Origin of the sequence: Methylobacterium sp. J-088 (genome assembly GCF_022829295.1) — a bacterium.
GTDB lineage: Bacteria > Pseudomonadota > Alphaproteobacteria > Rhizobiales > Beijerinckiaceae > Methylobacterium.
On sequence record NZ_JAKSYH010000171.1, the window covers coordinates 1 to 90,845 of the forward strand.

Genomic DNA, 90,845 nt, shown 5'->3' on the forward strand with positions numbered 1-90,845 from the left:
TCCACCTGATCATGGCGACGCAGCGCCCGTCGGTGGACATGATCACCGCGACTATCAAAGCGGAATACCGGACCCTGACCAGCATCCAGGTGACCAGCAAGATCGACTCGCGCACGAGCCTGGGCGAGATGGGCGCCGAGCAGTTGCTAGGTCAGGGCGACATGCTGTTCAGGGCCGGCGGCGGGCGCACGACCCGGGTGCACGGGCCGTTCTGCTCGGGCAGCGGGGTCGCGACCGTCGTGGCGCATCTCAAGCGCCAGGGCCGCCCGAGCTATCTCGACGCCGTCACGGCGGACGATGGGCCCGAGGAGCCCGCCAAGGAGGGCGGCCGGTCCGGCCGGGGCTCTAAGAGCGCCGCCGCCGACCGGGCGGACCGCTCGGAGGAGCCGGCCGAGGAGGCCCCGGTGTTCGACATCGGCGCCTTCGCGGCAGCCACGGGCGGCGACTCGGACGACCTCTACAAGCAGGCCATCGAGGTGGTGCTGCGCGACGAGAAGGCCTCGACCAGCTACATCCAGCGCCGCCTGCAGATCGGCTACAACCGCGCCGCCTCGATTATGGAGCGGATGGAGATCGAGGGCATCGTCGGCCCGGCCAACCATGCCGGCAAGCGCGAGATCCTGGTCACGGGGGCGTCGCACAGCTCGGCCGGGATGTACGACGACGAGTGAGACCCTGTCCGGGCCGCCTGCTCGTGAGGCGGCCCGGACGTCGCATCTTCGCCACAGGGCAGGGCTCTAAGCCTCGGGTTCCGCCCTCGTTTGCCGCTGAGGCCCGCCCGCGGGCCCGCCAGGAGACTCTGCCGATGATCGGCCGCCGCATCCGCACAGCCGGCTCCGTGTTCGCCGCCGGGCTGTGGCTCGCGACCGCCAACCCGGCCGAGGCGCAGGTTGGCGCCTTCATCGACAGCCTGTTCGGCCACAAGGAGGAGCCGACCCAGCAGCCGGAGGCCGCCCCGGCTCCCGCGCCCGCCAAGAAGGCCGTGCCCAAGAAGGACGCCGCCAAGGACGCGAAGGCGGGCGCCAAATCCGCGAAGGCCGCCGAGAAGGCCGACCACAAGGCGCCCGAGTCCAAGGTCGCGGCGGTCGGCGCGCCTGCGGCGGTGGCCCCTGGCGAGCCGGCGGATGCCGCCACCCTGCTCGCCCAGGCCAACGCCTACTTCAACGGGATCAACACGCTGACGGGTAACTTCATGCAGATCGGCGCCGACGGGCGCCGGATCGGCGGCAAGCTGACCCTGGCCAAGCCCGGCCGCCTGCGCTTCGACTACGACCAGCCCTCGCCGCTGGAGGTGGTGGCCGACGGAACCTCGGTGGCGGTGCGCGACCGCAAGCTCAACACCCAGGATCTCTACTTCATCGCTCAGACGCCGCTGAAATTCCTGCTGCGCGAGAAGATCGACCTCGCCCGCGACCTCACGGTGACCGACGTGGCCAACGATCCCTCCGGCGTACGCATCAGCCTGGAGGACCGTGCGACGCTGGGCGGGACCTCGAAGATTCAGCTGTTCTTCGATGCCGATCTCAAGACGCTGAGCCAATGGCGGATCACCGATCCGCAGGGCTACATCACCACGGTGACGCTCTCGAACCTCCAGAGGGGTAAGAGCGTCGACGGCAGCCTGTTCTTCATCAATTACGGGCGCGCCGAGGACAAGGCGATGCAGCAGCAGATCCAGCAGTCGCAGCAGTAGGCGGCGCCCTCACGCCGCCGTCGCGTCGAGGCCGGCGCTGCGCCAGCGGTCGAGCTCCCGGTCGATCGCCGCCTCGGTACAGCGCAGGAACTCGGCGGCCGGCAGGCCCGGGGCGACGGCGGCGAGGTAGCTGACCACGACGGTCCCGGCCCGGGTGGCCATCCCCCCCGGCCAGAACAGCCCGGAATTCACCGCCACCGGCACCACCGGTAGGCCGAGCCGCCCGTAGAGCAGTTCGACCCCGCGCTTGAAGCGCAGTGGCGCGGCAATGCCGCCGCGGGTGCCCTCCGGGAAGATCAGAACCGACCGGCCGGCCGCCACGGCGGCACGCCCCTCGTCGATCATGGTGCGCAGGGCCTGGGTGCCATTGCCGCGGTCGATGATGATCATCGGCGAGCGCCGCAGGAACCAGCCGACCACCGGGATCGACAGCAGCTCCCGCTTGGCGACGATCGCCACATCCGGCACCAGAACCAGGAAGGCCAGCGTCTCCCAGGTCGATTGGTGGTTGGCTACGATCAGGCAGGGCTCGGCCGGCAGGTGCTGGCGGCCCTCCTCGACGTAGCGCAGGCCGACGATACCCCGCAGTCCAGCCAGGATCCCGCGCGCCCAAAGCCGCGTCGCCCGGCGGATCGGCCGCTGTGGCGAGCCGGACAGGAGGAAGATCACCAGGGGGACGAGGAACAGAGTCGTCCAGGCCGCCCAGTAGACGGCGAACAGGAACGAGCGGGCATGGGCCATGGCTGGGCTTCGACGCGGGGACAGGGCAGCGCCCGGGCATAGCGCGTGCCTGCCGGACACGCACGGCCTTTTGCCTCATCGACTGCGAGCGGACTGTCGCGGACCGCGAAATCCGCTATCGGAGCATAGCCCCGTCCGAACCCAGACCCTGCCCGTGCAACTCACCGTCACCACCTGGAACATCAATTCGGTGCGCTTGCGCATCGATCTCGTGCTGCGCTTCCTGGCCGAGCATAGGCCGGACGTGCTCTGCCTTCAGGAGACGAAGTGTCCGGACGATGCCTTCCCGCTGAAGGCCCTGCGCGGCTCCGGCTACGAGCACGTGATGTTCGCCGGCCAGAAGGGCTATAACGGCGTCGCGATCCTCTCGCGCTTTCCCCTGCACACCCGCGCCGTGATGGGCTTCTGCGAGCGTCAGGATGCCCGCCACATCTCGGCGGTGCTGGGACCGGAGGCAGGCGCCGCCGCGGGCATCGTGCTGCACGATTTCTACGTTCCAGCCGGCGGCGACACGCCGGACCGCGACCTCAATCCGAAATTCGCCCACAAGCTCGACTTCCTCGCCGAGTTGCGCGCCTGGGGCGGTAAGCGCGTCTCAGGGCCGGTGATCCTGATGGGCGACCTCAACGTCGCGCCGCTGGAGCACGATGTCTGGTCGCATAAGCAACTTCTCGACGTGGTGAGCCACACGCCCGTGGAGACCGAGGCGTTGGAGATCCTGCGTGGCGAGGCCGGCTGGATCGACACGGCGCGCCACCTCACTCCGGAGCCCGAGAAGATCTACACGTGGTGGAGCTACCGCTCCCCCGATTGGGCGGCCGCCAACAAGGGTCGGCGCCTTGATCACCTCTGGGTCTCCCCCGATCTCGCCGGTACGGTCCGCAAGGTCGAGGTGCTGCGCGACGCAAGGGGCTGGGAGCGACCCTCCGACCACGCGCCGGTCACATTGACGCTGGACCTCTGATCCCCGGCACCGGGCGGAACCGCGCTTCTTCCGGGGCATTGCCCGCTCACGAGCCCGTGACGTGAGGTGACCCGATGCGCAAGATCCTGATCGCCTTCCTCCTTCCCCGAGTCGTTTCGTTTCTCCGCAATCGCTACGGCAAGCCGCACGCGAACCGCAGCCGGGCGTTCTAAGCCGGCAAATGACCTGCGCGCGGCTGTGACGGCCGGGCGCAGGCGGTTCGATCGGCCGCGGCCCTAAATCCGGCGGGACCTATCCGCCCAGGAACCGTACCGATGACCCAAGATCCCCGCGAGGCTGGCCCACGTCCGCCCTATCCCGGCGACCAGCAACAGACCCGTCCGGGGCTGACCACGAAGATGACGCCGCGCCCCGACCATGGCGAGGAGAGCTACGTCGGCAAAGGCCTGCTCGTCGGTCAGGCCGCGCTGATCACCGGCGGCGATTCCGGCATCGGCCGGGCCGTCGCCATCGCGTATGCCCGCGAGGGCGCGGACGTCGCGATCTCCTATCTTGATGTCGAGCAGGACGACGCCGAGGACACGAAGGCCTGGGTCGAGAGGGCCGGCCGCCGCTGCCTGCTGCTACCCGGCGACATCCGTGACGAGGCTCATTGCCGAAGCCTCGTGGCGCGCACCGTGGAGGCGTTCGGCCGCCTCGACATCCTGGTGAACAATGCCGCCGCCCAGGTGGTGAATGCGGACCTCGACGATCTGAAAGCCCCCGACATCGAAGGCTCATTCCGGGCCAACGTGTTCGCGATGTACTACCTGACCCAGGCGGCGGTGCCCCACATGAAGCCCGGCGCCGCCATCGTGAACAGCACGAGCGTGCAGGCCAAGGTCGCCGATCCCAGCATGCTGATCTACGCGGCCACCAAGGGCGCGATCGCGAGCCTGACGATCGGCCTGTCGAACCTGCTCGCGCCGCAGGGCATTCGGGTCAACTGCGTCGCGCCCGGGCCGGTCTGGACGCCGATCCAGCCGATCGTGAAGGATCCCGAGCAGATCGCGCAGCTCGGCGCGCAGACGCCGCTCGGCCGCGCAGGCCAACCCGCCGAGCTGGCCCCGGCCTACGTGCTGCTTGCCTCCCGAGAGGGCAGCTACATGTCAGGCGCCTTGGTGCCGGTGACCGGCGGCATGCCGATGCTCTGAGCACTGGGTGGTGCGCAGGCCGGACAGCCCGGAGCCGCGCCGGACTCTCGGTGGGCTGAAGCCTGGCCGATGCGCCCGCGATCGGGCGGACTACGCCAGGCAAACCTGTGCTTGCGTGAAGTAAGATCCGAGCCGATGGCGCCAAGCGGCGTCATCCGCGCGGATCGCGCGCTGTCGACTGGGCGTATACCGGTTCGGTCATGTGCGCACGCGGCCAACCCAGCAAATCGGTATTCAATACAGCTATAAGTAATTTCCAATACACGAAATTAACCACTTTTGGAAGGTAAAAGCAACCGAAGATTGCATATCCGGTTATTGGCGAAAATCGGAGGTGCTCATGTCGTCATCCCCACTCGCAATCCTCAGCCCGACCACGCGCTCGCTCGAATGGCTCGTCGGCCCAGGCGCGTTGCTCTCGTCCACCGCGCTCTCGACCGGCCAGCTTGCGAGCCTCGGCCCGATCGCCTCGCAGATCGAGGGGGCGCTCAGCGCCGGCACGGGAAGCGAGGGCGGCTCGCTTCTTCCCGACACGCTGGCCGAGGCCGCCAATACCATCGTCCTCGATACGCATGCTCAGCTCGAGACGGTCGGCCACAACGTCGCGCCGCTGAACGGACCGCTGCACGGCCTCACCAATCTCGGCGAGACGATCGGCCTGGGTCATATCGGCGAGGCCGGCAACCTGATCACCGATCTGTCGGGCGCCGTTGCGAATCCGGCCGGTCTCGATACGGCCGCGCCGCTCCTGGCCGATGCCAGCCATGTCACCGATGCAGCCAATGCGCTGGTGGACTTGGTGGCGGCGGTGCCGAGCGCCGGCAACGGTCTCGTCGGCTCCGGCAGCGTCCTCACGCCGGCGACCGACATCCTCAACCAGACGGTGCTCGATCTCCACACGACGCTCGAAGATGTCGGCCACGCGATCCCACAGCTGAATGGGCCGATCCACGGAGTCACAGGCCTCGGTGAGACGGTCGGCCTCGGCCATCTTGGCGAGCCAGGCAATCTCCTGACCGACACCCTCCCGGTCGCCGGGTCGATCCTGAACGGCGGCGGCCTCGCCTCGGCGAGCCCTGTCCTGTCCGACCTCGGCCATGTGCTGGGCGCAACCGACACGGTGCTCGGCTCCGTCACCGGCGCCGTCAGTGGCGGCAATCTGCTGGCGTCGGATGGGCTCCTCGCCCCGGTCACGAACCTCGCGAACACGGGCGTCCTCGACCTTCACATGACCCTTGAGAATCTCGGCCATGAGATTCCCCTGCTCAACGATGCCATCCACGGCCTGACCAACCTCGGCGAGACGGTCGGCCTCGGCTATCTCGGCACGAGCGGAAACCTCGTCACCGACGTGGTTGGTCTGCCTGGCGACGTGCTGGGTGGCCACGGGCTCGGCGCGGTGTCCCCGATCCTCGGCGATCTCGGCGCGGTGACGCAGTCCGCGGGCGGCCTTCTCGACGGGGTGACCGGCATCGTCGGCGGCCTCGGCAGCGGTGGGACCGGCATCCCGGCCGTCGGCAGCCTCCTCACCCCGGTGACCGCCACGGTGGATGGCCTGTTCGCCGATCACGCCGCGGATCCGCTCGCCGGCCTCCTCGGCGGCGTGACCGGCGGGGCGCAGAACGGAACCGGTGCGCTGCTGGGAGTCGGCGCCCCCCTTCAGCCGGTGGGCGCTGTCACCAACACGCTGATCGATACGGTCCATGCCGGCTTGGAGCAGGTCGGCCACGACGTGCCGGTGCTGAACGACCCGCTCCATGCCGTCATCAACCTCGGCAACACGGCGGGCCTTGGCGAGCTCGGCGAGACGAGCAACCTCGTCACCGACGTGGTCAACCTGCCCGGGTCCGTGCTGGCCGGAAGCAGCGTGCCGGCAGCGGGGCAGATCGTGAGCGACGTCGGTCATATCGCGGATGCGGCCGGCGGGGTCCTGGGCTCGGTGACGGGTCTCATCCCCGCAGGCGGTGGCGCGGGATCGGGCGCGGTTCTCGACGGCGTCCTGACCCCGGTGACGACGGCTTTGGGCTCGGTCGGGTCCGGGACCACCGGAAATGCGGCCGGCACCCTGCTCGGCACCCTCACCGGCGGCACGATCGGCGACGGCGGCGCCGGGACGCACCCGCTGGTCGACGTGTCCGCAGGGCCGGCGACCACAGCACCGGTGGCGGACGCCGCGATCCTCACGCCCTCCGCCGATCCGGCTCACACCGTTCAGGTGAGCGCGGTCGCGGTGGGTGCCGATCAACCGAGCCTGGCGACGGCGAACCTGCTGAGCGGTGACAGCATCCAGCTGCCGCAGACCAGCGGCGGCGGCGCGGATGCCCTGGTCGGCCAGCTCGCCAGCGTTGTCTCGGCCACGCATGCGGGCTCGGCCGATGCCGGGGCGTCCCATGGCGCCAGCATCGATCTCGGGATCGTCACGCTCGATCTCGGCGGCCACGCCGATGTCCAGCACACCGACCCGACCCCGCACACCACCACCAGCGGTCTGCACCTGCTCGGCCTCTGAGGCCGAGAGCCCCCGCCGCAGTCGCGGCGGGGGCCGTTATCGCCGTCGCCGCGCCACACCGAGCAACCGGGGAAGTACCTGTGACCGACGAGCGCGTGTTGCGTGTTGCGAGGCGTCGCGAGTTCTGGGCCGCCCTCCAAGCCGGGCGCGCCTGCCTGATCACCGTGATGGTGGTCAGCGGCCTGATCAACCTGCTGATGCTGACCGCGCCGATCTTCATGCTGCAGGTCTACGACCGGGTGTTGCCGAGCCGGAGCATCGCCACGCTGGTCGGCCTCGCCGGCATCACGCTGATGCTGCTGGTGATCCAGAGCGTCTTCGAGATCTTCCGCGCGCGGATCCTGTCGCGGTTCGGACGCCTCATCGACGAGCGCCTCGGCCACCGGATCTTCCGCACGCTGCTGGCCCGCGGCTCCGAGATGCCGCGCAGCGACGAGGGACCCCAGGCCCTGCGCGACCTCGATACCGTGCGCGGCTTCGTGTCGAGCATGGCGGTGAGCGCCTTCTTCGACCTGCCCTGGGTGCCGCTCTACGTCGCGGTCTGCTTCCTGTTCCATCCCTGGCTCGGGGCGGCAATCGCCGGGGGCGCCCTGTTCCTCTGCGTCCTGACGGTCTTGACCGACTGGGCCTCGGCCGCCGTCACCCAGGAGGCCGTCCGCGTGGCGGGCGAGCGCCGGTCCTTCACCGACATGGCGCACCGGACCGCGCCGCTGCTCTCGGCCCTCGGGATGCGCTCCCGCATCGCGTCGATCTGGCAGGTCCGGACGCGCCGGAACCTCGACGTGGCGACCCGGGGGAACGACCTCGCCATCGGCTTCGGCACGACGGCACGCCTGCTGCGCACGCTGCTGCAATCCGGCATCCTCGGCCTCGGGGCGCTGCTGGTCGTGCGTGAGGAGGCGACCGCCGGGGTGATGCTCGCCGCCACGATCCTGTCGGCCCGGGCGCTGGCGCCGGTCGACCTCGCGATCGCCAACTGGAAATCGTTCACGGCCGCCCGGCAAGCGTGGGGCCGGCTCGTCGCCTTCCTGCCCCTGCGCGAGCCGACCGCCCCGACGCCCCTGCCGGCCCCGCGCGAGAGCCTGCGCGTGACCGCCCTGTCGATCGCCGTACCGGGCACCGACACGCTCGTTCTGCACGACGTGAACGTCGCCCTCGCGCCCGGCAGCGCGCTCGGCGTGATCGGCGCCAGCGGCTCCGGCAAATCGACCTTCGCCCGCGCCCTGGTCGGGCTGGCGCGGCCGAGCCGCGGCGTGATCCGCCTCGACGGGGCGGCCCTAGACCAGTGGGATCCCGACGATCTCGGCCGCGCGATAGGCTACCTGCCGCAGGATACCGAGATGTTCGACGGGACGATCGCCGAGAACATCACCCGGTTCGATCCGGCGCCCGATCCCGAGGCCCTGCTGGCCGCCGCCAAGGCTGCGGGCGTCCACGAGGTCGTGCTCCGGCTACCGGGCGGATACGACGCCCGGGTCGGCGGCGTGGGCGGGCTCGGACTCTCGGGTGGGCAGCGTCAGCGGATCGCCCTCGCGCGGGCTCTCTTCGGCGATCCTTTTTTGATCGTCCTCGACGAGCCGAACTCCAACCTCGACGTCGATGGCGACCGGGCCCTGTCGGCGGCCGTCCAGGGTGTGCGCGCCCGCGGCGGCATCGTGGTGGTGATCGCCCACCGGCCCAGCGCCCTGGCCGCGGTCGACCGGATCCTGGTGCTCGGCGATGGGCGCGTGCAGCTGCACGGGCCGCGCGACGAGGTCCTGGCGAAGCTCGGCGCCCTGACCCGGCAGACACCCACGAGGGTCGCATGACCAAGGACCACGATCCCCCCGCCCGGGATGCCGACCCGACCGACGGGACGCGCCGCTCCCTGCGCCGCCACATCGCCGGGGTGGCCGCCGTGATCGCCGTAGCCACCGGCGTGGGCGCCTGGACCGCGGCCACGGACCTGTCCGGCGCCATCATCGCCACCGGCTCGCTCGTGGTCGAGAGCAACATCAAGAAGGTTCAGCATCCCACCGGCGGCGTCGTGGCCGAATTGCCGGTTCAGGAGGGCGACCGCGTCCGGGCAGGCGACCTGCTGGTGCGCCTCGATGCGACGGCGACGCGCGCCACCTACGACAGCGTCACCAAGAGCCTGTGGGAGATCGCCGCGCGCAACGCCCGCCTGGAGGCCGAGCGCGACGGTCGACCGGATCTCGCGATCCCGGCCGAGCTCAACGCGGCGGGGCCCGAGGTCGGGCGGATCATCGACGGGGAGCGCAAGCTGTTCCGCTTCCGCCGCGAGGCGCTTCAGGGCCAGAAGGCGCAGCTGCGCGAGAGGATCGGGCAGCTCAACAAAGAAATTAAGGGCTTGGTCGAGCAGGCCGCCGCGAAGGAGCAGGAGACCGCGATTATCGGCCGGGAATACGCCGGGGTCGAGGAGCTCTGGAAGAAGAACCTGATCCAGCTGACGCGGCTCACCAGCCTCCAGCGCGACATGTCCCGGCTCAAGGGCGAGCGCGGCGTCCTCGTAGCCAGCATCGCCCAGACACGGGGCAAGGTCTCCGAGACCGAATTGCAGATCATCCAGCTCGAACAGAACTTGCGCAGCGAGGTCGGCAAGGAGCTGGCCGAGAACCGCGCCAAGACCGCGACCCTGATGGAGCAGAAGATCACCGCCTTCGATCAGCTCCAGCGCATCGAGATCCGCGCGCCGCAGACCGGCTACGTGCACGAACTCGCGGTCCACACCCGCGGCGGCGTGATCGCCCCGGGCGAGTCGATCCTGCTGATCGTGCCGAATGCGGATTCGCTCGTGGCCGAGGTTCGCGTCGCGCCCCAGGACATCGACCGGCTCCAGACGGGCCAAGGCGCGGGCCTGCGCTTCCCGAGCTTCGACCAGCGGACCACGCCGGAACTCAACGGCCGGGTCACCCGGATCGCCGCCGACGTCAGCGAGGACAAGCGGACCGGCAGCTTCTACTACCTCGTCCGGCTCGGCGTGACGAAGGACGAGCTTGCCAAGCTCGACGGGGCCAAGCTGATGCCCGGCATGCCCGTGGAGGCGTTCATCCGCACGGCCGACCGGACCGTCCTGTCCTACCTGACGAAGCCCCTGGTCGATCAGGCCCGTCGCGCCTTTCGCGAGAAGTAGCGCGCAGGGCCAGGATCGAGTCCTGGCCCTGTCGTAGGTCTCCGATGTCTGGGGTGCTGAGCCGCGACGAAGCCTAGAACGGGATGTCGTCGTCGAGGTCGTAGCCGCCGCGGCCGCCGCCGCCACCGCTGCCCGAAGAAGCGGGTGCCGGACGGCGCTCGCCGCCCTGAGCCCGGCCGCCACCGCCGCCGAAATCGCCGCCGCGGTCCCCACCCCGGTCGCCGCCGCGGTCGCCGCCACGACTGATCTGTCCGCCACCCTCGTCCTCGCCGGCGAATTCACCGCCGCCGCCGCCACGCCCATCGAGAATCGTCATCTCACCGCGGAAGCGCTGAAGCACCACCTCGGTCGTGTACTTCTCGACGCCGGAATTGTCGGTCCACTTCCGGGTCTGGAGCTGACCCTCGATGTAGACCTTCGAGCCCTTGCGCAGGTACTGCTCGGCGACCCGTGCGAGGTTGTCGTTGTAGATCACGACCGAGTGCCACTCGGTCTTCTCCTTGCGCTCGCCGCTCGCCTTGTCCTTCCAGGACTCCGAGGTGGCGATCCGCAGGTTGCACACCGGATCGCCCGAGCCGAGGCGGCGCATCTCGGGGTCGCGCCCCAGATTGCCCACCAGAATCACCTTGTTGACGCTGCCCGCCATGCTTCTCTCCTTACCGTACGGATCTCACAGGGCACCTGCCCGGCGGCGCGCGAACCATGCGCCCGGGCCTCCGGAGCGGCAACCAGCGGTTCGAGCTTGTGCCCGCTTTCCGCAGTGTCGTCGGATCTACATGTTCTATATCTGTTCTGAAATGGCGGCAAGCCGGCGTCAGGAGACGCGCACGACCAGCTTGCCGAAATTGCGGCCTTTCAACAGGCCGATGAAGGCCGCGGGCGCCTTCTCCAGACCCTCGACCACATCTTCGCGATAATGGACGCGGCCCTCCCGGATCCAGCCGCCGACCTCCTGGCGGAAGGTCTCGGCCTGATCGGCGAAGTCCCAGACGATGAAGCCCTGGATGTGGAGGCGGTTGGTCAGCACCGCGCGCATCAGGCCCGGCAGACGGTCGGGCCCGGGCGGGACCTCGGTGGCGTTGTAGGCCGAGACGAGGCCGCAGACCGGGATCCGCGCGAAGGGATTGAGCAGCGGCATCACGGCCGCGAAGACCGCGCCGCCGACATTCTCGAAATAGACGTCGATGCCCCTGGGGCAGGCAGCGGCCAGCGCCCCCGGCAGGTCGTCGCCGCGATGGTCCACGGCGGCGTCGAAGCCGAGTTCCTCGGTGAGATAGCGGCACTTGTCCGGCCCGCCCGCGATCCCGACGGCCCGGGCGCCCTTCAGCTTGGCGATCTGACCGACCAGCGAGCCCACCGGACCCGCGGCGGCGGCCACCACCACGGTCTCGCCGGCCTTGGGACGGCCGATATTGAGGAGGCCGGTATAGGCGGTCATGCCCGGCATCCCGAGCACGCCCAGAGCCGTCGAGGGCGGCGCCGCGGCGGGGTCGACCCTGCGCGAGCCCTTGCCGTCCGTGACGAAGTACTCCTGCCAGCCCGCGAAGGCGGTGAGCAGATCGCCCTCGGCGAAGTCCGGATGGTTCGAGACGACCACCTCGCCCACAGTCTCGGCGGTGATCGGCGCGCCGATCTCTACGGGCGCCGCGTAGGATTTCGCATCGCTCATCCGGCCGCGCATGTAGGGATCCAACGACAGCCAGCGCGTGCGCAGCAGGATCTGGCCGGGGCCGGGCTGCGGCACCGGCACCTCCTCCAGACGAAAATTCTCGGGGCGCGGCTCGCCGTGGGGGCGCGAGGCCAGGACGATGCGGCGGTTCATGGCGGTCATGAGAAGACTCCCGGAGACTGGCGGCCTGCCCCGATCTGGGGCGTCCGCCGTCATCCGCAAAGGCGTCGGGCGATCTCCGGGCCGGATCGCGCGTTGTACCGGCTCATGATTCGAAGGCACGATATGCGCAGGACGGCACTCGGCCTCGGACTCGCGGCTTTGACGATGGCGGCCTCCGCGGCGCCCCTCGACACCTATCGGGACCGTTACCGCGTGCTGGTCCTGTCGGCGCCCGATGCCGCCGACGCGCAACTCACGGCCCAGCGTGCCGCCCTAGGGCCGGTCCGCGAGGGCATCGCCGAGCGCGATCTCGTCGTGCTGGAGGCGGTGGGCTCCGGTGCCGAGGCGCGCACCCTGCGGGCCGCGCTCGGGCTGCCGGACGATAGCTTCCGGGCCGTCCTGGTTGGCAAGGACGGTGGCGCCAAGCTGACCGCGGCCGCGCCGATCCCGCCCAAGCGGCTGTTTTCAACCGTCGACGCGATGCCGATGCGGCGTGCCGAGATGCGCGGCCGCCCGTAGGTCCAAAGTCCTTGGATCGGGTGTGGATGGGCGCGGTTCGGACACCAACGGTTAAGCCTACCGACCTATCACCGAGCCGTGTCGACGGCCGTATCCCGGCCGTCCGTTGAGGCCCGTCAGGACGCTCGCACGAGACGCTCGAAACGATGAACCGCCACCATGTTGCCGACGCCATCCGCCGCCTCGTCGCCACGCAGGTCGAGGATATCGAGCGCGCGGTCCGCGACGGTCACAAGACCATCGCGCTGAACGAGCTGACGGACCTGAACCGCCAGCTCAAGGCCTTCGCGGCCGCCCTCAAGAAGGCGCCCGCCCGCATCTGAACGGGTCGGCGCGCTCTACCAGCGGCGCGGACCGTCCCATCCCGGCCCGCCCCAGTGCGGCCTGCCCCAGCGCCGGGGCGGGACGTCCTCCGGGAGCGGAGGCGGCGGGGGCGGGCCGCGCTCGAAGCTCGGCTCGTCACAGACCCGCACCCGGCGCACGACCGGCGCGCCGTCCGGATCGAACCGGCGCCGGACGAATTCCCGGCATGCCTCGGGGGGCGCCGCGGTGAAGCGCGACCCGCGGAACTCCGGCTCGGGACGCGGGGGCGGCGGCGGGGGCCGATGCTCGGGCCCGTCCTCCTGAACCGGGCCGCCCCAGCGGTGCTCCGGTGGATAGGGACCATCGAAATCGGCAGCCAACGCCGGGCCGGCGGCGAGGAGCAGGGCTAGAAAACCGGTACGGATGGGGAGACGACGGGCGGGCACGGGTGGCCTCGGCGTGATCGGGCGCGCGGGGATCGCGGCCATTCACAGGAGGTTGCGCCTAGCGGCCTGAACCGCCGCCAGAGCGCCTGTTGGCCGCCGTTCAGCCGGCTACTTCTGCATCGCGTTCACTTCGCACTGCGCGTACTCGCCGCTCGCCTTCACGTAGGCGTTGAGCTTCTGCAGGTAGGCGTCGGCGATGGGCCGGAAGGCCTGCGCCTGCAGATTATAGGCCTTGATCGCGTCGTTGTAGCTGTAGGCCTCCCAGCCCGGGCAGCCTTCCTTGGCGTCGAGGCAGGCCGGCTTATCCGGCAGCGCGGGTTTCGCTGGGCGCGCGGAGGCGGGCGGCGGCTCGGGCGGGGTGCAGGTTGCGACCGCCGGAGCCGCAGCCGGGGGTGCGGCCTTGGCGGGCTTCGCGGCGGGGGCCGGTGGCGCCGCATTCGGGGCCGCCTGAGCGGCACCGGGTACGAGCAGGCTCGCGATAAGGAGAAGAGTGCCGCGCATGGCGTCCTGACAAGCTCCGCTGCGGCCCGGACCGTCGATGGAGGGGGCCGGTCGCGGGTTCTGCGGCATCAGGCCTGCGGCGACAAGGGTTCCGGCACCGCTTCCTTGGGGGTGGGCCGCCGCGCCGGGGAGGCCGGCCGTCCGCCTGAAGACTGCCCCACCGTCCGTGCCGTCTTGCCGCGCACGAGGGCCGTCGCCGGCAGGACCAGGCCGACCGCCAGTACCCACCAGGCGGGTCGGATCGGGCCTGAAAAATCCAGATTGGCGGCGAGCACGAGGCTGGCCGGGACGCCGCTGGCAAGCCCATACCACGCCGCCTCCAGGGCCGCGGTGGCGAGCCCGGCAACGACCGCGAGCAGCAGAAGCGACCAGGGCCGCTCCGGCCATTTGAACCGCCGCATCACCCGCCAGCCCATCAGCAGCAGGAACAGCCCGGCCGAGAAGACCGGGTCGCTGACGTCGATCTTCGATTGCAGGAAGTAGTGGACGAGCGCCAGCACCGCGATCGTGTAGACGAGCCGGTGCAGCCGGTTCCAGTTCGAGCCGAGGTTGCGGATCGCCGCATCGGTCGAGGTCAGCCCCAGGGCGATCAGGCCGATCAGCGCCACGAAGCCGATGGTCAGATAGAGCCGGAGCGCGATCTCGGAGACGATCTTGGTGAGAATCAGGTTCTGATCGACGGCGTAGAGGGTGAGGTGGGCCACCGCGTAGGCCATCACGGTGATGCCGAGCATGCGCCGGACCACCAGCACCTTCGGCCATTCGGCGATGCGGCGCAGGGGCGAGATCGCCAGGGAAAACAGCAGGAAGCGCACCGCCCATTCGCCGGTGGCGTGGATCAGAGCGGTGATCGGCTTGGCGCCGAGCGCGTCAAGCCGGTAGGCGGCGGCGAGGTACAGGGCCGGCGCGATGCAGCCCGCGAACACCGCAAGCTTCAGCCATGAGAGGCGTCCGGCCCGGTCGAGCCAGGGGAGGGGGATGCCGAGGGAGCCGGCGAGGCGGTCGGTCATGGCTGGCGAACGGGGCTTTGATCGGTGGATGGAGCGCGAACAGGCCCCCGGGAACGGCTGCCTTGGGGCGTGGGTGCCGTCACGGGTCGGTTCGCCGCGGGGCCGCTACGGTTACAGGCCGGGTTGACCTGTGTGGTTGACCTCGGCCGCGCTGCGGCGAGATAGCGGGGCGACGGACACCGGATGGATCCCATGCAGTACCGCAATCTCGGCCGCTCCGGCCTCAAGGTCTCGCCGATCTGCCTCGGCACGATGATGTTCGGCGGCCCCACCGACGAGGCCACCGCCGGCCGCATCGTCGCCAGCGCCCGGGAGGCGGGGGTCAACTTTATCGATACGGCCAACGTCTACACGGAGGGCCGTTCGGAGGAGATCACCGGACGGGCCATCGGGCCTGAGCGCAACGCCTGGATCCTGGCCACCAAGGTCGCCAATCCGACCGGGCCGGGGGTCAACGATCGCGGCCTGTCGCGCGTCCACGTGATGAAGGCCGCCGAGGACAGCCTGCGCCGGCTCGGGACCGATGTCATCGACATCTACTACCTCCACAGGGAGGACCACGACACGCCGCTGGCCGAGACCGTGCGCGCGATGGCCGACTTGGTGCGGGCCGGCAAGATCCGGCATTTCGGCGTGTCGAATCACCGGTCCTGGCGGGTCGCCGAGATCTGCCGACTCTGCGACGAACTCGGCATCGACCGGCCGGTGGTGAGCCAGCCCTACTACAACGCCTTCAACCGCATGCCCGAGACAGAGCACCTGCCGGCCTGCGCGCATTTCGGGCTCGGCGTCGTGCCGTACTCGCCGCTCGCCCGCGGCGTGCTTACCGGCAAGTACGATCCCGACGCGCCGCCGCCGGCCGAATCCCGCGCCGGCCGGCAGGACACGCGGATGATGCAGACCGAGTGGCGGCCGGAATCCCTGCGCATCGCCCGGACGCTCAAGGAGCACGCCGAGGTCCGCGGCATCACGGCCGGCCAGTTCGCCACCGCGTGGGTGCTGAACAACTGCCTCATCACCGGCGTCATCGCGGGGCCGCGGACGGAGGCACAGTGGCAGGAGTACCTCGGCGCCCTCGACTACGCCTTCACCCCCGAGGACGAGGCGCTGGTGGACGGGTTCGTGGCGGCGGGGCACCCGACGACGCCGGGCTACAACGATCCGGCCTATCCGCTCGAGGGGCGGGTGCCGCGGAGCGGCTGATCGCAATCAGCCAAGATCCTTCCGGCGTCGTCATTGTCGGCTCGGTCTGCCGTGGTACAATTCGGGCGCAGGAGGAGGCCGATGGCGTCCGCTCAAACAAAGGCCAAGACGAAGCCGGCGCCACGGACCAGAGCCGTCCGGGTGCAGGTCGATGCGCAGGTGAAGCTGGAGGCCGAGGCCGTCCTCGGCGCGGTCGGTCTCTCCCTGTCCGAGGCCTTCCGCCTGATGCTCCATCGCGTGGTAGCCGACAGGCGCCTGCCCTTCGATCCGCTCGTCCCCAATGAGGAGACGAGCGCGGCCCTGCGGGCCGATCTCGCCGGCGACGTGATCCATGTCGGCAATCCGTCGAACCTCCTCGCGGCCCTTGACGCCGACTGACGACCCGGCCGCGCCGGACTCTGCCACGCGCAGCAAACGTGATGTCGTTATCACCGGGCAGTTCAAGAAGGACATGAAGCGCGAGCAGAAGGGGCGGCATCGTGCAACGGTGCGGGCCGACTTGCTCGCAGCGGTCAATCTGCTCGCCGATGATCACCCGCTTCCACCGCACATGGTCGATCACCCGCTCGGTGGCACATGGAAGTATCACCGCGACTGCCACATCAAGCCGGATCTGGTCCTGATCTATCGAAAATCTGGTGAGCCATCGGACCCGGCGGCTGAGCGACCCAAGCTGCATCTCGTCCGTATCGGGTCGCATAGCGAACTCGGACTCTGAGCGCCCTCGTCTGAGCGTAGGCATCAGACATCAGTCCCATCGCGCTGCGAGAAGAGGGCCGGCCGGCATTCCGGCACCCTTGCGCTCCTGTCGATCCGCGGCTATCTAGCCGTCAACAGTTCTGATGGCAGTCGAGAGGCTGCGGTTCGGGAGTGGGCCCCACCGGGTCCGCTCTTTTTTTTCGCCGCACGTCTTTTTCGCCGCACAGCGCGGGCGAGCCACGCAGAACGCCGCGAAGGGTGTTCACCACCACACATGTCGTCCGAGATCGAAGCGGATCTGTCCGAGAAGCGTCTCGTCCGAGAGACGGGGGTCGCCGCGCGCGTTGCGCAGGCGATCGAGGGGCCCCTCCAGGGCCTCGGCTTCCGGCTGGTCCGGGTGAAGGTCAACAACATCAACGGCTGTACCGTACAGATCATGGCGGAGCGGCCGGATGGCAGCTTCACCATCACCGACTGCGAGGCGGTGAGCCGCACGATCTCGCCGCTCCTCGATGTCGACGATCCGGTGGGCGGCGCCTACAATCTGGAAGTGTCCTCGCCGGGGATCGACCGACCGCTGGTGCGGGTCTCGGATTTCGCCCGCTGGGTGGGGTACGAGGCCAAGGTCGAGCTGAGCCCGCCGCTCGACGGCCGCAAACGCTTTCGCGGCATCCTTTGCGCGCCGGATCCGGTGGGGCTCACCGTCCCGATCGATCTGCCCGATGTGAAGGAAGGCCTGCCGAGCCGGATCGACCTGCCGCTGAAGGACCTCGCCGAAGCCCATCTCGTCCTGACCGACGAGCTCATCCGCGAATCGCTCCGCCGCGGTGGTCCGCCCGCCGACGACGAGGCCGACGAGGCCGAGGACGGCGAGCCCGCCGAGGAAGATGCGACGCCGCCCGCGCGCGGCCCGTTCCGCCCGCAGGGGCCGAAGAAAGCCAGCCCGGCAGCCAAGCCCAAGCATCCGGTCCGGACCGGTCCGAAGAAGGCGGTCGTGACCAAGGCGTCTCGGATCAAGGATCGCGACTCGCTGCACTGAGACCTCAAGCGTCGACCGCCCCGCGGCCGGCCCGAAGATTTGACGGAAGAGAAGGACCGACACCGATGGCCGTCGTCAGCGCCAACAGGCTCGAACTCCTCCAGATCGCCGACGCGGTCGCCCGCGAGAAGGTGATCGACCGCTCCATCGTGATCGACGCGATGGAGGAAGCGATCGCCAAGGCCGCGCGCTCCCGCTACGGCGCCGAGACCGACGTTCACGCCGAGATCGACAACAAGACCGGGGCGTTGCGCCTGTCGCGCCACCTCCTGGTCGTCGACGAGGTCGAGAACGACGCCCGCGAAATCACCCTGGATCAGGCCCGCCGCTACAATCCGGGCGCGCTGGTCGGCGACGTGATCTCCGACACCCTGCCGCCCTTCGATTTCGGGCGCGTGGCCGCGCAATCGGCCAAGCAGGTCATCGTCCAAAAGGTGCGCGACGCCGAGCGCGCGCGCCAGTTCGACGAGTACAAGGACCGGATCGGCGAGATCCTGAACGGCATCGTCAAGCGCGTGGAGTACGGCAACGTGATCGTCGATCTCGGCCGCGGCGAGGGCATCGTGCGGCGGGACGAGATGATCCCGCGCGAGACCTTCCGGCCGGGCGACCGCATCCGCTCCTACCTGTTCGACGTGCGTTCGGAAGTCCGCGGCCCGCAGATCTTCCTGTCGCGCTCGCATCCTCAGTTCATGGCCAAGCTGTTCGGCCAGGAAGTGCCCGAGATCTACGACGGCATCGTGGAGGTGAAGGCGGTGGCTCGCGATCCGGGCTCCCGCGCGAAGATCGCGGTGATCTCCCGCGACGGCAGCATCGACCCGGTCGGCGCGTGCGTGGGCATGCGCGGATCGCGCGTGCAGGCGGTGGTCGGCGAGCTTCAGGGCGAGAAGATCGACATCATCCCGTGGTCGGAGGACGAGGCAACCTTCATCGTCAACGCTCTCCAGCCCGCCGAGGTGGTGAAGGTGGTGCTCGACGAGGAGGCCGACCGCATTGAGGTGGTGGTGCCGGACGACCAGCTGTCGCTGGCGATCGGCCGCCGCGGCCAGAACGTGCGTCTGGCCTCGCAGCTCACCGGCTGGGACATCGACATCCTGACCGAGGCCGAAGAATCGGAGCGCCGCCAGAAGGAGTTCGCCGAGCGGACCCAGGTGTTCATGGAGGCGCTCGACGTCGACGAGACCGTCGGCCAGCTCCTTGCCGCGGAAGGCTTCCGGAACGTCGAGGAGATCGCCTACGTCGACACCCAGGAGCTATCCGGGATCCAGGGTCTCGACGAGGAGACCGGCGCCGAGATCCAGGCCCGCGCGCAGGACCACCTCGCACGGATCGAGCAGGAGCACGATGCCCGCCGCACCGAGCTGGGCGTCGCCGACGAGTTGCGCGAGATCGAGGGCGTCACCACGCCCATGATGGTGGCGCTCGGCGAGAACGACGTGAAGTCGATCGAGGATCTGGCGGGCTGCGCCACCGACGACCTCGTCGGCTACACCGAGGGTCGCGGCCCCGAGGCCGTGCGCCACGCGGGCTATCTCGACGGATTCGACCTGTCCCGCGCCGAGGCCGAGGCCCTGATCATGGCCGCCCGCCTCAAGGCCGGCTGGATCGAGGCCCTGCCGGAGCCGGAGGCCGAGGAGGGTGCTGAAGACGGAACCGAGGGCGAGCAGACCGCCCCCGCCCAGGCCGAGGCCTGAGAGTCCCGGCGGCGGAGGCGCGGTGAGCGAGGTCGAGGCCAACCCGCCCGAGGGCGGACCGGAAGGCGAAGGGCTGGATGCCGGCCCCGGCCGCCGCGCGCCCGAGCGGACCTGCATCGTCACGCGTGCCGCTCAGGCGCCGGACGCGATGATCCGGTTCGTGCGTGGGCCGGATGGGCGGGTCGTGCCCGATCTGCGCGCCCGGCTGCCAGGCCGCGGCGCCTGGGTCAGCGCCCAGCGGGACACGGTCGCTACGGCCGTGCGGAAAAACCTGTTCGCCCGGGCCTTCAAGGGGCCGGCCCCGGCCGATCCCGATCTGCCAGACCGAATCGCAGTCGGGCTGCGCGCGGATCTGCGGCAGGCCATCGCACTCGCCAACAAGGCAGGCTGCATCGTGGCAGGCTTCTCGAAGGTCGAGGCGGCGATCGGCGGCGATCCCCGCGCAGTTGCGGTGATCCACGCCGCGGAAGCCAGTGCGGACGGTCGGCGCAAGATCGCGGCGGCCTTGTACCGGCGCCACGGTGAAGCCATCTCAAGGATACCGATCATCGATGACCTGTCCGAAGATGAATTGGACATGGCCTTAGGTCGGGATCATGTGATACACGCTGCGCTCGTCGCAGGAGCCGGAGCCGCCGGCTGCCTGTCGCGTTGGCGTCGGCTACGCTCCTTCGAGGGCGCCGCCGCGGCGACCGGGGAGCCCGATCCAGCCCGAATCGGCGGGATCGACGAAGCCTCACGTTGACGACGCAGGAATGATCTGACTGGCGCCACCGGGCGTCGGTTCACGGGACGATGGAAACCCTCAGGGTTCAGGCTGAATGAGCGATACGAATAACCCGGGCGACAAGACTCTGAATCGGACTTCCCCGAAGCCGCTGTCCCTCAAGCGGCCGATCGAGGCGGGAACCGTACGTCAGAGCTTCTCCCATGGCCGCTCCAAGCAGGTCGTGGTCGAGACGGTGAAGCGCCGCGTCATCGGCGCAGCGCCGGCCGCCCCGGCGCGTGAACCTGCACCGGCGCCGCGTCCGGCCGCCCCCGCGCCGACGACGCCACCGCCGCGTCCGGCCCAGCGGGCAGCCTCGGGCGTCGTGCTTCGGACTTTAAGCGAGCAGGAGAGCGCTGCCCGCGCAGCCGCGCTGGCCGATGCGCAGCGCCGCGAGGCCGAGGCACGCCGCAAGGCGGAAGCCGAGGTCGAGGCGCGCCGCAAGGAGGCCGAAGAGCAGGCCCGTCGCGAGCGGGAGGCCGCCGAGGCCCGCCGCCGCGAGGAGGAAGAGCGCAAGGCCGCCGCCGCGGAAGCCGCGCGGGCCGCCGAGGAGGCAGCCAAGCAGGCCGCCGCCGAGGCTTCGAAAGCGGCAGCCGCCGCGCCCGTTTCGGAGGCACCTGCTCCTGCGGCCCCTGCTGCTGCAGCACCTGCCCCGGCCGCTGCGGCCAGTCCGGCGCCTGCGCCCGCGCAACCGGTGGCGACATCGGCACCCGCTCGCCCGGCTGCCGCCGCTACGCCGGCCCGCCCTGCGCCTCCGCGCCAGCCGGCTGGTGCCCGTCCGGCGGCGCCGGCCGCCACAGCCGCGCCCGCCCCGCGTCCGCCGCTGACACCGCGGCCGTCGACGGGTGAGCCGCGTAAGACCATCACGGCTGATTCGCGCAAGCCCCGCGACCTCAACTTCATGGCCCGCCCGGCCCCGGCGCCCGAGCCCGAGAAGAGCGCGACGCCGACCACGGCGGCGCGTCCCGCTGGTGCCGGCGCGGCGGCGCGCCCCGCCGGCCGCGCGACCCAGACCAACGAGGACGAGTCCGAGACCAAGCGGGTGATCCGCCGTCCCGGCATGCCGCTCAAGATCATCGCACCGCCCAAGACCCCGAAGTCGCCGGGCGGCGACCGCAACCGCGGCCGCCTGACCATCGCGACGGCCACGTCGGGTGAGGACGAGCGCACGCGCTCGGTGGCGTCGTTCCGCCGCCGCCAGCAGCGCATGAGCGGTCGCGGCCATGTCGAGCAGAAAGAGAAGCTGTCCCGCGAGGTGACGATCCCCGAGTCGATCACCATCCAGGAACTCGCCAACCGCATGTCGGAGCGGGCCGTGGACGTGATCCGGATGCTGATGAAGCAGGGCGAGATCCACAAGATCACCGACGTGATCGACTCGGACAGCGCGCAGCTCATCGCCGAGGAACTCGGCCACACGGTCCGCCGCGTCGCCGAGTCCGACGTGGAAGAGGGTCTGTCGTCCGACGAGCCGGATCTGGAGGAGGATCTCGATCCCCGTCCGCCGGTGGTCACGATCATGGGTCACGTCGATCACGGCAAGACCTCGCTGCTCGATGCGATCCGCAAGGCGAACGTGGTCGATGGCGAGGCCGGCGGCATCACCCAGCACATCGGCGCCTATCAGGTCGCGTCGCCGTCCGGCGACATGATCACCTTCATCGACACCCCGGGCCACGCGGCGTTCACGTCGATGCGCGCCCGCGGCGCCAAGGTCACCGACATCGTGGTGATCGTGGTGGCGGCCGATGACGGCGTCATGCCCCAGACGATCGAGGCCATTCAGCACGCCAAGGCGGCCGGCGTCCCGATGATCATCGCGGTCAACAAGATCGACAAGCCGGATGCCAAGCCGGAGCGGGTCCGCACCGAGCTGCTCCAGCACGACATCCAGGTCGAGTCGATGGGCGGTGAGACCCTCGAATTCGAGGTCTCGGCCAAGACCGGCGACGGTCTGCCGGAGCTTCTGGAGGGTATCCAGATCCAGGCCGAGATCATGAACCTGCGCGCCAACGAGAAGCGCGACGGTGAGGGTACGGTCATCGAGGCACAGCTCGATCGCGGGCGTGGTCCCGTGGCGACGGTCCTGGTCCAGCGCGGAACCCTGTTCACCGGCGACATCGTCGTGGCAGGCGCCGAGTGGGGCCGCGTCCGCGCCCTGATCGACGACCTCGGCGACAACGTGCAGTACGCCGGGCCTTCGGTTCCGGTGGAGGTGCTGGGCTTCAACGGCACGCCCGATGCCGGCGACCGCGTGACCGTGGTCCCGAGCGAGGCGCGTGCCCGTGAGGTCACCGAGTACCGCGCCCGTCAGAAGCGCGAGCGCCAGAATGCGCGTACCGGCGGTGCCAATCGCTCGCTGGTCGACATGATGCGCGACCTCAAGGAAGGCGCCGGCCGCAAGGAACTCCCGGTCGTCATCAAGGGCGACATGCAGGGCTCCGTGGAGGCGATCTCGGGTGCCCTGGAGAAGCTCGGCAACGACGAGGTCGCGGCCCGAATCCTTCTGGCGGGCGTCGGCGGCATCACCGAGTCGGACATCACCCTGGCGCAGGCCTCCAAGGCGGTGATCATCGGCTTCAACGTGCGTGCCCTCAAGGAGGCCCGCGAGGCCGCCGAGCGCGCCGGCATCGAGATCCGCTACTACAACATCATCTACGACCTCGTGGACGACATCAAAGCCACGCTGTCGGGCATGCTGCCGCCGACCCTGCGGGAGGAGCGCCTCGGCGAGGCGACCATCCAGGAGGTGTTCGAGGTCTCGAAGGTGGGCAAGGTCGCGGGCTGCCGCGTTCAGGACGGCATCGTGGAGCGCGGCGCTTATGTCCGCCTGATCCGCGACAGCGTGGTGATCCACGAGGGCAAGCTGAAGACGCTCAAGCGCTTCAAGGACGACGCGAAGGAAGTCACCTCCGGCCAGGATTGCGGCATGGCCTTCGAGAACTTCGAGAACATGCGCGCGGGTGACACGATCGAGTGCTACCGGGTCGAGGAGATCCGCCGCACCCTCTAAGGCTCCGGACCCGTCCGGACAGGGCGGTCGCGGCACCTGCCGCGGCCGTCTTTTCTTTTTTCAGGACGTGAGCCGGCCACCTGCGGGGCGCCGGCCCGAGACAGAATGGCCCAGAAACCGACCACCACCGGCCCCTCGCAGCGCCAGCAGCGCGTGGCCGAACTCATCCGCCATGCGCTCGCAGAGGTGCTCCAACGCGGCGACATCCAGGACCCTGTGCTCGGTACGCATGTCGTGACCGTGCCGGAGGTGCGGATGTCACCCGACCTGAAGCTCGCGACCGCCTACGTGATGCCGCTCGGCGGCCTCGACGAGGCGCCGGTGATCGCTGCCCTGGAACGGCACCGGAAGGTGCTGCGCCAGGAGGTGGCACGGCGGGTGAACCTGAAATTCGCGCCGGAGCTGCGTTTCCGTCGCGACGAGACCTTCGACGAGGCGGCGCGGATCGACCGGTTGCTGCGGGACGAGCGCGTGCAGCGCGACCTCGATCACGGCCAGGACGGCGACGAGCAGGACGGCGGCGAACCGGAGACCGGGCCGGGGCATTGACCCCGAAAACCGAACGAGAATGGGACGGGGCACGACCCCGGGGGACGCGAGGACATGACGGTTTCCATCGAAGATCATCCGCAGGGCGAGCGCCCGGCCGGCGGCTCGGTCGGTGAGCGCCGGCCCCCGGAGGGCCGTCGCCCGCAGCGTGGACCGCGCCCCGACCGCCCCAAGCGCCAGGACGTGTCGGGCTGGGTAATCCTCGACAAGCATGTCGGTATGACCTCGACCCACGCAGTCGCGGTGGTGAAGCGTGCCTTCAACGCCAAGAAGGCCGGCCATGCCGGCACCCTCGATCCGCTGGCTTCCGGCATCCTGCCGATCGCGCTCGGCGAGGCGACCAAGACCGTTCCCTTCGTGATGGACGGCCGCAAGGCCTACCGGTTCACGGTTCAGTGGGGCGTCGAGACCGACACGGACGACGCCGAGGGCCGTCCCGTCGCGACCAGCGAAGCCCGGCCGGATCGCGCCGCGGTCGAGGCCGCGCTGCCGGCCTTTGTGGGCGCCATCGAGCAGGTGCCGCCGCGTTACTCTGCGATCAAGATCCAGGGCGAGCGCGCGTACGATCTCGCCCGGGAGGGTGAGATCGTGGAACTCGTCGCCCGTCCCGTGCAGATCGACCGACTCGCTGTGATCGAACATGACGGAGAGCGGACCGTGATCGAGGCCGAGTGTGGCAAGGGCACCTATGTCCGCGCGCTCGCCCGGGATCTCGGTCGGATGCTCGGTTGCTACGGTCACGTGGCGGCCCTGCGCCGCACCCGTGTGGGACCGTTCTCCGAAGCCGAGTCCTGCCCGGTCGCCACCCTGTCGGAGGGCACCCCCGAGGCGGCACTCGCCTATCTGCGCCCGGTGGAGACGGCGCTCGACGCGATCCCGGAGGTCGCTGTGTCCCGGGATCTCGGCCTGCGCCTGATGCGTGGCCAGCCGGTGATCCTGCGCGGCCGGGACGCCCCCGTGGAGGGCAAGGCCTTCGCCACCTGTGCCGGCATCCTTGTTGCCGTCGGCGACGTCGAGCGCGGCGAGCTGGTGCCGCATCGGGTGTTCCACCTCGGCGGAACGGCGCCCGGCCGCGGGGTGTAACGCTGCCGCCGCGCCCCCGATCGAGCGGCAGCGATTCCCCTTACCCCCGCCGGGAGGGGGGATGTCGCACCGCACATTGGTCCGGCTGCGATCCGAGCTGCCCGTAGGCACCTCAGTCTAGGTGAGGCTCGTGCGCGCAGGCGGAACGAACCTCAGCCGTAAGACTTGGGCCCCGGCAGGTGATTCGGGGGAATGATGGGCGAGCTGGTGTGCGACGTCGCGGTGATCGGCGCCGGAACAGCCGGGCTTGCCGCCTATCGCGCCGCCACCGAAGCCGGCGCCCACGCCGTCCTGATCGAGCGCGGCCCCGGCGGCACGACCTGCGCGCGGGTCGGTTGCATGCCCTCCAAACTGCTGATCGCCGCCGCGACTGCCGCCCATGCGGCGCGCAACACCGATCTGTTCGGAATTCGTGTGCGGGAGGTCGCCGTGGACGGACCCGCCGTGCTGGCGCGCCTCCGCGCCGAGCGCGACCGCTTCGTCGGCAGCGTCCTCGAGGGCCAGGACGACTTGCCGGAAGACGCGCGCATTCGCGGCAGCGCCCGCTTCGTGGACGCCCGGACGCTCGCAGTCGGAGAGGGCCTGCGGATCCGGTTCCGGGCCGCCATCATCGCCACGGGATCGAGCCCGATCGTGCCGGGGCCCCTGCGCGGCCTCGGCGATCGCCTCCTCACCACCGATACCTTGTTCGAGATGCCCGATCTGCCGGACTCGCTGGCCATCCTGGGGGCCGGCGCGGTCGGGATCGAGATCGCTCAGGCGATGGCCCGGCTCGGTGTCGCCGTCACGGTGATCGACGCGGGCGATACCATCGCGGGTCTGAGCGAGCTGCATCTCACCCGCCAAGCGGCCGGGATCTTCGGCGCCGAGATGAACCTGAATCTCGGCGCCACGCTGGTGAGCGCGGAGCCAGAGGGCGACGGGGTCCGCCTCGACTGGATCGATCGCCAGGGATACGGGCAGGTGACGCGGGCCGCGATGGTGCTGGCCGCCACCGGCCGCGCGCCGAACCTGGACGATCTCGATCTCCCCGCGGCTGGCCTGCGCCTCGGCGCGGACGGCGTCCCGAACTTTGACCATAGCACCCAGGTCTGCACCGGAGCGCCGATCCTGATCGCAGGTGATGCCGATGCCTGGCGGCCGGTGCTCCACGAGGCGAGCCGCCAGGGCAGGATCGCCGGCACCAACGCCGCGGCCCTGGCGGCCGGGCGGCCGGTCCAGGCGGTGGCGCCCTGGACGCGCCTCGCCATGGTGTTCACCCATCCGCAGGCCGCCGCCATCGGTGCCCCCTACGATCCGGGTGCTGACAACTGCGTGATCGGCGCGATGGATTTCTCCGATCAGGGCCGCGCCCGCGTTGAAGGACACAACCAGGGCGGCCTCCGGTTCTGGGCCGATCGGGACGGACGATTGCTCGGTGGCGAGATGCTTGGCCCCGCCGTGGAGCACCTCGCCCACCTTCTCACTTACGCGGTCGCGGACGGGCTCACGGCCCGGGATGTGATCGAGCGGCCGATCTACCATCCCACAGTTGAAGAAGCACTGACGACCGCTCTGACCGACATGACACGAACGAAAAACCAGTGTTGATCGTGTCGCGATCCCGAGCATTGCGCTCGACCGATATCACCGCCATACCCGTTCGATGAGCTGATTGGGTTCCTGATGCCGCCGAGTCCGGCCGACGACAGCACGATTGACCTCGATGTGCTCGCGCCCGACGCGATCGACCGCCTGGATCAGGGGGTGATCGGTCTGGACGCCGCCGGCGCGGTTGTGGCCTTCAGCGAGGGCGCGAGTGTGCTTTCGGGCTTCGCGCGCGAGGCCGTGCTCGGACGCGACTACTTTCGCGACGTGATGCCCGGGGCCAACGTCCCGAATTTCCGGGGGCGCTTCCTCGCTGGCGCACGCCGCGGCGCCCTGGACGAGCGCTTCGACTACGTGTTCGGCCGGGTGCCGCAGCCGCTGCGGGCCCGGATCCACATGCGCCACGGGATTATGGCGGGCGGTCCGCCGGTGACATGGCTGACGATCGATCCGATCGAGAGCTTGGGGGCCGGCCAGTCCCGGGAAGCCGTCCTGGCGGCGATCGGGCGTCGGGTCCGGGCCGAGCCGGTGGATGCCAGCCTGTGCGAGCGCGAGCCGATCCATATCCCGGGCTCGATCCAGCCCAACGCCGTGATGCTGGCGGCCGATGTCAGCACGCTGATCGTGCTCGCCTACTCGGCCAACATCGATGAGATCGTCGATCCGATCGTTCTGCCCCTGGCGGGGCGCCCCCTCGGGGAGATCCTGCCCGCACCCTTCGTCGAGACCGTCCGGCGTCGGCTGGCGGACCAGACACTCGATGACGGCCGCTCGGTCCGCGCCCGGCTCCCCCTGCCGGGCCGCGACGCGACCTATTATGCGGTCGCCCACGCCCATGCCGGACGCGTGATCGTCGAGCTGGAGCTGGAGCCGGACTCGGCCGCCGATTTCGCCACCGCCAGCCAAGTCGATACGGAACTCGCCGTCGGACGCCTGCGCACGGCCGAGACCCTGACGGATGCCGCCCGGATCGCCGCCCTGGAGATCCGGGCGCTCACCGGCTTCGAGGCGGTGCTGGTCTATCGGTTCGACGTGGATTGGAACGGCGAGGCGGTGGCCGAGGACAAGACGCGCGACTGGTCGCGCAGCCTGCTCGGCCTGCGCTTCCCCGCCTCCGACATCCCCGCCCAGGCCCGCGCACTCTACACCAAGGCCAAGAGCCGCTTCGTGATCGACCGCGACAGCGTGCCGGTGGGGCTTGTCTCGGCCGCGGGCGCCGGCAATGGCCCGATCGACCTGACCTTCGCCCAGCACCGGACGCTGTCGCCGATCCACTTGGAGTATCAGCGCAACCTCGGCGTGAACGGCTCCATGTCGATCTCCATCATGGTCGACGACCGGCTCTGGGGCCTGATGATCGGGCATCATCGCCGCCCGCACTACGTCACGCCAGAGACCCGCTCGGCCGCCACCGTGCTGACCGATGCCTTTGCTATGCGGGTGCAGGAGATCGAGTCGCGCCGCCTCTGGGCCGAGCGGCAGGCGCATCTCGATGTCGAGGGCCGCCTTGTGCGCCGCTTGACCCGCTCCGACGACTTCGTGAGCGCCCTGACCGATGGTGGGACTACGCTGCTCGATCTGTTCAGCGCCACGGGCGCCGGCATCGTCTCGGGCGGGCGGGTCACGCTGATCGGCCGCACGCCCCCGGCGGATCGGGTCACGGCGATCGCGGACTGGCTGCAGACACAGGTGCCGGCGGGCGAGTTCAGCTACAGCAGCAGCAGCTTCACCGCCGACTATCCGGACGCGGCGCCGCATCGGGAGATCGCCAGCGGGCTGCTCGCGAGCTTCGTGGATCAGTCGCGCGAGAACCTGCTCCTCTGGTTCCGCCCCGAGGTGCCCAGCACGGTCACCTGGGGCGGCGATCCGCGCAAGCCGGTACTGGCCGGCAGCGGTCCGGTGGCGGTGCTGCCGCGGCGCTCGTTCGAGCGCTGGGTCGAGGAGCGGACCGGCTTCGCGGCCCCCTGGGCTGAGTGGCAGATCCAGCTCGCCGGATCCCTCGCGGAGGCGGTGGAGGGCGTGGTTCTGCGCCAGCGCCGCAAGATCGACGAGCTGACCGGCCTGCTCGCCGAGAAGGAGCGGCTACTGGAGCAGAAGGATCTGCTCACCCGGGAGATCGACCACCGGGTCAAGAACTCCCTGCAGATCGTCTCGGCCTTCCTGCAGATGCAGCGTCGCCAGATCTCCGATGGTGAGGCCCGTCAAGCCTTCGCCGACACCTCGGCCCGGGTGATGAGCGTCGCCCGGGTGCACGATAGCCTGTACCAAGCCGAGCGCGTGGACGAGGTCGATCTCGGCCAGACCCTCGAGAGCCTGTGCAACGACCTCGCGGAACTCGCGGGCGAGGGCCATGCGGTCGATCTCACCGCCGAGCCGGGCCTGATGGTGCCCTACCGCAAGGCGGTGGCGCTCTCGCTCATCGCCACGGAACTCGTGACCAATGCCTTCAAGTACGCGGCGAAGCCAGCCGGCGGCGGTCGCGTCGAGGTCAGCGTCTCGGCCTCCGGCCCCGGCGAGGTGCGGCTGCGCGTCTGCGATGATGGCGCCGGCCTGCCCGATGACTGGACCAACGCCAAGGCCCGCGGCAAGGGTTCAGGGCTCGGCATGAAGCTGATCCGGGCTATGCTCGAGCAGATCAACGCCCGGCTCGACGTCGCCAACAATCCCGGCGCCTGCTTCACGATCACCGCGTGAGCCCCGCCAACCCGATCCGGCGCGACGGCCTGCACGCGCGTCTCCGTGCGGCCACCGACCCGGCCCACCGGGCGTTGGAAGCCGGCCTCGATTGGCAGGCGCGGGTCGCAACGCTTGCGGGCTATCGCGACCTGCTGGCCCGGCTTCACGGCTTCCACGCCACCTGGGAGCACGCGATCGGCGCGCAGCTCGCCGACGAGCCGTTCCTGGCGCCCCGGCGGCGCCTGGCGCTCCTGGCGGCCGATCTCAACCATCTCGGCCTCCCCCCTGCGGCGGTCGCGGCGCTGCCACGGCCGAGTTCTGTCCCGCTCCTTAGTCCCGCTGCGGCGACCGGGGCGCTCTACGTGCTGGAGGGCTCGACCTTGGGCGGCCAGCTGATCGGCCGGCACATCGCGGGCCTGCACGGCCTCAGTGAGAGGGGGCTCACTTATTACCGCGCCCACGGTCCGCGCAACGGGGCGATGTGGTCCGCTTTCCGGACGCGGCTGGACGCATTCGGCGATGATGCGGAGGCGGAGGCGACGCTGACCGGTGCAGCGGTGGCGACCTTCGCGGCGATGCGGATATGGCTCTGCGCGCCGCACGGGGTGCCGGCCGCAGGCTGACCCCGCCAGATCATCGGCCTACCAACGCGTCCCGCTCCGCCTTCAGGTGGTCGATCAGCCGCTCGGCGAGGCGGCTCGTCGGCCGACCGGCCGGGCGCAGCAGCAAAGTTTCGATCTGCAAAGCGGGCCGGAATGGCCGCAGCACGATCGGCAGGCCGCTCAGTTCCCGTGCCGGCAAAGGATCGACGATCGCGATGCCCAGTCCCTGCGCGACGAGCCCGCAACGCGCGGCGGTGTATTCGGCCATCAGGGCGAAGTGCGGCGTCACGCCCGCGGCCGCGAAAACCGCCTCCACGGCCGGCTGCACGGATCCGGATCCGCCAGCAATCAACGGCAGCCCGGCGAGATCCGTGACAGTCACGACGCGCCTGGCCGCGAGGGCGTGCCGCCGCGGCAGCGCGCAGACAGCCGCCAGGTTGAGGAACGGTTCCGCCTCCACCGCCGCGTAGCCCGATCGGGGCCGTGCGAGGCCGAGGTCGCACTGGCCCGACGCCGCCCAGGACCAGATCGTATCGGGGCTCGGCACATGAACCGAAACCCGCAGGCCCGGACTTTCCGCGTCGAGCCGCCGGAGCGCCCGGGGCAGGAGCCGTGAGGCCAGGGAAGGTTGGCAGGCGATCCGCAGCGAGCCGGTTCCGCGCTCCCGGATCCGCCGGGCGGCGTGGTCCAGGTGGTCCAAACCCGCGAAGGTCTGCACAACCTCATGGGCGAAGGCCTCGCCCTCCTGGGTCGGGATCGCGCTGCCGTGGCCGCGGACGAAGAGCGGGAAGCCGAGATCCGCTTCCAGCTGAGCGATGGCGCGGCTCACATGGGGCTGACCGATCCCCAGGGCCTGCGTGGCCCGGGTCATGCCACCGTGGCGGATAACGGCGCGGAACAGGTCGAGATGGGCCGGATTGATCATGCCGATCCTGCATCGACTCGCAGCGTCCGGACATTTGACGGCATGGGCCGATGCGGCTGTCAATGGCGGCCCGATCCAACCCGTGAAGGTTCGTCGATGCTCGCCCTTGCCCTTTCCGCCCTGCTCGCCGTCCTGGCGGGCGCCGGTCTCGTCGTGCAGCAGATCCTGAACGCGAACCTGCGCACCGGGCTCGCATCGGCATCCTGGGCTGGGGTGGCCAGCTATTCGGTTGGCCTCGCCTGCATGGCGCTTCTGGCCGCCGTCCTGCGCGATCCCCTGCCGGCCGCGAGCATAGCGGGCCGCATCCCCTGGTGGACCTGGAGCGGTGGGCTGTTCGGCGCGCTCTTCATCGGACTCGCCATCGTACTGGTCCCGAAGCTCGGCGCTGCGACCTTCTTCGCCCTGCTGGTAACGGGCCAGATGCTCGCCTCGGTGCTGTTCGACCAAATCGGCCTGCTCGGCCTCGCGCAGCGGCCCATCGACCTGCCGCGCCTCCTCGGGGTTGGGCTCCTGATCGGCGGCGTCGTGCTGATCCGCCGGTAGGGACCTTACGGCGTTTCGGCCAGCAGCCCGTCCACAAAGGTCGCAAGACCGGTCCGGCGGGCGCGCTTCAGCCGCTCGGCCGCCAGGATCCCCTGGAGGGCCCGGAAGGCGTTCTGCAGGTCGTCGTTGACGATGACGTAATCGTACTCGACCCAGCGCTGGATCTCGGTCCGGGCGTTGGCGAGGCGCTTCTCGATCGTTTCGGCCGAATCCTCCGCCCGGCGCTCGAGGCGCTGGCGCAGCTCCGCCAGGCTGGGCGGCAGGATAAAGACCGTCACCACGTCCTGGGCGAGCTTGGCGCGCACCTGCCGCGTGCCCTGGTAGTCGATGTCGAAGATCATGTCCCGGCCGGCGCCCAGCACCTTCTCCACCGGGCGGCGGGGCGTCCCGTAGAAATTGCCGTGGACCTCGGCCCATTCGAGCAGGTCGTCGCGGGCGCGCAGGTCTTCGAAGGCCTCGCGTTCGATGAAGTGGTAGTGCCGGCCATCGATCTCGGAGGGGCGCCGGGCCCGGGTGGTCACCGAGATCGACAGGTCGAGCGCCCAGGCGGGGTCCTGCGCCACCGCCCGCGTGAGCGTGGTCTTGCCTGCCCCGGAGGGCGAGGACAGGATCAGGATCAGCCCGCGCCGGGCGATGGTTTCGGAGACGGTTCCGTCCGGCTCGGTCATCGGCGTGGCTCTGCGGTGTTGCGCATCCGTACCCTCACGTCACTCGATGTTCTGGACCTGCTCGCGGAACTGCTCGACCACGGCCTTCAGGTCGAGCCCGATCCGCGACAGGCCGATGTCGTTGGCCTTGGCGCACAGGGTGTTGGCTTCCCGGCCGAATTCCTGCGCCAGGAAATCCAGGCGTCGGCCGACCGCGCCGCCGGTCGCCAAAAGCTCGCGGGCGCTCACGAGATGGGCCCGGAGCCGGTCGAGCTCCTCGCGCACATCCGCCTTTCCGGCGAGCAGCATCGCCTCCTGATGAAGCCGGTCCGAATCGAGGCCGGTGCCGCCGAGCGCCGCGACGGCCGCTTCCAGCCGGGCGCGCACCGCTTCGGGCTGCCGGGCGGGACTGTCCTCGGCGGCCTGGGTCAGCGCGGTGATCCGGTCGATTTGGGCGGTGACGACCTGTTGCAGCTGGCGCCCTTCGGAGCCGCGCGCCGCAATAAGATCCGCCACCAGCCGGACCGCCCCTTCGGTCAGATCCCGGGTGAGGGCGTCGCTGTCGGCCGTCTCGTCCTCGACCTCGACGACGCCGCGCAGGCCGAGCAGCCCGTCCATCGTGGCGGGGGCCATGCCGTCGGGGACCGGCACCCGCGCCACCGCCTGCGCGAGGCCCGCCAGCAGCGCCTCGTTGATCCGCACGCGCGCGGCCGTCTCCGGCTTGGTCAAGGTAAGGGTCAGCTGGCACTGGCCGCGGGCGAACGCCTTCTGGAGCGCGGCGCGGGCGGCCTCGCCCGGCCCGTCCTGGCCGGCCGGTACCCGGACGCGCACCTCAAGGCTGCGCCCGTTGACGCTGCGGACTTCCCAGACCCAGTGCACCGGCCCGGTGGTGCCCGCCGCCCGGGCAAAGCCGGTCATGCTCGCGATCTGGGCCAAGGCGAACCCCGTTGCGGTGAAGATCGGCGCCTGTAGCACGGATCGTCCCACCGGGAAGAGGCGCCGGCGAGGTTCTTCCGGGGTAACCGACCCTGAAAGCAAAGGAGCGTGGTCGATCCTGCTCAGCGCCGCGGATCGGGCTCCGGCGGGTATTCTTCGCCCCTCAGCGTCGGCCCTTGGGCGCGGGCGTCGGCGCTGCGAGCGCCGGCACGGACTTCGGCGAGCCCAGATCGTAGCTGCGGTTCTTCAGCGGATCCAGCCGCGTCCCCTCGGAGGCGTCGAAGGCCCGGCTGCCCGGCGTGCCGGTTTCGAGGAAGGCCGCGTTCGTGCTCCCCCCGTTGTCACCGGGCGCATAGGCCGAGGCCCGGCCCGGCGTCGCCGGATCGGGGCCCGGCTCGACCTTGTCGACGGCGTCCGGCGGCGCCTGCCGGCTCTTCTCGACTGCCCGCCAGCGGGCGACGTTGCGCTGATGCGCCTCCAGCGAATCAGCGAAGGCGTGGCCGCCGGTGCCGTCCGCCACGAAGAAGAGATCCTTGGTGCGGGACGGGTTGGCCACCGCCTCCAGGGCGGCTTTGCCGGGATTGGCGATCGGGCCCGGCGGCAGGCCCTCGATCACATAGGTGTTGTAGGGGGTCGGCCGGTCGATCTCGGAGCGCATGATTCCGCGCCCGAGGGTGCCGCGCCCGCCCACGAGGCCGTAGACGATCGTCGGGTCCGATTGCAGCTTCATCCGCTTGTTCAGGCGGTTGATGAACACGCCCGCCACCCGCGGCCGCTCGTCGGCCCGGCCGGTCTCCTTCTCGACGATGGAGGCGAGGGTGACCATCTCGGCCGGTGTCCGCACCGGCACGTCGGCGCTGCGGCGCAGCCAGATCTGGTTCAGCACCTCGCGCTGCTTCGTCTTCATCAGATCGACGATCTTCTGGCGCGTCGCGCCGCGCTCGAACTTGTAGGTGTCGGGCAGGAGCGAGCCCTCCGGCGGGATCTCGTTGATCTCCCCGGTGAGCACGTCGTTCTCGTTGAGCCGCGTGACGATCTGCTCGGAGGTCAGGCCCTCCGGGAAGGTGATGGCGTGCTGGACCTGCCGGCCGGTGGCGATCGTGTCGAGCGCGTCGGCGATGCTGGCATGGGCCTTGAACATGTATTCGCCGGCCCGGAGCGCGGGGCGTCCGCCGAAGCGGGCGGCGAACTCGAACAGGCCGGTATGGTCGATCACGCCCTCGCGCTTCAAGGCGTCGGCGATCTCGCCGGTGCCGCTGGGCGGAATCACCACGACCTTGTCGCCCGCAAGCGGCCCCGCCTCGCGCACCTGCCGCTGAAACAGCGTGATGCCGATCATCGCCGCGATGGCGATGACCACCGCGAAGGTCAGCGCGCCGCTGACGACGCCGACGAAGCTGCTGCGCTCACGCTCGGGGCGCTCCGGGGGCGGCGGGGCGACGGTCGGCTTGATCGCCTCGCTGGGCGAGCGCGGCGAGAGCCGCTGCGGCAGGGCAGGCTCGTCCGTCGGATCCCGCACGATGCGTTCGGGCGCGGACGTCTTTGAGCGGCGGAAGAACATCGGGATCCTGTCTGGGTCCGCGCGACCCGTCACGCGTCGCGGGCCGGGATCGGCTGCCCGCAACCGGGTGCGCACGTCGAGGCTTGAGACCCTAGTCGGGTTTGTGGCGAAAATGCCGTTCCGCGGCATCCAAGGGCCGGATCGCAGCCATCGGACCGGGCCGTCAGCCGGGCGGTTGGCAGGTCGCGCACAGGAAGGTCGAGCGGTTGGCCTGCACGATGCGGGTGATGGCGCCGCCGCAGCCGGGCCGGGTGCAGGCGAGGCCGACCCTGTCGTAGACCCGGAAGGCATGCTGGAAGGCGCCCGAACTGCCGTCGGTGTGGGCGTAGTCGCGCAGCGTCGAGCCGCCGGCCTTCACGGCCGCCTCCAGCACCTGCACGATCGCCTTGGCCAGGGCATTGGCCTTGGGTGTCGGCCGCCCGTCGGGCCGGGCGAGGGTGCCAGCCGGAGCCTCGGGATGCAGGCGCGCCCGGTGCAGGGCCTCGCAGACGTAGATGTTGCCGAGCCCCGCGATCAGGCGCTGGTCGAGCAAGGCGGCTTTCAGCGGCGTGATCTTGTGGCGGAAAAGCCCCGCGATCACCGCGCCGGTGAGCCCGTCGAGGGGCTCGACGCCCATCCGGGCGAAGTGGCGGCATGTTTCGAGATCGCGGCTCGGGACGAGGTCCATGAACCCGAAGCGGCGCGCGTCGTTGTAGGTGACGGTGGCGCCGGTGCTCATGGCCATCACCACGTGGTCGTGCTTGGGCGTGCCCTGTGCCCCCTCAAGGTAGAAATCCCCCGGTGAGAGGTTGCTGCCATCGGGCAGGGCCACATCGAACCGGCCGCTCATGCCGAGATGCATGATCAGCGTCTCACCGGAATCGAGGCTGGCGGCGAGGTACTTCGCCCGGCGCGCGAGGCCCGTCACGGTGCGGCCCTCCAGCCGGGCGGCGAAGCGCTCGGGGAAGGGGAAGCGCAGGTTGGGCCGGCGCAGGGTCACGCGGCTGAACCGGGCCCCGACCATGGCGGGCTCCAGCCCCCGCCGCACCGTCTCGACCTCGGGAAGCTCCGGCATCTCACTCGCGGCTCGCGGCGCCTCGTGCGCCAGCTTTCGGATATCGGCGGGATCGGCCCATGCCGCAACGGCTCAGGCCCGCGCGGTTTGCCGCTCCTCAGCGCCGCCGCAGCCGAACGTAGAGCGCGCCGCCGCCGCCATGGTGGCGCGCAGCCTCCTCGAAGCCCAGCACGATCCCGCGCAGGTCCGGCCCCCGCAGCCAGTGCGGTACGCTGCGGCGGAGCACGCCGCGCTCGGCGAACGCCTCTCCGTAACTTGAGCCGCCCTTGCCGGTGACGACCAGCACATAGGCATGTCCGGCGGCCCGGGCCCGGAGCAGGAAGCCCGTCAGCGCGGCATGCGCCTCGGCCTGGACCATCCCGTGCAGATCGATTCGCGCGTCGATGGCGAGCCGCCCCCGGCGCAGACCGACCTTCGCGGTTCGCTCCAGCCCGGCACTCGGAACGTGGTTCTGAGGTGGCGCTTGGTAGGGCAGGGCGGTGGCCGGACGCGGTGGCTCCGGGGCCGGTTTGGGCGGCGGCTTCTGGGCGCGCGGCTCTTTTGCGATCGGTGGCGCGGTCGGCTTCAGGATCGGCGCCGTCAGCGGCGGCATCGTGGCGGTCGGAGGCACCGGAGCGGGGACCGCCTCGGGAATCGGCGTGGCCCGGCCCGGCAGCGGCGTCACCAACTTGGCGATCGCATCCCAGAGCCGGGTCTCCCCGGCGCTGAGGCGGCGCCCGCGGCGGGGCGGCCTCATCGGGGGGTCCCGCCCGGCATGGCTTTCGGCAGAAGCACCACGAAGCCGATCGCGTCGCGCAGGTTCCCGGCCGCGATGCCGGCCTGCGCGCCGGTCCCGACGAACAGATCGCCCCGGGCCGGGCCGACGATCGCCGAGCCCGTGTCGCCAGCGATCACGAGGCGCCCGGCTTCGCCCGGCCCCGCACCCGGAAGCGGCCCCGCGAGCCAGAACGGCAGCCCGTAGCGCCACAGAGACGCGTCCACCGCGAGGCTGCGGCCGGGGCTGAGCGGCACGTTCGCGGCCCCCGGCGGCCCGAGGGCCGGATCCTCGATCGGGGCGAGGCGGAAGAAGATGTAGGAGGCGTTTGCCCGGATCAGGCGCTTGGCGATGTCGGGGTGGTCGCGCAGCCAGCCGGTCCAGCGGGCCAGCGTCAGGCCTTCCAGGGGCAGGTGCCCCTCCTGCACGATCAGCTTGGCCACCGCGGTGTAGGGCCGCCCGTTGCGCCCGTCGTACAGCACCCGCACCGCGCGCCCGTCGGGAAGACGCACGCGCCCGGACCCCTGGACCTGAAGAACAAGCAGATCGACCGCGTCGCGCAGCCACAGGATCGGCCGCGCCTGCGCGCCGAGGGCTCCGTCCTCGATGGCGGCGCGGTCGGGGTAGGGGCCGAACCCGTCGGCTGTGGCGCGGGCGGCGCGCAGGGACGGATCGAGGCCGGGCCGGGTCTCGCCGGGGCCGAGGGACACGAGATCGTCGGGACGGGCGAGGACCGGCGTCGGAAAGTCCGGTCCCGGATCGCGGGAGCCCACCAGTTCGGGTTCGAAATAGCCGGTGAGGAAGCCGATCTGGCCGGCACCCGCACGGTCGATGCGGAAGGCGTCGAAGCGATCGCGGAAGAACGCGGCCGCATCCGGAACATCGCCTCTCGCCGCCGCGCAGGCTTCGGCGAATGCAACGGCGTCACCGGCGACCCCGGCGGGCTGCGGCAGAGCTGGCGCCGGGGCGGCGCAGACCCGGCGGAACGCGTCCAGGGCTGCGGCAACGCCCGGTCCGGGAAAACCCGGCAGAGCCTCCATGGAGATCGGCGTCAGGGTGGCGCCGCCGACCATGGCCGGCGCGGCGGCCGATACCCCGGTCGGAGCCATCGCCAGAAGGGCAGCCGTGACGGCTCCGGGCCAGGTCCGCGGGATCGTCACGGTGCAGCTATCGAGCGGTCAGGCGCCGGCCTCGGTGGCCACGAGCTGCCAGTTCGGATCGCGCGAGCCGAGGGTGCGCGCGAAGGTCCAGACATCGGGCACCTCGACCACGGTCTCGGCGCTGCCATCCACCACCTTGCCCTCGGCGTTGCGGGTGGCGGTGATGAGGTTCGACAGGAAGCGTACGGTGATCTGCGCGACACGGTTGCGCACCTCGACCGCCACGATCTCGGCCTTGTCGATCGATACGAACGTGGTCTCCAGGGTCTGACGGTTGCGCTCGCGCTCCGCGATCGCCCGCTCGAACGCCTCGCCGACCTCCTTGGACAGGAGCCCGCGCAGGGTCTTCCGGTCGCCCTTGGCGAAGGCGATCATGATCGCTTCGTAGGCCGACTTGGAGCCTTCCAGGAACGCGCGCGGATCGAAGCCCGGCTCGGCCTGGGCGCAGGCTTCCAGGCCTCGGGCGACCTCGGAGCCTGGCTCGGCGATCCCGCGCCAGTCGCGCGACGCCGGGGCGGTGGGCGGGGTCGGGGGCGCCCGGTCGGCGCCCGGCAGGCGCACGACGTTGTCGCCCTCGCTGCGCGCCTGCGGCTCGGTGCGGCTGCGGTCGACCGGCTTGAACGGCGAGCGTTCTGCGCCGGTCTTCTGGCCCAGCACCGAGCGCAGACGCCAGATCACGAAGACCGCAAGCGCGAGAAAGATGATCGTCGTAACGTCGAAACTGTCCTGCATCACCGATCCGATGGTGGCCGCGGCGCGACCCTGGGCCCCTTGCTCAGGTCGCGCGCACTGCGACGCCGGCAAAGCGCGCATAATCCTGGCGACTCATATCTGACCAACGCGCCGGGAGCGAGCCGGTTATACCCGCGCATCCCGAACCCGCGATCAGGTTCCGATATGGGTCACGGCGCCCGCCGCTGCCAGCGCCCCGCCAGCTCGCGCGACCAGCTCGCTTGTCCAGGCCCGGCGCCCGTGTTAGCGGCCCTGCCGTTCGGGGCAGTTCCGCGGCGCGATCCAGCGGCACCCGCTGAGACAACCCGCGCTGGCTCCGCCGGCCGATCGAGAGGGAAAATCCGCATGGCCGATTCACCGGCAGCGAACGGCAACGGCGGCGGCATGCCGCAGGGCGATATGCCGATGATCAACGCCCTGGCGCAGTACACGAAGGATCTCTCCTTCGAGAATCCGAACGCGCCGCGCTCCCTGCAGCCCAAGGAGGGCCAGGGGCCGCAGATCAACATTCAGGTCAACGTCAACGCGTCGCAGCTTTCGGAGACCGACTTCGAGGTCGAGCTCAAGCTCGACGGCGACGCCAAGATCCAGAGCGAGGTTCTGTTCGCCTTCGAGGTGACCTATGCGGGCGTGTTCCGCCTGCAGAACATCCCGGCCGACCAGATCCATCCGGCCGTGATGATCGAGTGCCCGCGCCTGCTCTTCCCCTTCGCCCGCCAGATCGTGGCCGAAGCGGTGCGCAACGGCGGCTTCCCGCCGCTCTACATCGATCCGATCGACTTCGTCGGCCTGTACCGGCAGAAGGTCATGGATCAGCAGGGCGCGCAGGGCCCGCTCGACTCCTGAGCCTCCGACCGGTGTTGTGACCCCCGGTGGCCCTTAGCGGCCACCGGACCCGCGATAGGCCGCGGCCAACGCGCGCAGCGCGTCCGCGGCCGGCCCCCGCAAGGGGCGCGCGTGCAGCATGATCCGGGTGAGCGGGCGTTCGGGCAGGCCGAGGCGGTCGCCGCATTCCACCACCCCGGCCGGCGCCGTGCTCGGCGCCAGTGCCGCCACCGCGAGTCCGGCCGCCACGGCGGCGCCGACGAACACCTCCCGCCAGGGCAAGCCGGCTGCGTCGAGGGCCGCCTCGGCCGACATCCGGACATTGCAGGGCCCCGCCAGGGTCGCGAGCGGCAACGGCCGTCCCGTCTCCTGGACGTTGGTCATGATCCCGCTGCCGTCGGAAGCGGCGCCCGGTCTCCGCTTCAACGCGCTCTCCTGGGCCGAAGCGGTCTCCACGTCGGTGGTGCGTGCGGGCCCAGGCGAAGGCCGGGGGCGACACGTCGGGTTTCGCCTTCGGGCCCCGCGATCTCGGCATCGCGCGGGACGCGGATCTGGTGGTGATCCAGATCACTGCCCGTGCGACCCGCACGATCGACCAGACGCGTGCCCTCTACGGGGCCATCGCCGGCATTCCCGCGCACAACCCCGGGGTAAGCCCAGGCACGTGTTCGTCAATCTGGTCGAGGTCGCACCGGAAAACTGGTCATTCGGCGACGGACTTATGCAGTACGGGCCGCCCATGTAATGGAGGGCAGGCTTGACCGCACGGGTGCCACGGCTCAGTTCGGGCACCCCTTGCAGTTTCGCCGGTCGGAATGTCTCCCACAACGCATCTTGCCTTCATCAACGTCTTCATCGGCGACATCCAGGGCGGTCTCGGCCCGTTTCTGGGAACCTGGCTGGCCGAGGCGGCGTCATGGAGTCCGGCGCGGGTCGGTTTCGTCATCACGCTGGTCGGGTTCGGGACGCTGTTCCTGAGCGGCCCGTTCGGTGCGCTGGTGGACCGCTTTCCGAAGCCCCGCCTGTTGGTCGCGCTCGCCTGTGGCGGGATCCTGGCCGGCACGCTGCTCCTCCTGCCGGCGCGCAGCTTCGCCGCGGTGCTGTTCGCCCAACTCCTGGCCGCGGCGGGCGGCATGCTGCTGTTGCCGGCAGTCGCCGCCCTGACCCTGGGGATTGTCGGGAAGGACGGCTTTCCCAAGCAGCAGGGGCGCAATCAGGCCTTCAACCATATCGGTATATTGGTCGCGGCCGGCGGCATCAGTTTGGGGACGGGATATTTCGGCCCGGCCATCGCCTTCTGGGTGCTCGGCGCCATGGCGGTGGCGGCGATCGTCGCCAGCCTGACGACGCCAGCCAACGCCTGGAACCGGCGGCGGGCGGTGGGATGGCAGGAGGATGCGGAGGACGAGCCGCAGCGCGGCGGCATCCGGCAGGTCCTGGGCAATCGCCGGCTCCTCGTGCTGACGGTGGCGCTGACGCTGTTCAACCTCGGCAATGGCGGCATGCTCTCGCTGCTGGGCCAGAAGCTCGTGGCCACCGCGGCCGACGCGACCACCTGGACGGCCCGCTATGTGATGGTCGCGCAGCTCGTGATGGTGCCGGTGGCGCTGTTCGCCGGCTCGCTCGCGGATAAGCGCGGGCGGCGCCAGCTTCTGATGGTCGCCTTCGCGGTTCTGCCGGTCCGGGCCGTCATGTCCGGCCTGATCGACGATCCGGTCTGGCTCATCGCCGCCGAGGTTCTGGACGGCGTGGCCTCGGGGATCGTTGGGGTGGCGGTGCCGGTGGTGGTCGCCGACCTGACCTGGGGCTCCGGCCGGACCCAAACGGCTTTGGGCAGCGTCAACGCGGTACAGGGGGTCGGGGGCGCCCTGTCGGGCTGGTACGGCGGCTTGTCCTATAGCCTGTTCGGCTGGACCGGCGCGTTCCTCGCCCTTGGCGTGCCGGCGCTCTTCGCCTTGGGCCTCGTGATCTGGCTTGACGCCACGCCCGAGCCCGGCCGACGCCGCAAGCGGCGGGAGCGGCGCAGCGCGGCGATCCAGGGAGCCTGAGCCCCGGACACAAGCAAGCCCGGCCATAAGGACCGGGCTTGCTTCAACACCTGTAAGGCCGATCAACCGATATGCGGGCTGCCGGTGGCAGCGGGGAACCGATCGGCCAGGGCGCGGCGGAGCTTTTCCAGGGCCCGGTTCTCTATCTGGCGGACCCGCTCCTTCGAGATGCCAAGGCGCTGCCCGAGGGCTTCGAGCGTCGCCTGATCCTCGGCGAGCCGACGCTCGCGCAGGATGCGCAACTCGCGCTCGGAGAGCACGGTCAGCGCCTGCTGGAGCCAGCTGAGGCGCCGCTCACCGTCGACCGTGGCGCTCACCGTTTCGTCCGGCAAAGCGGCACCATCGACAAGGAAATCCATCCGCTCCGAGGAAGCGTCGCTGTCCTCACCCACGGGGGCGTTGAGCGACATGTCCGGGCCGGACAGACGGGCATCCATCAGGGCGACGTCATCGCGCGAGACGCCGATGGCGGTGGCGATGCGCCGATGGATCTCGTCGCCGACATGCTCCTCGGTCGACTGCATCAGCCGGGCGCGCAGGCGCCGCAGGTTGAAGAACAGAGCCTTCTGAGCCGATGAGGTGCCGCCGCGCACGATCGACCAGTTGCGCAGGATGTAGTCCTGGATCGAGGCGCGGATCCACCATGTCGCGTAGGTGGAGAAGCGGACGTCCCGCTCCGGCTCGAACCGGGCGGCAGCTTCCATCAGACCGACATGGCCTTCCTGGACGAGATCGGCCATCGGCAGGCCGTAGTGACGAAAACGCCCCGCCAGGGCGATGACGAGGCGCATGTGGGCCGAGATCAGGCGGTGAAGGGCACGCTCGTCGCGATTGTCCTTCCAGCTGACGGCGAGACCGCGTTCCTCCTCGCGGGCCAGGAACGGTGCCTCCATCGCAGTCCGGATGAACTGCCTGCGTATCCCTGCGATCTCAGCCATTCCGCCTGCCTCTTGTTGTCGAGTGCTGGTGCGGCGCCGGACCTTCTGGCCGGCGCACAGGCGCAGCCGCAAAGCAACGCCTGGCCATCGACAACGGGAGGCTCAAGGAGAAAGTTCCGCGCCGCTGCCCCGGAATGCGACAGGCGGCCGGGCACGATTTCGTGTTCCGTTAGGATGACATGGGGGGCGGGGATCGCGAGTCCAGCCCCTCAGGTGCAAAAACGTCGCGCCCCGGGCGGACAGGCGATGGGCCCATGAAAAAACCCGGCCACAAAGGCCGGGTCTGTCGGTGCTGCAGGGAGATGCTTCGCTTAAGCAGCTTCTTCCTGGATGTCGTCGCTCTCGCCCTCTGGCTCCGCCTCAGCCTCGGCCTCGCTCTTGGCCCGACGGGGAGACTTCGCGAGGCTCTGCTCGATGAGCTTCAGAGCCTCGGTCTCGGTGATGCGGTTCACAGAGGATATCTCCCGCACGATCCGGTCGAGGGCCGCTTCGTAGAGCTGACGCTCGGAGTAGGACTGCTCGGGCTGGGCCTCGGAGCGGAAGAGGTCGCGCACCACCTCGGTGACGGCCAGCAGGTCGCCCGAATTGATCTTGGCCTCGTATTCCTGCGCCCGGCGCGACCACATGGTGCGCTTGACCCGGGCGCGGCCGGTCAGCAGGTCGAGGGCCTTCTTCACCAGCTCCGGCTCGGCGAGCTTGCGCATGCCGACACTGTTGGCCTTCGCGGTCGGTACGCGCAGGACCATCTTGTCCTTCTCGAACGAGACGACGAACAGCTCAAGTTTGTAGCCCGCGATTTCCTGCTCCTCGATCGCGGTGATGCGACCGACGCCGTGGGCCGGATACACGACAGACTCGCCGGTCTTGAAACCTTGCCGGCCTGTGGTCGTCGTCTTCTTGGCTGTGGTCATGCGAGAAGGGCCTCCACTGGCGCGCAGCGTCCAGCGCCGCACGAAACCGTGTTCCTCCGGGCGGGACACCCGGTTTGCCTCGCCGCTCCCAAGCCCTTGCCAAGCGCAAAGGCCGGGGAATTCCCCGGCGCAGCCACGCAAACGCCTGGACGTTCCGCCGAAACATTTTCGGCGGTCGATCGCGTACCACTCCTAAAAACCCACGAAGATCGAAGGTGTTTCAGCCGGAGGAGGCACGTCAGGCGCGAGCGACGGCAGGCAGATTGTCTACCACAATCTGGCGCGCAGAGCAAAGCATACCGAAAGACGTGCACGGGCCCATGCACGGCATCCGTGCCCGGCGACGCCGCGTTTTACACCGGCTTGGCCGGAGGGAAATGAGCCTGTCGCAGATCTGGGCTTCGTCAGCTGCAGATCAGGCCGCGCGGGCGACGAGCACAGACGACGTAACGCTTTTCCCAGGTCCGGCCCGGCGGTGCCGGGCCGGCATCAAGGCGTGTGGATCGCCGCGCCCGCTCAGTCGCCCGAGCCGGGGTTGGCCGAGAAGTAGGCCTCAAGCTTTCCGGACTTGCCGTCCCAGTCCTTGGCGTCGGCCGGCGCCTCTTTCTTCTGCGTGATGTTCGGCCAGGTTTTGGCGTAGTCGGCGTTCAACTTCAACCATGTGTCGAGGTTCGACTCGGTGTCGGGCTTGATTGCCTCGGCGGGGCATTCCGGCTCACAGACGCCGCAATCGATGCACTCATCCGGATGGATGACGAGCATGTTCTCGCCTTCATAGAAGCAATCGACCGGACAGACCTCGACACAGTCCGTGTACTTGCACTTGATGCAATTGTCGGTGACGACATAGGTCATCGGATGTCTTCGTCCTCAAACACGACTTGGCCCGGGCGGAGCCTCGGGATGGCCCGCACGCCCGGGTGGCACTGCGAGGGAATGCCGGTGCAGCTCGGCTCTGGGCCGCGCTTCGTAGGCAACGGCCTTAGACTCTGGCTCTCGGGCTGACAAGCGCGCGGGCGCCGCATCCCGACCACGCCCGCGTGCTGTTGCCCCGCCTCATCACCCGCGGGGCTCCGGCGCAGCGGCTGCGTCCGACAGGTCGTCGTAGAGCAGACGCGCCTCCGGAGCCGGTCCTCGCCGCATGCCGAGATCGAGCACCCGCACCGCCAGCGTGGCGTGCGGGGCGGCCACGGTCACCACATCGCCGATGCCGATACCCTTGGCGGGATTCTCGGCACGCACCCCGTTCACCCGCACGAAGCCGCCGGTGGCGAGCTGCGCCGCGAGGGAGCGGGTCCGCGCGAAGCGCGCGAACCACAACCATTTGTCGAGGCGCTGCCGGTCTTCCCGCATGCGCGGGGGTCAGCGCTTCCCGCCGTCGCCGGCTTCGAGCTGCGCCTTGAGCGCCGCCAGCTTGGCGAAGGGCGAATCCGGGTCCGGCGCCCGCTCGCGCCGCGGCGGTCGCGGGTCGGGCCGCGGACCCGCGTTACGCTGCTCTGCCCCACGCTGGTCGTCCCGCCGCTCGGGACGGCTGGTCCCCTCGAAGCGGTCGCGACGGGAGCCACGCTCCCGCCCGGGGCGCGGGCCGCCCTCGCCACCCTCGGCGCGGCGCGGCTCCGACCGGCCACCCTCGGGCCGGCCGCCATCCGGACGGTTTTGGCCCTGGTGCTGGCCCGGCTGGCCGCCGTCCCGGCCTCGACCGGCCCCACGCGGGCGGTTCTGCGGGCGCTGATGAGCCGGACGCTGGTGACGCTGGAGGCGCCAGACCTCGATCAGCGGCACCTCCGCGGAGGTCTCACCCTCGGCCCCGTCGGCCTGCGGCGCGGTCTCTGTCTCGGCAGCCGCCTCGACAGGCTCTGCCTCGCTGGCGGGTTCCGGTGCCGTCGCCTCGGCGGCGGCCTCCGGCTCCGCGTCGGGCTCGCCATTCGGCGCACCGTCGGTCTCGGGCTCGGCCGGGACGCCGGCCGTATCGTGTTCCTCAGCCGCGGCCGCATCGACCGCCGGGCCTTCATCGATCTCGGGACTTGCGTCCGTTGCTTCCGAGGTCGTGGAGGCTTCCGCCGGGCTCTCGGCCTCCGTGGCCGCTGCCTCACCGGTGGGCTTGGCCGCCCCATCGGCCTCCGCGGCCGGAGCCTCGTCGCCGGTGATCTCGGCAGCCTCCGCCTGCGCGATGACCGACTCGTCGGAGGCGGTTTCCGCGGCGGCCGTCGCGGCGGGCGTCGTGGCGGCGGCCGGGACCAGCGGCACGGTGATGGCCGGGCCGGGCCGCGGCTCCACGTTGTAGCCAAGCGATTTCAGGATCGAGGCGAAATCCTCGCCCGAGCAACCGACCAGCGAGGTCATGCCGACGGTGGCCACGAACCCGTCGCCGTCGGCCGTGCCGTCCGGCGGGGCGCCCGGCGTGGTGCCGGGCCGGTAGGCGATCGCCGGCCGGATCAGGTCGGCGAGCCGCTCCAGGATATCGACGCGCACGGCACGCTCACCGCTCACCCGGAAGCCGGCCGCGCGGTAGAGCCCCTTGGCGATCTCGCGATCGACCTTGATCGAGGTGCGGCCGGATCCGGCGAGATGTGCGATCTCGTCGAGGCCGCGCTGGTCGAGGCCGCCGTTGCGCAGGGCCCAGAGCTGGGCCGCGAGCGTGCGCGGCGCCGGCTTCAGCAGGGCCGGCAGGAAGATGTGGTAGGCGCCGAAGCGGACGCCGTGGCGGCGCAGGGCCCCGCGACCGTCCTGATCGAGGCTGCGCATCTCGTGCGCCACCTTCGAGCGCTCCAAGACGCCGAGCGCCTCGACCACCTGATAGCCGATTCCCTTGGCGAGACCGGTGAGGTCGGCCGCGGTCTCGATCTCCATCAGCGGACCGAGCAGGCGGACGATATAGGCCTTCAGCCACGCATCGAGGCGCGCCTCGACCTTTTCGCGGTGGGCGCCGGTCAGGCTGTCGTCGGCCAGCAGACGAATCTGCGGGGCGAACAGCTTCTCGCCGGGGTTGAGCTTGGCCACCGGCGCGCCCGTCCAGCGGATCGTACCGTCGTGCGCGAGCACGAGGGTCGAATCGGCCGTTGCCGAGAACCGGTCGGCCCGGGCCTCGATCTCCCCGGCGAGCGCCTTCTCGGCGGCGCTCCTCAGAGTCTTGGCCTCGTGACCCTCCGCGGTGGCATCGGGAACGAACAGGAATCCGTGAAGGTGGCCGACATGCTGACCCTCGACGGTGACGTCACCGTCGGCGGTGATCTGGGCTTCGAGCATCGTGTTCTCTCTCAGGCGCCGCATCAGGACGCTTGTGCGCCTGTCCACGAAGCGGCTCGCGAGGCGTTCGTGCAGGGCGTCGGACAGCCTGTCCTCTACCCGACGCGTCTCGCCCTGCCAATGTTCTGGGTCGCGCAGCCAGTCGGGACGGTTTGCCACGAAGGTCCAGGTGCGTCCGTGGGCGATCCGGCGGGACAGGGTATCGATGTCGCCGTCGGTGCGGTCGATCATCGCCACCTGCTCGGCGAACCACGTATCGGGGATGCGGCCCGCCATGCCCATCATGAGGAATCGGTAGAGCTGGGCCACGAGGTCGGCATGCACCTGCGGGTGGACCTTGCGGTAATCCGGCACGCCGCAGACGTCCCAGAGGCGGCGCACCGTGGCGGCGCTGCGCGCCATGTCGCGGACGTCGTCCTCCTTCATCAGGATTTCGAGAGCCTGCTGATCCTCGCCCATGGGCGCGCGGGTCAGGCCCGATTCGCGCGGGTGCTCGTCCAGGCTCGCCTGCAGCCCCTCCAGGCTGGAGAAGCTCAGATCCGGGTTGCGCCATTGCAGGATGCGCAAGGGGTCGAAATCGTGGGCCTCCAGCCGCTCGACCAGTTCGGCCTCGAAGGGCGGGCAGCGCCCGGTGGACCCGAAGGTGCCGTCCGCGAGGTGGCGCCCGGCCCGGCCGGCGATCTGGCCCATCTCGGCGGGGGTGAGCTTGCGGAAGCGGGTGCCGTCGTATTTCCAATTGGCCGCGAACGCGACGTGATCCACGTCGAGGTTGAGGCCCATCCCCACGGCGTCTGTGGCGACGAGGTAATCCACGTCGCCCGCCTGATACATCTCGACCTGGGCGTTGCGGGTGCGCGGCGAGAGCGCGCCCAGCACCACCGCGGCGCCGCCGCGCTGGCGGCGGATCAGCTCGGCGATGGCGTAGACCTCCTCGGCCGAGAACGCGACGATCGCGGTACGCCGGGGCAGGCGCGAGAGGCGCTTCTCCCCCGCGAAGGTGAGCTGCGACAGCCGCGGCCGGGTCGTGGTCTGGACGTTGGGAATCAGGCTCTGGACCAGCGGCAGCATGGTCGAGGAGCCGATCAGCAGGGTCTCCTCCCGGCCGCGGACGTAGAGCAGGCGGTCGGTGAAGACATGGCCGCGGTCCATGTCGGCGGCGAGCTGGATCTCGTCGATGGCGACGTAGGCCACGTCGAGGTCGCGGGGCATCGCCTCGATGGTGCAGATCCAGTAGCGCGGCCGGTCCGGTTTGATCTTCTCTTCGCCGGTCACCAGCGCGACCTTGTCGGGGCCGACCTTGGCGACGACGCGCAGGTAGACCTCCCGGGCGAGCAGCCGCAGGGGCAGCCCGATCATCCCGGTAGGGTGCGCGAGCATCCGCTCGATGGCGAGATGCGTCTTGCCGGTGTTGGTAGGCCCGAGGACCGCCATGACGCCGCGGGCGCGGGCGTCGCGGGACAGCGAGCGGCTGGGCGTGGGGCGGAGCAGCGCGTCGATGGTCGGCGGTTCCTTCGGATGAAGGCCGTCGCGGCGCCGTCGCGGCGCGGGCGGGGAGGGGCTGTGGAGGCCGGTCGCGTCAGGGACGATAGGGCCGGCTTGATCTCCCCCCATATGGGATGCCACCGCCTCCAGGTCCAACAGGTTCACCCTGCGGCGTGACGAGCGGGTAGACGTCGATCTGCGTCGTCTGCGCGCCCGGCTGGGGTGCGAGGTCGGCGCAGAGCGTGTCGGGCATTGCCACGAGGGGGCCGCGGGGGTGCTGGACGATCTCGGCGGAGGAGAAGGCGTCGCCGCCGCAGCTCGACTCCGCGGTGCCGGCGGTCAGCGGCTGCCCGGCGGCCGGGCCGGCGAGGGCGGTCAGAGCGAGGGCAATTCGGAGGGTAGGCGCGCGCATCCGGCATTATCGCGGGAATCGTGAAGATTCATGCCACCGCCTGTGGCACGCCGAGATAGCCGTGCACGGCGCGCAGGACACGGCGCTCCAGATCCTCGCCGTCGCGCTCGCCGCGCTCGCCCGCGGCGTCGACCATGCCGCGCACGAGTGCGAAGAGGTCGCCCGCCGCAGTCCCGGGTTCGGCCGGCCGCGCGGCGCCGAGGCGTGCCAGCAGGGCCAGCAGCGCAGACGTCACGTCCTCGGCGACGGAGCTCAGGGTGTCGGCGAGCTGGAGCCGGCTCTCTTCCCGGTCGAGAAGCAGCGCGAGGCGAGGCCGCGCCATCTGGTGGGTAACGCAAGCCCGAACGATCAGGCGGAGCCCGTCCTCCGGCGTCGCGGCGCCCGGCGCGGCGCGCACCGCCTCAATCAGCAGGGCGGTCTCCCGGGCCACCAGGGCCGCGGTCAGGGCCTCCTTGCCGGGGAAGTACTGGTAGACCGAGCCGATCGACACGCCCGCCCGCTCGGCGACGGCGTTGGTCGTGTAGCCGTCCAGGCCGTTTTCCTCGAGAACGCGAGCCGCGCCCTCCAGGATCGTCCGCACCGTCTCGGCCGAGCGCGATTGTCCCGGACTTTTCCGGGGCTTGAGCGCCGGCCGGCGCGGCCGCGCGGCGCTCATGAACGCGAGTACGCCGCAGGCCCGGCCAGAGGCATCATCGCGGCGTTCCGACAGACTTCTGGAGCGCAGAACCCCATGTCCGACAAGACCTTCAACCCCAAGCTCACCGTCTTCATGCTGGTGAAGACCTCCCCCGAATGGCTCGCTTTGCCGATCGACGACCGCTTCGCGCGGTTGAGCGAGACCTTTGAGCCGATCCTGCGGCGGCATGCCGACACGGTGCGGCTCCGCTTCTACGACGCCGAGTTCTACACCGCCCGCCTGACCGATCTCTGGGTCTGGGATACCACCGACCATCACGCCTACGAACGCGTCGTCGAGGCCCTGCGCGAGACGGCGTTCTGGGACCGGTGGTTCGCGATCGTCGAGATCATCCCGGCGGTGAAGAACGCCTACGCGACGAATTACGGTGAGGCCCCGCTGGCGGCATGACCGGTGGACGAGGGGGCGGCTCAGTCCACCCCCTCGACCAGCACCACCTCGCCGATTCCCGCCGGCCGGCGCTTCTCGATGGCGGCCTGATATTCCGGCGAGAAATAGTAGGCGCGCGCCGCCTCGTAGGATTCGAATTGCAGCACGACGTTGCGTGGCCGGGCCTCGCCCTCCAGCGCCTCGCTGCGGCCGCCGCGGACCAGCGGCGTGCAGCCGTACTTGCGCATGGCCTCGGAGGCTAGGGCGGCGTACTCCTTGTAGGCGTCCGGATCGGTGACCGTCATCCGGACGATGATGTAGCCCTTGGGCATTCGCTGGCCTCCCTGACGCGGCTGTTGCGCCAAGGGGACGTGCCGGGAAACCGGCCTTCCGTCAAAGCCCGCGCGCTACTCCCCCTGCAGGCTCGCCTGCGCGACGCTGGCGCCAGCGGCCTCTGCCGTGCCGGTGGTGCCCGCCGTGCCGCCCTGGGTCCAGCGGGTCGCCTCGATGATGTTGGTGCCGATCGTGGTGAGCACCGAGATGCGCAGCGGGATCAGCGCCCGCGTCCCCTCGACGGGGGCGAGCCAGACCGACATCTCGCGGTTCTCCTCCATGAACTTCACCCCCGGCCGGTCCGGCCGGTGGCCGGCCACCGCCTGGTAGCGGGCGGTGCACACGAGGACTTGGCCCACGTAGCCGGTTTTCTGAACCGGGCGGGTCTCGGCGTAGCTGAGCACCACGTTGAAGCGGGTGGCACCGTCGAAGACCGGCAGGGTCCGGTTGCAGTTCTCAGGGTCGAGCGGCTCGCCGCGGCCCTGGACCGGCATCAACAGGGCACTCACCGGATCGAGGATGCCGCGCGTGTGGGCCGGGGTCACCGGCACGCGGTCCTGCATGTCGATGAGTGGCGGCGTGATCTCGGCCTGCACGACGTTCCCGTGGGCCAGCGCCATGCGCACCGCGATGCCGGAACTGGCCGTGTGGGTCGCAATCGAGAAGGCGCCTGGTTGCGGCGCCGCCGCGAACGTTCCCGAGGCCCGGGCCGAACCCTTGCCGCCGGTGATCGCGCCGACGAGGCCGGTGAGCACCGCCGACACGTCCATGACGTAGCGATCACGCTCGAAGGTGCCGGCGAGACGCGCGGTGCCGATCGGCAGGCCAGCGAGGTTGATGCTGTAATCGACCGCCAGAGTGGCGGCCGGCGCCGCCGCCCGCTTCGACCGGCCGGCGCGTGCGGAGACGTCAGCGGGCGCGATGAGCGCCGCGACCGCGAGGGCGCCGACGACCAGCCGTCCCGCGGCGTGCTTCGTCGGCGACTTGATCGTCCGATGGTCAGGCGTGGCGCTCATGATCCGGATCGCATCCCAGGACGGGCGGCCGAGGACTTGGGATCCCGCGTCTGCCCTCTCGAACACACCCGCCCGGCGGCATCCTCGCGACGCCCGAAGCCGGGTGAGGCGCCTTCCTGCGGGTGGAAGAAGGCTATATCCCGGCATCGTGGTTAACAGACCGTTGGACCGCGCGGGCCGCCGGCCGCCTGACCGGACCTTGACGCGACGCCCCTGCGTCGCCTATAGGCTCGCGCCTTCAACAGGACTCCGCCGGACCTGGAAATCGCAACGGGCACCGCCCGCTGCGGCAAAGATCGCGCTGGCCGTGATCGGGTCTTTCGAGCGGAACGAGACGGGATCGTTATTTATCATGGCGCGCCGCTGCGAACTCACCGGCAAGGCCGTTCAGGTCGGCCACCTCGTGAGCCACTCGAACCACAAGACCAAGTGCCGGTTCCTGCCGAACCTGTGCAACGTCACCCTCCAGTCCGACGCGCTCGGCAAGCGGGTGCGCCTGCGCGTCACCGCGCACGCCCTGCGCTCGGTGGAGCATCGCGGCGGGCTCGACGCCTTCCTGATCAAGGCCGGCGAGGGCGACCTGTCGCAGACCGCCCGCCTCCTGAAGCGCGAGATCCACAAGAAGCTCGCCGAGACCCCGGCCGTCGCGGCCTGACGTCCCGGGCGCCACGCCTTTCGCTATCGGATGATGAACCAACCACCGCCGCGGCCCGCGAGGCCGTGGCGGTGTTCGCTTGCGCGTTTGACCAGATGGGTCGCCGCTATGCGGGGGCGGCCTGCGCGATGCGCACCAGCCATTGTCGGATGATGGCCTGCTCGGCCGATCCGAGTTCGCGCAGCATGTCCGCCTCTAGCGCGTAGACGCGCCCCTTGGCGGCTTCGAGGAGCGATTGCCCCGCCCTCCGAGAGCGCGTTCGTCTGGATGCGGCCGTGGACCTGGTGCGGTTGCCGCGCGATCAGATCGGCATTCAGCAGATTCGCCACGATTACGCTCATCGTCTGCGGCGTCAGCAGCGCGAGGCGGGCCAGATCGGCGTTGCTGTGTCCAGGATCGGCCGCGAGCATGGTCAGCACGGAGAATTGCGGGAGCGTCAGGCCGAGATCGGCCAGCGCGCGCTCGACGCGGTTGCGGTGGGCCTGCGCGGCCCACCCGAATCAGCTCCAGGTCCGCAGCAGGATCTCAGCGCCGGCCGCCGGCCGCCCGCAGCATCCGGCTCGTTGGCACCGACTCGCCGTTCTCCTCGAACAGCTCGGCGAGTTTTTCCGTCATCGCACCGCCCAGCTCCTCGGCGTCGATGATCGTCACGGCGCGGCGGTAATAGCGCGTCACGTCGTGGCCGATGCCGATGGCCAGCAGCTCAACCGGCGAGCGCGTCTCGATCTCTTCGATCATCCAGCGCAGGTGCCGCTCCAGATAATTGCCGGCGTTGACCGACAGGGTCGAATCGTCCACCGGCGCACCGTCGGAGATCACCATCAGGATCTTGCGCTGCTCCGGCCGGCCGAGCAGGCGCTTGTGCGCCCAGTCGAGCGCCTCGCCGTCGATATTCTCCTTGAGCAGCCCCTCGCGCATCATCAGGCCGAGGTTTTTTCGCGCGCGCCGCCAGGGTGCGTCGGCCGACTTGTAGACGATGTGGCGCAGGTCGTTCAGCCGGCCGGGATTCGGCGGCTTGCCGGCGGCGAGCCACGCCTCGCGGGTCTGACCGCCTTTCCAGGCCCGGGTGGTGAAGCCCAGGATCTCCACCTTCACGCCGCAGCGCTCCAGCGTCCGCGCCAGGATGTCGGCGCAGGTCGCCGCCACGGTGATCGGCCGGCCACGCATCGAGCCCGAATTGTCCAAGAGCAGCGTGACGACCGTATCGCGGAAGTTGGTGTCCTTCTCCTGCTTGAAGGAGAGCGGCTGGTAGGGGTCGATGACCACGCGCACCAGCCGCGCCGGATCGAGCTGACCCTCCTCCAGATCGAAGTCCCAGGCGCGGTTCTGCTGGGCGAGCAGCCGCCGCTGCAGCCGGTTGGCGAGGCGCCCGACCACGCCCTGGAGGTGCGAGAGCTGCTTGTCGAGGTAGGAGCGCAGGCGCGACAGCTCGTCCGCGTCGCACAATTCCTCGGCGTGGATGACCTCGTCGAACCGGGCGTTGAACACCCGGTATTCCGGCCCGCGCGCCTCGTTGCTCGGCCGCTGCGGCGGGCGCGAGGCTTCGGACGCCTCCTCGGCCTCCGCGTCCTCGGCCTCGTCCGGCAATTCGCCCGAGGGCGCGTCCTCGGATTCCTGGGCGCCGTCCTCGATCTCGTCGGAGGCCTCCTCGGAGGTCTCGATCTCGGCGCGCTCGCCCTGGCTCTTCTCCTCCGAATCGCCCTCGCTCGGGTTCTGCTCGTCGTCCTGGCTGTCGTTCTCGTCGTCGTTCTCGTCGTCCTCGGCGTCGAACGGCGTCTCGTCCGACATGTCGAGCGAACTCAGGAGCTCGCGCACCGAGCGCGCGAACTTGCGCTGGTCCTCGATCGAGCCGAGCAATCCGTCGAGGTTGGGGCCGGCCTTGGCCTCGATATGTCCGCGCCACAGCGCGACGATCTTGGCTGCGGCCTTGGGTGGCTGCTGGCCGGTGAGGCGCTCGCGCACCATCAGGGCGACGGCATCCTCCATCGGGGCGTCGGCCCGGTCGGTGATGTTTTCGTACTTGCCACCGCGGTGGTAGCGATCCTCCAGCATCGCCGTGATGTTGCTGGCGACCCCCACCATCCGCCGCGCGCCGATCGCCTCGACCCGGGCCTGCTCGACCGCATCGTAGACCGCCCGCGCGGCCGCGTTCTCCGGGGCGAACCGGCGGTGCAGGGTGATGTCGTGGCAGCCGAGCCGCAGCGCCATGGCGTCGGCATTGCCGCGCAGCACTGCGACATCCTGCGCCGAGAGTTTTCGCGGGGGCTCGGGCAGGCGCGCCTTGTCGCCGGTGAGTGCCGGCCGGTCGGTGGCGTAGGTGACCTCGACCTCGGAGCGCCGGGCGATGGCGCGCAGGCACCCCGCCACCGAGCGCTTCAAGGGCTCCGCCACGGGTTCGCGGCGCTCGCCGGGCTTGCGGTTGGAGATGGACATGCGGGGCTACGTCTTCACCGAATCGAAGTCGAAGGGGCGCTCAAGCAGATCGTCCCAGGTATAGGGACATTCCGGTGGAAACTCGCTCGGCAGGAGGTGACACTCGTCCGCCGCCCAGTTGCGGGAGATCGGATAGATCTCGTCCCGCATCGCATCGCGATGCGATTTCAGGCCCGGATTCTTCCGGAGAATCTTCGCGTATCGCAGGCGTTGCTCGCGGATCGAGTAGATCCAGCTCGGCGTACGCTTCTCGGGCTGCTGATCCCACTTGAGCATGTGAATAATGAGAACGCGAAGCGCGCTTTCCAGCTGACTGTATTGCGCGCTGCCCACGTCGCTCAGCTCCTCGGCGATATTGTCGAGGTCGAGCGCGTCCACCCGGCCGGCGCGGAGCAGCGCCACCTGCTCCTGCACCCAGGTATAAAGGTCGTCCCCGTAGCGCGTGCGAGCGGACGAGGACGCAGTTGGCACGTCCATCACATCGATCTCGGCCGGGCGCGCCACGGGCTCCTCCATGCGGTCAGCTCAGCGCGACGTTCACCGCGCTCTCGGGCAGCTCCTTGCCGAAGGCGCGCTGGTAGAATTCGGCCACCAGCGTCCGCTCCAACTCGTCGCACTTGTTCAGGAACGTCACCCGGAACGCGAAACCGACATCCTGGAAGATGTCGGCGTTCTCGGCCCAGGTGATCACGGTGCGTGGGCTCATGACGGTGGAGAGGTCGCCGTTCATGAAGGCGTTGCGGGTGAGATCGGCCACCCGCACCATCCGGTTGACGATGTCGCGGCCCTGGTCACCCCGGTAATGGACCGCCTTCGACAGCACGATGTCGACCTCGCGGTCGTGCGGCAGGTAGTTCAGCGTGGTGACGATCGACCAGCGGTCCATCTGACCCTGGTTGATCTGCTGGGTGCCGTGATAGAGGCCCGACGTGTCGCCCAGCCCCACCGTGTTGGCGGTGGCGAACAGCCGGAAGGCCGGGTGCGGGCGGATCACGCGCTTCTGATCGAGCAGCGTCAGCCGGCCCGAGAGCTCCAGCACGCGCTGGATCACGAACATCACGTCCGGTCGGCCGGCATCGTACTCGTCGAACACGAGCGCGACGTTATTCTGCAGCGCCCAGGGCAGGATGCCATCCTGGAAGGCGGTGACCTGCTTGCCGTCCTGAAGGACGATCGCGTCCTTGCCGACGAGGTCGATGCGCGAGACGTGGCTGTCCAGATTGATGCGGATGCACGGCCAGTTCAGCCGGGCCGCCACCTGCTCGATATGGGTCGACTTGCCGGTGCCGTGATAACCGGTGACCATCACGCGGCGGTTGCGCGCGAAGCCGGCCAGGATCGCCAGCGTCGTTTCCCGGTCGAAGATGTAATCGGGATCGAGATCGGGCACGTGCTCCTCGGACTCGGCATAGGCCGGGACCTTCAGGTCGAGGTCGATGCCGAAGACCTCGCGGACGGAGACGGTGCGGTCGGGGAGCCGGGCGGGCGTATCGTCAGAGCGCATTCGGAACCTCGTGAGGCGCGGGCGCTCCACTCCCAACAGTGAAGCATCCGCGCGGAAGAACGTCGAGCCGGGCCTCCGCGGCGGGGCGGAGCCATCCTTAGACGGCGGCGCGTTCAGGCGCCACCGACCGGCATGGATCCCATATAGGGCCGCGTCGCGCGGTTTGCCCTATCCGAGATGCGAACCGGCCTGCATCGTTCGTGCCGGTCAGCAGAGCCCAGCCGCGCGCAGCACGTCGTGAGCTCGGATGATGTCGCGCAGCCGGTCTTCGAACGAGCGGTCGCCGCCGTTGGCGTCGGGGTGGAACTGCTTCACCAGCACCTTGTACTGCGCCTTGATGGCGGGCGTGTCGGCGGTCTCGTCGAGCCCCATCACGTCGAGGGCGCGGCGCACGGTGGCGGAGTGGCGCGGCTTCTGCGGCTCCTCGGGCTGGCGGGCACGGCGACGCGCGTCGCCTACGCCCTCGCCGCGCAGGATGCCGAGCGGATCGACATAGGCCCAGTCCCGGACCGGCTCGTCGGCCGGCTTGGCCTCGCCGGTCCGGTTCACGCCCATGGCCCAAGTGGGGCGATGGCCGATGATCGCGTCCTTCTGGTAGGCCTGCACGGCAGCGTCGTTCATGCCGTCGAAATAGTTGTAGCTCGCGTTGTAGGCGCGGACATGGTCCATGCAAAAGCGCCAGTACTGGCCCTCAGCCTTCCGGCCCTTGGGCGCCCGGTACAGGCCCGGCCGCGTGCAGCCCGGACTCTCGCAGAGGCCATCGGTCGCGGCCTTCGGCTCGTCGCAGGACGGCTTGATCCGGATGCTGTCGAACAGGCGCGAGTTGAGATCCATGACGGGCCGATTATGAGGGGGCAGACTGAAGACACAAGGGCACTGGGCCTGATGACGCATGCGCGGGATCGGGCTTGACGGGGTCCCACGAACACGACGCGAGGACAGAATGGCGGACGGCACGGGCGCGGGTGGCACCCTGCGGGACTGGATGGAGGCGCGGCTGCGGGAGCAACTCGCGCCCGAGCGTCTCGACGTAATCGATGAATCGCACATGCATGCGGGCCATGCCGGGGCACGGCCGGGGGGCGAGACGCACTATCGGCTCGACATCGTCGCCTCCGCGTTCGCGGGCAAGAGCCGCGTCGAGCGGCACCGGGTGGTGAACGCGCTGATGGAGGAGGCGTTCACGCGTGGCCTCCACGCCCTCGCCCTGCGGGCGCGTACGCCCGAAGAGGCGGCCTGAACCCGGGGGCGCCGACACCGTTGTGGATGGCCATCCGGGGCTCACGAAAGACGATATGGCGATCCTGGGCCTCGTTCGCAGCCCCGCGTGCAGCCCCGCATGCACCGGCGCGCGCGCCGATCTCGCGCCGCGCCGCGCAGGGGACGATCATGTCTGGAGGTCGCCATGTCCCTGCAGGTGACCCCGCGCATCGCCATCGCGGACGATGAGATCGAGATGTCGTTCCTGCGCGCCTCGGGGGCGGGCGGCCAGAACGTCAACAAGGTCGAGACGGCCGTGCAACTCCGCTGGCCGGTCCTCGCCTCGCCCTCCATCGACGACCGCGTGAAGGCGAACCTCGTGCGGCTCTCCGGGCGGCGGATGACCAAGGACGGCGTCCTCGTGCTCACCGGGCAGCGGCACCGGACGCAGGAGCGCAACCGGGCGGAGATCCTGCAGCGCCTCGTCGACCTCGTGGCGGAGGCCGCCAAGCCGCCGCCGCCGATCCGCCGCCCGACGAAGCCCACAAAGGGCTCCAAGGAGCGGCGCATCGGGGCGAAGAAGAACCGCGCCACGATCAAGCAGGGGCGGGGCAACGTCCGGGATTCCGAGGGCTGACGAAGCCTTCGGGCGTTGTCACGGCCCTGCTCAGCCCCTGCGGATGGCGCTATTGACCTGGAGTGCGCTCCAGGACGTACACCGCCTCGGCGCAGCGATTCTTGCCCGATGAAGATCAGCGACTTTTCCATCCGCAGCGGCCTCAGCATCGATACCCTCCGCTATTACGAGCGGATCGGATTGCTGCCGCGCACCGCCCGCGACGGCGGCGGACGGCGCAGCTACGGGGCGGATGACCTCGCCTGGGCGCGCTTCCTGGGCAAGCTCCAGGCCATGGACATGCCGATTCGCGAGCGGCTCGCCTACAGCCGCCTGCGATCGGAGGGGGACGCCACCCTCGGTGCGCGGCGCGCCATGCTGGAGGCGCACCGGGCGGCGCTCGTCGCCCGCCAGGACGAGCTTCACGGGCTGATCGCGGCGCTCGACGGGAAGATTACACACTACCGCGACCGCGCAACCCAGAGTGGAGACAGCCAATGACGCTCAATCGACGCACCGTGATGGCCGGCGCGGCGGCGCTTCCGCTGGCCGAGGGATCGGGACCTGCTGACGGATCGGAAGCCCAGGATCGCTACCGGCGCGGTCTGGACCAGCTCACGGCCATCAGCGGGCCGCAGGGCGCCGCGGTGATCGAGAGCCTCAACGACATCGCGCCCGATCTCGGCCGCTACATCGTCGAGTTCGCCTACGGCGACGTGTTCGCGCGTCCGGGCCTGGACCTGAAGACGCGGGAACTCGCTACGGTCGCGGCCCTGACCGCCATGGGCAATGCCGCGCCGCAGCTGAAGGTCCATATGCGGGCGGCGCTGCGGGTCGGGGCCTCGCGCCAGGAGATCGTCGAGACGGTGATGCAGATGATCCCCTATGCCGGCTTCCCGGCCGCGCTCAATGCAATCGGCATCGCGCGGGATGCCTTCGCCACCGAATGAGCGATGGCGGTACCGGTCGAAGGGCGCTGACCCAACCCTTTTGAAGTGGTTGGGCGGGATGCAAGGAACACGATCCGTGGCTCTAACGTGTTGAAAAAGCATCGCGTTTCCCCTCCCCCTTGCGGGGCGGGGTCAGGGGTGGGGGTGGTTCAGGATCGAGCGCGACGGTGCCTTCTGCACCACCCCCACCTCCAACTCCTCCCCGCAAGGGCGACGGGCTACACAGGTTTGAGGCATGCGGCTCATGACGGAGCGCGACCGGCCCCCTCTCCCGCACGGGAGAGGGGGCCCCTGCCTCAACCTGTCGATGAACGCGCCCGGCGAGACCGCAAACTTGTGTAGCCCGTCGCCGCAAGGGGGAGGAGAGCGCGCTTGGCGGTATCCCAATCCCTCCACAAACACCTTGAAGGGCTGGGCGCTGACCCTCGGCGTTCCACGCCCTTCGATCTCATGCCTCAGTGGATCGCGTCGATCACCTCGGCCTTCGGGCTCGCGTCGGGCGCCGGGGATGAGCCCGCCACCAGGGTGCTGCCCGGCTTGGCGATCGTCAGCACGATCGCGATCAGCGCCAGCACGGCCGCCAGAGCCGCCGGGAACAGGAAGGCCGACTCGCCGTAGCGGATGTCGAGCAACCCGCCGATCACCGCGCCGGTGCTGAGACCGGCCCAGAGCGGCGCCTGGATCCAGAATGAGGGCGCCACCGTCCCGAGCAGCAGGTTGGCGCAGCCGGTGCCGAAGCGCACCACCGCGCCGGTGACGTAGGTCAGCGCAATGGAGCGGCCGCCTTCGTCCTGGAGCGTCGCGTTCTGGAGCCCCAGGGCCAGCACGATCGGGTAGGCGTGCAGCGGATACGCGAAGGTGCCCCAGGGCATCAGCAATCCGCCGGCCAGCAGCAGCACCTGGATGGTCAGCAGCACGGCCAAGCGCCAGCGTCCGACCCAGGCGGCGATCAGCGTCCCCAGGAAGGCGCCGAAGCAGAAGATGCAGATCGTGCTGGCGACCCGGGTGACGTTCTCCCAGTCGGCATTGGCCACCGCCACGCCGAAGCGCGTGGTGTTGCCCGACATGAACGACATGAAGAGCTGTGAGAATTCCAGGAAGCCGATCGAATCGGCGCAGCCCGCCAGCATCGCCAGCGCGATGGCGAAGGGGATGCGGGTCCGCGGATCGGCCGGGAAGGACTTATCAGCCGGCGGCTCGGGCTTTTGCTCCGGCACGCCGATACCCGTCCGATGCCCGTAATCCGCCATGCTGATCCCCCGATGCAGCGGCCGCACCTATCGCGACCGACTGACAATGGACGAACAGCGGAGCGGTTTCATGCCGCGGTGCGGCGTAACACAACGACGCGGCCCGGCACCGGCAGTCCGGCCTCCCGCCGGACATCGGCCGAACGCTGCGTGAGGACTTCGAGGCCGGTCGTGGCAGCGGCCTCGGCGATATGGCCATCGGCATGGGCGTAGCGCTCATCGGCGCCCAGGACGGCACCGGACCCGTCATGGGACTGCACCGTGAAGGCGGCCAACCCGCCCGGACGCAGCACGTGGCCGATCCCCGCCAGAACGGATCCGAGATCGGCCACGTAGATCAGCACGTCGGCGGCGAGGCAGAGGTCGGCGGAGGCGTGCGGCTCTTCCGCCAGGAACGCACCAAGCTCGCCCTCGGCAAGGCGGTCGTAGAGCGGCCGGCCCTGCCATGTCTTGGCCCGCGCCAGGGCCAGCATGCCCGGGGAAAGATCGACGCCCGCGAGGTGCCCGACCCGCTCGCGGATCGCCGCGCCCATCAGGCCGGTGCCGCAGCCCAGATCGAGGGCAGCCGCGAAACGCTCGGGCACGCGGGGAAGGGCGTCGTTGACCAGCCCCGGGCCGATATAGGCGAGACCCTCGACCAGATGCCGCTCGAAGCGCGGCGCGTAGCCGTCGAACAGGGCGCGCACATAGGCGGGCGAGAGCGCCGGCAGGCCGTCCCCGACGCCCAGGCGGCTGAGCTGCGCCCGCACGCCGAGCGTGTCGTCCGGGTCGATATCGAGGGCGCAGGCATAGGCCCGGACCGCCGCGTCCTGCAGCGCCGGATCGCCCCGCGTCACTGCCAGCCCCTCCCGCGCGCGGCCGAGCAGCAGCCAGGCCGGGGCGTAGCGCGGCGCGATCTCCAGAACCTGCTCGGCGAGATCCGCGGCGGCTTCATGGTCTCCCTCTTCCAGGCAGGCCTCCGCGTAGCGATAGCGGCGGTCGGCGAGGAGATCGCCGGAACTGTGCTGCGTGGCCATGCGTCTGCCGGTTCGGGGGCGCCACTATACCGGGGCCACCGGCGAACTCCACCGGCGACACGGATCCGATGCCGATACGCGCCAGCGATCTCCTGACCCTGACCCGCGAGGGCCTCTACTGCCCGCTCGGCGGTTTCCACGTCGATCCGACTTGGCCGGTGGAGCGCGCGCTGATCACGCACGGCCATGCCGATCACGCCCGCTCCGGCCACCGCCACGTCCTGGCGACGCCCGAGACCCTACGGATCATGGCGGTGCGTTACGGCGCGGATTTTTGCGAACATCGGCAGGAGGCGCCCCTCGGTGAGCCGATCCGCATCGGCGAGGTCACGGTGCGCTTCGCCCCCGCGGGCCACGTCCTCGGATCGGCGCAGATCGCGATCGAGCGGGAGGGCGCGCGGGTGGTGGTCTCCGGCGACTACAAGCGGGCGCCGGACCCGACCTGCCTGCCCTTCGAGGTGGTGCCCTGCGACGTGTTCATCACCGAGGCGACCTTCGGCCTGCCGGTCTTCACCCATCCCGATACGCGCGGCGAGGTCCGCAAGCTGCTGGACTCGGTGCAGTTGTTCCCGGAGCGAGCCCACATCGTCGGTGCCTACGCGCTGGGCAAGGCGCAGCGGGTGATGGCACTGCTGCGCGAGGAGGGCTGGGACCGGCCGATCCACCTGCATGGGGCGATGGAGAAGCTGACCGCCCTCTACAAGGAGGAAGGCGTGCCGCTCGGCGAGACGCCGAAGGTGGTGGCCGCCGAGCGCAAGGACCTCCACGGGGCGATCGTGATCTGCCCGCCCTCGTCGATCCAGGATCTCTGGTCGCGCAAGTTCCCCGACCCGGTCACCTGCTTCGCCTCGGGCTGGATGCGGGTGCGCGCCCGCGCCCGCCAAAAGGGCGTGGAACTGCCGATGGTGATCTCCGACCATTCCGACTGGCCGGACCTGTGCCGCACCATCCGCGACACCGGTGCCGAGGAGGTCTGGGTGACGCACGGTCAGGAGGATGCACTGGTTCACTGGTGCGGGACGCAAGGCATCCGGGCGAAGCCTCTGCATCTGCTGGGCTATGGCGATGACGGCGAGGCCGAGCCAGCGTCCACCGAGCCTGGCCCCGAGACGGAGGCGCTCGCGTGAACGAGTTCGCCCATCTCCTCGACCGCCTCGCCTACGAGCCCCGCCGCAACGCCAAGCTGCGGATGCTCCAGGACTATTTCGCCCGCACGCCCGACCCGGAACGTGGCTACGCCCTCGGCGCCATGACCGGCACGCTGAGCTTTCGCGAGGCCAAGCCGGCGCTGATCCGGGGACTGGTGGAGGAGCGCATCGACCCGGTGCTGTTCCGGCTCTCGCACAATTACGTGGGCGATCTCGCGGAGACGACGGCGCTGATCTGGCCCACCACGCCCCTCCCTCCCCCCTCTGCGGGGGAGGGTACCCTGCGCAGCAGGGGGGGAGAGGGGAACGCCGGTGCAGATCGGGGCGCCGGCCTTCATGAAGGTCACGCTACATCCGGAAGCGTCGCTCCCCTCTCCCGGCCCCTGCTGACGCAGGGACCACCCTCCCCCGCAGAGGGGGGAGGGGATGCGCGGGTGGGAATCGGCCATAATAACCCGCCCCCGCACGTCCCGACCCTGGCCGAAGTCGTAAAAACCCTCGCGACCATTCCCAAGCGCGAACTCCCCCGCCACCTCGCCGACTGGCTCGACGCCCTCGACGAGACCGGGCGCTGGGCGCTCCTGAAGCTCGTCACCGGCAATCTCCGGGTCGGCGTCTCGGCGCGGCTCGCCAAGACGGCGGTCGGCGCGTTGGGCGGCCACGATGCCGATGCGGTCGAGGAGGTCTGGCATGGGCTGACGCCCCCGTTCGAGACCCTGTTCGCCTGGGTCGAGGGCCGGGCCGCGCGGCCCGAGACCCTGAACCCGGCGCCGTTCCGACCGCCGATGCTGTCCCACCCGATCGAGGAGGAGACCGACCTCGACAAGCTGGAGCCGGAGGCGTTCTCGGCCGAGTGGAAGTGGGACGGCATCCGCGTCCAGCTCGTCGGCGGTCGCGACCGGGCGGGGGAGCAGGTCGGAAAGGTGTATTCCCGCACCGGCGAGGACATCACCGGGGCGTTTCCCGATCTCGCCGAGGCGATCACCTTCACGGGCACGCTCGACGGCGAATTGCTGATCCTGCGCGAACGCCGGGTGCAGAGCTTCAACGTGCTGCAGCAGCGCCTGAACCGGAAGGCGGTGACGGCCAAGCTCTTGGAAGAATTCCCCGCCCATGTGCGGGCCTACGATCTGCTGACGCTGGATGGTGACGACCTGCGGGCCGATCCGTTCGTCGAGCGGCGGGCGAAGCTGGAGGCCCTGGTCACGTGCCTCGACCATGCGCGCGTCGACATCTCGCCGCTGGTGCCCTTCGCCGATTGGGAGGCGCTCGCTGCCGCCCGGGCCGATCCGGCCTCGGTGGGGGCGGGCGACGATGCCGATGCCATCGAGGGCATCATGCTCAAGCGCCGCACCAGCCCCTACCTGCCGGGCCGCCCGAAGGGACCGTGGTGGAAGTGGAAGCGCGAGCCGCACGTGGTCGATGCCGTGATGATGTACGCCCAGCGCGGCCACGGGAAGCGCTCGTCCTTCTATTCGGACTACACGTTCGGGGTCTGGCGGGAGGCACCCGAGGGTGGCGACGAGCTGGTGCCGGTGGGCAAGGCCTATCACGGCTTCACCGACGCGGAACTGGCCAAGCTCGATCGCTACGTCCGCAACAACACGACCAAGCGCTTCGGCCCGGTGCGCGAGGTTGCGCACGGGCAGGAGGCCGGGCTGGTGCTGGAAATCGCCTTCGAGGGCGTGCAACGCTCGACCCGGCACAAATCCGGGGTGGCGATGCGCTTCCCCCGGGTCAGCCGGATCCGTTGGGACAAGCCCCCCGCGGAGGCCGACCGGATCGACATGCTGGAGCGCATCCTCGCCCGGGGCGAGCGCGAGATCGCGCCCGGGGCGGCTTTGCTGGAGACGAACGCATGAGACAGGGCAGGGGGCCGGGCCAGATCGGTCCGGTGGAAACGCTGGCCTCGGGTGCGGTGGAGCGCCACGCCAGCGGGCGGCTCACCATCGCGACCGCCGGACAGGGATTTACGGATTTCACCGCCGCGGTGGCCGCGTTCGTGCATGGCAGCGGGATCCGGGACGGGCTGGTGACGGTCTTTTGCCGGCACACCTCGGCCTCGCTCACCATCCAGGAGAACGCCGACCCCGACGTGCAGACCGACCTGATGACCGCCCTCGACGGCCTTGCCCCCCGTCATGCCGGCTACGTCCACGGCGCCGAGGGGCCGGACGACATGCCGGCCCATATCCGCACGCTGGTCACCGATTCGGCCCTGAGCATCCCTTTGGTCGACGGCCGGCTGGCGCTGGGCACGTGGCAGGGGATCTATCTGATCGAGCACCGCGACCGGCCGCACCGGCGGGAGATCGTGCTCAGCGTCATCGGCGCGTGATCGGGCCGACCCGCGGCGGCCGGCAACACACCGCCGGTTAACCATGCTGGGCGCTTATGGTGCCGGTCGGATGGCGTGTTGCCGCTCCGATACCTTGCCGCTCCGACGCACGGAGACCCCGATGAGCCTCTACGCCGCGCTCGCGAACTCGATTTCCGGCGCCTCGGCCCAGTCGCTGGCGCTCAACAACATCTCGGGCAACATCGCCAACACGCAGACGGCGGGGTTCAAGACCACCGAGACGCACTTCGCCGACATGCTGGCTCAGACGCAGCGCGGCCCGCAGCAGTCGGGCGGCGTGGCCAGCAGCACGCGCGATACGCTGGGTATCCAGGGCACGATGCAATCCACCGGGGTCTCGACCAACCTCGGCATCTCGGGCAACGGCTACTTCATCGTCCGGGCCAACACCGGCACCGATGAGAGCCCGACCTTCACCGGCCAGACCGCCTACACGCGGCGCGGCGACTTCGCCCCGGATGCCAACGGCTACCTCACCAACGGCGCCGGCTACTACCTGTTCGCGGGTCCTTCGGCGACGGCGCCGGTCACGGTGCCGACCGGCGCCAACACCCTGGCGGACTTGTCGGTCTCCTCCGCGGGCGCCATCACCGGCACCGCCGCGGATGGCAGCACCGTGCCGCTCGGCTCCCTGACGCTGGCGCAGTTCGGCACCCAGGAGAACCTGACCTCCCTCGACGGTGGCGCCTACGTGGCCAACGGCCAGTCCGAGACGCCGAGCTACGGCCTCAACGGCGCGACCCTGAAGGCCGGCGCGATCGAGCAGTCCAATGCCGGCATCGCGGACCAGTTCTCGAAGATGATCGAGACGCAGCAGGCCTACACGGCCAACACCAAGGTCATGAGCACCGCCGACCAGATGCTGCAGGACGCCATCGCGATGTACGCCTGAGGGCCTGTCTGAGGCAGGTTCGGGGTTCCCAAAGGGCGTGCCCTTTGGCGGGTTCTGAGGCAAAATCCCGAAATATCTGGCCCTGAGACGAGGACCAGGGCTCCGCCCTGGGACCGCGAAGGATCGCGACCTTTCGAAACCGCGAGTTGATCCGTCCGCGCGTCAGAGGATCTTGAGCGGATCCGTCTCGGGTGGCGGCGGCGCGACATCCACGCGGTTCCACCAGCCGCCGCCGAGCGCCACGAACAGGGCCGCCGTGTCGGCGTATTGCGTCGCCCGCGCACCCGCCGAGGTGACAAGCGCCGAGAGATAGCCCTGCTGGGCGATCAGCACCTGCGAGGAGGTGACGGCGCCTGCCGTGTACTGCTTGCGGATCAGCCCGAGGCTCTGGTTGGTGGCGCTCACCGCGGCATCCGCGGCCGCCACCGCCCTCGCGTCGGCCTGGAGGGCCCGCAGGGCGTCGGCGACGTTCTGGAAGGCGGTGATCACCGTCGCCTTGTACTGCGCCTGTGCCTGCGTCAGCGTCTCCTCCGCCGCCCGCTGGCGGCGGAACAGGGTGCCGGCATCGAAGATCGGCGCGGTCGCCTGCCCGATGATCGTGAAGAAGGCCGCGCCCGGGTTGGTCACCTGCGCGATCCGCGTGGCGCTCGATCCGCCGGTCGCCGTCAGGTTGAACTGCGGCAGGCGGTTGGCCACGGCGACGCCGACACTGGCGCTCGCCTGCTGGACCAGCGCCTCGGCGGCCTTCACGTCCGGCCGCTGCTGCACCAGCCGCGAGGGCAGGCTCACCGGCAGCTTGGTCGGCAGGCGCAGGGCTGAGAGTTCGAAGGTCTCGCTGACCTCGTCCGAGGGCAGGCGTCCGGCCAACGCGGTCAGCAGGTTGCGCTGCTGCGCCAGCGCCTTCTCCAGCGGCGGCAGGAGCTGCTGCGACAGGGCCAGCGCCGCCTGCTGCTGCACCACGTCGGCGCCGGCGATCTGACCGAGCGACAGCTGCTTGTTGTAGAGTTGAAGGATCTCGGTCTGCGCCTGGATCACCCGGCGGGTCGCCTCGATCTGTGCCCGGAGCGACGCCTCCTGGATCGCGGCGGCGACGACGTTGCCGGTGAGGCTGAGATAGGCCGCCTCCAGCTGGAAGCGCTGGTTCTCGGTGGTGGCCTCGAGCGATTCGATCTGGCGGCGGTTCCCGCCGAACACGTCCGGATTGTAGGCGACCACCGCCTGCGGGGTGGACAGGCTGTAGAGGTACTGGTTCACGTTGTTGAGTGGCGATTGCAGGTCGAGGCCAGGCGCCAGGAAGCCCTGGACCTGCGGGTTCGCGGTCAGGCTCGGATAGAGCGTGCCCTTCTGGGCCAGCACGTTCTGCTGGGCGATCCGAAGCGAGGCCTGGGCGGCCTCCAGCGTCGGGTTGTTGGCAAGCGCCTGCTCGACGACGCGGTTCAGCGCCTTCGAGTGGAACAGGGTCCACCACGAGCCGGGGATGTCGGCGCCGGAGACGAAGCTCTGATCGGCCGATCCACCCTGCCGGGTGCGGACGGCATCGGCGGCCGAGGGGTTCTTCAGCGGCTCCTTGGTGTAGCGGCTGACCACCGGGTCCTCCGGCGGCACGTAGTTCGGTCCGACCGCGCAGGCCGACAGGCACAGGGATGCGGCGAGCACCGCGACCGCCCGTCCGCACCGTTTCGGCGCACCCATCACCATTCCGCCCCCGGAAGCCTCGCTCCGGTAGAGCGGCGCCGCGCGCATCCAAGTCAATGCAGCTGTCTCCAGATGGCGCAAGCGGAGCGTCCGTTGTGGCGCGCCGGCAACGCGCCACGCACCCGTCGTCGAGGGGATCACGCGGCGGCCCGATGCTCGGTGCGCGCCAGCGCGTCCGGGTTCGGCTTGCGGCGGGAGAACAGGGAAATCAGCACCGGCACGACCACGAGGATCAGGTTCGGCGCCAGGATGATGCCGCCGACCACCACCAGCGCCAGGGGCTTCTGCACTTGGGAGCCGATGCCGGTGGACACCGCCGCCGGCAGCAGGCCGACGCAGGCGGCCACGCAGGTCATCATCACCGGGCGCATGCGCACCACGGCGGCGTGCCAGACCGCCTCCTGCTTCTTCCAGCCCTCGTCGAGGAGCTGGTTGTAATAGGCGAGCAGGATCACGCCCTCCATGGTCGAGATGCCGAACAGGGCGATGAATCCGATCGCCGCCGAGATCGAGAACGGCGTGCCTGTCACCGACAGGGCGAAGATGCCGCCGATCATCGCCATCGGGATCACCGACAGGGTCAGCAGCATGTCGGCCACCGACGAGAAGTTGATGTAGAGGAGCAGGGCGATCAGCAGCAGCGTGATCGGTACCACGAGGCTCAGCCGGGTCGCCGCCTCCTGCAGGTTGGTGAACTGCCCGACCCATTCCAGCCGGTAGCCCGGCGGCAGGTCCACCGCCTCCGCGACCTTGCGCTGCGCCTCGATCACCGCGCTGCCGAGATCGCGCCCGCGCACCGAGAACTTCACCGGGATGTAGCGCTCCTGGTCCTCGCGGTAGATGAACGAGGCGCCCGAGACGAGGTCCACGTCGGCGATCTCGGAGAGCGGCACCTGGATCACGCCGCCGTTCGGGTTCTGGGCGCCGACCGCGATGTTGCGGATGCCGGCCAGCGACGAGCGGTATTCCTTGGCGAGCCGCACCCGCATGGGGAAATGCCGGTCCGAGCCGTATTCGTAGAGGTCGCCCGCGGTCTGTCCGCCGATCGCCGCCTGGATCGTGGTGTTCACGTCGCCGATCGACAGGCCGTAGCGGGCCGCCTTGTGGCGGTCGACATCGATCCGCACGGTCGGCTGGCCCAGCGACTCGAACACCGACAGGTCGGTGACGCCCTGCACGGTGGCCAGCGCCGCCTTCACGGCATTGGCGGTCTTGGTCAGCTGCGCGAGGTCGCTGCCGTAGATCTTGACCGAGTTCTCGCCCTTCACGCCCGAGGCCGCTTCCTGGACGTTGTCCTCGATATACTGGGAGAAGTTGAACTCGATGCCGGGGAACTCGGATTCGAGCTGCTTGCTCAGGGTGGAGATCAGCGTCTCCTTGTCGAGGCCCTTGCGCCACTGGTCGATCGGCTTGAGCGGGGCCAGGATCTCGACGTTGAAGAAGCCGGTGGCGTCGGTGCCGTCGCTCGGCCGGCCCTGGTGGGACAGCACGGTGACGACCTCCGGCACCTCCTGGAAGATCTTGCGCATGCGCTGGACGTAGGCGTTGCCGGCCTCCAGAGAGATCGAGGATGGCATGGTGCCGCGCACGTAGAGGTTGCCCTCCTCGAGCCGCGGCAGGAATTCGAGGCCGAGATTGCGTGCGGCCAGCCCCGAGACGAGCAGCACCGCCAGCATCACGCCGATCGCCAGGACCCGGTTCTTCAGGCCGAAGCGCAAGGCCGCCTCGTGCCCGACCCGCAGCGCCCGCACGATCAGGGTGTCGCGCTCCTCCAGCTTCTTGGGCAGCATCAGGGCCGACAGCGCGGGCGAGACCGTGAAGGTGGCGAGCAACCCGCCGATCAGGGCGTACGCGTAGGTCTTGGCCATCGGGCCGAAGATGTGGCCCTCGACGCCGGTCATCGTGAACAGCGGCAGGAAGCCGACGATGATGATGGTCGCCGAGAAGAAGATCGCCCGGTTCACCTCGCGTCCGGCCACCGCGATGGTGCCGAGCCGACCGGTCAGGCCGTCAGGCGGCGCCTCGCCCTTCACGTGGTCCGGCTCGGCGATGTGGCGGAAAACGTTCTCGACCATGATCACCGTCGCGTCGACGATCAGGCCGAAATCGATCGCGCCGAGCGAGAGCAGGTTCGCCGAATCGCCGCGCACGACGAGGATCAGGATCGCGAAACCCAGCGCGAACGGGATCGTGGCCGCCACGATGATCGCGCTGGTGAGCGAGCCGAGGAACAGCCACTGCACCACGAAGACCAGCACCACGCCGAACACGAGGTTGTGCATTACCGTGTGGGTGGTGGTGTGGATCAGCCCCGAGCGGTCGTAGATCCGCTCGATCTTCACGTCGGGCGGCAGGATCGAGGAGCCGTTGATCTTGTCGATCTCGGCCTCGACGCGCTCCAGGGTCGGCAGGCTCTTGCCGCCGCGGCTCATGAGGACGATGCCCTCGACCACGTCGGCCTGATCGTCGTGGCCGACGATGCCGAGCCGCGGCGCGTTCGACACGCGCACCTCCGCCACGTCGCGCACCAGCACCGGCGTGCCGTTGACGAGGCTGATCATCGTGTCCTTGATGTCGTCCATGTCGCGGATCAGGCCGATGCCGCGCACCACCGCGGATTGCTGCCCGACGTTGAGCGTCTGCCCGCCGACGTTGATCGAGGCGTTGTTGAGCGCGGTGGTCAGCTGGACCAGGGTCAGCCCTTGCGCCTGGAGGCGGTTCAGATCGACCGCGATCTCGTATTCCTTGGCCTTGCCGCCGAAGGCGGTGACGTCGACCACCCCGGGGATCGCCTTGAACCGGCGCTGAAGCACCCAGTCCTGCAGGGTCTTCATGTCCATGGGCGAGTAGCCCGCCGGGCCGACGAGCTTATAGCGCATGATCTCGCCCACGGGGCTCGTCGGCGAGATCTGTGGCGTGGCGCCGTTCGGCAGGGTCGGCGCCTGCGACAGGCGGTTGAGCACCCGCTGCAGCGCCTCCTCGTACGTGTACTCGTAGTTGAACTGCACCTTCACGTCGGACAGGCCGAACAGCGAGATGGTGCGCACCACCTGGGCGTTCGGGATGCCGGCGAGCGCCACCTCGAGCGGAATCGTGATGTAGCGCTCGATCTCGTCGGCGGACTGGCCCGGGTTCTGGGTGATCACGTCGACCAGCGGTGGCACCGGGTCGGGATAGGCTTCGATGTTGAGCTGGGTGTAGGCACCGTAGCCGATGCCGAGCATCACCACGAAGAGCAGCACCACCAGCACCCGCTGGCGGAGCGAGAAGGCGATCAGGGCGTTCATCGGACCGGATCCTCGCTCAGGACGCCTTGTCGCCGGTAGCGGCCCGGTCGATGAACAGGGCGCCGCGGGTCACGACCTGCTCGCCCGCCTTCAACCCGTCGACAACCTGGGCGCTGTCGCCGTTGATCAGCCCGAGCTTGATGTCGCGCGCCTCGACCGCCCCGTCGGGCCGCGCCACCCAGACATGGGTGCGGTCGCCCTCGTACACGATCGCCGCCACCGGGATGCTCGGGCTCGGCTCGCCCTTGCCGGTGATGATCGTGAAGGTGGCGAACATCTCCGGTCGCAGCACCCGGTCCGGATTGTCGACCTCGCTGCGCACGGCGAGCCGGCGCGTCGCCGGGTCGAGGCTGGAGGCCATGTAGTTCACCCGGGCCTTGAACACCCGCGTGCCGAAGCCCGCGACCTTGGCCTCGACCTCCTGGCCGATACGGATCTTCGGGATCTCGCTCTCGCGCACGTTGGCCACGAGCCAGACCGTGGACAGGTCGCCGATCACGAAGACGGGGTCGCTCGACGCCGACAGGTACTGCCCGATGCCGACCTTCCGCTGGACGATCGTGCCGGGGATCGGCGCGCGGATCTGGGTCTCCGGGCTCATCGTGCCCTTCTTCTCGTAGGCGGCGATCTCGGCGTCGGTCTTGCCGAGCAGGCGCAGGCGGTTCTTCACCGCATCCAGCGCCGCCTCGGCGGTCTTCAGGTCGCTCTGGGCGGCGATCACGTCGTTCTGGGCGGACTGGTAGTCCTTGAGCGCCGTGGCTTTGGCCTGGAACAGCTCCTGCTGGCGCTGCGCGATGGTCTGGTCGAGCTTCAGCAGGGCCTGCTGCTTCCCGAGGTTGTTCAGTGCCGCCTGATAGTCGTTCTGCGCCTGGACCATGTCGGTGGCCTCCAGCGTCAGCAGCACGTCGCCGGCCTTCACGTCGTCGCCGGCGCGGACCAGCACCTTGGTCACCCGGCCCGCATAGGGCGAGACCACCGGCACGTTGTCGTCGTCGTTGAGCGCGATGCGGCCCTCGGCAGCCCCCTCCGGGCGGAACATCTGCGTGGCCACCGGCAGGATCTCGAAGGCGGCGCGCTGCTCCTTGGAGGGCCGGAACACCCGCTCCACCGGGCCCGCCTTCACGGCGTCGACGCCCGGATCGGGATTGCTGGCGCTGCCGAACAGGCCGGTCACCGAGCCGGCGAGATGTGAGGCCGTCTCGCGGGCGCGGTCCGGGAACGCGAAGGCCAGGCCGCCGAGGGCCGCCAGCAGCACGACGACGACGAGCGGGCCCGACAACCGGCGCCTGCGCGGCGGCGCCAGAATCGCCTCGTCCTGTTCCAGCGGGTTTCGGGCGTCCATGGATGTGTTCTTCTGCGTCCGGACAAAGAGACCCGGCTGACTCGAGCGGAAAGGATTCGCGTGGAACGCCGCCCCTATCAATGCGATCGCTGGTGCTTTTCTGTGGCGGATCGTGCGGGTGTTCCCCGGCGACCCCGCGTGCCTAGAGCAAAGCTTGTCCGACGTGCAATCGATGGGCGGCCCCGGTCGCGAAACCGTGTGGCGCCGTCTTCCTTTGACGGGATTTGTTACAATATGACAACGGTCGTGGGCCGAGCCTTGCTCGATCCTCCTTCACACCCGAAGATTTCGCCATGACCGACACGACCCCCGCTCCCGCCCAAGCCGGCATCCAAGCTGGATCGACCTCCGGCAAGATCCCGGTCACCGTGCTCACCGGCTATCTCGGCGCGGGCAAGACCACGCTCCTCAATCGGATCCTCACCGAGAACCACGGCAAGCGCTACGCCGTGATCGTCAACGAGTTCGGCGAGATCGGCATCGACAACGACCTCGTGGTCGGCGCCGACGAGGAAGTGTTCGAGATGAACAACGGCTGCGTCTGCTGCACGGTGCGCGGCGACCTGATCCGGATCATGGACGGGCTGGTGAAGCGCCGGGGCAAGTTCGACGCGATCATCGTGGAGACCACCGGGCTGGCCGATCCGGCGCCTGTGGCCCAGACCTTCTTCGTCGATCAGGATGTCGGCGAGGCCGCCCGGCTCGACGCCGTGGTGACGGTGGCGGACGCCAAGTGGCTCACCGACCGTCTGAAGGACGCCCCCGAGGCCAAGAATCAGATCGCCTTCGCGGACGTGATCCTGCTCAACAAGAGCGACCTCGTCGCGCCCGCCGAGCTCGACCGGGTCGAGGCCGAGATCCGCCGTATCAATCCCCTGGCCAAGCTCCACCGGACGCAGAACTGCGCCGTCCCCCTCGACGCCGTGCTGGAGCGCAACGCCTTCGATCTCGACCGCATCCTCGAGGTGGAGCCCGACTTCCTGGAGGAGGGGCACCACCACCATCACGATTCGGACATCCGCTCGATCTCGGCGAAGATCGAGGGCGAGGTCGATCCGGAAAAATTCATGCCCTGGATCTCGAACCTGACGCAGGTTCAGGGGCCGGACATCCTGCGCTGCAAGGGCATCGTGGCCTTCCCGAACGAGCCCAAGCGCTTCGTCTTCCAGGGCGTGCACATGATCCTCGACGGGGACGTGCAGGGGGATTGGGCGCCGGACGAGAAGCGGGTCTCCCGGGTGGTGTTCATCGGGCGCAACCTCGATGAGGTGGCGATCCGGGAGGCGTTCGAGGCCTGCCGGGTGTGAGGGTCGCTTGAGGGTGTCCGCGCGCTGCCCTCCCCCCTCTGCGGGCTATGATGTTCACACATCTGCGCCGACGTTCTCTCCTCCCCTGGCGACCCCGGGCTTGCCCGGGGTCGCTCAAGCTTGCGGGGAGGAGTTGGAGGTGGGGGTGGTGTAGGAGGCACCGGAACGCTCGAACCCGAACCACCCCCACCCCTACCCCTCCCCACAAGGGGGAGGGAAAGCGCTTTCTCCTGACAGGTTTGGGTGGCGGGTAGAGAAGTTTGGATCCGTAAGCTCGGCGGGGGAGGGGGCGTCCAGCCGCTCCGAGACCTCATCTCCGCAGCCTCGGACACCTCGGTTTCGGCCCCGAAGCCGATTCTCAACGATTGAATGTCACTCTAGCGGCTGCGGGCCTGCGTACTCGGCCCGCGGAGCCCGCGTATCATGGCCCACAGCGCAGCCGCCGGAGCCCCATCCGGCGTCGCATCCGGAATCCCGCTCATCGTGGCCGTCGAGGCGATGGCGAAGGCGCTGTTTGCCGCCTTCATCTTCTTCGCCTGCTTCGCGTTCTCGGACACGTCGCCCTACGACGCCGTGGCGATCCCGACGATCCTGCTCTGGCTCTGCCTCGGCGTGCGCCTGCACCGGGGTATGGTGCCGCTGCTCGCCCTGCTGCTGCTCTACCTCGCAGCGATCGTCTGCGCGCTGCTGCCGTACCTCAACGAGGAATTTCCGGTCACCTGGACGATCCAGCTGATCTATCTCGCGATCACCGCCATCTTCTTCGCCATGTTCTTCGCGGACGACACCCACGCGCGGATGGAGCTGGCGCTCAAGGCCTACACGGCGAGCTGTGTGTTCTCGGCCGCGCTCGGCATCATCGGCTACCTGCAATGGCTCGGCATCGAGGACCTGTTCTACAAGTACGACCGCGCGTCGGGCACCTTCCAGGACCCGAACGTGTTCGGCTCCTTCCTGACGCTGGGCGCCCTCTACCTGATGCACGGCCTGCTCACCGGATCGGCGCGCCGGCCGCTGGCCGCGCTCGCGGGCCTGCTGATCATCGTGGCCGGCATCTTCCTCTCGTTCTCGCGCGGCTCCTGGGGCGGGAGCGCCGTCGCGGTGCTGCTCATGGTGGGCTCGGTCTACGCGGGCAGCCGCTCGATCCGCCTGCGTCGCCGCATCGTGCTCCTCACCCTCGCGACCCTCGTGCTCGGCACCGTGGCGGTGATCGGCCTGCTCTCGGTCGATCACGTGCACAAGATGTTCGAGACCCGCGCGGCCCTCACCCAGGATTACGATCAGGGCGAGACCGGCCGGTTCGGCAACCAGATCCGGGGCCTCGCCATGCTGCTGGAGCGCCCGTTCGGGATGGGGCCGATGCACTGGCGGCTGGTCTTCGGGCTGGAGCCGCACAATTCCTACATCGGCTCCTTCGCCAATGGCGGCTGGCTCGGGGGGGCGGTGTTCATCGGCCTCGTGCTGACGACGAGCTTCGTCGGGTTTCGCCTGCTGGTGCGGCCGTCGCCGTTCCGGGCGCACGCCCAGATCGTCTGGCCGGCGCTGCTGATGTTCTTCCTGCAGGCCTTCCAGATCGACATCGAGAAGTGGCGCCACGTCTACATGATGCTCGGGATGGTCTGGGCGCTCGAAGCGGCGCGGCTGCGCGTGGGTCGGTCGCATCGGGGTGCGCTTGTAACGCGGTCCCGGGCGGGCCATCCCTCGTCCGGGGCCAGCGGATCGCCGGTCGGAGGTCCGCATCCGGAGACGGTCACGTGAGCACACAGCCGGACAGCGAGGGGCAGCGGCTCGCATCCCTCCAGGCCATCGGCATCCTGGGCACGGCGCCCGAGCCGCATTTCGACGCCGTCTGCCGCGCCGCCCGTCGCCTGTTCGGGGTGCGCACCGCCCTCGTGAACCTCGTCGACGCGACGGAGCTGTGGCCGAAGACGCCCTGCATCGACCTGCCGGGGGCGATCCCGCGCGAGAACGGCATCTGCGATCACACGATCCGCAGCGACGCCCTGCTGGTCGTGCCCGATGCCCGGGACGATCCGCGCTTCCGCGACATGCCGGGGGTCGCCGCGGAGGGCGGCTTCCGCTTCTACGCAGGCCTGCCGCTGAGCCTGCGGCCGGGCCTGCGGATCGGCACCTTCTGCCTGATCGATCCGGAACCGCGCGCCGGGCTCTCGGACGACGAGGCGGCCGCCTTCCGCGACCTCGCCGAGATCGTCCTCGCCCATCTGCGGCTCACCGAAGCCAACGCCCGCCGCGGGCGGGAGATCGAGCGTGCGGCCATCCGCGAGGCGCTGATCCGCGAGCAGCACCGCGAGATCAACGCCCGCGCCCGGGCCCAGGAGGCGGCCAACCAGCAACTCACCATGGCCGAGCAACTGGCGAGCGTCGGCAACTGGCGGGTGGATCTCGCCGACGGCCAGCCGGTCTGGTCGGCCAGTCTCTATGCGATCGTCGGCCGCGATCCCGCGACGCCGCCGCCGCGCCTCGACGCCTTCGCGCAGCTCTACCACCCAGACGACCGGGCCCGGCTGGAAGCGATCGTGGCCGAGGCGATCGCGCGCCGCGCGCCCTTCGACTTCGAGGCACGCCTGCTGCAGCCCGACGATGCGATCCGCCACGTGGTCGTCCGCGGCGTCTGCCGCGAGGATCAGGGCGCAGTCGGCCTGAGCGGCGTGCTGATCGACGTGACCGAGCGGCGCCGCGCCGAGGACGAGGTCCGGCGCAGCGAACTGCGCTATCGCGGCCTCGCCGAGACCCTGCCGCTGCTGGTCTGGACCATGGGTGTCGGCGACGGACGGGCGACCTACGCCAACGCGCAGTTCCAGGCCTTCTACGGGCCGATCGGTCCGGAGCGGGCCGAGCGCCTGGCCCGCAACCATCCCGACGATGCCGCAGCCATGGAGGCGGCCTGGACCCGGGCGGTCGAGACCGGCGTCGGCTTCAACGGTCAGTGGCGGATCCAGCGCCGCGACGGCGTCTACCGCTGGCACAAGATCTCCCTGATCCCGATCCGCCTCGATCCCGCGGACGGCGCCGTGCTGGAATGGCTCGGCACTGCCCTCGACGTGGACGACATCGTGACGGCCCGCCTTGCCGTGGAGGAGGCGCGCGGCCTGCTGGGCATCGCCCTCGACGCCGCGGAGGCCGGCACGTGGGACTGGGACATGCGCACCGGTCTGGCCACCCTGAGCCCCGAGAGCGCGCGCATGCACGGGCTGCCGGAGACCGGCCTCGCCCACACGATCACCGCCGCCGACTGGACCGGGCTGCTGCATCTCGAGGATGTCGGCGACGTCTGGAACGAGATCCGGCGGGCAGTGGAGACGTCCACGCCCTACGCAGCCGAGTTCCGGGTCGGCGAGCGCTGGCTCTACGCGCGCGGGCGGACCGTGTTCGGGGCCGAGGGGCAGCCGCAGCGCATGGTCGGGCTCCACCTCGACATCACCGAGCGCAAGGCGGCCGAGGCGGCCCTGCGGGTGGCGACCCGGGACGCGGAGGCCGCCCGTGCGGAGGCGGAGCGGGCGAGCGCGGCCAAGAGCGAGTTCCTGGCCGCCATGAGCCACGAGATCCGCACGCCGCTCAACGGCATCCTCGGCTATGCCGACCTGCTCCTCGACGAGGGTACGCTCCAGAACGAGGACCGGCGCCGCCTGGAGCTGATCCAGAGCTCCGGCGCGGCGCTCCTCACCGTCGTCAACGACATCCTCGACTTCTCCAAGATCGAGGCCGGCGAGCTGACCCTTGATCCGGTCGGTTTCCCGCTGGTCTCCACCGTCGACGCCGCGGTCTCGATCGTGCGCGGCAGCGCGATCCGCAGCGGCCTCGCGATCGAGGGCCGGATCGACCCGGCGCTCCCGGATCACGTGGTCGGCGACCCCGGCCGCCTGCGGCAGGTGCTGCTCAACCTGCTCAACAACGCCGTGAAGTTCACGCCGGCGGGCTTCGTCACCCTGACGGTGCAGCGGGAAGGCGCAGGCACAGCCCCCGACGGCAGCCCCGGCGACGTCATTCGCTTCGCCGTGACCGATACCGGCATCGGCATCGCGCCGGCGCAGCAGGAGCGACTGTTCAAGCGCTTCAGCCAGGTGGACGGCTCGATCAGCCGGCGCTTCGGCGGCACCGGCCTCGGGCTCGCGATCTCCCGCCGCCTCGTGACGTTGATGGGCGGCGAGATCGGCGTCGAGAGCCGCGAGGGGCAGGGCTCGACCTTCTGGTTCCGCCTGACCCTGCCGCGGAGCGCCGAAGCGGCCCCGGGCCACGCGGCGCGTATCGAACCAGCAGCCGGTCTCGGTCCGCTGCGGACGCAGACCGCGGCCGCCGCCCCATCGGATCCCGCACACCTGCGCCTTCTCCTGGTCGAGGATGTGCCGCTCAACCAAGAGCTGGCCTGCGCGGTGCTCGAATCCCAGGGCTACACGGTGGAGGTGGCCGGCGACGGTGCCAAGGCCATCACGGCGGTCGCCGCCGCGGTCGCGGGCGGGCGCCCCTACGATCTGGTGCTGATGGACGTCCAGATGCCCCGGGTCGACGGGCTCACGGCCACCCGCCGCATCCGCGCGCTCGCGCCGCCGGCCTGCGACATCCCGATCGTGGCCATGACCGCGAACGTGCTGCCCGCCCAGATCGAGGAGCTGCGCGCGTCCGGGATGGACGACTACGTCGGCAAGCCGTTCCGCCGGGCCGATCTCTTCGCCACGATCAGCCGCTGGACCGCACCCGGCGCCCGGCGCCCGGCGCGGGCGGAGGAGACGCGCCGGGCCACGCAGGTCGATGCCGCCATCCTCGACGCCACGGTGCTGACCGAGATGGAGGCGAGCTTCGGGGCGGACCGGGTCGGCGCGTTGCTGGATCTCCTGGCGAACGAGCTGTCTGAGCGGTTCCGGTCGAGCGAGACGGACCGGCGCCAGATCGCCCACGACGCCCATGCCCTGGTGGCTGCGGCGGGTCTTCTGGGCTTCGTCGGCCTGTCGAGCCTGTGCCGGGAGGTCGAGGCGGCCGCCCATGCGGGGGCCGATCTGATGCCGCTGATCCGGCGCCTCGAGGTGCAGCGGGCGACGGCTTTGCGCGCGATCCGGCAGCTACGCGCGGCCTGAGTCTCATGCCTGAGCGGCCGGACTCAGGCCGACCGGGCCAGCGGCACCGCGAGGCCCGCTCCGCCGCTCCGCACCGGCCCGGAGCGGGCGAGGTCGTCGATCGCCATCAGGATGCCCGCCACGGCGTCGCGGCTGACAAAGGCCGCCTGAAGCGCGCCGGCGCGTTGCCGGAAGGCCGGCTCGGCGAGCACCCGGGCCACCGCCTCCCGTAGGGCGTCCGGGCTCGGCGTGTTGGTGGCGAGGTTGATCCCGGCGCCGGACCAGCCGACGCGGGCGTTCACCTCGGCCTTGTCTTCGGTGAGGCCGGCCGACACGATCGGGACTCCGGCGGCGAGCGCCTGCGAGACGCTGCCGTAGCCGCCATTGGTCACAAGCACGCTCACCCGCGGCAGCAGATCACGGAACGGCAGGAAGCTGGAGACGCGCGTGTTGGCGGGGATCGGTCCGCGCAGGGCCGTGACGGGCCGCCCGCCGGTGGTGGCCAGGACGAGGAGATCGTCCCGGTCGGCCAGGGCCGCGAGGGTCGGCTCGACCAACTCGCCGAGATCCGCGTTGGCCAGCGTCCCCTGCGTCACCAGCACGACGGGCTTGCCCGCGGCATTCGCCGCCTCGAGCTCCGGCCACCAGTCCGGCGGGGGCGCCGGCGGGGTGGGCGGCTGAAGGAGCCCGATGAAGCGCAGGCCCGGGGGCAGCGCGCCGTAATCGTACTCGAAGCCCGGCACCGTCGGCTGGAGGAACAGATCCGGGAGCACCACGATCGAGTGCGGCAGCGAGGCCGGCAGCGGCGGCAGGTCGAGCCTCGCGAGCTGCCCATCCGCGTAGGCGCGCACCGGGTTGGTGAAGGCCGCGTCCATGCCGGCCTTCAGGGCGGCGTAGCGGACGCGCTCGGTCCGGTCCCGGGCGGGGGGCAGGCCGAGGCCGACCGGAGCATGGTCGGGCCGGTCCAGGAACAGGAAGCTGACGTTGACGGTCACGATCGGCGGTCGCGGTGCCGGGTCGAGGAGCAGCGGCAGCACGCCGAGGAACATGCTGCCGGCCACGATCACGTCCGGCGCCTCTTCGGCGATCAGCCGACGCAGCACGGCCGCCTGATCCGGCATCGGATCGATGAAGCGCCGCTCGAACTCGCGCCGGTAGCGTTCGGGGCCCGCCGGCAGCTCGGTCTCCCGAAACGTGGCCGAGCCGTTGTCGGCATAGGCCGTGAAGCGCAGGCCCGCCGCCGCGATGGTTTCGCGAAACAGTGCGTCGGACAGCACGAGCACGTCGTCACCCCGCGCGGCCGCGACGCGTCCGACGGCAAGCAGCGGGTTGACGTGGCCGGTGAGCGGCGTCGCGGCGATCAGGATCTTCATTACGGCCTCCCTGGGCGTCGCCAGCGGCGTCGGCCTTACCCCTGTCGAGGTTTCTGCGCCCGCTCCCGGCAGCGACCCGGACATGATCCAGCGTCGGTGTCAGAAGGAAAATCGCCCGCAAATCCATTTGGTTACAGCGGTGGCCTGGGTTCGTGCGGCAGCGCACAAAACAGCGTCGGCGGGCGCAGCTTGGCAAAAGAGGATCGATGCCGTGTTGAGGCCCGCCGGCACCGCTGGCCGCGCGAACGCGCGGCGTTCACTCCACCACGATCACCCGGTTCGGCAGCTCGTCCGGATCGTCGGGCCCGGCGGGCAGACGCTCCGTCAGGCGGCCGCCGATGGCCTTGATCGCCGCCGTCAACCCACTCTCGATCTCTCCCCGCCCGAGGGCCGTGATGAGATCAGCCAGGATGCCGTCCCAGGCGGCGGGCGAGACTTCACGCAGCACGCCGAGGTCGGTAACGATCTCCGCGTGCCGCTCGGCCAGCGACAGGTAGAGCAGCACGCCGGTGCGGGATCGGGTCAGGCTCAGGCCCCGGGACCAGAAGGCCCGCTGCGCCGCCTCCCGGGCGCGGGCGCTGCGCAAGCGGCGCGGCACGAGGGCGAGACGCAGCCGCTCGGACTGGCTCGCCAGGAGGATCACGGCCACGAGGGCGGCCTGCGCCAACACGATGGCGGCCGCGCCCCAGGACGTGAGTGCGATGAGCAGCCAGGGCAGGACCAAGGCCGCCACCAGCGTCGCCAGGAGGACGAGCGAGCGGTAGGCACCCGCCCGCGCGCTCACCATGACGACGATCTCGCCGGACGTACCGGCCTCGGCCCGCGCCACAACCCGGGCGAGGCGGGCGCGCGCCTCCGGCGTCAGCGCCTTGGCGAGGCTACCAGCCATCGGACGCCCCTCCACCGCCGGACGAACCGCCTCCGCCGGAGAAGCCGCCGTCGAACCCGCCCGAAGACCCCCCATCCGAGAAGCCGCCGCCCCAGCCGCCCGAGCCGGGGCCGGGCAGGATCACGATGCCGCCGCCGCGTCCCGCCCGGTTGCCGAGCCGGACAATGCGCCACGCGACCGTCACCACGATCAGGAGCAGGATCACGAAGATCGCGACCTGCACGGGATCGGCCGCCTCGTCCTTCGCCTCCGGGGCGCGCTGCCATTCCTGCGCATCCCGCGCCAGGATCGCCAGGATCCCGTCCACGCCCGCATCGAGCCCGCCATACCAGTCGCCGGTCTTGAAGCGCGGCGTGATCGCGCTCGCCGTGATGGTGCGGGACTGGGCGTCGGTCAGCGCGCCTTCGAGCCCGTAGCCGACTTCGATGCGGACCTTGCGCTCCTGCGGCGCCACCAGGAGGAGGACACCGTTGTTGGTCTTGGCCTGCCCGAGCTTCCAGGCCCGGAACAGGCGGTTGGCGTAATCCTCGATGGTCGTGCCCTGGAGGTTCGGCACGGTCGCGACCACGACCTGATCCGAGGTCTTGTCCTCATGCGCCTTCAGCTTGGCTTCGAGCGCGTGGCGCTGATCCGGCGTGAGGAGGCCGGCCGCATCGACGACGCGACCGGTGAGCGTCGGGAAGGTCAGCTCGGCGGCGAGCGCACCGACCGCGTAGAACGCCAGGCAGGCCGCGATGACGGCGAGCGCCAGGGCGAGCCGCACCCGTACCGGGATGTTTCGGCTCATGGATGGTTCCTAGAACTTCACGTTCGGCGGCCGGTCGGCGTTCGGCGTCGCCGTGAAGGTCTCCATGGGCTTGGCGTCGGGATAGAGGAAGGCCGCGATCCAGCGGCCCGGGATCGTGCGTACCTCGGTGTTGTAGGCCTGGACGGCGGTGATGTAGTCGCGCCGGGCCACCGCGATGCGGTTCTCGGTGCCCTCCAGCTGCGATTGCAGGGCCAGGAAGTTCTGGTTCGATTTCAGGTCGGGGTATTTTTCAACCGTCACGAGCAGGCGTCCGAGCGCGCCGGAGAGCTGGTTCTGCGCGTCCTGGTACTCCTTGAACTTTTGCGGGTCGCTGACCGTGGAGGCATCGACCTTCACGCTCGACGCCCTGGCGCGCGCCTCGGTGACGCCGATCAGCACGTCCTTCTCCTGCTGAGCGTAGCCCTTCACGGTCTCGACGAGGTTGGGGATCAGGTCGGCCCGGCGCTGGTACTGGTTCTGCACCTCGCTCCAGGAGGATTTCGCCTGCTCCTGCAGGGTCGGCACCCGGTTGATCGCCCCGCAGCCGGACAGGCCGATGGCCACGAGGGCGATCGAGAGCAAGCCAATGAGGCGCGCCGCGGAGGGCTGGCGCGGGGCGCCGGCCGTCAGGGTCATCATCATTCCGTTCCCCGTCCGCCGGGTGAGTCCCGGCCCGTTGATCACAAGACCGACAGATACCGATTCGATCCATCAAGGTAAGCCCCACCCCCTGCTCAAGCATGGGGAGGATTTGTCGATCGACCCGACGGTGCGCGGCCCCCGCGTTCGGGGCGTCGAAGCCGGATCCGGATCGCGTTGCAACCGGAACAGCTCTCGGTCCTTGTGCTGCAGGCGCAGGCACGCGTGCCGGAGCGGCGTCGCTTGAGACGTCCCCTGGGCCGGTCAGCGCTCGAAGGGGTGCCGCGGAGGTCAGAGATGGATGCAGGGCTCGCCGATCACGTCAGGGCTGCCAGCGCGGTCGCACGGCGCCATGCGCTCGCCTTCCAGGCGCCCTCCGGCAAGGACGCGCTGCCCTGGTCGGTCATCGAGGCCTACGATGCCCGGGTGCGCGGCCATGTCGAGCGCGATCCGCGGCTCGAGGACGAGCGCGACCGGGTGCTGATCGCCGCCGTGAAGCTCGCCGAGACGCCGGTCGAGGAGGGCGAGGACACCATTGCGGCGGCCCGCGCCCATCTCATCGGCGCGATCGATTACCTTGAACAGGCGGTGATGCGCTTCGGCCGCGTCAACCGGCAGGGGGCGAAGCTCGGCTACGGCAGCTACGGCCAGCCTGTCGGCTCGCCGGATTGATCCGGGGCAGACCGGATGTCCGCAGGCCCGCCCATTGCGGCGACCCTGAGCCGCCTCGACCTGAAGACGCTGCGCCTGTTCGCTGCGATCTGCGCTGAGGGGACGCTCAACGGCGCGGCGCGGCGGGCCGCCATCGCCCCGTCGGCCGTGAGCAAGCGGCTCGCCGAACTGGAGCACGCGCTGGGCTGCACGCTGCTCGTCCGGGAGCCCCGCGGCATGCGCCTGACCCCGGCAGGGGAGACGCTGCTGCACCACACCCGGCGCATGCTGGCCAGCGCCGAGCAGATCGCCTTAGAACTTGCCGAACATGCCAGCGGCGTGCGCGGCTTCGTGCGGGTGCTCGCCAACCTTTCGGCCATCGTGGAATTCCTGCCGGAGGACCTTCAGGCGTTCCTCGCCGTGCAGGACGGGATCCGGGTCGATCTGGAGGAGCGCCCGAGCGGCGGCGTCGTGGCCGGCGTCGAGGAGGGGCTCGCCGATCTCGGCATCTGCGCGGGCGGCAGCGATATGCGGACGCTCACGGCCTATCCCTACCGCGCCGACCGGCTCGTCCTGGTCGTGCCGGAGGGCCATCCCCTGAGCGATCGCACCGCCATCGCACTGGCCGAGACCCTCGACTACGACCATGTCGGGCTCCACGTGGAAAGCTCGATCTACGCGGCCCTGCGGGACGAGGCCCGGCGCCTCGGCCGGCCGCTGCGCCTGCGCATGCACGTGCCGAGCTTCGACGCGATCTGCCGGATGGCGCAGGTCGGGATGGGGCTCGGGACCATCCCGGAGCATGTCCACGCCCTGCTCGGACCGTCGATGCGGCTCGTGGCGGTGCCGCTCACCGACCCCTGGGCGCAGCGCATGCTGAGCCTCGTCGTCCGCCCCGGCTTCCTGCCCCCGGCCGCCGCGCTGCTGCTCGACCACCTCCGCGCCGCCGGGGGCCTGCGTTCTCAGCCTGAGAACGCAAGGTGATGGATGGTGTTTGGACATCCGTCCTGCGACGGCCCTATTCAATGCGTTAACAAAATATGGAGGAGAGAATGTCCGGCCCGCTCAGCGGTATCCGTGTTCTTGAGCTCGGCCAGCTGATCGCCGCGCCGTTCGCAACGCGGCTGATGGCCGAGTTCGGCGCCGACGTGGTCAAGGTCGAGGCCCCCGGCGAGGGCGACCCGCTGCGCAAATGGCGCAAGATGCACGAGGGCACCTCGCTCTGGTGGTACCTGCAGTCGCGCAACAAGAAATCGATCGCCGTCAATCTGAAGGCGCCCGAGGGGCTCGACATCGTCAAGCGGCTCGCTACGAGCGCCGACGTGGTGGTGGAGAACTTTCGGCCCGGTGGCCTGGAGAAGCTCGGCCTCGGCTGGGACGTACTCTCGGCCCTGAATCCGAACCTCGTGATGGTCCGGATCTCGGGCTACGGCCAGACCGGCCCCTACCGCGACCGGCCGGGCTTCGGCGCCATCGGCGAGTCGATGGGCGGCATCCGCTTCACCACCGGCAGCCCGGAGGCGCCCCCCGCCCGGGTCGGTGTCAGCATCGGTGACACCCTGGCCTCGCTGCACGGTGTCATCGGCGCGTTGATGGCGCTCCTGCGGGTCAAGACCGGTCAGGGCGCCGGACAGGTCATCGACGTCTCGCTGGTCGAGAGCGTGTTCAACGTGATGGAGAGCCTCGTCCCCGAATACGATCTCCTGGGCGAGGTCCGCACCCGCGCCGGTGGCGCGCTGCCGGGCATCACCCCGTCGAACACCTACCCGACCCGGGACGGCGGCTACGTGGTCATCGCCGGTAACAGCGACCCGATTTTCCGCCGCCTGATGGCGGTGATCGGCCGGCCAGACCTCGCCGAGGATCCGGCGCTGCGCAACAACGACGGCCGCTCGAAGCAATCCGCGATGCTGGATGGCCTGATCGCGGATTGGTCGAAGTCCGAGAGCGTCGAGGAGGCGCTGGCCGCCCTCGATGCCGCCGACGTGCCGGCCGGCCGGATCTACTCGGTGGCCGACATCGTGGCCGATCCGCACTATCAGGCCCGCGACATGATCCTCCAGGCGGAGCTGCCCGGCGGGACCCGCGTCAAGATGCCCGGCATCGTGCCCAAGCTATCCGAAACCCCCGGCGAAGTCCGCTGGCAGGGCCCGGCGCTCGGCGCCCACACGGATGCGGTGCTGGCCGAACTCGGCCTCGACCCGGAGCGCATCGCGGCCCTGCGCGCGAAGGGAGCGGTGGCATGAGCGGCGACAGGATGATCGTCCAGGAGGTCGCCACCCGCGACGGCTTCCAGATCGAATCCGTCTTCGTGGCGACCGACGAGAAGATCCGCCTGATCGATGCCCTGGCGGAGGTGGGCTTCAGCCGGATCGAAGTCTCGTCCTTCGTCTCGCCGAAGGCCGTGCCGGCGCTCGCCGACGCGGCGGAGGTCTTTGCCGGAATCCGGCGCCGGCCCGGTACGGTCTACGTCGCCCTGGTGCCGAACCCGAAGGGCGCCGAGCGGGCGCTCGCCGCGAAGGTCGACGAGATCAACCTCGTGGCCTCGGTGAGCGAGACCCACAACCGTGCCAACATGGGCATGAGCCCGGCCGACTCGATCGCCGGCTTCGCGCGGATCATGGATGCGGTGCAGGGCGCGCCGGTCAGCACCAACGCCACGGTGGCAACCGCCTTCGGCTGCCCGTTCGAGGGCGACCAGCCGGTCGACAAGGTCGTCGCGCAGGTGGAGCGCTACCTCTCGCTCGGCGTCGACGGGGTGACGCTCGCGGACACCACCGGCATGGCCAATCCCCGGCAGGTGGCGCGCCTCGTCGCCCGGGTGCTGCCCCTGGTCGGGGCAGGGCGCCTGACGCTCCACTTCCACAACACCCGCGGCCTGGGCCTTGCCAACGTGCTGGCCGCCTACGACACGGGCGCCCGGCGCTTCGACGCGGCGCTCGGCGGGCTCGGCGGCTGCCCGTTCGCGCCCGGCGCCACCGGCAACATCTGCACCGAGGATCTCGTCAGCATGGCGCACGAGATGGGCGTGCCGACAGACCTCGACCTCGACGCCCTGATCCAGCTGTCGCAGGACCTGCCCCGCCTCGTCGGCCACGACGTGCCCGGCCAGGTAGCCAAGGCCGGACGCCCCTGCGACCTGCATCCGCCGCCCGCGAAGGCCGGGTGAGCCCCTGCGGGAAGCTGCCCACCGAAGGCGGCACCGCTCACCGTACGTCCGCAAAAAAACACGGAGGAAACCATGACCGCAGCCCTGTCCGGGTCGTCGGCCGCCGAGGCCGGCGCGGTGACCGAGAACGCCATCGTCCACAAGGTCGCGTGGCGGCTCATGCCGCTGATCATGATCTGCTACATGTTCGCGTTCTTCGACCGCATCAACATCAGCTTCGCCAAGTTCCAGCTGCAGAGCGATCTCGGCTTCAGCAATGTCGCCTACGGGCTCGGCGCGAGCATGTTCGTGGTCGGCTACGTGATCTTCGAGGTGCCCTCGAACCTGTTCCTCTACCGGGTGGGCGCGCGGCGCTGGATCGCCCGGATCATGATCTCCTGGGGCATCGCCACCGCGCTGATGATCTTCATTCACACCGAGTGGCACTTCTATGCCCTGCGCTTCCTGATCGGCGCCATGGAAGCGGGCTTCGCACCGGGCATCCTCTACTACCTGACCATCTGGTTTCCGGCCTCGCATCGCGGGCGGATCACCTCGTTCATGTTCGTGGCCTCGGCCTTTTCGGGAATCTTCGGCGCGCCGGTGGCGGGGCTGATCCTCGGCGGGCTCAACGGCTTCGGGGGCTTGGCCGGCTGGCAATGGCTGTTCCTGGCCGGCGGCCTGCCCTGCCTGATCCTCGGCGTGCTCGTGCTGATGCGCCTCGACGACCGGATCGCCGACGCGAAGTGGCTGTCCGAGCCCGAGAAGGCACTGCTGTCGAGCCGCATCGCGCACCACAACCGCGACATCGGCGACCACTCGCTCCTGGGCGCGATCAAGCAGCCGGGCTTCCTGATGATCGGGCTGATCTACTTCCTGCTCCAGATCGGCTCCTACGGCTTGAACTTCTGGGGGCCGGACCTGATCAAGACCGCGAGCGGCGGGCAGGCGGCCTCGGTCGGCTTCCTGACCGCGATCCCCTACATCTGCGGGGCGATCAGCATGGTGGTGATCGGGCGCCTCTCCGACGCCTCTGGCGAGCGGCCGAAATTCGTCGCCGGGCTGGCGATCGCGGCGGCGCTCGGCTTCTTCGGCGCCGGGATGTTCGACAAGCACATCGTGCCGCTGATGTTCGCCCTGGCGCTGCTGGGGGCCGGCATCGTGGCCTCGATCCCGACCTTCTGGACCCTGCCGGCCAAGCTCGTCACCGGCGTCGGCGCGGCGGGCGGCATCGCGCTGATCAACACGCTCGGTCAGTTCGGCGGCATCGTCAGCCCCGTGATGGTCGGCTGGGTGAAGGATCTCACCGGCTCGACGACGCCCGCCCTCTACGGTATCGGGGCGCTCTGCCTCGTGGCCGCCGTCCTCGCGCTCTTCGCCCTGCCGGCGAGTCTGCGCCGGAGCGACCGCTCGGCCTGAGCGGCCCAAGACGCGGCGTCCCGGACCGGACGGTCACGGGACGCCCAACAGGGCGGCCGGTCTGTATTCCCCAGGTGTCGTCCCCATCGCGCGCCTGAGAGCGGCGGGCGAGCCGTACCGCGCTGGCGAACCCGCACGCCGCGAGGCAATGGGCGCAGCGCGGACCGGCAAGGCATCGAACAGTCATGTCGAGGCGCTCACGGTTCCGAAACGCTCGAACGGGTCAATGCGCATGTCGCTACGACCTACGTTCTGCGATCATTCCGGCGTCGATGTACTGCCAAAATCGCCATGTCTGAGGCGATCGATAAATAAAGAGATACTTTTCGTGATATCGATCCGGCCATCGAGCAAGCTATCATCGAGGCGCTCTGCTTCGATCTGCGGCGGATGGTGGCGCGCGATGTCACGTCAGGCCGGAAAACTGTTTCCCGGGTGATCATCAACGCCCGAAAACAGCAGATGGATTAATATTTTTAACCTTGATGTTGTTGCTTTGCGCGGCTGGGCAAAAATCCTCGCGCCGCCGGACAAGCGCCAATCCGTACATATTGTATATCTTCTGCATCCTCAGGAAACGAACTTGAGGTCGGATCAACCTCACTCACCCGAGCGGCTTTCGGCGTCGATCTATCTCCATGTCAAAATGGATGAATTTCAACCCGATCGGCGATCCCGCGAAGGTCTAACAGATGGCGAAGCTCGCAATGGATAACCTGAAAGAAACCCATCCTGTGTTCATGCTGGAGAAGGTCGGCGCCATCGTGGCGGCTTATGTGTCCCGCAACGCGGTCGAGGCCGCGGAGCTGCCGAACCTGATCGATCAGGTGCACACGGCCATTTCGGATCTGCGCGACCGGTCCGGGCAGGGCGGCGGGCGGTGGAATGGGGCGAGTGCCGAGAAGGTCGAGGCATCGATCCAGCATGACGGCCTGATCAGCTTCATCGACGGCCGGTCCTACAAGACCCTGAAGCGCCACCTCACCGCGCACGGGCTGACGCCGGAGCGCTACCGGCTCCAGTACGGTCGGCCGGCCGATTATCCGATGGTCGCTCCGGGCTACGCCGCCCGGCGGTCCGAGATCGCCCGAGCGATCCAGCTCGGCCACAAGGCGGCCTGAGCGATGACGCCCGGCTATCCGCCGGGGCCGGCGCCGTTGCACGCGCCGATGCCCATGCCGGGAACGGCCCGGACCCGGAACGACCTCGCCCGCCTTGCGGACGTGTTGGGTGTTCCGGTCACGGTCTTCTCCCCAGAGACGGAAGGACAGGACGAGGCGATCCTGCAGGCGGCGGATCTCGTCACGATCTTCGCGGCGATCGATAATCCGGCCGCGCGCCGGACCTGTCTGGCCTTCGTCCGGGCAATGGCGAGTTCCTGAGGCGCTGGGGGGCGCCGCAGCCGGCCGGGCGATACGCTGCCCGCTCCGTGCCCGGGGGGGCGTGCGGGGCAGGCCCAGCGAACCTGGCCGGCTGCGCTATGACGATGTTCCGCGTCGCGCGGAGGGCTCTGCACGGGCAACCATCTCAGGGCTCCGCCCTGAGCACCCGCCGTAGGGCTGAAGCCCTTGGGAAGCCCGAATCCCGGATCGAACCGGCCCGCGGTGAGCATCATCCCGAGGCCGGCGATCACCGGCCGGGATGATGCCCGCGCGTCAGAACACGTGGCGCAGGATGAAGAACAATCCGGCCGCGAGGGTGATGGCGGCGGGCAGGGTCATGACCCAGGCCAGCGCCATGTTGCGCACCGTCGACATCTGGAGCCCCGAGCCGTTGGCCGCCATCGTTCCGGCGACGCCCGACGACAGGATATGGGTGGTCGAGACCGGCAGGCCATAGAGTTCGGCGAGCCCGATCGTGCCGGCGGCCACGATCTCGGCGGAGGCACCCTGCGCGTAGGTCAGGTGCGTCTTGCCGATCTTCTCGCCCACCGTCACCACGATGCGCTTCCAGCCGACCATGGTGCCGAGGCCGAGCGCCAGGGCCACGCAGATCTTCACCCAGCCCGGGATGTAGCGCGTGCCGTCGTTGAGCAGCCCCGCGTAGCGCTTCAGAGTTCCGGTCTCGGCGTCCGAGAGGTCGGCGCCCGCCTTCGGCAGGAGCCGCACCGCGTCGGCGGCGAGGTACATGTCGCTGCGCATGTTCTGCGTCTGGGCGGCCGGCACCGTGCGGATCGCGCCATAGTTCTTCACGTTGGCGGCGATGTCGTTGGAAAGCGCCGCAAGGGCCGCGAAGACGGGCGCGCGGTTCAGGTCCTTGGTCTTCAGCGCCTCCGTCACCGTCCGGCGCGCTTCTGCCGCCTCCGGCACCGGGGCTCCAGGGGCGCGGGCGGAGAAGACCTGGCTTGCCGACGTCGAGGCCTGCATGAAGGCCGGCGTCGTGTCGTCCGCCATGGTGCGGTTCAGCGCGTAGGCCGTGGGGGCGGCGCCGATCAGGATCAACATGATCAGGCCCATGCCCTTCTGGCCGTCATTGCCCCCGTGGAAGAACGAGACCAGCGTGCAGGTCAGGATCAGCAGGCTCCGAATCCACAGAGGGGGCGGCGCGTCGCCCTCCGGCGCCTCGTAGAGGTCCTTGCGGCGCACGGTGAATTTCAGGGCGAGCAGCAGCAGCGCCGCCAGCACGAAGCCGCAGATCGGCGAGAACAGCAGCGCCTTGAACACGTTGAAGGCCTGACCCCAGTCGACGCCGGAGGTACCGTCCGCGCCGCTCATCAACTGGTTGGCGAGGCCGACGCCGAGCACCGAACCGATCAGCGCGTGGGACGAGGAGTTCGGCAGCCCGAAGGCCCAGGTGCCGAGATTCCAGATGATCGCCGCCAGCAGCAGCGCGAAGATCATCGCGTAGCCCGCCCCCGAGCCGACATGGAGGATCAGTTCCACCGGCAGCAGGGTGACGATGGCGTAGGCCACCGCCCCGGAGGAGAGCATCACGCCGAGGAAGTTGAAGAACCCCGACCAGATCACCGCCACGAGCGGCGGCAGCGAGTGGGTGTAGATCACCGTGGCGACGGCGTTGGCGGTGTCGTGGAACCCGTTCACGAACTCGAAGGCGAGGGCGATCAGCAGGGCGAGACCCAGCAGCGCGAAGGCGCCGTAGGCCAGGGGCGCTTCGCCCACGGCGCTCATGTCGGTGATCAGGCTCACGACTGCGTAGCCGAGCCCCGCCACCAGGACGAGGAGGAAGGCGATCACACCGCCGGGGTGCATCCCATGATCGAGGCGGGGTACGCCAGCCGGTCGGCTTCCTGCGGCCCCCGGTGACGACATCACGGCGGTATCGGACATGAACCCTCACGCGGAATCAAATGGGTTGGTAAAAGCGGCCTTAAGAGGCGCCCGTGACGCTTCGGTGACGCAGGGTCGCAGCGAGGGCCGTCGGGAACAGCATTCGCGCGGCAAACGACTTCATTTTGTCGTCATTGATCTTACGCAGCGTAGATTTCAGTTGGACGCTAGCTTGCACCAATAGCAAGGTTCAGAGCTGCGATCTGCGCCCGGACGATTGAGCCGACAGACTCAATGGGCACAGTAAGAGCTTGCTGGAAAGCAAGATCAAGACATCGCAGCACGGCGTCATGTGTTGGCTAAGTTAATATCGTGTTGCTCGGATGCGACATAGCGTAAGTTTGCTTATTGTGACTGGATTATGACGTAACCGGGCTTGGCGTTTACGCTAAATCTCCGGCCGCAGCCGAATGGCCGCGGGCTTTGGGGGCCGGATATGAGATTGCGATACGGGGTTTCGATTGCGGCCTTGACGGTCGCGGCCTTCGGTTCCGGCGCGCAGGCACAGACCGCCAACACGACGCCGTCCGATGTGAACGTGCTCAATCTACTGGCGCCGTATCTGACGCTCAACGCGACGGCCACCGGCCAGCAGACCCTGCAACGCAACCTCGCGCAGTCAGCCGCGACCAACACCGGTGCCGGCCTCGCGCAGCAGCAGCTCGCAATCAGCGACAAGAACCTCCTCGGCTCGGCCAGCAACAACCTGTCTTCGTCGGGGCTCGGCACCTACGGCGTGGCCGCCAACCTCGGGGGCGGCCTGCCGGCCCAGACCCCGATCAACGGGATCGTCCCGCAGCAGCTCGTGGGTGGCCTCGGCGCCCAGCTCGGCCCGATCTACCAGCGCGGCGTCGCACAGGGGGGCACCGGCCCGCTCGGCAGCGTGGTCAACCTCCTTGTCGGCGCCTACACGTTCAGCGGCAACAATCTCGGCGTCGCCAAGAACTACTTCGCCAACGGTGCGGCCAATAACCCGAGCGTCACGCCGAACAATTACGTCGCGAATCCGGCCGTGGCGCCGGTCGGCTACAGCCTGCCGAGCTATAACGGCCTGCCCAACACCACCAACAGCGTCTACGATCTCGCCTACGGCGTTACCAACACGCAACCGGGCCAGGACGTCTACGGCTCCTCCCGGCCGGTCCAGGCGGCACCCGACCGCTTCAATATCTACGATCCGACGGCGCTCAGCGGCATCGCCACCAACCCGTCCTTCCCGAGCGGCCACACCACTTACGCGTTCACGGACGGCATCCTGCTGGCGATGCTGGTGCCGCAGCAGTACCAAAGCATGCTCGCCCGCGCGGCCGACTACGCCAACAGCCGCGTCGCGCTCGGCGTGCATTACCCGCTCGATATCATCGGCAGCCGGGCGCTGGCGACCTACGACCTCGCCCAGGCGTTCACCAACCCGGCCTACATCGACAACGCCGCGGTGACCGGCACGGCGATCAACCTGCCCACCCAGTTCGTGAAGGCGCAGGCCCAGCTCCAGGCCTACCTCGCCGCCCAGTGCGGCAACACCGTCGCGGCCTGCGCGGGCAGCGCCGCCAATGCGGCCAGCAATCCCTATGTCCCGTCCGCCGCCAATCAAGCCGCCTACCAGAGCCGCCTGACCTACGGCC

The 90,845-nt window shown here is 69.8% G+C and carries 85 protein-coding genes; 46 read left to right on the forward strand and 39 right to left on the reverse strand.

Features of this window, described 5'->3' with window-relative positions:
- Together MKK63_RS18850 and MKK63_RS18855 are read left to right on the forward strand one after the other, a co-directional pair.
- The coding region (locus MKK63_RS18850; protein WP_279574750.1) for a DNA translocase FtsK at positions 1–671 on the forward strand (671 nt) is incomplete at its 5' end.
- 134 nt (positions 672–805) lie between these two features.
- Positions 806–1,693: a LolA family protein gene (locus tag MKK63_RS18855; RefSeq protein WP_244004467.1), complete on the forward strand. Its 888-nt coding sequence runs from the start codon at positions 806–808 to the stop codon at positions 1,691–1,693.
- A 9-nt stretch (positions 1,694–1,702) separates the two neighbouring features.
- Here MKK63_RS18855 and MKK63_RS18860 read toward each other — a convergent pair whose 3' ends face one another.
- Entirely contained in the window at positions 1,703–2,434 is a 732-nt protein-coding gene (locus MKK63_RS18860; RefSeq protein WP_243921567.1) for a lysophospholipid acyltransferase family protein, read from the reverse strand.
- 154 nt (positions 2,435–2,588) lie between these two features.
- Here MKK63_RS18860 and xth point away from each other — a divergent pair, with 154 nt between their 5' ends.
- The 5 genes from xth to MKK63_RS18885 all read left to right on the forward strand — a co-directional run bounded on the left by xth (position 2,589) and on the right by MKK63_RS18885 (position 10,194).
- Positions 2,589–3,398, forward strand: a complete 810-nt coding sequence (xth, locus tag MKK63_RS18865; RefSeq protein ID WP_244004469.1) for an exodeoxyribonuclease III — start codon at positions 2,589–2,591, stop codon at positions 3,396–3,398.
- Between the two features lie 275 nt (positions 3,399–3,673).
- Complete coding sequence (locus tag MKK63_RS18870) at positions 3,674–4,552, forward strand: SDR family oxidoreductase (protein WP_244004471.1); 879 nt, start codon at positions 3,674–3,676, stop codon at positions 4,550–4,552.
- 340 nt (positions 4,553–4,892) lie between these two features.
- Positions 4,893–7,061, forward strand: coding sequence for a hypothetical protein (locus tag MKK63_RS18875; RefSeq protein ID WP_244004473.1), 2,169 nt, complete (start codon positions 4,893–4,895; stop codon positions 7,059–7,061).
- A gap of 80 nt (positions 7,062–7,141) precedes the next feature.
- Positions 7,142–8,869, forward strand: a complete 1,728-nt coding sequence (locus MKK63_RS18880; protein WP_244004475.1) for a type I secretion system permease/ATPase — start codon at positions 7,142–7,144, stop codon at positions 8,867–8,869.
- Complete coding sequence (locus tag MKK63_RS18885) at positions 8,866–10,194, forward strand: HlyD family type I secretion periplasmic adaptor subunit (protein WP_244004477.1); 1,329 nt, start codon at positions 8,866–8,868, stop codon at positions 10,192–10,194. The genes MKK63_RS18880 and MKK63_RS18885 overlap by 4 nt, the downstream gene beginning before the upstream one ends.
- 73 nt (positions 10,195–10,267) lie before the next feature.
- Here the strand turns inward: MKK63_RS18885 and ssb are convergent, their stop codons facing one another.
- Both ssb and MKK63_RS18895 read right to left on the reverse strand, forming a co-directional pair.
- On the reverse strand, positions 10,268–10,840 hold the full coding sequence (ssb, locus tag MKK63_RS18890; RefSeq protein ID WP_244004479.1) for a single-stranded DNA-binding protein: 573 nt from the start codon (positions 10,838–10,840) through the stop codon (positions 10,268–10,270).
- 168 nt (positions 10,841–11,008) lie between these two features.
- The gene (locus MKK63_RS18895) at positions 11,009–12,025 is read right to left on the reverse strand and encodes an NADP-dependent oxidoreductase (protein WP_244004481.1); all 1,017 of its coding nucleotides are present in this window, start codon (positions 12,023–12,025) and stop codon (positions 11,009–11,011) included.
- 123 nt (positions 12,026–12,148) lie between these two features.
- On the opposite strand from MKK63_RS18895, the gene MKK63_RS18900 reads away from it, so the two are divergent.
- Positions 12,149–12,544 (forward strand): DUF4174 domain-containing protein, encoded by a 396-nt coding sequence (locus MKK63_RS18900; RefSeq protein ID WP_244004483.1) that lies wholly within the window; start codon positions 12,149–12,151, stop codon positions 12,542–12,544.
- 146 nt (positions 12,545–12,690) lie between these two features.
- Positions 12,691–12,867, forward strand: a complete 177-nt coding sequence (locus MKK63_RS18905) for a hypothetical protein (RefSeq protein ID WP_243921585.1) — start codon at positions 12,691–12,693, stop codon at positions 12,865–12,867.
- Positions 12,868–12,882: 15 nt separating this feature from the next.
- On the opposite strand, the gene MKK63_RS18910 is transcribed toward MKK63_RS18905, so the two are convergent.
- The 3 genes from MKK63_RS18910 to MKK63_RS18920 form a co-directional block, all read right to left on the reverse strand.
- Positions 12,883–13,293, reverse strand: a complete 411-nt coding sequence (locus tag MKK63_RS18910) for a hypothetical protein (protein ID WP_244004485.1) — start codon at positions 13,291–13,293, stop codon at positions 12,883–12,885.
- A gap of 108 nt (positions 13,294–13,401) precedes the next feature.
- Entirely contained in the window at positions 13,402–13,794 is a 393-nt protein-coding gene (locus tag MKK63_RS18915; protein WP_244004487.1) for a hypothetical protein, read from the reverse strand.
- Positions 13,795–13,862: 68 nt separating this feature from the next.
- Positions 13,863–14,804 carry a sulfite oxidase heme-binding subunit YedZ gene (locus MKK63_RS18920; protein ID WP_244004489.1) on the reverse strand — a complete coding sequence of 314 codons (942 nt, stop codon included), beginning with the start codon at positions 14,802–14,804 and terminating at the stop codon, positions 13,863–13,865.
- Between the two features lie 192 nt (positions 14,805–14,996).
- On the opposite strand from MKK63_RS18920, the gene MKK63_RS18925 reads away from it, so the two are divergent.
- The 12 genes from MKK63_RS18925 (at position 14,997) to MKK63_RS18980 (ending at position 29,736) form a co-directional block, all read left to right on the forward strand.
- Entirely contained in the window at positions 14,997–16,007 is a 1,011-nt protein-coding gene (locus MKK63_RS18925; RefSeq protein ID WP_244004491.1) for an aldo/keto reductase, read from the forward strand.
- Between the two features lie 81 nt (positions 16,008–16,088).
- Positions 16,089–16,385 carry a type II toxin-antitoxin system RelB/DinJ family antitoxin gene (locus tag MKK63_RS18930; RefSeq protein WP_244004493.1) on the forward strand — a complete coding sequence of 99 codons (297 nt, stop codon included), beginning with the start codon at positions 16,089–16,091 and terminating at the stop codon, positions 16,383–16,385.
- A complete protein-coding gene (locus MKK63_RS18935) occupies positions 16,372–16,725 on the forward strand; it encodes a type II toxin-antitoxin system YafQ family toxin (protein ID WP_276081858.1) in 354 nt (117 codons plus the stop codon). The genes MKK63_RS18930 and MKK63_RS18935 overlap by 14 nt, the downstream gene beginning before the upstream one ends.
- Positions 16,726–16,980: 255 nt before the next feature.
- Complete coding sequence (gene rimP / locus MKK63_RS18940) at positions 16,981–17,745, forward strand: ribosome maturation factor RimP (protein WP_244004495.1); 765 nt, start codon at positions 16,981–16,983, stop codon at positions 17,743–17,745.
- Positions 17,746–17,810: 65 nt separating this feature from the next.
- Positions 17,811–19,439 (forward strand): transcription termination factor NusA, encoded by a 1,629-nt coding sequence (gene nusA, locus MKK63_RS18945; RefSeq protein WP_244004497.1) that lies wholly within the window; start codon positions 17,811–17,813, stop codon positions 19,437–19,439.
- A 22-nt stretch (positions 19,440–19,461) separates the two neighbouring features.
- Positions 19,462–20,184 (forward strand): RNA-binding protein, encoded by a 723-nt coding sequence (locus MKK63_RS18950; RefSeq protein ID WP_244004499.1) that lies wholly within the window; start codon positions 19,462–19,464, stop codon positions 20,182–20,184.
- A gap of 76 nt (positions 20,185–20,260) precedes the next feature.
- On the forward strand, positions 20,261–23,218 hold the full coding sequence (gene infB / locus MKK63_RS18955; protein ID WP_244004501.1) for a translation initiation factor IF-2: 2,958 nt from the start codon (positions 20,261–20,263) through the stop codon (positions 23,216–23,218).
- 105 nt (positions 23,219–23,323) lie between these two features.
- Positions 23,324–23,767 (forward strand): 30S ribosome-binding factor RbfA, encoded by a 444-nt coding sequence (gene rbfA, locus MKK63_RS18960; RefSeq protein WP_244004504.1) that lies wholly within the window; start codon positions 23,324–23,326, stop codon positions 23,765–23,767.
- A 54-nt stretch (positions 23,768–23,821) separates the two neighbouring features.
- Positions 23,822–24,850, forward strand: coding sequence for a tRNA pseudouridine(55) synthase TruB (truB, locus tag MKK63_RS18965; protein WP_244004505.1), 1,029 nt, complete (start codon positions 23,822–23,824; stop codon positions 24,848–24,850).
- 195 nt (positions 24,851–25,045) lie between these two features.
- Positions 25,046–26,440: a dihydrolipoyl dehydrogenase gene (locus MKK63_RS18970; RefSeq protein ID WP_244004606.1), complete on the forward strand. Its 1,395-nt coding sequence runs from the start codon at positions 25,046–25,048 to the stop codon at positions 26,438–26,440.
- Positions 26,441–26,515: 75 nt separating this feature from the next.
- Complete coding sequence (locus MKK63_RS18975) at positions 26,516–29,131, forward strand: histidine kinase dimerization/phosphoacceptor domain -containing protein (RefSeq protein WP_244004507.1); 2,616 nt, start codon at positions 26,516–26,518, stop codon at positions 29,129–29,131.
- Positions 29,128–29,736: a biliverdin-producing heme oxygenase gene (locus MKK63_RS18980; protein ID WP_409564533.1), complete on the forward strand. Its 609-nt coding sequence runs from the start codon at positions 29,128–29,130 to the stop codon at positions 29,734–29,736. Before MKK63_RS18975 ends, MKK63_RS18980 begins: the two co-directional genes overlap by 4 nt.
- 10 nt (positions 29,737–29,746) lie before the next feature.
- Here the strand turns inward: MKK63_RS18980 and MKK63_RS18985 are convergent, their stop codons facing one another.
- A complete protein-coding gene (locus MKK63_RS18985; RefSeq protein ID WP_244004509.1) occupies positions 29,747–30,640 on the reverse strand; it encodes a LysR family transcriptional regulator in 894 nt (297 codons plus the stop codon).
- A 96-nt stretch (positions 30,641–30,736) separates the two neighbouring features.
- Between MKK63_RS18985 and MKK63_RS18990 the strand changes: the two genes are divergently transcribed.
- A complete protein-coding gene (locus MKK63_RS18990) occupies positions 30,737–31,183 on the forward strand; it encodes a DMT family transporter (protein ID WP_244004511.1) in 447 nt (148 codons plus the stop codon).
- A 5-nt stretch (positions 31,184–31,188) separates the two neighbouring features.
- On the opposite strand, the gene gmk is transcribed toward MKK63_RS18990, so the two are convergent.
- The 7 genes from gmk to MKK63_RS19025 all read right to left on the reverse strand — a co-directional run bounded on the left by gmk (position 31,189) and on the right by MKK63_RS19025 (position 38,027).
- Positions 31,189–31,851 (reverse strand): guanylate kinase, encoded by a 663-nt coding sequence (gene gmk, locus MKK63_RS18995; protein ID WP_244004513.1) that lies wholly within the window; start codon positions 31,849–31,851, stop codon positions 31,189–31,191.
- 39 nt (positions 31,852–31,890) lie between these two features.
- The gene (locus MKK63_RS19000; RefSeq protein ID WP_244004610.1) at positions 31,891–32,748 is read right to left on the reverse strand and encodes a YicC/YloC family endoribonuclease; all 858 of its coding nucleotides are present in this window, start codon (positions 32,746–32,748) and stop codon (positions 31,891–31,893) included.
- Positions 32,749–32,929: 181 nt separating this feature from the next.
- A complete protein-coding gene (mltG, locus tag MKK63_RS19005) occupies positions 32,930–34,327 on the reverse strand; it encodes an endolytic transglycosylase MltG (RefSeq protein ID WP_244004515.1) in 1,398 nt (465 codons plus the stop codon).
- A gap of 163 nt (positions 34,328–34,490) precedes the next feature.
- Entirely contained in the window at positions 34,491–35,381 is an 891-nt protein-coding gene (gene mutM / locus MKK63_RS19010; protein WP_244004517.1) for a bifunctional DNA-formamidopyrimidine glycosylase/DNA-(apurinic or apyrimidinic site) lyase, read from the reverse strand.
- A 97-nt stretch (positions 35,382–35,478) separates the two neighbouring features.
- Positions 35,479–36,117, reverse strand: coding sequence for a Smr/MutS family protein (locus MKK63_RS19015; protein WP_244004519.1), 639 nt, complete (start codon positions 36,115–36,117; stop codon positions 35,479–35,481).
- Positions 36,114–37,244 carry a murein transglycosylase A gene (locus MKK63_RS19020; protein ID WP_244004612.1) on the reverse strand — a complete coding sequence of 377 codons (1,131 nt, stop codon included), beginning with the start codon at positions 37,242–37,244 and terminating at the stop codon, positions 36,114–36,116. Before MKK63_RS19020 ends, MKK63_RS19015 begins: the two co-directional genes overlap by 4 nt.
- 69 nt (positions 37,245–37,313) lie before the next feature.
- The gene (locus MKK63_RS19025; RefSeq protein WP_244004521.1) at positions 37,314–38,027 is read right to left on the reverse strand and encodes a Tim44/TimA family putative adaptor protein; all 714 of its coding nucleotides are present in this window, start codon (positions 38,025–38,027) and stop codon (positions 37,314–37,316) included.
- 345 nt (positions 38,028–38,372) lie between these two features.
- Here MKK63_RS19025 and secB point away from each other — a divergent pair, with 345 nt between their 5' ends.
- The gene (gene secB / locus MKK63_RS19030) at positions 38,373–38,873 is read left to right on the forward strand and encodes a protein-export chaperone SecB (RefSeq protein ID WP_244004523.1); all 501 of its coding nucleotides are present in this window, start codon (positions 38,373–38,375) and stop codon (positions 38,871–38,873) included.
- Positions 38,874–38,906: 33 nt separating this feature from the next.
- Here the strand turns inward: secB and MKK63_RS19035 are convergent, their stop codons facing one another.
- Positions 38,907–39,278, reverse strand: coding sequence for a hypothetical protein (locus tag MKK63_RS19035; RefSeq protein ID WP_244004525.1), 372 nt, complete (start codon positions 39,276–39,278; stop codon positions 38,907–38,909).
- Positions 39,279–39,409: 131 nt separating this feature from the next.
- Here MKK63_RS19035 and MKK63_RS19040 point away from each other — a divergent pair, with 131 nt between their 5' ends.
- The gene (locus MKK63_RS19040; RefSeq protein ID WP_244004614.1) at positions 39,410–39,613 is read left to right on the forward strand and encodes a tautomerase family protein; all 204 of its coding nucleotides are present in this window, start codon (positions 39,410–39,412) and stop codon (positions 39,611–39,613) included.
- A gap of 54 nt (positions 39,614–39,667) precedes the next feature.
- Positions 39,668–40,900 (forward strand): MFS transporter, encoded by a 1,233-nt coding sequence (locus MKK63_RS19045; protein WP_244004527.1) that lies wholly within the window; start codon positions 39,668–39,670, stop codon positions 40,898–40,900.
- A gap of 62 nt (positions 40,901–40,962) precedes the next feature.
- On the opposite strand, the gene MKK63_RS19050 is transcribed toward MKK63_RS19045, so the two are convergent.
- The 7 genes from MKK63_RS19050 to MKK63_RS19080 all read right to left on the reverse strand — a co-directional run bounded on the left by MKK63_RS19050 (position 40,963) and on the right by MKK63_RS19080 (position 48,544).
- Positions 40,963–41,838, reverse strand: a complete 876-nt coding sequence (locus MKK63_RS19050; RefSeq protein ID WP_243921626.1) for an RNA polymerase factor sigma-32 — start codon at positions 41,836–41,838, stop codon at positions 40,963–40,965.
- A 311-nt stretch (positions 41,839–42,149) separates the two neighbouring features.
- Positions 42,150–42,749 carry a CarD family transcriptional regulator gene (locus MKK63_RS19055; RefSeq protein ID WP_244004530.1) on the reverse strand — a complete coding sequence of 200 codons (600 nt, stop codon included), beginning with the start codon at positions 42,747–42,749 and terminating at the stop codon, positions 42,150–42,152.
- 516 nt (positions 42,750–43,265) lie between these two features.
- Complete coding sequence (fdxA, locus tag MKK63_RS19060; RefSeq protein ID WP_244004532.1) at positions 43,266–43,604, reverse strand: ferredoxin FdxA; 339 nt, start codon at positions 43,602–43,604, stop codon at positions 43,266–43,268.
- Positions 43,605–43,808: 204 nt separating this feature from the next.
- Entirely contained in the window at positions 43,809–44,102 is a 294-nt protein-coding gene (locus tag MKK63_RS19065; RefSeq protein ID WP_244004534.1) for an RNA-binding S4 domain-containing protein, read from the reverse strand.
- Positions 44,103–44,111: 9 nt separating this feature from the next.
- Positions 44,112–47,426, reverse strand: coding sequence for a helicase-related protein (locus MKK63_RS19070; protein ID WP_244004536.1), 3,315 nt, complete (start codon positions 47,424–47,426; stop codon positions 44,112–44,114).
- A 145-nt stretch (positions 47,427–47,571) separates the two neighbouring features.
- On the reverse strand, positions 47,572–47,889 hold the full coding sequence (locus MKK63_RS19075; RefSeq protein ID WP_244004538.1) for a hypothetical protein: 318 nt from the start codon (positions 47,887–47,889) through the stop codon (positions 47,572–47,574).
- 28 nt (positions 47,890–47,917) lie between these two features.
- Positions 47,918–48,544: a TetR/AcrR family transcriptional regulator gene (locus MKK63_RS19080; RefSeq protein ID WP_244004540.1), complete on the reverse strand. Its 627-nt coding sequence runs from the start codon at positions 48,542–48,544 to the stop codon at positions 47,918–47,920.
- A 75-nt stretch (positions 48,545–48,619) separates the two neighbouring features.
- Between MKK63_RS19080 and MKK63_RS19085 the strand changes: the two genes are divergently transcribed.
- Positions 48,620–48,976: a darcynin family protein gene (locus MKK63_RS19085; protein WP_244004542.1), complete on the forward strand. Its 357-nt coding sequence runs from the start codon at positions 48,620–48,622 to the stop codon at positions 48,974–48,976.
- 20 nt (positions 48,977–48,996) lie between these two features.
- Here the strand turns inward: MKK63_RS19085 and MKK63_RS19090 are convergent, their stop codons facing one another.
- Positions 48,997–49,287 (reverse strand): DUF1330 domain-containing protein, encoded by a 291-nt coding sequence (locus MKK63_RS19090; RefSeq protein WP_244004544.1) that lies wholly within the window; start codon positions 49,285–49,287, stop codon positions 48,997–48,999.
- 75 nt (positions 49,288–49,362) lie between these two features.
- Entirely contained in the window at positions 49,363–50,304 is a 942-nt protein-coding gene (locus MKK63_RS19095) for a DUF3108 domain-containing protein (protein ID WP_244004546.1), read from the reverse strand.
- A 352-nt stretch (positions 50,305–50,656) separates the two neighbouring features.
- On the opposite strand from MKK63_RS19095, the gene rpmB reads away from it, so the two are divergent.
- Complete coding sequence (gene rpmB / locus MKK63_RS19100) at positions 50,657–50,959, forward strand: 50S ribosomal protein L28 (protein ID WP_058190906.1); 303 nt, start codon at positions 50,657–50,659, stop codon at positions 50,957–50,959.
- A 23-nt stretch (positions 50,960–50,982) separates the two neighbouring features.
- On the opposite strand, the gene MKK63_RS19105 is transcribed toward rpmB, so the two are convergent.
- The 5 genes from MKK63_RS19105 to MKK63_RS19125 all read right to left on the reverse strand — a co-directional run bounded on the left by MKK63_RS19105 (position 50,983) and on the right by MKK63_RS19125 (position 55,730).
- Complete coding sequence (locus MKK63_RS19105; protein ID WP_244004616.1) at positions 50,983–51,369, reverse strand: MarR family transcriptional regulator; 387 nt, start codon at positions 51,367–51,369, stop codon at positions 50,983–50,985.
- Positions 51,370–51,484: 115 nt separating this feature from the next.
- Entirely contained in the window at positions 51,485–53,392 is a 1,908-nt protein-coding gene (cobT, locus tag MKK63_RS19110) for a cobaltochelatase subunit CobT (protein WP_244004548.1), read from the reverse strand.
- 6 nt (positions 53,393–53,398) lie between these two features.
- Complete coding sequence (locus MKK63_RS19115; RefSeq protein WP_313901779.1) at positions 53,399–53,908, reverse strand: DUF29 domain-containing protein; 510 nt, start codon at positions 53,906–53,908, stop codon at positions 53,399–53,401.
- 4 nt (positions 53,909–53,912) lie between these two features.
- Positions 53,913–54,896, reverse strand: coding sequence for a cobaltochelatase subunit CobS (cobS, locus tag MKK63_RS19120; RefSeq protein ID WP_243921650.1), 984 nt, complete (start codon positions 54,894–54,896; stop codon positions 53,913–53,915).
- Between the two features lie 207 nt (positions 54,897–55,103).
- Positions 55,104–55,730 (reverse strand): J domain-containing protein, encoded by a 627-nt coding sequence (locus tag MKK63_RS19125; RefSeq protein ID WP_244004550.1) that lies wholly within the window; start codon positions 55,728–55,730, stop codon positions 55,104–55,106.
- A gap of 109 nt (positions 55,731–55,839) precedes the next feature.
- On the opposite strand from MKK63_RS19125, the gene MKK63_RS19130 reads away from it, so the two are divergent.
- From MKK63_RS19130 to MKK63_RS19145, 4 genes are all read left to right on the forward strand, one after another.
- The gene (locus tag MKK63_RS19130) at positions 55,840–56,136 is read left to right on the forward strand and encodes a BolA family protein (RefSeq protein WP_244004552.1); all 297 of its coding nucleotides are present in this window, start codon (positions 55,840–55,842) and stop codon (positions 56,134–56,136) included.
- Positions 56,137–56,301: 165 nt separating this feature from the next.
- Positions 56,302–56,733: an alternative ribosome rescue aminoacyl-tRNA hydrolase ArfB gene (gene arfB, locus MKK63_RS19135; RefSeq protein WP_244004554.1), complete on the forward strand. Its 432-nt coding sequence runs from the start codon at positions 56,302–56,304 to the stop codon at positions 56,731–56,733.
- Between the two features lie 108 nt (positions 56,734–56,841).
- Positions 56,842–57,213, forward strand: a complete 372-nt coding sequence (locus tag MKK63_RS19140; RefSeq protein ID WP_244004556.1) for a MerR family transcriptional regulator — start codon at positions 56,842–56,844, stop codon at positions 57,211–57,213.
- On the forward strand, positions 57,210–57,662 hold the full coding sequence (locus MKK63_RS19145) for a carboxymuconolactone decarboxylase family protein (RefSeq protein ID WP_244004558.1): 453 nt from the start codon (positions 57,210–57,212) through the stop codon (positions 57,660–57,662). The genes MKK63_RS19140 and MKK63_RS19145 overlap by 4 nt, the downstream gene beginning before the upstream one ends.
- Positions 57,663–58,117: 455 nt before the next feature.
- Here MKK63_RS19145 and MKK63_RS19150 read toward each other — a convergent pair whose 3' ends face one another.
- Positions 58,118–58,912 (reverse strand): YoaK family protein, encoded by a 795-nt coding sequence (locus tag MKK63_RS19150; RefSeq protein WP_244004560.1) that lies wholly within the window; start codon positions 58,910–58,912, stop codon positions 58,118–58,120.
- Between the two features lie 68 nt (positions 58,913–58,980).
- A complete protein-coding gene (locus tag MKK63_RS19155) occupies positions 58,981–59,928 on the reverse strand; it encodes a class I SAM-dependent DNA methyltransferase (RefSeq protein ID WP_244004562.1) in 948 nt (315 codons plus the stop codon).
- 68 nt (positions 59,929–59,996) lie between these two features.
- Here MKK63_RS19155 and MKK63_RS19160 point away from each other — a divergent pair, with 68 nt between their 5' ends.
- From MKK63_RS19160 to MKK63_RS19175, 4 genes are all read left to right on the forward strand, one after another.
- Positions 59,997–61,055, forward strand: coding sequence for a ligase-associated DNA damage response exonuclease (locus tag MKK63_RS19160; protein ID WP_244004564.1), 1,059 nt, complete (start codon positions 59,997–59,999; stop codon positions 61,053–61,055).
- Positions 61,052–62,938, forward strand: a complete 1,887-nt coding sequence (locus tag MKK63_RS19165) for a cisplatin damage response ATP-dependent DNA ligase (RefSeq protein ID WP_244004566.1) — start codon at positions 61,052–61,054, stop codon at positions 62,936–62,938. Before MKK63_RS19160 ends, MKK63_RS19165 begins: the two co-directional genes overlap by 4 nt.
- Entirely contained in the window at positions 62,935–63,414 is a 480-nt protein-coding gene (locus MKK63_RS19170) for a secondary thiamine-phosphate synthase enzyme YjbQ (RefSeq protein WP_244004568.1), read from the forward strand. Before MKK63_RS19165 ends, MKK63_RS19170 begins: the two co-directional genes overlap by 4 nt.
- A gap of 121 nt (positions 63,415–63,535) precedes the next feature.
- A complete protein-coding gene (locus tag MKK63_RS19175) occupies positions 63,536–64,327 on the forward strand; it encodes a flagellar hook basal-body protein (RefSeq protein WP_243921670.1) in 792 nt (263 codons plus the stop codon).
- 162 nt (positions 64,328–64,489) lie between these two features.
- Here MKK63_RS19175 and MKK63_RS19180 read toward each other — a convergent pair whose 3' ends face one another.
- The 3 genes from MKK63_RS19180 to MKK63_RS19190 form a co-directional block, all read right to left on the reverse strand.
- Complete coding sequence (locus tag MKK63_RS19180) at positions 64,490–66,025, reverse strand: efflux transporter outer membrane subunit (RefSeq protein ID WP_313901780.1); 1,536 nt, start codon at positions 66,023–66,025, stop codon at positions 64,490–64,492.
- Positions 66,026–66,159: 134 nt separating this feature from the next.
- On the reverse strand, positions 66,160–69,309 hold the full coding sequence (locus MKK63_RS19185) for an efflux RND transporter permease subunit (protein ID WP_244004570.1): 3,150 nt from the start codon (positions 69,307–69,309) through the stop codon (positions 66,160–66,162).
- 16 nt (positions 69,310–69,325) lie between these two features.
- Positions 69,326–70,651, reverse strand: a complete 1,326-nt coding sequence (locus MKK63_RS19190; RefSeq protein ID WP_244004572.1) for an efflux RND transporter periplasmic adaptor subunit — start codon at positions 70,649–70,651, stop codon at positions 69,326–69,328.
- Positions 70,652–70,944: 293 nt separating this feature from the next.
- Between MKK63_RS19190 and MKK63_RS19195 the strand changes: the two genes are divergently transcribed.
- The 3 genes from MKK63_RS19195 (at position 70,945) to MKK63_RS19205 (ending at position 77,048) form a co-directional block, all read left to right on the forward strand.
- Entirely contained in the window at positions 70,945–71,958 is a 1,014-nt protein-coding gene (locus MKK63_RS19195; protein ID WP_244004574.1) for a CobW family GTP-binding protein, read from the forward strand.
- 423 nt (positions 71,959–72,381) lie between these two features.
- Positions 72,382–73,716: an O-antigen ligase family protein gene (locus tag MKK63_RS19200; protein WP_244004576.1), complete on the forward strand. Its 1,335-nt coding sequence runs from the start codon at positions 72,382–72,384 to the stop codon at positions 73,714–73,716.
- Positions 73,713–77,048: a GAF domain-containing hybrid sensor histidine kinase/response regulator gene (locus MKK63_RS19205; protein ID WP_244004578.1), complete on the forward strand. Its 3,336-nt coding sequence runs from the start codon at positions 73,713–73,715 to the stop codon at positions 77,046–77,048. Before MKK63_RS19200 ends, MKK63_RS19205 begins: the two co-directional genes overlap by 4 nt.
- A gap of 23 nt (positions 77,049–77,071) precedes the next feature.
- On the opposite strand, the gene MKK63_RS19210 is transcribed toward MKK63_RS19205, so the two are convergent.
- The 4 genes from MKK63_RS19210 to MKK63_RS19225 form a co-directional block, all read right to left on the reverse strand.
- Positions 77,072–78,400: a glycosyltransferase gene (locus tag MKK63_RS19210; protein ID WP_244004580.1), complete on the reverse strand. Its 1,329-nt coding sequence runs from the start codon at positions 78,398–78,400 to the stop codon at positions 77,072–77,074.
- 256 nt (positions 78,401–78,656) lie between these two features.
- Positions 78,657–79,289, reverse strand: coding sequence for a TPM domain-containing protein (locus MKK63_RS19215; protein WP_244004582.1), 633 nt, complete (start codon positions 79,287–79,289; stop codon positions 78,657–78,659).
- Positions 79,279–80,076 carry a TPM domain-containing protein gene (locus MKK63_RS19220; RefSeq protein ID WP_244004584.1) on the reverse strand — a complete coding sequence of 266 codons (798 nt, stop codon included), beginning with the start codon at positions 80,074–80,076 and terminating at the stop codon, positions 79,279–79,281. The genes MKK63_RS19215 and MKK63_RS19220 overlap by 11 nt, the downstream gene beginning before the upstream one ends.
- Positions 80,077–80,085: 9 nt before the next feature.
- Positions 80,086–80,718 (reverse strand): LemA family protein, encoded by a 633-nt coding sequence (locus MKK63_RS19225; RefSeq protein WP_244004586.1) that lies wholly within the window; start codon positions 80,716–80,718, stop codon positions 80,086–80,088.
- A 294-nt stretch (positions 80,719–81,012) separates the two neighbouring features.
- Between MKK63_RS19225 and MKK63_RS19230 the strand changes: the two genes are divergently transcribed.
- The 7 genes from MKK63_RS19230 to MKK63_RS19260 all read left to right on the forward strand — a co-directional run bounded on the left by MKK63_RS19230 (position 81,013) and on the right by MKK63_RS19260 (position 87,315).
- Positions 81,013–81,387, forward strand: coding sequence for a hypothetical protein (locus MKK63_RS19230; protein WP_244004588.1), 375 nt, complete (start codon positions 81,013–81,015; stop codon positions 81,385–81,387).
- Between the two features lie 15 nt (positions 81,388–81,402).
- The gene (locus MKK63_RS19235; RefSeq protein WP_244004590.1) at positions 81,403–82,350 is read left to right on the forward strand and encodes a LysR substrate-binding domain-containing protein; all 948 of its coding nucleotides are present in this window, start codon (positions 81,403–81,405) and stop codon (positions 82,348–82,350) included.
- 68 nt (positions 82,351–82,418) lie between these two features.
- Positions 82,419–83,612 carry a CaiB/BaiF CoA transferase family protein gene (locus tag MKK63_RS19240; RefSeq protein WP_244004592.1) on the forward strand — a complete coding sequence of 398 codons (1,194 nt, stop codon included), beginning with the start codon at positions 82,419–82,421 and terminating at the stop codon, positions 83,610–83,612.
- Positions 83,609–84,535, forward strand: coding sequence for a hydroxymethylglutaryl-CoA lyase (locus MKK63_RS19245; RefSeq protein ID WP_244004594.1), 927 nt, complete (start codon positions 83,609–83,611; stop codon positions 84,533–84,535). Before MKK63_RS19240 ends, MKK63_RS19245 begins: the two co-directional genes overlap by 4 nt.
- Positions 84,536–84,607: 72 nt before the next feature.
- Entirely contained in the window at positions 84,608–85,933 is a 1,326-nt protein-coding gene (locus MKK63_RS19250; RefSeq protein ID WP_244004596.1) for an MFS transporter, read from the forward strand.
- Between the two features lie 692 nt (positions 85,934–86,625).
- The gene (locus MKK63_RS19255) at positions 86,626–87,054 is read left to right on the forward strand and encodes a MucR family transcriptional regulator (RefSeq protein WP_409564534.1); all 429 of its coding nucleotides are present in this window, start codon (positions 86,626–86,628) and stop codon (positions 87,052–87,054) included.
- 54 nt (positions 87,055–87,108) lie between these two features.
- The gene (locus MKK63_RS19260) at positions 87,109–87,315 is read left to right on the forward strand and encodes a hypothetical protein (RefSeq protein WP_244004598.1); all 207 of its coding nucleotides are present in this window, start codon (positions 87,109–87,111) and stop codon (positions 87,313–87,315) included.
- 273 nt (positions 87,316–87,588) lie between these two features.
- Here MKK63_RS19260 and MKK63_RS19265 read toward each other — a convergent pair whose 3' ends face one another.
- Positions 87,589–89,220, reverse strand: coding sequence for an inorganic phosphate transporter (locus MKK63_RS19265; RefSeq protein WP_244004600.1), 1,632 nt, complete (start codon positions 89,218–89,220; stop codon positions 87,589–87,591).
- A 469-nt stretch (positions 89,221–89,689) separates the two neighbouring features.
- On the opposite strand from MKK63_RS19265, the gene MKK63_RS19270 reads away from it, so the two are divergent.
- A partial coding sequence (locus tag MKK63_RS19270) for a phosphatase PAP2 family protein (RefSeq protein WP_244004602.1) occupies positions 89,690–90,845 on the forward strand: 1,156 nt, incomplete at its 3' end.

Excerpts from the sequence above, each read along its gene's own strand:
- MKK63_RS18855 (WP_244004467.1), top strand. The coding sequence starts at position 806 with ATGATCGGCCGCCGCATCCGCACAGCCGGCTCCGTGTTCGCCGCCGGG.
- MKK63_RS18860 (WP_243921567.1), bottom strand. The coding sequence starts at position 2,434 with ATGGCCCATGCCCGCTCGTTCCTGTTCGCCGTCTACTGGGCGGCCTGG.
- MKK63_RS18870 (WP_244004471.1), top strand. The coding sequence starts at position 3,674 with ATGACCCAAGATCCCCGCGAGGCTGGCCCACGTCCGCCCTATCCCGGC.
- MKK63_RS18875 (WP_244004473.1), top strand. The coding sequence starts at position 4,893 with ATGTCGTCATCCCCACTCGCAATCCTCAGCCCGACCACGCGCTCGCTC.
- MKK63_RS18885 (WP_244004477.1), top strand. The coding sequence starts at position 8,866 with ATGACCAAGGACCACGATCCCCCCGCCCGGGATGCCGACCCGACCGAC.
- ssb (WP_244004479.1), bottom strand. The coding sequence starts at position 10,840 with ATGGCGGGCAGCGTCAACAAGGTGATTCTGGTGGGCAATCTGGGGCGC.
- MKK63_RS18895 (WP_244004481.1), bottom strand. The coding sequence starts at position 12,025 with ATGACCGCCATGAACCGCCGCATCGTCCTGGCCTCGCGCCCCCACGGC.
- MKK63_RS18900 (WP_244004483.1), top strand. The coding sequence starts at position 12,149 with ATGCGCAGGACGGCACTCGGCCTCGGACTCGCGGCTTTGACGATGGCG.
- MKK63_RS18905 (WP_243921585.1), top strand. The coding sequence starts at position 12,691 with ATGAACCGCCACCATGTTGCCGACGCCATCCGCCGCCTCGTCGCCACG.
- MKK63_RS18915 (WP_244004487.1), bottom strand. The coding sequence starts at position 13,794 with ATGCGCGGCACTCTTCTCCTTATCGCGAGCCTGCTCGTACCCGGTGCC.
- MKK63_RS18920 (WP_244004489.1), bottom strand. The coding sequence starts at position 14,804 with ATGACCGACCGCCTCGCCGGCTCCCTCGGCATCCCCCTCCCCTGGCTC.
- MKK63_RS18925 (WP_244004491.1), top strand. The coding sequence starts at position 14,997 with ATGCAGTACCGCAATCTCGGCCGCTCCGGCCTCAAGGTCTCGCCGATC.
- MKK63_RS18930 (WP_244004493.1), top strand. The coding sequence starts at position 16,089 with ATGGCGTCCGCTCAAACAAAGGCCAAGACGAAGCCGGCGCCACGGACC.
- rimP (WP_244004495.1), top strand. The coding sequence starts at position 16,981 with ATGTCGTCCGAGATCGAAGCGGATCTGTCCGAGAAGCGTCTCGTCCGA.
- nusA (WP_244004497.1), top strand. The coding sequence starts at position 17,811 with ATGGCCGTCGTCAGCGCCAACAGGCTCGAACTCCTCCAGATCGCCGAC.
- infB (WP_244004501.1), top strand. The coding sequence starts at position 20,261 with ATGAGCGATACGAATAACCCGGGCGACAAGACTCTGAATCGGACTTCC.
- rbfA (WP_244004504.1), top strand. The coding sequence starts at position 23,324 with ATGGCCCAGAAACCGACCACCACCGGCCCCTCGCAGCGCCAGCAGCGC.
- truB (WP_244004505.1), top strand. The coding sequence starts at position 23,822 with ATGACGGTTTCCATCGAAGATCATCCGCAGGGCGAGCGCCCGGCCGGC.
- MKK63_RS18970 (WP_244004606.1), top strand. The coding sequence starts at position 25,046 with ATGGGCGAGCTGGTGTGCGACGTCGCGGTGATCGGCGCCGGAACAGCC.
- MKK63_RS18975 (WP_244004507.1), top strand. The coding sequence starts at position 26,516 with ATGCCGCCGAGTCCGGCCGACGACAGCACGATTGACCTCGATGTGCTC.
- MKK63_RS18985 (WP_244004509.1), bottom strand. The coding sequence starts at position 30,640 with ATGATCAATCCGGCCCATCTCGACCTGTTCCGCGCCGTTATCCGCCAC.
- MKK63_RS18990 (WP_244004511.1), top strand. The coding sequence starts at position 30,737 with ATGCTCGCCCTTGCCCTTTCCGCCCTGCTCGCCGTCCTGGCGGGCGCC.
- gmk (WP_244004513.1), bottom strand. The coding sequence starts at position 31,851 with ATGACCGAGCCGGACGGAACCGTCTCCGAAACCATCGCCCGGCGCGGG.
- MKK63_RS19000 (WP_244004610.1), bottom strand. The coding sequence starts at position 32,748 with ATGACCGGCTTTGCCCGGGCGGCGGGCACCACCGGGCCGGTGCACTGG.
- mltG (WP_244004515.1), bottom strand. The coding sequence starts at position 34,327 with ATGTTCTTCCGCCGCTCAAAGACGTCCGCGCCCGAACGCATCGTGCGG.
- mutM (WP_244004517.1), bottom strand. The coding sequence starts at position 35,381 with ATGCCGGAGCTTCCCGAGGTCGAGACGGTGCGGCGGGGGCTGGAGCCC.
- MKK63_RS19015 (WP_244004519.1), bottom strand. The coding sequence starts at position 36,117 with ATGAGGCCGCCCCGCCGCGGGCGCCGCCTCAGCGCCGGGGAGACCCGG.
- MKK63_RS19020 (WP_244004612.1), bottom strand. The coding sequence starts at position 37,244 with ATGGCTCCGACCGGGGTATCGGCCGCCGCGCCGGCCATGGTCGGCGGC.
- MKK63_RS19025 (WP_244004521.1), bottom strand. The coding sequence starts at position 38,027 with ATGCAGGACAGTTTCGACGTTACGACGATCATCTTTCTCGCGCTTGCG.
- secB (WP_244004523.1), top strand. The coding sequence starts at position 38,373 with ATGGCCGATTCACCGGCAGCGAACGGCAACGGCGGCGGCATGCCGCAG.
- MKK63_RS19045 (WP_244004527.1), top strand. The coding sequence starts at position 39,668 with ATGTCTCCCACAACGCATCTTGCCTTCATCAACGTCTTCATCGGCGAC.
- MKK63_RS19050 (WP_243921626.1), bottom strand. The coding sequence starts at position 41,838 with ATGGCTGAGATCGCAGGGATACGCAGGCAGTTCATCCGGACTGCGATG.
- MKK63_RS19055 (WP_244004530.1), bottom strand. The coding sequence starts at position 42,749 with ATGACCACAGCCAAGAAGACGACGACCACAGGCCGGCAAGGTTTCAAG.
- fdxA (WP_244004532.1), bottom strand. The coding sequence starts at position 43,604 with ATGACCTATGTCGTCACCGACAATTGCATCAAGTGCAAGTACACGGAC.
- MKK63_RS19065 (WP_244004534.1), bottom strand. The coding sequence starts at position 44,102 with ATGCGGGAAGACCGGCAGCGCCTCGACAAATGGTTGTGGTTCGCGCGC.
- MKK63_RS19070 (WP_244004536.1), bottom strand. The coding sequence starts at position 47,426 with ATGGCGGTCCTCGGGCCTACCAACACCGGCAAGACGCATCTCGCCATC.
- MKK63_RS19075 (WP_244004538.1), bottom strand. The coding sequence starts at position 47,889 with ATGCGCGCGCCTACCCTCCGAATTGCCCTCGCTCTGACCGCCCTCGCC.
- MKK63_RS19080 (WP_244004540.1), bottom strand. The coding sequence starts at position 48,544 with ATGAGCGCCGCGCGGCCGCGCCGGCCGGCGCTCAAGCCCCGGAAAAGT.
- MKK63_RS19085 (WP_244004542.1), top strand. The coding sequence starts at position 48,620 with ATGTCCGACAAGACCTTCAACCCCAAGCTCACCGTCTTCATGCTGGTG.
- MKK63_RS19090 (WP_244004544.1), bottom strand. The coding sequence starts at position 49,287 with ATGCCCAAGGGCTACATCATCGTCCGGATGACGGTCACCGATCCGGAC.
- MKK63_RS19095 (WP_244004546.1), bottom strand. The coding sequence starts at position 50,304 with ATGAGCGCCACGCCTGACCATCGGACGATCAAGTCGCCGACGAAGCAC.
- rpmB (WP_058190906.1), top strand. The coding sequence starts at position 50,657 with ATGGCGCGCCGCTGCGAACTCACCGGCAAGGCCGTTCAGGTCGGCCAC.
- MKK63_RS19105 (WP_244004616.1), bottom strand. The coding sequence starts at position 51,369 with ATGCTCGCGGCCGATCCTGGACACAGCAACGCCGATCTGGCCCGCCTC.
- cobT (WP_244004548.1), bottom strand. The coding sequence starts at position 53,392 with ATGTCCATCTCCAACCGCAAGCCCGGCGAGCGCCGCGAACCCGTGGCG.
- MKK63_RS19115 (WP_313901779.1), bottom strand. The coding sequence starts at position 53,908 with ATGGAGGAGCCCGTGGCGCGCCCGGCCGAGATCGATGTGATGGACGTG.
- cobS (WP_243921650.1), bottom strand. The coding sequence starts at position 54,896 with ATGCGCTCTGACGATACGCCCGCCCGGCTCCCCGACCGCACCGTCTCC.
- MKK63_RS19125 (WP_244004550.1), bottom strand. The coding sequence starts at position 55,730 with ATGGATCTCAACTCGCGCCTGTTCGACAGCATCCGGATCAAGCCGTCC.
- MKK63_RS19130 (WP_244004552.1), top strand. The coding sequence starts at position 55,840 with ATGGCGGACGGCACGGGCGCGGGTGGCACCCTGCGGGACTGGATGGAG.
- arfB (WP_244004554.1), top strand. The coding sequence starts at position 56,302 with ATGTCCCTGCAGGTGACCCCGCGCATCGCCATCGCGGACGATGAGATC.
- MKK63_RS19140 (WP_244004556.1), top strand. The coding sequence starts at position 56,842 with ATGAAGATCAGCGACTTTTCCATCCGCAGCGGCCTCAGCATCGATACC.
- MKK63_RS19145 (WP_244004558.1), top strand. The coding sequence starts at position 57,210 with ATGACGCTCAATCGACGCACCGTGATGGCCGGCGCGGCGGCGCTTCCG.
- MKK63_RS19150 (WP_244004560.1), bottom strand. The coding sequence starts at position 58,912 with ATGGCGGATTACGGGCATCGGACGGGTATCGGCGTGCCGGAGCAAAAG.
- MKK63_RS19155 (WP_244004562.1), bottom strand. The coding sequence starts at position 59,928 with ATGGCCACGCAGCACAGTTCCGGCGATCTCCTCGCCGACCGCCGCTAT.
- MKK63_RS19160 (WP_244004564.1), top strand. The coding sequence starts at position 59,997 with ATGCCGATACGCGCCAGCGATCTCCTGACCCTGACCCGCGAGGGCCTC.
- MKK63_RS19170 (WP_244004568.1), top strand. The coding sequence starts at position 62,935 with ATGAGACAGGGCAGGGGGCCGGGCCAGATCGGTCCGGTGGAAACGCTG.
- MKK63_RS19175 (WP_243921670.1), top strand. The coding sequence starts at position 63,536 with ATGAGCCTCTACGCCGCGCTCGCGAACTCGATTTCCGGCGCCTCGGCC.
- MKK63_RS19180 (WP_313901780.1), bottom strand. The coding sequence starts at position 66,025 with ATGGTGATGGGTGCGCCGAAACGGTGCGGACGGGCGGTCGCGGTGCTC.
- MKK63_RS19185 (WP_244004570.1), bottom strand. The coding sequence starts at position 69,309 with ATGAACGCCCTGATCGCCTTCTCGCTCCGCCAGCGGGTGCTGGTGGTG.
- MKK63_RS19190 (WP_244004572.1), bottom strand. The coding sequence starts at position 70,651 with ATGGACGCCCGAAACCCGCTGGAACAGGACGAGGCGATTCTGGCGCCG.
- MKK63_RS19195 (WP_244004574.1), top strand. The coding sequence starts at position 70,945 with ATGACCGACACGACCCCCGCTCCCGCCCAAGCCGGCATCCAAGCTGGA.
- MKK63_RS19200 (WP_244004576.1), top strand. The coding sequence starts at position 72,382 with ATGGCCCACAGCGCAGCCGCCGGAGCCCCATCCGGCGTCGCATCCGGA.
- MKK63_RS19210 (WP_244004580.1), bottom strand. The coding sequence starts at position 78,400 with ATGAAGATCCTGATCGCCGCGACGCCGCTCACCGGCCACGTCAACCCG.
- MKK63_RS19215 (WP_244004582.1), bottom strand. The coding sequence starts at position 79,289 with ATGGCTGGTAGCCTCGCCAAGGCGCTGACGCCGGAGGCGCGCGCCCGC.
- MKK63_RS19220 (WP_244004584.1), bottom strand. The coding sequence starts at position 80,076 with ATGAGCCGAAACATCCCGGTACGGGTGCGGCTCGCCCTGGCGCTCGCC.
- MKK63_RS19225 (WP_244004586.1), bottom strand. The coding sequence starts at position 80,718 with ATGATGATGACCCTGACGGCCGGCGCCCCGCGCCAGCCCTCCGCGGCG.
- MKK63_RS19230 (WP_244004588.1), top strand. The coding sequence starts at position 81,013 with ATGGATGCAGGGCTCGCCGATCACGTCAGGGCTGCCAGCGCGGTCGCA.
- MKK63_RS19235 (WP_244004590.1), top strand. The coding sequence starts at position 81,403 with ATGTCCGCAGGCCCGCCCATTGCGGCGACCCTGAGCCGCCTCGACCTG.
- MKK63_RS19240 (WP_244004592.1), top strand. The coding sequence starts at position 82,419 with ATGTCCGGCCCGCTCAGCGGTATCCGTGTTCTTGAGCTCGGCCAGCTG.
- MKK63_RS19245 (WP_244004594.1), top strand. The coding sequence starts at position 83,609 with ATGAGCGGCGACAGGATGATCGTCCAGGAGGTCGCCACCCGCGACGGC.
- MKK63_RS19250 (WP_244004596.1), top strand. The coding sequence starts at position 84,608 with ATGACCGCAGCCCTGTCCGGGTCGTCGGCCGCCGAGGCCGGCGCGGTG.
- MKK63_RS19255 (WP_409564534.1), top strand. The coding sequence starts at position 86,626 with ATGGCGAAGCTCGCAATGGATAACCTGAAAGAAACCCATCCTGTGTTC.
- MKK63_RS19260 (WP_244004598.1), top strand. The coding sequence starts at position 87,109 with ATGCCGGGAACGGCCCGGACCCGGAACGACCTCGCCCGCCTTGCGGAC.
- MKK63_RS19265 (WP_244004600.1), bottom strand. The coding sequence starts at position 89,220 with ATGTCCGATACCGCCGTGATGTCGTCACCGGGGGCCGCAGGAAGCCGA.